Annotated in this window: 78 protein-coding genes and 1 pseudogene; 36 read left to right on the forward strand and 43 right to left on the reverse strand. The window is 60.9% G+C overall.

What is annotated here, in order from left to right; all coding sequences use genetic code 11:
- Positions 1-123: 123 nt before the first annotated feature.
- Positions 124-510 (reverse strand): TIGR03067 domain-containing protein, encoded by a 387-nt coding sequence (locus DYL59_RS18575; RefSeq protein WP_135290476.1) that lies wholly within the window; start codon positions 508-510, stop codon positions 124-126.
- 289 nt (positions 511-799) lie between these two features.
- On the opposite strand from DYL59_RS18575, the gene lpxO reads away from it, so the two are divergent.
- On the forward strand, positions 800-1,699 hold the full coding sequence (lpxO, locus tag DYL59_RS18580) for a lipid A hydroxylase LpxO (protein WP_135290477.1): 900 nt from the start codon (positions 800-802) through the stop codon (positions 1,697-1,699).
- A gap of 16 nt (positions 1,700-1,715) precedes the next feature.
- On the opposite strand, the gene ligD is transcribed toward lpxO, so the two are convergent.
- Both ligD and ku read right to left on the reverse strand, forming a co-directional pair.
- Positions 1,716-4,172: a DNA ligase D gene (gene ligD / locus DYL59_RS18585; RefSeq protein ID WP_135290478.1), complete on the reverse strand. Its 2,457-nt coding sequence runs from the start codon at positions 4,170-4,172 to the stop codon at positions 1,716-1,718.
- A gap of 3 nt (positions 4,173-4,175) precedes the next feature.
- Complete coding sequence (ku, locus tag DYL59_RS18590; protein ID WP_135290479.1) at positions 4,176-5,009, reverse strand: non-homologous end joining protein Ku; 834 nt, start codon at positions 5,007-5,009, stop codon at positions 4,176-4,178.
- Positions 5,010-5,192: 183 nt separating this feature from the next.
- Between ku and DYL59_RS18595 the strand changes: the two genes are divergently transcribed.
- Positions 5,193-5,507, forward strand: a complete 315-nt coding sequence (locus tag DYL59_RS18595) for a hypothetical protein (protein WP_135290480.1) — start codon at positions 5,193-5,195, stop codon at positions 5,505-5,507.
- An 11-nt stretch (positions 5,508-5,518) separates the two neighbouring features.
- Positions 5,519-6,676, forward strand: a complete 1,158-nt coding sequence (locus tag DYL59_RS18600; RefSeq protein ID WP_135290481.1) for a PQQ-dependent sugar dehydrogenase — start codon at positions 5,519-5,521, stop codon at positions 6,674-6,676.
- 123 nt (positions 6,677-6,799) lie between these two features.
- Here the strand turns inward: DYL59_RS18600 and DYL59_RS18605 are convergent, their stop codons facing one another.
- Complete coding sequence (locus tag DYL59_RS18605; protein ID WP_135290482.1) at positions 6,800-7,279, reverse strand: nuclear transport factor 2 family protein; 480 nt, start codon at positions 7,277-7,279, stop codon at positions 6,800-6,802.
- A 120-nt stretch (positions 7,280-7,399) separates the two neighbouring features.
- On the opposite strand from DYL59_RS18605, the gene pssA reads away from it, so the two are divergent.
- Both pssA and DYL59_RS18615 read left to right on the forward strand, forming a co-directional pair.
- Positions 7,400-8,743 (forward strand): CDP-diacylglycerol--serine O-phosphatidyltransferase, encoded by a 1,344-nt coding sequence (pssA, locus tag DYL59_RS18610; RefSeq protein WP_135290483.1) that lies wholly within the window; start codon positions 7,400-7,402, stop codon positions 8,741-8,743.
- A 276-nt stretch (positions 8,744-9,019) separates the two neighbouring features.
- A complete protein-coding gene (locus DYL59_RS18615) occupies positions 9,020-12,028 on the forward strand; it encodes a hypothetical protein (RefSeq protein WP_135290484.1) in 3,009 nt (1,002 codons plus the stop codon).
- A gap of 45 nt (positions 12,029-12,073) precedes the next feature.
- Here the strand turns inward: DYL59_RS18615 and efeO (DYL59_RS18620) are convergent, their stop codons facing one another.
- The 4 genes from efeO (DYL59_RS18620) to efeU are packed head-to-tail and all read right to left on the reverse strand — an operon-like array spanning position 12,074 to position 16,293.
- Positions 12,074-12,892 (reverse strand): iron uptake system protein EfeO, encoded by an 819-nt coding sequence (efeO, locus tag DYL59_RS18620; protein ID WP_135290485.1) that lies wholly within the window; start codon positions 12,890-12,892, stop codon positions 12,074-12,076.
- Positions 12,893-12,915: 23 nt separating this feature from the next.
- Positions 12,916-14,220: an iron uptake transporter deferrochelatase/peroxidase subunit gene (gene efeB, locus DYL59_RS18625; RefSeq protein WP_135290486.1), complete on the reverse strand. Its 1,305-nt coding sequence runs from the start codon at positions 14,218-14,220 to the stop codon at positions 12,916-12,918.
- 14 nt (positions 14,221-14,234) lie between these two features.
- Entirely contained in the window at positions 14,235-15,437 is a 1,203-nt protein-coding gene (efeO, locus tag DYL59_RS18630) for an iron uptake system protein EfeO (RefSeq protein WP_135290487.1), read from the reverse strand.
- Positions 15,438-15,447: 10 nt separating this feature from the next.
- The gene (gene efeU, locus DYL59_RS18635) at positions 15,448-16,293 is read right to left on the reverse strand and encodes an iron uptake transporter permease EfeU (protein WP_135290488.1); all 846 of its coding nucleotides are present in this window, start codon (positions 16,291-16,293) and stop codon (positions 15,448-15,450) included.
- 168 nt (positions 16,294-16,461) lie between these two features.
- Here efeU and DYL59_RS18640 point away from each other — a divergent pair, with 168 nt between their 5' ends.
- Both DYL59_RS18640 and DYL59_RS18645 read left to right on the forward strand, forming a co-directional pair.
- The gene (locus tag DYL59_RS18640) at positions 16,462-17,487 is read left to right on the forward strand and encodes an AraC family transcriptional regulator (RefSeq protein WP_135290543.1); all 1,026 of its coding nucleotides are present in this window, start codon (positions 16,462-16,464) and stop codon (positions 17,485-17,487) included.
- Positions 17,488-17,724: 237 nt separating this feature from the next.
- Positions 17,725-18,105 carry a hypothetical protein gene (locus DYL59_RS18645; RefSeq protein WP_135290489.1) on the forward strand — a complete coding sequence of 127 codons (381 nt, stop codon included), beginning with the start codon at positions 17,725-17,727 and terminating at the stop codon, positions 18,103-18,105.
- Between the two features lie 54 nt (positions 18,106-18,159).
- Here the strand turns inward: DYL59_RS18645 and DYL59_RS18650 are convergent, their stop codons facing one another.
- Entirely contained in the window at positions 18,160-18,687 is a 528-nt protein-coding gene (locus DYL59_RS18650) for a hypothetical protein (RefSeq protein ID WP_135290490.1), read from the reverse strand.
- Positions 18,688-19,167: 480 nt separating this feature from the next.
- Here DYL59_RS18650 and DYL59_RS18655 point away from each other — a divergent pair, with 480 nt between their 5' ends.
- Entirely contained in the window at positions 19,168-21,627 is a 2,460-nt protein-coding gene (locus tag DYL59_RS18655; RefSeq protein WP_135290491.1) for a hypothetical protein, read from the forward strand.
- Between the two features lie 219 nt (positions 21,628-21,846).
- Positions 21,847-22,227 (forward strand): hypothetical protein, encoded by a 381-nt coding sequence (locus DYL59_RS18660; protein WP_135290492.1) that lies wholly within the window; start codon positions 21,847-21,849, stop codon positions 22,225-22,227.
- A 61-nt stretch (positions 22,228-22,288) separates the two neighbouring features.
- Here the strand turns inward: DYL59_RS18660 and DYL59_RS18665 are convergent, their stop codons facing one another.
- The 7 genes from DYL59_RS18665 to DYL59_RS18695 all read right to left on the reverse strand — a co-directional run bounded on the left by DYL59_RS18665 (position 22,289) and on the right by DYL59_RS18695 (position 33,380).
- Positions 22,289-22,807: a hypothetical protein gene (locus tag DYL59_RS18665; protein WP_135290493.1), complete on the reverse strand. Its 519-nt coding sequence runs from the start codon at positions 22,805-22,807 to the stop codon at positions 22,289-22,291.
- Positions 22,808-23,129: 322 nt separating this feature from the next.
- Positions 23,130-24,545 carry an efflux transporter outer membrane subunit gene (locus tag DYL59_RS18670; RefSeq protein WP_135290494.1) on the reverse strand — a complete coding sequence of 472 codons (1,416 nt, stop codon included), beginning with the start codon at positions 24,543-24,545 and terminating at the stop codon, positions 23,130-23,132.
- The gene (locus DYL59_RS18675) at positions 24,542-27,721 is read right to left on the reverse strand and encodes an efflux RND transporter permease subunit (RefSeq protein ID WP_135290495.1); all 3,180 of its coding nucleotides are present in this window, start codon (positions 27,719-27,721) and stop codon (positions 24,542-24,544) included. Before DYL59_RS18675 ends, DYL59_RS18670 begins: the two co-directional genes overlap by 4 nt.
- Positions 27,722-27,736: 15 nt before the next feature.
- On the reverse strand, positions 27,737-28,978 hold the full coding sequence (mexE, locus tag DYL59_RS18680) for a multidrug efflux RND transporter periplasmic adaptor subunit MexE (protein ID WP_135290496.1): 1,242 nt from the start codon (positions 28,976-28,978) through the stop codon (positions 27,737-27,739).
- Between the two features lie 318 nt (positions 28,979-29,296).
- Positions 29,297-31,507 (reverse strand): GMC family oxidoreductase, encoded by a 2,211-nt coding sequence (locus DYL59_RS18685; protein WP_135290497.1) that lies wholly within the window; start codon positions 31,505-31,507, stop codon positions 29,297-29,299.
- The gene (locus DYL59_RS18690) at positions 31,504-32,016 is read right to left on the reverse strand and encodes a sorbitol dehydrogenase (protein ID WP_135290498.1); all 513 of its coding nucleotides are present in this window, start codon (positions 32,014-32,016) and stop codon (positions 31,504-31,506) included. Before DYL59_RS18690 ends, DYL59_RS18685 begins: the two co-directional genes overlap by 4 nt.
- Positions 32,013-33,380, reverse strand: coding sequence for a cytochrome C (locus DYL59_RS18695; protein ID WP_135290499.1), 1,368 nt, complete (start codon positions 33,378-33,380; stop codon positions 32,013-32,015). Before DYL59_RS18695 ends, DYL59_RS18690 begins: the two co-directional genes overlap by 4 nt.
- Before the next feature lie 420 nt (positions 33,381-33,800).
- Between DYL59_RS18695 and DYL59_RS18700 the strand changes: the two genes are divergently transcribed.
- Positions 33,801-35,141 (forward strand): ABC transporter substrate-binding protein, encoded by a 1,341-nt coding sequence (locus DYL59_RS18700; protein ID WP_135290500.1) that lies wholly within the window; start codon positions 33,801-33,803, stop codon positions 35,139-35,141.
- Positions 35,142-35,344: 203 nt separating this feature from the next.
- Here the strand turns inward: DYL59_RS18700 and DYL59_RS18705 are convergent, their stop codons facing one another.
- From DYL59_RS18705 to DYL59_RS18735, 7 genes are all read right to left on the reverse strand, one after another.
- Positions 35,345-36,964, reverse strand: a complete 1,620-nt coding sequence (locus DYL59_RS18705; protein WP_135290501.1) for a dipeptide ABC transporter ATP-binding protein — start codon at positions 36,962-36,964, stop codon at positions 35,345-35,347.
- Positions 36,961-37,860 (reverse strand): ABC transporter permease, encoded by a 900-nt coding sequence (locus tag DYL59_RS18710; protein WP_135290502.1) that lies wholly within the window; start codon positions 37,858-37,860, stop codon positions 36,961-36,963. Before DYL59_RS18710 ends, DYL59_RS18705 begins: the two co-directional genes overlap by 4 nt.
- Positions 37,861-37,863: 3 nt before the next feature.
- Positions 37,864-38,814: an ABC transporter permease gene (locus tag DYL59_RS18715; protein WP_135290503.1), complete on the reverse strand. Its 951-nt coding sequence runs from the start codon at positions 38,812-38,814 to the stop codon at positions 37,864-37,866.
- Entirely contained in the window at positions 38,811-40,421 is a 1,611-nt protein-coding gene (locus tag DYL59_RS18720; protein ID WP_135290544.1) for an ABC transporter substrate-binding protein, read from the reverse strand. Before DYL59_RS18720 ends, DYL59_RS18715 begins: the two co-directional genes overlap by 4 nt.
- Positions 40,422-40,483: 62 nt before the next feature.
- Positions 40,484-42,904, reverse strand: a complete 2,421-nt coding sequence (locus tag DYL59_RS18725; RefSeq protein ID WP_135290504.1) for a TonB-dependent receptor plug domain-containing protein — start codon at positions 42,902-42,904, stop codon at positions 40,484-40,486.
- A 70-nt stretch (positions 42,905-42,974) separates the two neighbouring features.
- Complete coding sequence (locus DYL59_RS18730; protein ID WP_135290505.1) at positions 42,975-43,349, reverse strand: oxidoreductase; 375 nt, start codon at positions 43,347-43,349, stop codon at positions 42,975-42,977.
- Between the two features lie 251 nt (positions 43,350-43,600).
- Positions 43,601-44,560, reverse strand: coding sequence for a LysR substrate-binding domain-containing protein (locus tag DYL59_RS18735; RefSeq protein ID WP_135290506.1), 960 nt, complete (start codon positions 44,558-44,560; stop codon positions 43,601-43,603).
- A gap of 110 nt (positions 44,561-44,670) precedes the next feature.
- On the opposite strand from DYL59_RS18735, the gene DYL59_RS18740 reads away from it, so the two are divergent.
- Together DYL59_RS18740 and DYL59_RS18745 are read left to right on the forward strand one after the other, a co-directional pair.
- Positions 44,671-45,354 carry a type 1 glutamine amidotransferase domain-containing protein gene (locus DYL59_RS18740; RefSeq protein ID WP_135290507.1) on the forward strand — a complete coding sequence of 228 codons (684 nt, stop codon included), beginning with the start codon at positions 44,671-44,673 and terminating at the stop codon, positions 45,352-45,354.
- Positions 45,355-45,499: 145 nt separating this feature from the next.
- The gene (locus tag DYL59_RS18745; RefSeq protein WP_135290508.1) at positions 45,500-45,796 is read left to right on the forward strand and encodes a putative quinol monooxygenase; all 297 of its coding nucleotides are present in this window, start codon (positions 45,500-45,502) and stop codon (positions 45,794-45,796) included.
- Between the two features lies 1 nt (position 45,797).
- On the opposite strand, the gene DYL59_RS18750 is transcribed toward DYL59_RS18745, so the two are convergent.
- The 5 genes from DYL59_RS18750 to prpR form a co-directional block, all read right to left on the reverse strand.
- A complete protein-coding gene (locus DYL59_RS18750) occupies positions 45,798-47,558 on the reverse strand; it encodes an acyl-CoA dehydrogenase C-terminal domain-containing protein (protein ID WP_135290509.1) in 1,761 nt (586 codons plus the stop codon).
- Between the two features lie 55 nt (positions 47,559-47,613).
- Positions 47,614-49,263: a cation/acetate symporter ActP gene (gene actP, locus DYL59_RS18755; RefSeq protein WP_135290510.1), complete on the reverse strand. Its 1,650-nt coding sequence runs from the start codon at positions 49,261-49,263 to the stop codon at positions 47,614-47,616.
- Entirely contained in the window at positions 49,260-49,589 is a 330-nt protein-coding gene (locus DYL59_RS18760; protein WP_135290511.1) for a DUF485 domain-containing protein, read from the reverse strand. Before DYL59_RS18760 ends, actP begins: the two co-directional genes overlap by 4 nt.
- A gap of 84 nt (positions 49,590-49,673) precedes the next feature.
- A complete protein-coding gene (locus tag DYL59_RS18765) occupies positions 49,674-51,275 on the reverse strand; it encodes a long-chain fatty acid--CoA ligase (protein ID WP_238340715.1) in 1,602 nt (533 codons plus the stop codon).
- 230 nt (positions 51,276-51,505) lie between these two features.
- The gene (prpR, locus tag DYL59_RS18770; protein ID WP_135290513.1) at positions 51,506-53,461 is read right to left on the reverse strand and encodes a propionate catabolism operon regulatory protein PrpR; all 1,956 of its coding nucleotides are present in this window, start codon (positions 53,459-53,461) and stop codon (positions 51,506-51,508) included.
- Between the two features lie 203 nt (positions 53,462-53,664).
- Here prpR and DYL59_RS18775 point away from each other — a divergent pair, with 203 nt between their 5' ends.
- Genes DYL59_RS18775 through DYL59_RS18795 form a run of 5 tightly spaced genes read left to right on the forward strand, consistent with a single transcriptional unit; the run spans position 53,665 to position 57,779 of the window.
- Positions 53,665-54,723, forward strand: a complete 1,059-nt coding sequence (locus DYL59_RS18775) for a phosphotransferase family protein (protein WP_135290514.1) — start codon at positions 53,665-53,667, stop codon at positions 54,721-54,723.
- On the forward strand, positions 54,720-55,094 hold the full coding sequence (locus DYL59_RS18780; RefSeq protein WP_135290515.1) for a DUF6285 domain-containing protein: 375 nt from the start codon (positions 54,720-54,722) through the stop codon (positions 55,092-55,094). Before DYL59_RS18775 ends, DYL59_RS18780 begins: the two co-directional genes overlap by 4 nt.
- The gene (locus DYL59_RS18785; protein ID WP_135290516.1) at positions 55,084-55,803 is read left to right on the forward strand and encodes a histidine phosphatase family protein; all 720 of its coding nucleotides are present in this window, start codon (positions 55,084-55,086) and stop codon (positions 55,801-55,803) included. The genes DYL59_RS18780 and DYL59_RS18785 overlap by 11 nt, the downstream gene beginning before the upstream one ends.
- 24 nt (positions 55,804-55,827) lie before the next feature.
- Complete coding sequence (locus DYL59_RS18790; protein ID WP_135290517.1) at positions 55,828-57,003, forward strand: acyl-CoA dehydrogenase family protein; 1,176 nt, start codon at positions 55,828-55,830, stop codon at positions 57,001-57,003.
- Complete coding sequence (locus DYL59_RS18795) at positions 57,000-57,779, forward strand: SDR family NAD(P)-dependent oxidoreductase (protein WP_135290518.1); 780 nt, start codon at positions 57,000-57,002, stop codon at positions 57,777-57,779. Before DYL59_RS18790 ends, DYL59_RS18795 begins: the two co-directional genes overlap by 4 nt.
- Positions 57,780-57,826: 47 nt before the next feature.
- Here DYL59_RS18795 and DYL59_RS18800 read toward each other — a convergent pair whose 3' ends face one another.
- Positions 57,827-58,810, reverse strand: a complete 984-nt coding sequence (locus DYL59_RS18800; RefSeq protein WP_202877204.1) for an NAD(P)H-quinone oxidoreductase — start codon at positions 58,808-58,810, stop codon at positions 57,827-57,829.
- 153 nt (positions 58,811-58,963) lie between these two features.
- Between DYL59_RS18800 and DYL59_RS18805 the strand changes: the two genes are divergently transcribed.
- Both DYL59_RS18805 and DYL59_RS18810 read left to right on the forward strand, forming a co-directional pair.
- Complete coding sequence (locus tag DYL59_RS18805; RefSeq protein ID WP_135290520.1) at positions 58,964-59,848, forward strand: LysR family transcriptional regulator; 885 nt, start codon at positions 58,964-58,966, stop codon at positions 59,846-59,848.
- Positions 59,848-60,798, forward strand: coding sequence for a LysR family transcriptional regulator (locus DYL59_RS18810; protein ID WP_238340717.1), 951 nt, complete (start codon positions 59,848-59,850; stop codon positions 60,796-60,798). The genes DYL59_RS18805 and DYL59_RS18810 overlap by 1 nt, the downstream gene beginning before the upstream one ends.
- A gap of 33 nt (positions 60,799-60,831) precedes the next feature.
- Here the strand turns inward: DYL59_RS18810 and DYL59_RS18815 are convergent, their stop codons facing one another.
- Both DYL59_RS18815 and DYL59_RS18820 read right to left on the reverse strand, forming a co-directional pair.
- Positions 60,832-62,154 carry an MFS transporter gene (locus DYL59_RS18815; protein ID WP_135290521.1) on the reverse strand — a complete coding sequence of 441 codons (1,323 nt, stop codon included), beginning with the start codon at positions 62,152-62,154 and terminating at the stop codon, positions 60,832-60,834.
- Between the two features lie 42 nt (positions 62,155-62,196).
- Positions 62,197-62,970: an SDR family NAD(P)-dependent oxidoreductase gene (locus DYL59_RS18820; protein ID WP_135290522.1), complete on the reverse strand. Its 774-nt coding sequence runs from the start codon at positions 62,968-62,970 to the stop codon at positions 62,197-62,199.
- Between the two features lie 141 nt (positions 62,971-63,111).
- On the opposite strand from DYL59_RS18820, the gene DYL59_RS18825 reads away from it, so the two are divergent.
- From DYL59_RS18825 to DYL59_RS18840, 4 genes and pseudogenes are all read left to right on the forward strand, one after another.
- Positions 63,112-63,996, forward strand: a complete 885-nt coding sequence (locus DYL59_RS18825; protein ID WP_135290523.1) for a LysR family transcriptional regulator — start codon at positions 63,112-63,114, stop codon at positions 63,994-63,996.
- A gap of 84 nt (positions 63,997-64,080) precedes the next feature.
- Positions 64,081-64,986, forward strand: a pseudogene (gene gcvA, locus DYL59_RS18830) (transcriptional regulator GcvA).
- Positions 64,987-65,059: 73 nt separating this feature from the next.
- Positions 65,060-65,887, forward strand: coding sequence for a DMT family transporter (locus DYL59_RS18835; protein ID WP_135290524.1), 828 nt, complete (start codon positions 65,060-65,062; stop codon positions 65,885-65,887).
- A 29-nt stretch (positions 65,888-65,916) separates the two neighbouring features.
- Positions 65,917-66,678, forward strand: coding sequence for an SDR family oxidoreductase (locus DYL59_RS18840; protein WP_135290525.1), 762 nt, complete (start codon positions 65,917-65,919; stop codon positions 66,676-66,678).
- A 37-nt stretch (positions 66,679-66,715) separates the two neighbouring features.
- Here DYL59_RS18840 and DYL59_RS18845 read toward each other — a convergent pair whose 3' ends face one another.
- Positions 66,716-67,684, reverse strand: coding sequence for an AraC family transcriptional regulator (locus tag DYL59_RS18845; RefSeq protein ID WP_135290526.1), 969 nt, complete (start codon positions 67,682-67,684; stop codon positions 66,716-66,718).
- A 102-nt stretch (positions 67,685-67,786) separates the two neighbouring features.
- Here DYL59_RS18845 and DYL59_RS18850 point away from each other — a divergent pair, with 102 nt between their 5' ends.
- The 3 genes from DYL59_RS18850 to DYL59_RS18860 are packed head-to-tail and all read left to right on the forward strand — an operon-like array spanning position 67,787 to position 72,064.
- Positions 67,787-69,037: an MFS transporter gene (locus DYL59_RS18850; protein ID WP_135290527.1), complete on the forward strand. Its 1,251-nt coding sequence runs from the start codon at positions 67,787-67,789 to the stop codon at positions 69,035-69,037.
- 49 nt (positions 69,038-69,086) lie between these two features.
- Positions 69,087-70,412 carry an MFS transporter gene (locus DYL59_RS18855; protein ID WP_135290528.1) on the forward strand — a complete coding sequence of 442 codons (1,326 nt, stop codon included), beginning with the start codon at positions 69,087-69,089 and terminating at the stop codon, positions 70,410-70,412.
- On the forward strand, positions 70,409-72,064 hold the full coding sequence (locus DYL59_RS18860) for a N,N-dimethylformamidase beta subunit family domain-containing protein (RefSeq protein WP_135290529.1): 1,656 nt from the start codon (positions 70,409-70,411) through the stop codon (positions 72,062-72,064). Before DYL59_RS18855 ends, DYL59_RS18860 begins: the two co-directional genes overlap by 4 nt.
- A 256-nt stretch (positions 72,065-72,320) precedes the next feature.
- Here DYL59_RS18860 and DYL59_RS18865 read toward each other — a convergent pair whose 3' ends face one another.
- From DYL59_RS18865 to DYL59_RS18875, 7 genes are all read right to left on the reverse strand, one after another.
- Entirely contained in the window at positions 72,321-73,433 is a 1,113-nt protein-coding gene (locus DYL59_RS18865; protein WP_238340718.1) for an FAD/NAD(P)-binding protein, read from the reverse strand.
- Positions 73,348-74,235 carry an SDR family oxidoreductase gene (locus DYL59_RS31720; RefSeq protein ID WP_238340719.1) on the reverse strand — a complete coding sequence of 296 codons (888 nt, stop codon included), beginning with the start codon at positions 74,233-74,235 and terminating at the stop codon, positions 73,348-73,350. Before DYL59_RS31720 ends, DYL59_RS18865 begins: the two co-directional genes overlap by 86 nt.
- The gene (locus tag DYL59_RS31725) at positions 74,148-74,963 is read right to left on the reverse strand and encodes an AMP-binding enzyme (protein WP_238340720.1); all 816 of its coding nucleotides are present in this window, start codon (positions 74,961-74,963) and stop codon (positions 74,148-74,150) included. Before DYL59_RS31725 ends, DYL59_RS31720 begins: the two co-directional genes overlap by 88 nt.
- A 78-nt stretch (positions 74,964-75,041) precedes the next feature.
- Positions 75,042-75,329 (reverse strand): AMP-binding protein, encoded by a 288-nt coding sequence (locus tag DYL59_RS31730; RefSeq protein ID WP_238340721.1) that lies wholly within the window; start codon positions 75,327-75,329, stop codon positions 75,042-75,044.
- Positions 75,326-75,859: an AMP-binding protein gene (locus DYL59_RS31735; protein WP_238340722.1), complete on the reverse strand. Its 534-nt coding sequence runs from the start codon at positions 75,857-75,859 to the stop codon at positions 75,326-75,328. The genes DYL59_RS31730 and DYL59_RS31735 overlap by 4 nt, the downstream gene beginning before the upstream one ends.
- 102 nt (positions 75,860-75,961) lie before the next feature.
- Complete coding sequence (locus tag DYL59_RS31740) at positions 75,962-77,149, reverse strand: sulfotransferase (RefSeq protein ID WP_238340723.1); 1,188 nt, start codon at positions 77,147-77,149, stop codon at positions 75,962-75,964.
- Between the two features lie 37 nt (positions 77,150-77,186).
- The gene (locus DYL59_RS18875) at positions 77,187-78,122 is read right to left on the reverse strand and encodes a DMT family transporter (RefSeq protein ID WP_135290530.1); all 936 of its coding nucleotides are present in this window, start codon (positions 78,120-78,122) and stop codon (positions 77,187-77,189) included.
- A 91-nt stretch (positions 78,123-78,213) separates the two neighbouring features.
- Between DYL59_RS18875 and DYL59_RS18880 the strand changes: the two genes are divergently transcribed.
- Positions 78,214-79,119, forward strand: coding sequence for a LysR substrate-binding domain-containing protein (locus DYL59_RS18880; RefSeq protein ID WP_135290531.1), 906 nt, complete (start codon positions 78,214-78,216; stop codon positions 79,117-79,119).
- Here DYL59_RS18880 and DYL59_RS18885 read toward each other — a convergent pair.
- A complete protein-coding gene (locus tag DYL59_RS18885; RefSeq protein ID WP_238340725.1) occupies positions 79,102-79,620 on the reverse strand; it encodes an SRPBCC family protein in 519 nt (172 codons plus the stop codon). The genes DYL59_RS18880 and DYL59_RS18885 overlap by 18 nt on opposite strands.
- A 41-nt stretch (positions 79,621-79,661) precedes the next feature.
- Positions 79,662-80,576 (reverse strand): LysR family transcriptional regulator, encoded by a 915-nt coding sequence (locus DYL59_RS18890; RefSeq protein WP_108573189.1) that lies wholly within the window; start codon positions 80,574-80,576, stop codon positions 79,662-79,664.
- A gap of 247 nt (positions 80,577-80,823) precedes the next feature.
- Here DYL59_RS18890 and DYL59_RS18895 point away from each other — a divergent pair, with 247 nt between their 5' ends.
- The 4 genes from DYL59_RS18895 (at position 80,824) to pgm (ending at position 87,130) form a co-directional block, all read left to right on the forward strand.
- Positions 80,824-81,846, forward strand: coding sequence for a zinc-dependent alcohol dehydrogenase family protein (locus DYL59_RS18895; RefSeq protein ID WP_135290532.1), 1,023 nt, complete (start codon positions 80,824-80,826; stop codon positions 81,844-81,846).
- A 709-nt stretch (positions 81,847-82,555) separates the two neighbouring features.
- On the forward strand, positions 82,556-83,980 hold the full coding sequence (locus DYL59_RS18900) for a hypothetical protein (protein ID WP_238340727.1): 1,425 nt from the start codon (positions 82,556-82,558) through the stop codon (positions 83,978-83,980).
- Complete coding sequence (locus DYL59_RS18905; protein WP_135290534.1) at positions 83,977-85,386, forward strand: aminotransferase-like domain-containing protein; 1,410 nt, start codon at positions 83,977-83,979, stop codon at positions 85,384-85,386. Before DYL59_RS18900 ends, DYL59_RS18905 begins: the two co-directional genes overlap by 4 nt.
- 100 nt (positions 85,387-85,486) lie before the next feature.
- Positions 85,487-87,130 carry a phosphoglucomutase (alpha-D-glucose-1,6-bisphosphate-dependent) gene (pgm, locus tag DYL59_RS18910; RefSeq protein ID WP_135290535.1) on the forward strand — a complete coding sequence of 548 codons (1,644 nt, stop codon included), beginning with the start codon at positions 85,487-85,489 and terminating at the stop codon, positions 87,128-87,130.
- A gap of 61 nt (positions 87,131-87,191) precedes the next feature.
- On the opposite strand, the gene DYL59_RS18915 is transcribed toward pgm, so the two are convergent.
- Positions 87,192-87,887, reverse strand: a complete 696-nt coding sequence (locus tag DYL59_RS18915; protein ID WP_135290536.1) for a pirin family protein — start codon at positions 87,885-87,887, stop codon at positions 87,192-87,194.
- Between the two features lie 218 nt (positions 87,888-88,105).
- Here DYL59_RS18915 and DYL59_RS18920 point away from each other — a divergent pair, with 218 nt between their 5' ends.
- Positions 88,106-90,553, forward strand: a complete 2,448-nt coding sequence (locus DYL59_RS18920) for a UvrD-helicase domain-containing protein (protein WP_135290537.1) — start codon at positions 88,106-88,108, stop codon at positions 90,551-90,553.
- 73 nt (positions 90,554-90,626) lie between these two features.
- Here DYL59_RS18920 and DYL59_RS18925 read toward each other — a convergent pair whose 3' ends face one another.
- A complete protein-coding gene (locus tag DYL59_RS18925) occupies positions 90,627-90,899 on the reverse strand; it encodes a DUF1652 domain-containing protein (protein ID WP_135290538.1) in 273 nt (90 codons plus the stop codon).
- A gap of 258 nt (positions 90,900-91,157) precedes the next feature.
- Between DYL59_RS18925 and DYL59_RS18930 the strand changes: the two genes are divergently transcribed.
- The 4 genes from DYL59_RS18930 to DYL59_RS18945 are packed head-to-tail and all read left to right on the forward strand — an operon-like array spanning position 91,158 to position 94,913.
- Positions 91,158-91,949: a helix-turn-helix transcriptional regulator gene (locus DYL59_RS18930; RefSeq protein ID WP_135290539.1), complete on the forward strand. Its 792-nt coding sequence runs from the start codon at positions 91,158-91,160 to the stop codon at positions 91,947-91,949.
- A gap of 49 nt (positions 91,950-91,998) precedes the next feature.
- The gene (locus DYL59_RS18935) at positions 91,999-93,405 is read left to right on the forward strand and encodes an NAD(P)/FAD-dependent oxidoreductase (protein ID WP_135290540.1); all 1,407 of its coding nucleotides are present in this window, start codon (positions 91,999-92,001) and stop codon (positions 93,403-93,405) included.
- A 26-nt stretch (positions 93,406-93,431) separates the two neighbouring features.
- A complete protein-coding gene (locus DYL59_RS18940; protein ID WP_135290541.1) occupies positions 93,432-93,773 on the forward strand; it encodes a cupin domain-containing protein in 342 nt (113 codons plus the stop codon).
- A 60-nt stretch (positions 93,774-93,833) separates the two neighbouring features.
- Entirely contained in the window at positions 93,834-94,913 is a 1,080-nt protein-coding gene (locus DYL59_RS18945) for a polyamine ABC transporter substrate-binding protein (protein WP_135290542.1), read from the forward strand.
- Positions 94,914-95,023 lie beyond the last annotated feature (110 nt).

A 95,023-nucleotide genomic window follows, 5' to 3' on the forward strand; every position in this document is an offset into this window, starting at 1 on the left:
AAAAAAAAGCCCGCGAGGAGAGGCGGGCCAAGGGATTCACTGGAGTAGGTAGGCTTCACCCTATAGGTCGGAAAGTGAAGGCTTTGTGAAAATGCTGTCGTAAGTTTGCAGCAATTGCACTCATCAAGTGCGGCGGACGAAGGTGCGCATGGTTTGACCTGGGCCGGTAGTGAACACAATGGGCCGGGGCATACCTTCATCGGCGGCAATAAACACGAACTGATCTGCGTCAAGTTGGTAACTGGCGGGCAAATGCTTGCCGGCGTCATCCCCTATGGCGTCCACCCAGGTAATGCTTTTGGGGCGGGTCGTGCTGTCCAGGGAAAACCGGCCAGCCAGCAACACTTCGCCACTGACGGTTTTCACTTCGAAGCGCTCGCCGGTAATGGTGGTGATCGCGCCGGGGGCGCTATGGGCATCGACGGGGTTGAGTACACCACTGTCTTCGAGTGCGATTTGCTCCCATGTACCCTGCAGTGCTTGAACGTCCGGATCTGAAACAGTTGGCATACACATTGTCCTTGTGCGCGAGGAGGAGGCCTCATTGGCCATCACGTACGATACGCCATTGTGAACCATGCCCCTAGACGCACATTCAGCAAGACACCTTTTCACAATTCTTGATTAACTTTTGGTTACAAACTGTGGCTAAATAACTGCCAATGGCCGCGTGCCGGGTAATTGCCCGTTCGCTCAGGCCGACTGTGTGAATTGTGATTTCAGGTGCTGCTCATCCAATCCTCGGCCGTTGTGGGCACGCAGGAGCAGCCTGTTCTCTTCTGACATGTGACGAAATCCCTTGAAACTCATCATTGTTGCTCTCTACGTTGCCTCCATTGCGTATGTACACCTGCGCGGCCGGGTACGGCACAAGTTGGGCCGCCAGCTCAGCGATCATTCGACTTTTCTGGCGCCGATCAACTGTTTCCTTTACCTGTTCTCCAAGCTGCCCAGCCGGCCCTACCTGTCACCCAGCGATTTCCCCGACCTCAGCCCGCTGCAAGCGCATTGGGAGGAAATTCGCGCGGAAGGCCAAAACCTGTTGCGCGCCGGCCAGATCAAACGTTCGGACCAATACAACGACGTGGGTTTCAACTCGTTCTTCAAGTCGGGTTGGAAGCGTTTCTACTTGAAGTGGTACGGCGACAGTCATCCCTCGGCGATGAAATTGTGCCCGCGCACCACTGAGTTGGTGCAGAGCATCGGCTCGATCAAGGCGGCCATGTTTGCCGAGTTGCCACCGGGCTCCAAGTTGGTTCGCCACCGCGACCCCTATGCCGGCTCCTACCGTTACCATTTGGGCCTGGATACACCGAACGATCCCGGCTGCTACATCAATGTGGATGGCGAGAACTACTACTGGCGCGATGGCGAGCCGGTGATGTTCGACGAGACCTATATCCACTACGCCGAAAACACCACGCAGCAGAACCGCATCATCCTGTTCTGTGACATCGAACGGCCAATGAAGTATCGCTGGGCGAGCGCGTTCAATCGCTGGTTCAGCCGCACCGTGATGGCGGCCGCAGGCTCGCCGAACGACGCGGGCGACCAGACAGGTGGGCTTAATCGCGCGTTTACCCGGTTGTACAAGATCCGTTTGCGGGGCAAGGAGCTCAAAAAGCGTAACCGTGCACGTTACTACCTCGAAAAGTGGGCGATTTTCGCGGCGCTGGCCCTTGTTTTCGTGTTGATCTAACGCAAGACGGCTGACTTTATTTGGGTGGGCAGGCGCCCAGCTTGTCCCACATTGCCTTGCTGATCTTCTGCCGATGGGCGTAACCCGCCCAGGGATCTGCCTTCAGGTTCTGCAAGCGTTGTTGCAGATTGGCAACCGTCCACTGCTGGGCGCCCTGTAGCGTCTTCAATTCTTCCCGGCTGATAGGCACCGACACCGGCAAGCCCGGACGCGCACGCACCGAGTAAGCCGCCACGGTGCTTGCGCCCCGCGCATTGCGCAGGTAATCGACAAAGATCTTGCCCACGCGGTTCTTTGGCCCCGAGGTGGCGGTAAAACGCTCGGGCAGTTGGCCGGTCATGAAGTGGGCAATCGCCTTGGCAAAGGCCTTGACTGTGTCCCAGCCATCCCTGCGCGCTAGGGGCACCACCAAGTGCACGCCCTTGCCACCGCTGGTCTTGATGAACGCCTGCAGCCCCAGTTCATCCAGCACTGCAAGGGTCAGTTGCGCGGCCTCGACCATGGCTTTCCACGGCAGCGCCGGGTCGGGGTCCAGGTCGAGGACGAACTGATCCGGGGTTTCGATCTTGTCCCAGGTAGCGCCCCAGGTATGCAGCTCAATGCTGCCCATTTGCACGGCGCCGACTAGCGCAGCGGCACTGTCGATTTCCATCAGGCGCGCATGGCCCGGGTCGAGATCAGCTTTCAGTTGCTTGATCGGCGCCATGGCCAGGCGCTCTGCATGTTTTTGGAAAAACTGCTCGCCCTCGATGCCTTCCGGGGCTCTGAGCAGCGCCACCGGGCGTCGCTGTAGAAACGGCAGGATCCACCCGCTGATATCACTGTAAAACTGCGCCAGTTGCTGCTTTTGCGTGCCACTGAGCGGGTCGATGATCCGCTCGCCGTGGGTGATGTGAACATCGGCAGGCATGTCCTTGCCGGGTTTGAGGGAGTTGGCTGCTCGGGGGTGCTCGTGAATGATCTGCGCGATGGGCTTGTCGGTGCGCACACCGATAAACGCCGCCTGGCGCACCAAACCTTCTTGTGTCCACTGGGCAAATCGCACCTCGGCCACCAGCGCCGGTTTTACCCAATGCACCCCGCGGGCCTGGGCGCTGGTGAGCGGCTTGGCCAGCGGCGGGGTTTTACGCTCCAGCGCAGTCAGTTGCCGATAAAGGCTGTCGAGCGTTGATTGATCGAACCCCGTGCCGACACGCCCGCTGTACACCAACCCGGTGTCATCATTGACCGCCAGCAACAGCGCGCCGAAACCGCTGCGCGACCCTTGCGGGCGGGTGTAGCCGACAATCACGAACTCTTGGCGCAAATGGCATTTGAGCTTGACCCAGTCGGCACTTCGGCTGGACACATAAGGGCTGCCCTGACGCTTGCCGATGACCCCCTCCAGGTTCAGGTCGCAGGCGCTTTCGAAAATGTCGCGAGGGTTGGCGGTCAAGGCATGGGTAAAGCGCAGCATTTTGCTCTTGCTAGGGGCCAGCGCGGTTTCGAGCGCGCTGCGCCGCACCTCAATCGGTTCCTCACGCAGGTCCCGGCCATCCAGGAACGGCGCATCGAACAGGTAATAGACCAGGTCCAGGCTACGGCCGATTTCGAAGGCGTTCTGCAGCGCCTGAAAGTCCGGCAGGCCGTCACTGTTAAGGCTGACCACTTCGCCGTCCAGCCAGCTGTCCTTGAGTTTGAGCGCCTGCACCGCCTTGGCCTGGCGTGGGAGGCGGTCGGTCCAGTCGTGGCCATTGCGTGTGAACAGGCGCACCTCGCCATCGGCGATCCGTGTCAGCAGGCGGTAACCGTCCAGTTTGATTTCGTAGTGCCAGTCGCCCTGTGGCGGCCGCTCCACCAGGGTGGCCAGTTGCGGACTAAAGTGCGCAGGGAGCTTAGCGCTCACGGCCTTACGGGGCTGTGGCGCGGCCACCGACGCGTTGCTCAGCACGCTATCGGGCATTGCCTGGACGATATCGTAGTCGGCGCCAGGGCGTGCCTGCTCGTCCTGCTCCTTGATCAACAGCCACTGCTCCTTGTCGCCACTGCCCTTCAAACGGGTACGGACCAACGCCCAGTCGCCGGCGAGCTTTTCGCCGATCAGGCTGAATTTGAGTTTGCCGGCGGCGTAGGCCTTGTGCGGGTCGCCCTGAGGTTGCCAGACGCCGCGATCCCACACGATCACATCGCCCGCACCGTATTGCCCGGCCGGGATGTTGCCTTCGAAACTGCCGTAGCTCAGCGGATGATCTTCTACGTGCACGGCCAGACGCTTCTGGCTGGGGTCCAGGCTCGGGCCCTTGGGAACCGCCCAGCTTTTGAGCACGCCGTCGAGTTCCAGGCGAAAGTCATAGTGCAGGTGGCGCGCATGGTGTTTCTGGATCACGAAGGTCAAAGCCGAGGCCGGGCGTTTGGCGCCGGCCGCGACGCCCGACGGCTCGGCGGTGATATCGAAATCGCGCTTGCGGTTGTATTCACTCAGTGGCTTGGGCATGACTCAAGAGGCCTTGGTGGAACGCTTCGCTGCGGGCTTCTTGGCGGGCTTGCCGGCCAGGCTGCGCTTGAGCAGCTCCGTCAGGTCGATCACGTCGGCGGACTTGCGCTCTTCACTGCCTTTGACCGTCTCCACGTCCTCAATCTTGCCGGCCTTGGCCTTCTTGGCCACCAGCGCCATGATCTTGTCCTGGAAGCTGTCGCGGTAATCATCGGGTTGCCAGTCGGCGCTCATGTCGTCTACCAGGCGCTTGGCCATGTCCAATTCGCCCTTGGCCAGGGAGGGCTTGGTCACGTCGCTGCCCAGTTCCAATTCATCCAGGCTGCGCACTTCGGCAGGCCAGCGCAGCATCACCAGCACCAGGGCCGACTCCAGTGGCATCAACGCCGCCAGGTGCTGCTTGGTGTGCAGCACCACATTGGCCAAGGCTACCTTGCGGGTTTTCTTGAGGGTCTCCCGGAGCAACGCGTACACCTTGCCACCGCGTTTGTCCGGGGCCAGAAAGTAGGGGGTGTCGATGTTCTGCAGCGGGATCTGGTCGCTGGCGACAAACGCGATGATCTCTATGGTCTGGGTCGACTTAGGGTGAGCCGAGCGGATTTCCTCTTCGCTGAGCAGCACATAGCGCCCTTTTTTAAACGCCACACCCTTGACGATATTGTCTTTGCTGACTTCCTTGCCGGTGGCCTTGTTGATGCGCTTGTAGCCCACCCGGTCCATGCTGCGTTTGTCCAGCCAGTCAAAATCCACGCCTTGGGCGGACGTGGCCGAGACCAGTGACACCGGGATATGCACCAAGCCAAAGCTGATCGCGCCTTTCCAGATTGCCCGTGGCATAGCTGTTTTCCTTGAGAGGACTGAATATTCAGGTGACCGGCAGACGGCGAAGAAAGTTTCGACGGGCGGATACGCGGACAGATCGTGTTACACCTGATGAGAAACTATTTAGTTACCAAAGCCGAACCCAGGGCGTAGCGTGTTATCGAAAGCACGTACTACTCGCCCCAGAGAGGCATTGTCATGAAGAGTTGTGTGCGTCACGTTGCGGCGCTTGTGATGGGTTTGGCCCTGGTACCACTGGCTCACGCCCAAAACCTGCCGGGCCGCACGGATTCCAACAACAGCCCGATTCACCGGGCCAACCCCAACAGCATGCAGGGCACCCAGCCCAATGTGCCGACAGTGCGCGGTATCCAGACCGGCCCGACCCCGCGTGCGCCGACCCTGGAAAACGGCGGTATTGGCAATGGCTACCCCAAGCGTGATGCCGCCCCCAGCCGACCGACTCCTGAAACCAAAGCCCCCACCTATGATGCCAACGGCAATCGCCGGTAAGGACTCGTCTTATGTTGCTACGCAAAACTCTTCTGGCCGCTGTTTGTGCGGCCGCGCTATTACCTTTGACAAGCGTCTACGCGGCTGATGGCCAACAATTCCCCAGCGAACAAGGCAGCATCACCGTCACGCCGGTTGCCAAGGGCCTGGACCATCCGTGGGCGGTAGCTTTCCTGCCGGACCGGCAAGGTTTCCTGGTGACTGAACGTCCAGGCCACCTGCGCTTTGTCAGCCCGGACGGCACACTCTCCGCGCCGTTGACCGGCGTGCCCGAGGTGTGGGCCAAGGGGCAGGGCGGTTTGCTGGATGTGGTGCTGTCGCCCGACTTCAAGCAAGACCGCATGGTCTACCTCTCTTACGCCGAAGGCGGCGGCAAGGGGGGCACCGCCGGCACGGCGGTAGGTCGTGGGCGTTTATCGGCAGACCTGAAAAGCCTGAGCGACTTCAAAGTGATCCTGCGTCAGGAGCCCAAGCTGTCTACCGGAAACCACTTCGGTTCGCGCCTGGCCTTCGACCGTGACGGTTACCTGTTTGTCACCCTCGGAGAGAACAACGACCGGCCCACCGCCCAGGACCTGGACAAACTGCAGGGCAAGGTCGTGCGCATCTTCCCCGATGGTCGCGTGCCCGATGACAACCCCTTCGTGGGTCAGGAGGGGGTACGCCCCGAGATCTGGTCCTATGGCCAGCGCAACCCCCAAGGCCTGGCACTGAATCCGTGGAGCGGCACGATCTGGGAGAACGAGCATGGGCCCAAGGGCGGCGATGAGATCAACATCATCGAGCGTGGCAAGAACTACGGCTGGCCACTGGCGACCCACGGGATCAACTATTCCGGAGCGGCCATTCCCGAGGCCCAGGGCAAGACGGTAGACGGCGCGGTTGCGCCCCATCACGTCTGGGAAAAATCACCAGGCATCAGTGGCATGGCGTTCTACGATGCTGACCGCTTCAAGCCTTGGCAGCACAATGTCTTCATTGGTGCACTGGCCAGCCAGGAGCTGATTCGCCTGCAGTTCGACGGCGACAAGGTGGTGCATGAGGAACGCTTGCTGGGCGGCTTGAAAGCCCGGATTCGCGATGTGCGGCAGGGGCCGGATGGCTATCTGTATGTGCTGACGGATGAGGACAATGGCGTGCTGTACCGTGTGGGCCTGAACCAGGACTGATACTGGCCATGGGCCCTTGTGGGAGAGGGCTTGTCCCCGATGGCGGCCGACCTGCTGATGGTTAGGCCATCTGATCCACCGCTATCGTGGGCAGGCCCTCTCTCTTATTTCACCGTGTGAGGGCTACAGCCCCAGCTCAGACAGGCCCGGATGCTCATCCGGGCGCCGCCCCAGCGGCCAATGAAACTTACGCTCGCTGTCCTTGATCGGCAGGTCATTGATACAGGCAAACCGATTGGCCATCAGGCCGTTCTCGTCGAACTCCCAGTTCTCATTGCCGTAGGACCTGAACCAGTTGCCCGAGTCGTCGTGCCACTCATAGGCATACCGCACGGCAATGCGGTTATCGGTAAACGCCCACAGCTCCTTGATCAGCCGGTAGTCCAGCTCCTTGGCCCATTTGCGGGCAAGGAACGCCTGGGCTTCTTCACGGTTGGTGGCGAATTCGGTACGGTTGCGCCATTGGGTGTCCAGGGTATAGGCCAGGGAAACCCGGTGCGGGTCACGGGAGTTCCAGCCGTCTTCGGCCAGACGCACTTTTTGGATTGCCGATTCGCGGGTGAACGGCGGCAGCGGCGGACGGGACTCTTGGGTCGATGACATATCACGGCTCCTGAAGGCGATGCAGTGCAAAGGCCCCACAGTCTATCCCTGGCGACGAGACCTGAGCACCCCCATGGTGTAAGCTCGGGGCCTCTTCGGATTCGACCCATTGCGAGCCTTATGCCGTCGTTCTTCAAACGCTCCCTGTTGCCCAAACTGCGCGGTTTCCCCCTCACTCCAGACGCGATTGACGTGTTGTCCGGCGCCGATGCGTATCGCCGGCGCCTGCTGGAGATGATCCCCCAGGCCACACGGCGCATCTACATTGTCGCGCTGTACTTGCAGCAGGACGAAGCCGGGCAGGAAATCTACGATGCGTTGCACGCCGCCAACGCTGCGCGGCCGGAGTTGGAGATCGTGGTGATGGTCGACTGGCTGCGCGCCCAGCGCGGGCTGATCGGTGCAGGCAAGCAGCCGGGCAACAGCGCCTGGTACCAGGCCATGACCCAATCCCACGCCAGCGAAGTGCCGGTGTATGGTGTGCCGGTGCAAACCCGTGAGCTGTTTGGCGTGCTGCACCTCAAGGGTTTCATAATCGATGACACCGTGCTGTACAGCGGCGCGAGCCTGAACAATGTGTACCTGCACAAGTTCGACAAGTACCGGTTTGACCGCTACCACCTGATCCATAGCAAACCCCTTGCCGACTCAATGCAGCACCTGGTGGAACATGGCCTGGTCGCGTCCAAGGCCGTGCATCGCCTGGACCTGCCCAACCCACCCACCACCCGCAGCCTGCGTAACGACATCGGCGACCTGCGCAGCCGCCTCAAGCATGCGGCCTACGACACCACGGCAGGGCAACTGCCCAATGGCCACCTGTCCGTCAGCCCGTTGCTCGGCGTGGGCAAGAACAACCCGTTGAGCCGGGTGATTCTCGAACTGATCGCCAGCGCCCAACAGCAACTGACCATCTGCACGCCGTACTTCAACCTGCCGCTGCCGGTGACGCGGGAAATCAACCGTGCCCTGGCTCGCGGCGTGAAGATCGACATCATCGTCGGCGACAAAACCGCCAACGACTTCTACATCCCGCCCAGCGAGCCGTTCAAGGTCATCGCGGCGCTGCCGTACTTGTATGAAATCAGCCTGCGCCGTTTCGCCAAGCGCCATCAGCCGATGATCGACAGTGGCCAACTGAACCTGCACCTGTGGCGTGATGGCGACAACACCTACCACCTCAAGGGCATGTGGGTTGACCAGCGCTACACCTTGCTCACCGGTAACAACCTTAATCCACGGGCCTTCCGGCTCGACCTGGAAAACGCCCTGTTGATCGATGACCCCCAAGGCCAATGGTTGGAGCCACGGCGTAACGAGTTGGCGCAGATCTACCGGCACACCACGCGCATCGAAGGCTACTCGCAACTGCAAACCCTGGTGGACTACCCGGCAGCGGTCGGCAAGTTCCTGCGCCGGGTCAGCCGGGTACGAATCGAGCGGTTGCTGTACCGGATTCTCTAGCGCTGTACCTACCCGTCGATCCTTAGGCGCCGTCTTTAAGACGGCGCCTACAGCCTTATTGTTTGTCCTCCTCCTACATTGCCTTCCTGTCGCACAGGGAAGCGCGGCCTTTTTTCATATGGAATCAGCCTGCACGAGGACTCCCCCTTGCCGTCGATTTCGTCTTACCCCCGCCCCATCGTTGCGCCCGCTTTTGTGTCATCTCCCACCTTGGTGTCGCTTAAAGCAGACCCACCGACACGGACGCGGCGTTCTGCGTCTGTCGATGAGTCACCTGTGCCGGGTCCTGCATGGACGCTGCTTCAAAAACCAAGCGAGCCAGCCGCTTCGGCCCAAGGCGATGTGACCCTGGCTGAGCGCCTGGCCACGGCATCGAGCAACGGCCAGCACAGTGTGACCATCCCCAGGGTCAGTGCCCTGGGCGATGTGATAGACATTTATCAGCAACTGATCGGCATGCCGCAAACCCTTCTGTGGTTGGCCAGCACAGGGTTGGAAACCGATTCCCTGACACTGTACAGGGATCGCGTCGAAGGCTATGTCACCCGTGACGGTGTACGCACGGCAGTCAGCTTCAGCACGACCGATGGCAGTGGCTGGTGGGAGGCCTCAGTCAATTTGCGAGCAATCCGTGACCTGCTGGACCCGAATGACAAAGGTTTGCCTTACTTGCGTGAAGGGGAGCAGCGAATGCCTTTGCATGTGGTGTCCCATGCTTATGGCCTTGATGCGCATGACAGGGGGCGCACGGTCAAGGATGGACTGTCACTGCCTTTCACCAGGGCACTCAAGGACGTCCAGCGGGTGATCAGCGACCTTGATGAGCGAGCGTATCTTGCGACTTTGCTGGAGCAGCGCGTCCAGGGGCTGGCCGACGACGCTACGGTGGACTGGTCGGCGCAGCGAACCCGAGTGTCACCCGCATCGGCCGAGGGTATGGGTGTGCAAGCGCACTGCGATATCCAGCAGTTGTTGGAGCACAAGGGTTTGGGTTCACCACGCACAGTCGGGGCAACGCGCAATGTTATTCAATGGTTGCGTACCACGATGGCGCCGGCCTCAACGTGGGGCGATTACAGCGGGCTGGCTGCAACCGCGTCAGATCCCACGCACCTTCGCCCGCTGGACTCGCTCGCCAGGCAAACCCCCGATTCGCTGCGTCTGGATCCAGACACTGAACTTGCCCGCCTGCTCAAAAGTGCGGATGCGCCTGTATTCAGAGGGCAGATGGCCGATATTCAGATAAACACTCCGGGCAACATTGCCGGTTTCGATCTGTATCAACCGGCACACATGGGGCGAACGTTGAAGCAGGTGCGCAGCGACCTGGAGCGGCATCTTTGCGAAACAAAAAGCCTGGACCCCAAGGTTGCCGTGCTGGTCGCACACATCGGCCTGGCGCGGACAGCGCCTGAGTTTCTGGTTCGAGATGTACCCGATGCGGTGGCGCTCGGCACGCCTGCCTGGCTGGAATTGCGACTGGGTTGTGCAATAGCCGATGCCGTGGCGCCGGGTGCGTCCAGGGCCATGAACGAGGCGCAGATCAGCGCACTGACAACCCTTGCGCCCACCTCTGAGGAGCAGCGCACATTGTTGCAGGCCCGCGGCCTTGGAGGTTTGCTGGTTTGGGCGGTCCTCAACGGTGTCGTCCCTGCCAAGCCTGAAGGCCAGCACACACAGGCAGACTTCAAGCGGGCCTCGCAAATGTTTACCCGTCAACGCACCCTGGCGACGCGAGCGTTCAAGGCCGCCAGCACGCCATTGCCGACACGCCGGGTCTTGGCCGTACAGGCGTTGCTCAAGGTTTTTCCCCTGGTCAGCCAAAGCCAGCTGGAGGCGATGACGGTACACCTGACGGACGCCAACCAGCGTCGCAACCTGGTGGCATCGGAGCCGCGTACACGTTCGCTGATCGAGACCTACATGAGCGGCGATCTGGTTCCCGGAAAATGGGTGCTGAGCCAGGATTTACCCCTTCCGGCGGCGACGTCGTCTCGTACGCCCTTTCAATTTCAGAATACGGCGCAGGTCCCGAACGTTGCGCGCGAAAACCTCGACGTACGAATCCGGCGGTTACCGGCACTCGACAGCTTGCTGGAGAGTGCCGTCGGCACCCACCACCGAAAACTGCAGATGGCCTTTGTCACCAAACTCAAGCTGATGCTTGCCGGCCTGCCGCTTGCGGATCGCCAGCGCATTGAACTGGGTGCCATCGACTTATTCACCTTGCGCAAGAAAACCGGCAAGCAACAGGTGTGGGAAACCGACGGGGACCGCTCGGCAGTCACTGGACGCCAGGGCACTTTGATGCGGGTGCTGCATGCGCAGGCGGTGACGTACTACGAGATATTCAACAGCGGCAACATCGTCAGGCACAGTGATCCGGTCGTCATCAGTACCCTCGACCGGGTGGTAAGGGATCAAAGTCACCTGGGCCAGTACAAATTGCTAGGCGAAAAATTCATACGGGGTGGTCATGAGGTGCCGCTGGATTTTGACGCTTATGCAACGGGTAACCCTGCAAAAACGGGAGCCAAGTCCGGCGACGTCATCATTGATCGGCTCGGGCGCTATCTTGAGGCGGGCTCGCTACCGGAGAAACAGACGTTGGAGACCTTTGTTCCTGACAGCTATCAGTCTGACCGAGTGGAGTTCATTGCCTGCGAGATCGCCGAGAACAACTTCTACGAAAGCCTCGAGAGCATGTTCCAAAGGGCCAAGGGGCAACTGTCGGTCGAAAAGAGCCGCCAAGCGAATGCACGGGACATTAACTTGCTGATGTCGCTCGTGCCGTTTGTGGGGGCGTATCAGGACTTTGCCGCCGGTAATATCGGCAAGGGCCTGCAGAGTCTGGCACTGGACACGGCCGGGGTGGTGATGGGTGCCGGTGGGCAAGCGCGGGCGCTGATGCATTCAGTGAAAAAGCTGGTGCAGGGCAGTGTGGTTCCAGCCCTCAATGGGATTGGTGGGAAGGTGGCGCCGGGGGTTGCCAGGTTGGGACTGGCCGGGCCGAAGGTGCGGATCAGTGACGCTGCCTTTGACGTGACCAAACAGAGCGCGGCGTTTTTCAATGCGGTATTCAACCCGCTGGATGGTTATCCACGGTTGATGGGTGCCGCTTCCCGAGGCTTGGGCAAGATGCCTGCGTTGCTGGCCGGCAACGGTTCTGCTTTGGCCAAGGCTATGCCGCACCTGGCCAGAGCCGAGCAAAAAATGCGCGGCTATTTCCTGGTGGCCACAGGCATGGTTGATCCAGCAGCCCCGCCTGTTGCGCAAACGCCATGACGCCGGGAGCCGCTTGCACACAGTAGGCAAACGGCTCCGTAAGCATCAGTTCAAGCCCAGCTTGCCACGCAGGGTGGACAGGTCTTCAGCCAGGGTATTGACCGGCCCTACCAAGGCTTTACGGTCGTTTTCCTTCACCTTGTCATAGGTCTGGAAGCCGCCATCCTGGGTCTTGTACTTGGCCAGGACCTTGTCCACGGTGGCGAAGTTCTTGTCGACCTTGGCCAGGAAGGCCTTGTCTTGCTGCTCGATTTGGCCACGGAACAGGTCAACGATTTTCTTCGCGCCGTCGATATTGCCCTGGAAGTCATACAGGTCGGTATGGCTGTAGCGATCTTCTTCGCCGGAGATCTTGGTGGCGGCGACTTCTTCCAACAGTGCAGCAGCGCCACCTACCACCTTCTCAGGCGGGAAGGTCAGGCCATCGACACGGGTCTTGAGGTCGTTGACGTCGGCATTGAGCTTGGCGGTCAGGGCTTCCAGGCCTTTGGTGGTGTTTTGCGAGAACAGCGCGTACTCGATGCGGTGGAAGCCGGTGAAGTCTTCGGCGGTCACGCCTTTTTCATGGTCGTCTACGCGCGAGTCGATGGACGCATCGAGGTCGCTGAACAATTCGGCGATCGGCTCGATGGACTCATAGTGGACGCGGGTTGGTGCGTAGAGCTTCTTGGCGGTGGCCAGGTCGCCCTTGTTGATGGCGTCGGTGAAGGCTTGGGTCTGGGTGACCAGCTCGCCGATTTCTTCGGTGACGTAGATCTTGTAATCCGACACCGGGCCTACCAGGTCCAGCGGCGCGGTAGCGGCAAACGCTGCCAGCGGCGAAAGGGTCAGCAACAACGACAACGCGATAGACGACTTTTTCATGGGAAATTGCGCTCTGGTTTGTTTTAGGTGTTGGCAGTGGTGTGAGGGTGCGTTGCAGCGAGCAGCGTGCGCCCGATGAAATCCTCAGGCCCTGTGACCCCCGGCAGGGTGAAGAAATACCCGCCGCCGACGGGCTTGAGGTATTCCTCCAAGGGCTCGCCGTTGAGGCGGGTTTGCACGCTGATAAAGCCTTTCTCCAGGTCAGCCTGGTAGCAAATGAACAACAGCCCCATGTCCAGCTGACCGTTTTTATTGACGCCGTTGGAGTAGTTGAACGGCCGGCGCAGGATCAGGTTGGCCTGAGTCTGCGGGGTACGTGGGTTGGCCAGGCGGATATGGGCATCGAGCTTGGTCAACTTGCCTTGCGGGTCCTTGCTGTAGTCGGGAACCTGGGTTTCTCGTTGGCCATCCATGGGCGCGCCCGTGGTTTTGACGCGGCCGATGATGCTTTCCTGCTCTTGCAGTGGGGTGCGGTCCCAACGTTCGACGAAGTTGCGGATGATGCGCACCGCCTGGTAACTGCCATGGGCAGCCCAGGTGGGTTCGTCGCTGCCCGGTTGGACCCACACGATCTGGTTCATGGCGGTGTCATCGTTGGAATTCGGATTGGCCGAACCGTCACGGAAACCGAGGAAATTGCGCGCGCTTTGTGCAGGCTCGCCAGGTCTGCTCGGCGCCTGGGGCGGCACGCTGCCTTCCTGTTTCCAACGCACCAGCAGCAGGTCGGGCAGGTTTTTCACGATGTCGCGCAGGGCGTGGATATTGGTGTCTGGGGTGTTGGAGCTGAATTGCAGGCTCAGATCGCCGTGGCACTGCGCAGGCTCCAGCGCATCGTTGGGGAACCCCACCATACGGCTCAGGCGCTTGGGCTTGGCGTTGGCCAGGCCGAAACGTTCGTCGAACAAGGACTCACCGACCGAGACGGTGATGGTCAGGTTATCGGGTGTGACCACCGGGCCGAGAATGCCGGAATCGGTGGGCGGCAGTTTCGGGTCGACTTGGGGCACAGCGCCGCCAGTCATCAGGAACGCAATGCGCTCGTTCAGGGTGCGCAACAGCCGCTCCAGGTCTTCGCGGTCACTGGCCAGTACGTCAAAAGCCACCAGCATGCCGCAGGCTGGGCGTGGGGTAACGATGCCGCTCTGGTGCTGGCCGTGGAACGCGTGGTGATCCTGGGTTTTGTCACTGCGCGGTGCGGTGGTGACTTGCTCGGCGGCAGCAGCCATGGCCGGACAGGTCAATGCACTGCCGGCAATCGCGGCGCCGGTGGCCGCCATGCCCAGCAGGACACGGCGACGCTGAAGGTTAGTGTGTTCGGTTTCACTCATGTGTGCGGTCATCTTCACTGCAGGCCGGAAAGGCCAAGGGCTGGGTCGATTCCATCGAGTGCGGCGGCCAGGGCCTTGGCCTTGTCGGCGATCTGCTTGCGCTGATCGGCCGTAACGCTGTCGTAGCTTGCGTAGCCTTTTTCGACCTTGAAGCCTTGCATCTCGGTATCGAAGGCGGCGAGGGCGCTATCGACTTTTGGCAGCAGGTCGGCTGCGGATTTGCTCAGCAGCGGGCGCATCAGGTCGACCACCTTGTGGGCGGCTTGCAGGTTGGCGGCAAAACCGTTGAGGTCGAGGTGGCTGTAGCGCTCCTCTTCACCGCTGACGGCGCGCACATCCGCCAGGCTGTTGAGGTTGCGCACCACAATGCTCACCAGCTGTTCCGGCGGCAAGGACTGGGCCAGCAGCTGCTGTTTGAGGGTGGTGACGTCGGCTACAAGGCGCTGGGCAATCGGCGCCAGGCCGTCGAGGCTGCGCTGCTGGAACAGGCTGTATTCAAGGCGATGGAAACCGCCGAAGGCCGGGTCTTGCTCGCGCTTTTCAAAGTAGTCGGCGCGGGCGTTGATCGCGTTATCCAGCTCTGCCAGGCGTTGGGCCGCCGGTGCGAGGCGCTGGTAGGCCTCACGGGCCGGCACGTAAAGCGCCTGAGCCTGGGCGAGGTCACCCGCGTCGATGGCCTGCTGCAGGGCGGTAGTCGCCTTGACCAGTGCGCTGCCCTGGCTGCTCAAGTACACACGGAATTCAGACAACGGGCCGATAAACGCCACCATCGACGGTTTGGCCTTTGCCTGGGCGTCGGATTCGGCGGTAGGTGTGACATGCAAGGTGCCGCGCGGGTTGCTCAGCAAGCCGCAGGTGATCGCGTAGTCGCCGGGCAGCAGGTTGGCGTTGATCACCTGGCTCAGGCCGGGGGCGATGTTTTCCCGCTCTTCGACCACCAGCACACCGTCGAGAATTTCCCACTCCACCGCGCGGTCGGAGCGGTTGATGATACGAAAGCTCGCGCGCCCGGCAGGGACGCTGAGTGCATTCGGCTCGCAGGCATGGCCATGAATGGTCACGGCGATTTCATTGTGGTTGATCTGGCGCTTGCTCGCGGCCAGTTGCGAGGCGTAATAGAACAGGCCACCGGCGGCGATCATCACGACCACCGAGCCTGCTACGGCCCAGCGCAAGGCACGGGGTGGCGAAGCCGGTTGAGGAGTTGGGCTGGACAAGAGGCGGTCCTTACTGGGTGGAAACGGAAGAATGTTTGGCCAAGGGTTTGGCCGGTGCCGCCGGCAGGAAGAACATCACCAGCGCCACCACCAGGTAGATCAGATAGGCGCCCAAGGTGCTGACGGTCGGGGCTTCCTGATAACCGAACATACCGGCGAGCACCGAGCCCAGCGGACTGTCCATCGGCAGTGCGGCGCTGAAATCGAACAGGACGGTTTGCAGATGGTTCCACACACCCGCTTCGTGCAAGGCCTGCACCGAGTTGGCCAGGATGCCGGCGGCGACCACTAGGATAAACAGGCCGGTCCAGCGGAAGAACGCCCCGAGGTTCAGGCGCATGCTGCCGGTGTAAATCAGGAAGCCAACGATAATCGCGAGGATCAGGCCGAGCAGGGCACCTATCGGCGCACTGGGACCCTCACTCTGTTGGAACACTGCCAACAGGAAAAACACGGTTTCCAAACCTTCGCGTGCCACGGCGAAAAACACCATGAGGATCAACGCCGTGACCTGGTGCCTGGAACCGGCCAACGCGTGATCGAGGGATTCGTGCAGGGAATGTTTGATAGAGCGCGCCACTTTGCGCATCCAGAACACCATGGAACTGAGGATGCCCACGGCGACCAATCCGACGATGCCTTCGAAGAGTTCCTGTTGTTTCTGCGGGAATTCGGCGCTGACCAGTTCCAGGCCACCGCCTACCAGCAGGGCCAGCGCAGCGGCGAGAAACACCCCAATCCACACGGCGGGCATCCACTGGCCGCGGCCCGTCTGCTGCAGGTAACTGGCAATAATGCCAACGATCAGGGCGGCTTCAATGCCTTCGCGCAGCATGATCAGAAAAGGAACAAGCATTCGGCACCGCATCGCAACTAGATAGGAGGCTAAGTTGTAACATAATGATACTCATTACTAAACAAGCAATCTTGACGTTTGCTGAACACGGGCTGAACGGTGGTGGCAAAGCGCAAGCCACCTTATGATGCAGGCCCTTGTTTGCAGCGCTGGATGCACGCCCCCCCCATGTCGGAAAAAGACACCATCTCCATCCAGCTCGTGCGCGAAGCTTTGTTGCAGAGCTGCGCACCCGGTGCTGCCACGGTCGAGGTGCTGAGTAAAGCCGGCATTGACCCGCTGTTGTTGGAGCAGCCCGCTGCACGGGTGTCCGCTACGTCCTACGCGCGCTTTTGGCGATTGCTGGCGCGGCGCATGGATGATGAGTTCTTTGGCATGGACCCGCGCAAGCTCAAGTCCGGCAGCCTGGCGTTTCTTTGTCGGGTGGCGATGGCACAACCGAACTTGGGGGCGAGCCTGGAAACCGGCCTGGGTTTCCTGTCGCTGATGCTGGAGCGCATGCCCGCACAATTGATGCGCCAACAAAGCCTGGCTGAAATCGTGTTGCTGGAGCCTGAAGACCAACCCAAGCGGGCGTTTACCTGTTTCACCTACTGGATGATCGTCCACGGTGTGGCCTGTTGGCTGGCGGGGCGGCGAATTCCGATTCTCGCGGTTGAATTGCGTTGCCCACGACCGGACTTCTGCGACGACTATCAGGTGATGTTTTCCGACAACCTGCGCTTCGATCGGCCACGCACCCGCATGATCTTTTCCGCCGACTGCCTCGACCTGCCGGTAAAACGCAGCACCGAGGAACTCACGCGCTTCCTCGCCCACGCACCGGCCAATATCCTGGTCAAATACCGCGACCCCGACAGCCTCGCGATACGCATCAAGCACGACCTGCGCCAAGTGCCCCCCGACACCTGGCCGGAAACCGAAGGCCTTGCGACCAGCCTGTGTATCTCCGCTTCTACCCTGCGTCGCCGCCTGGCGGAAGAGGGGCAGACCTACCAGGGGCTCAAAGACACCGTGCGCAAGGAGCTTGCCATCGTATGGCTGGCTGAACCCCAGATCAGTTTTGCCGAGATTGCTGCGCGGCTGGGGTTTGCGGATACCAGCTCGTTCTATAAAGCGTTTCGCAAGTGGGCGGGGTCGAATCCAGGGCATTATCGGAGTTTGATTTTGAATGAGGTTGGGCGTGATCAGTGAGTGGTGGGCGGGAGTAAGATAGAGCTTACAAGTTCCTGGGTTTTGGTATGACAGAGCGATCCTTCGTGATTTTAGGAAGTGCGTTACTTGTGGTTGTTCTCTATTCACACAACAATAAGAGCTCATGAATTCGGCGGCTTGCCGAGTTTTAACGTCGCTGCGAAGTGCGCTGGTGGATGTCTAGAGATTCAGGCGTGTTCGTGTGCGAGTGATTAACAGCAATGTTGAGGTGAAATTATGAGGCTTTTTTTTGTAATTCCAATGTTGGTGTTGTTCTTGGCTTCCGCTCCAGTGTCTGCGGCGTGTTTATATTTAACCCACAGCTATGTAGGCATTCTGCAGCCGAAGACGGCAGAAGCGGTGTATGGGCCCTTCTCAATGACAGGAGCTAATGGATGCATTGGTGCGACCATTGATGCGAAGCTGAATCCGACAGGGACGGGAAAAGGAATTCAAATGGTTATTGAGCGTCTGGTAGGTTCCAATTGGTTGGGTGTGACGGAAACCTACGGGAACTGGGCGCTTTATTCCGGGCCGCATGGTACTTATCGCGTGGTACTCAAAAATACCTCTGAGGTAATAAGTACTTATTTTGGCACCGTTCAGTATGGTCGCTGAATAGTGATGATGAGCAGTGCGCCATAAGAGTATGGCGTACTGCTAACGCATAATTCAGGCGCGCTCATCAATTGCCAAGTCTGCTCGCGTTGAGTTGGAGAAATATGACAGTGCGCTAATGGCATGGTTGGCCGCAACCAGAGCTTGCTGCCACTCCAAGGTCCCTTTGTTGACATCGCGAGGATTACTTTCTAGGAAATCACGGTATTCTTCATAGCGTTCGTTGAATAATGCGAGCGCGTTAAATTTAACATCCTGTAACGTAGGCTTGCTGTTTTCATCGGTGGCCAATAGCGCGTTAGAAAATACCCAGAACGTTTCGTCGTCAATAAGCCCGGTTCTGTTAAGTGCCAAACCTATCTCCCGCAAATCCTTCGAGCTTATGGACGTCATGTCGTGGCCCCTTACCAAGTTTTTAACTTCCTCGATTTGCTCCCGCTCAGTCAGTTTCAGCTTGTCGGCCGCCATTTGTTTGTCGGTCGAGGTAAACGCATTGGTAACCTGGTCCGGGTTTTTGATCACAAAGGGGTTGGTCGCTTTTGTGTGTCGAAGTTGCTCTACCGTCAGCATTACGTAAGTCATCTTGAAACCTCCAATGATTTAGGGTTGTCTCCATGTTTCGGCAGAAAAATGTGCGGCTTTAGTCGTTTGAATAGTGCGGGGGCGCACAAAGCTTAATAGTGTTTAAGGCGTGTCGCGCTTTAGATGCAGGTGTCATCACGGGATAGGAGTTTTCCTATAAGTTCGCTTGAATAAACCTACAGATCATTCTTACGTATGTTTGGGAAATGCCTTACGCTTTCGGGTTGGGTATTCGATGCTAGCAACTAGCTGTCCTTTCCACCAGGTATTACCCATACCGCAAAGGCCCAGCCCAAGAGCTACAACCCGCTCGGACTTCTCTTATTTCAACAGCAACCTTGTGGCTCCAGGGTGTTTGATATTTGCTCCCGAGAGGACATCGTATTGTTATCACTGCCCACCTCAACATTGTCCCGGTCAATCAATCCAAATCTCCACGCTGGCGATCCTGCGGGCAGCTCCGGCGGCCGGAGAGAGGCGTTGGCCTATCGCAAGGAATCAGAGGCTCACAGCAAGGGCCGCGAAGCACCGCGCACCTTCGCAAGGATGGCGCGAGACAACCTTGAAAGACGTCTGGATCTGTACGCACCGATCTTGCATCCCGGCGCGTTTATAGAGGCGCAGATCAAGGTCGGTATTCTTGAGTATGAAGCGAAATCCGGCATCTCGACGGGGCTCACGCCAGACAGCCTGGTTGGGGTCGACTACGCGCCGCTGGTGCCGGCTAACCCTAATTTGCGTCACGAGGCACCGGTCAAAAAAACGCGTCATTTCACCCTTAACGAAATCGTGACGGGTAGTTATCAGCATGAGGTGCGTTCCTGGCGACGTGCTTTTGGCGACCGTTACCGGGTGGTCGGGCATCAACACCAAGCGTTGATCGATCACTTGACCCGCAAGAATCTGGAAACCCAGATGACCACTGCGCTGGACGCCTATCGCGCAGATCCAGCGAAAAAAACGGGCCTGCAATCACTCTACAAAAGCGAAGTGATGCAACGCTGCCTCGGCTATCTGAACCATGCCAACCCCAAGTCCGAAGCCTACGTTGCGGTTGCCGATTTCCTGGCGGGCAAGCTGCAGGCACGGGAGGTGAAATTTCACGGCGAAACCTTGAATGGTGTCTTCCTTATTCCGGTGAAGGCGGGGGGGATCTTGTTTAGCGTGGACGACGCTGCACATTTTGACATTGGCACAACAACCAATCATTACCTCAAATTCGGCCACCCCTTGAGCGAGCAAGTGCCGGTGTATCCCACGTCCGATGCTTTCAAACAGTGGGTATTGTCCAAGTTGCCGGTGTATGAGCAGTACCGGCACAAGGGTAAGGAAGATGCCTACGCGTTGAAGAAGCGGTCACGCTCCAGCATGCCGTGGCTGGGTGTGGGGCCGACGCAGGGCCAGGTGTATGCCAACCCTTTTACCTTCCGTGCAACACCCAGTGTTGACGCACTGACCCGGGGTTTTTACGAGAGCTTGATGCAGCGCTTGAAGTCGGACATCGACACCTTGGTGTTTACCGAGGGCGAGCAATCGGACCTGAATGCCTTGGACATCGCCAAGACCCTGCTGACGATATACTCGACCGCAGGGGCATTCGCCTCGCCCGGTACGGGGTCGAAACTGTTCATGTTGATGACCAGCCTTATGACTTCCGGCGCGTATGTAGCCGCGAGCGCCGGACAGGCGGCAATCAGCGATCGCCCCGATCAGGCGGATGAATACCTCAAGGAAGCTATCGTCTCTGCGGCGTTGGCTGGCGCGTTCATGGCTGCTCCGCTTGCCGGGCCATTTGCCAACGGTATCCGGTATCCGTTCAAGAGCATTCCCCAAGCGTTGGGTTACTACCGGTTTGTCACCGAGCAGGCACAGAAGAAAACACCACGGATAATCCGTCAGTTGCTCAAGCATCTGAACAAGCCCCGAGTGGCCGCAGGCTCTGCAACGGTCACTGCAAATGGCCTGCGAAAGGGCGCCAAGCAGATGCGCAGGGCGTCACTCGCCGCGCCCTCACAAACACCGCCGATCCCCCGCCCAGCGCTTTCCAACACCGAGGTGAGTCGTAAGGCCATTGAGCGTGCGTTACCACTGGCGCGAGCCAGACTCGATGCGGCCATACGCACCGCGGCTGACCCAAACCATATCGACGACACAAAACGAATTGCCCGACTGTTTTATGGCTCAGATACGCCCGAAACGCTAACGGCACTGCAACGCAAGCAACAATTGATGAAGGCCGATTTGAGCCAACTCAAATTGGCTAACATCGACTTTCTGCATGACCAAGGCTTGGGTTGGTCTGCACAGTTGCAGCCGTCCAGCTATGCCGAATACAAAGCCGGTGCGGTCAAAGAGAAATACATTGAAGTCAACGTGGACGGCGCGTTGCAATACTACCGTGACATGGGCAACAGCGATGAGACCCTGGCCAATACCCTGATTCACGAAATGAGCCACGGCATGCCAGCGGATGAAGACTTTGTGTATGCCGCCAAATTGCGCGGTGCCAGGGAAGACATTGTGGACTTGTTGAACCTGGGCAAATCCACCGACCCCAAGGACTTCCGGTACCTGAGCGCCGACGCCACAGATGGCACGGTCAGTTTGTTTGCCCGAGAGCCGCAAAAGCACAACGCCGACTCGACGTTATTTGTTGCTGCATTACTCGATCAGGCCAAGAACAATCGCGCTCTGTTTGAGGCCAACATGCAGGCAATCAGCGATGCAGACGCAAAGGCCGAGGGCGGACTTATCAAGGAAACCGTGGCGGTGCGTATTATTGAAAAAACCTCAGGTCCTCAACATGGCGCACCTGCCTTTCTCGTGGCACGGGATGATCAAACCGGACATATTGTTGGCGTTTTTGGAAAAGTTTCTCCGGCAGGAACGGCAACCCGGACATTGGTCAATTCCGTGCGTGAAGTATTCAAGTGGAGCTGAATATTGTCAGCCGGGAACTCCCCGATATGGGACGGGACTAGGAGGTTTCTTACTTGTTCCTAATGTTGGGTATGACAGTGCATTCCTTCGTGTTTTTAGGAAGTGCAGGGCTTGAGCTGGATGTCTTTTTGCGGACAATTAAGAGTGTCCGTTAATCCTGTGTATGGCTGGATTGCGGCGAATCATATGGAAGCTAACGACTAATGTTGAGGTGAGGTTATGAAACGTCTTATCGCAATTCCAGTATTGTTGTTGATGTTTGCTTCGGCTCAGATGTATGCGGCGTGTTTGTATATAACTGATAGCTATGGTGGGGTGCTTCAGGCAAGTTCCAGTGAACAGGCTTATGGCCCGTTTTCAATGACAGCCGCTAATGGGTGTATTGGCGCAACGATTGACATCACGTTATCAATTAGCGGGGGTGGAAAGGGTGCGCTTATGAGCATTCAGCGCTTGATCGGGTCCTCTTGGCAGCAAGTAGGCGGGAACTACGGGACACGCGCATCATTTTCAGGCCCCCACGGCACCTATAGATTAGTGTTGGTCAACCCTGACGACTTCGCGAAGCCTTACTCGGGGACAGTTAATTACGGGCGTTGAACTGAAGTGAACGGGCAGTGCGCTAATTGGGCGTTAGCGCACTGTGCAGTGAGATGAACCTTCAAGCCTTCTCATGAATGGATAAATCGCTGCGCACTGAGTTCGCAAAGTACGATAACGCACCCACAGCGTGATTTGCCGCGATCATTCCTTGTCGCCATTCAAGATTTTCCTTGGTTGCATTTTCAGGATGTTTTTTTAAAAAATCATTGTAGTCTTGCAGGCGTTCGCTGAATAAGGCAATTGCATTAAATTCAACGTGTGTTGCCGTCTGTTTGCCTTTCTCGTCAAACGCTAGATTGCCCTCTATAAACATTCGGTAGGCGTGAATATTGATAATGTCATTCTCGTAAAGTGCGCGTCCGATTTTTTTTAGATCTTGAGTGTTGATGGATGTCATGTCGAAGTTCTTCACGTAATTCTTCAATTCCGCGATTTGTTCCTGATCTCTGAGTTTCAGTGTTTCAGCAGCCATATAATCGTCGTTTATCGTAAAGCCATTAGTCACCTGATTCGGATTTTTTATCACATACGCCTGGGTTGCTTTGGTGAGCGGTGCTTCGTTCAATACCAACGCCATGATGACACCCTCCGGTTGTCGAAAGTCACATGTACATCGTCGACAAAAAGCAGATTAACTTTAACTGTCGTCAACGCCATTTATGCTCGAACTTAACCGCTTTGACCCTGGCCTGAATGCTGCGTATTAGTTGCATCGCAAGGGACTAGGAAAATACCTACACTGCATGACTATTTTACCCACAGATATATCCTATTGTTTTTTAGGATATGCCCTACGAATTGCATTAAATGCCACATCAAAAAAAAGCCCCGCGTCCGAATGGGCCGCAGGGCTAAAAATTGGCTGGATGCGACCAACCAAAGGAGCTCTTCAAATCAAATCACTTGGCGCTGGCCACCACCGTATCCGGCTGCCAGCCACCCCCCAGTGCCTTGTAGATCGCCACAATCCCGCGATACAAATCCACCTCGGCCTGGGCCTGGGAGTCTTCCGCCGCCAACCGCTCGCGCTGTGCGTCCAACAGCACCAGGAAGTCCACGGTGCCTTCGCGGTAGCGGATCGCCGCGAGGTCGGCGGCGGCGCGGCTGGATTCACTCTGACGGATCAGCGACACCAGGCGCTGCTGACGCTTGCCGTAGTCGCTGAACGCGTTCTCGGACTCTTCCAAGGCCAGCAGCACTTGTTGCTCGTACGTTGCCAGGGCGCCGTCGGCTTCGGCGTTGGCGCCGCGCAGACGGGCGCGCACGCTGCCCAGGTCGAAGGCGGCCCAGGTGATACTCGGGCCCAAGGACCAGGCATTGGCGGCGGCCGAACCAATTTGCGAACCACGCCCGGCGGTAAAGCCAAGGAAGCCGCTGAGGCTGACCCGTGGGAACAGGTCGGCCTTGGCCACGCCGATACGGGCGGTGGCGGCGGCCAGTTTGCGTTCGGCGCTGAGGATGTCCGGGCGACGTTGCAGCAACTGCCCCGGATCACCAATCGGCAACGCCTTGGCGATTGCTGGCAAGTCTTTGGGGCTCAGGTCCACAGTCAACTTGTCGGGGCGCTGGCCGAGGAGGGTGGCGATGCGGTTGCGCTCGCGCACCTGTTCGGCCTGCAGTTGCGGCACGCTGGCTTCGACGGCCGCCAGGCGTGCATCGGCGCGTTCCACATCCAACTGATCGCCAACACCGGCATCGCGCAGGCTCACGGTGATGGTGCGCGACTCCTGCTGGTTCTTCAGGTTGTCCAGGGCAATACGTTCACGCAGTTGCGCACCGCGCAGTTGCCCGTAGGCATCCACCAGTTCGGCAATCATGGTGACTTGCAGTTGGTACAGGTCCGCTTCGGCGACTTGTTGATCCGCGTCGCTGGCTTCCAGGTTACGGCGGATACGCCCGAACAAATCCACTTCCCAGGCCATGTCCAGCCCCAGGTCGTAGCGCTCGCTGTTGACGCGCTTGGTGGTCTGGCCGGGAATCTGGCCCTTGCCCACGTCGCTGCTGGCCCGGGAGGTGACCACTGGCATGATGTCGTTGGCCGCATCATCGCGGATCGCCCGTGCTGCCCGCAGGCGGGCAAAGGCCACGCGCAGGTCGCGGTTGCCGCTCAACGACTGGGTCACCAGTTGGTTGAGGGTGGGGTCGTCGAACTGCTGCCACCAGATACCTTCGTACTTGGCGTGGTCATAACTTTTGGTGTCGGCGGCGGCCGTGATATTGGCCGCCTCCAGGTTCTGGGTCTTGTAGTCCGGGCCCACGGCACAGGCGCTCAGCGCCAGTACCAGCAAGCTCGGCAAAAATACTTTCACGCTCATTGCTGTGTCTCCAGCTTCAAGGCCTTGGCCGCTTTGCGCGCCTCCTGGCGCTCTACATAGCGACGGATCAGTACGTAGAACACTGGCGTCAACAACAGACCGAAGAAGGTCACACCGATCATCCCGGAGAACACCGCCACGCCCATGGCATGGCGCATTTCAGCACCGGCCCCTGTGGACATCACCAGAGGCACCACACCCATGATGAACGCGAACGAGGTCATCAGGATCGGCCGCAGACGCAGGCGGCAGGCTTCTAATACTGCTGCCAGTGGGTCAAGCCCCTCGGCCTGTTTGTCCTTGGCGAACTCGACGATCAGAATCGCGTTCTTGCATGCCAGGCCCACCAGTACGATCAGGCCGATCTGGGTGAAGATGTTGTTGTCGCTGCCCGAGATGATCACCCCGGTGATGGCCGACAGCAGCGTCATCGGTACGATCAGGATCACCGCCAGTGGCAGGCTCCAGCTTTCGTATTGGGCGGCCAGTACCAGGAACGCCAGCAATACGCAGAGCGGGAATACAAACAGCGCCGTGTTACCCGAGAGGATTTGCTGATAGGTCAGGTCGGTCCACTCGTAGGTCATGCCGTTGGGCAGTTCGTCTTTCAACAGTTTTTCAATCGCCGCTTCAGCCTGGCCCGAGCTGTAGCCCGGTGCGGCGTTGCCGTTGATTTCTGCGGTGATAAAACCGTTGTAGTGCATCACGCGGTCCGGCCCCGAGGTGTCGCTGACCTTGATGAAGGTCGCCAGCGGGATCATCTCGCCTTTGTTGTTACGCACTTTCAGCTGGCCGATCTGGTCTTGGTCCTGGCGGAACTGTTGTTCAGCCTGCACGTTGACCTGATAGGTACGGCCAAAACGGTTGAAGTCGTTGGCATACAGCGAGCCCAGGTAGACCTGCAGGGTGTCGAAGATGTCGCTGATCGCCACGCCGTGGGTCTTGGCTTTTTCACGGTCGATGGCCGCATCCACCTGGGGCACGTTGACCGTGTAGCTGGTGAACAGGCCGAACAGTTCAGGCACGTTATGGCTCTTGGCAATGACGTTCTGCACTTCTTTGTACAGCTCGTCGTAACCCAGGTTGCCACGGTCTTCGATCTGCAGGCGGAACCCGCCAATGGTGCCCAGGCCCTGTACCGGCGGCGGTGGGAAGATCGCCATGTAGGCTTCCTGGATGCTGCTGTACTTGCCGTTCAATGCACCGGCAATGGCGCCTGCCGACATGCTCGGGTCTTTGCGCTCATCGAACGGCTTCAAGGTCACGAACACGATGCCGCTGTTGGGGCTGTTGGTGAACCCATTGATCGACAGGCCCGGGAACGCAATGGCGCTTTCCACACCCGGTTGCTTCAGGGCAATGTCGGACATGCGCTTGATCACGTTTTCGGTGCGATCCAGGCTGGCGGCGTCCGGCAGTTGGGCGAAGGCCACCAGGTATTGCTTGTCCTGGGCCGGTACGAAACCCGTTGGCGTGTGGGCAAAGCCCAACCAGGTCAGCACCATCAGGCCGGCGTACAGGAACAAGGCGATACCGCTGCCGCGAATCACCCGGCGAACGGTGCCGACGTAGCCATGGCTGGCCTTGTCGAAAAAGCGGTTGAAGGGTTTGAACAACCAACCACCGAGCACCTTGTCGAGGAACCGGGAGAAGCGGTCTTTCGGTGCGTCATGGCCCTTGAGCAACACCGCAGCCAGGGCGGGCGACAGGGTCAGTGAGTTGAACGCCGAGATCACCGTGGAGATCGCAATGGTCAACGCAAACTGCTTATAGAACTGGCCGGTCAAGCCGCTGATAAAGGCCGCAGGTACGAACACCGCACACAGCACCAGCGCGGTGGCGATGATCGGGCCAGTCACTTCGCCCATGGCCTTTTCGGTAGCCGGGAAGGGATCCAGGCCCAGCTCGATGTTGCGTTCGACGTTTTCCACCACCACGATGGCGTCGTCCACCACGATACCAATGGCCAACACCAGTCCGAACAGTGACAGCGCGTTAAGCGAGAAGCCAAACAGGTGCATCACCGCAAACGTACCGATCAAGGATACCGGCACCGCCACCAACGGAATGATCGAGGCGCGCCAGGTCTGCAGGAACAAGATCACCACCAGTACCACCAGCACCAGGGCTTCGAACAGGGTGTGAATCACCGCTTCGATGGAGCCGCGCACGAAGATGGTCGGGTCGTAGGCGATGCGGTAGTCCATGCCTTGCGGGAAGCTCTTTTTCAGCTCCGCCATTTTGGCGCGCACATCGTTGGAGATATCGATGGCGTTGGAGCCCGGACGCTGGAAGATCGGAATCGCCACTGCCGGTTGGTTGTCGATCAACGAACGCAGGGCGTATTGGCTAGAGCCCAGCTCCACCCGTGCGATGTCTTTGAGGCGGGTGATTTCACCGTTGTCGCCGGAGCGAATCACGATGTTTTCGAACTCTTCCTCAGTGACCAGACGGCCTTGGGTGTTGACCGACAATTGAAAGCTGGTGTCACTCGGCGCCGGCTGGGCACCCAGTGCACCGGCGGCAACCTGGCGGTTCTGCTCGCGAATGGCCGTCACCACGTCGGTGGCGGTGAGGTTGCGCGAAGCGGTCTTGTTCGGGTCCAGCCATACACGCAGGGAGTAGTCGCCCATACCGAACAACTGCACATCGCCCACGCCGCCCAAGCGCGCCAGTTCATCCTTGATATTGAGGATGGCGTAGTTGGACAGGTAGAGCATGTCGTAGCGCTGATCCGGTGAGGTCAGGTGCACCACCATGGTCAGGTCGGGGGAGGCCTTGTCCACGGTGATACCGATGCGCGTCACTTCCTCAGGCAGCTTTGGCTGCGTCCGGGTGACACGGTTTTGTACCTGCACTTGCGCGTTGTCCAGGTCGGTACCCAGGGCGAACGTGATGGTCAGGGTCAGCTTGCCGTCGGCGGTCGACTGCGAGGACATGTACAGCATGTTCTCGACGCCAGTAATGGCTTGCTCCAGGGGCGCGGCCACGGTTTCACCAATGACCTTGGGGTTGGCACCGGGGAAGTTGGCACGTACCACCACGGTGGGCGGCACCACTTCCGGGTATTCGCTGATGGGCAATTGGAACAGCGAGATCGCGCCGGCAATCAGGATCAGCAGCGACAGCACCGCTGCGAAGATCGGTCGCGAAATGAAGAACTTGGAAAAATTCATCTGGAGTCGTATCCCTTAACCGCGTGGAGCCGCAACGACTGCGAGCTTGGGCGCGGTTTTATCCGGCGCCACTTGCTCCAGGTTGCTGGCTTCAAGGGCTTGTCGTTGTTGAGCCAAGGCGGCGAGGGTTTCCTTGCTGGCCATCGGTACCGTTTCCAGTGCGACGGGCGAGCCAGGGCGCACGCGCTGCAGGCCCTTGACGATAATGGTGTCGTCCTTGTTCAGGCCGCTGCGAACGATGCGCAAGCCTTCGATCTTCGGCCCCAGTTCCACCGAGCGATAAGCCGGTTTGTCGCCGTCCATCACCAGCACGAACTTCTTGCCCAGGTCGGTGCCTACGGCTTCGTCGTTGATCAACACCGCCGAATAGGTACCGCTGCCAACCAGCTTCAGGCGGGCATACAGGCCAGGGGTGTATTCGCCCTTGCTGTTATCGAACACGGCGCGGCCACGGATGGTGCCGGTAGCGGGGTTGACCTGGTTGTCGACAAAGTTCATCTGGCCCAGGTGCGGGTTGCCGGTTTCGTTGGACAAGCCCAGGTATACAGGGGTGGTTGCGCCGCGACGGCCTTGGCGAGCCAGCTCGGTGTACTTGAGGAACACGCGCTCATCGGCGTCGAAGTAGGCGTAGACCTTGTCAGTGGAGACCACGCTGGTCAGCGGCGTCACATCGGCGGTAACCAGGTTGCCGGCGGTGATTTCGGCACGGCTGACACGGCCGCTGATGGGCGAGGTTACGCGGGTAAAGCTCAGGTTCAATTTCGCCAGGTCCAACTGTGCCTGGATGCCGGCAACTGCTGCACGGGCCTCTTGGGCGGCGGTGGTACGCGAGTCGGCCAGTTCGGCGGAAATCGCATTGCTCTGGCGCAGACGCTCACCGCGCTGGGCTTCGTTATCGCTGCGGGTGGCGGCCGCGCGGGTCTGTTGAAGCTGGGCTTCGAGGCGACGCACTTCAGCCTGGAACGGACGCGGGTCGATTTGGAACAGCAGGTCGCCTTTCTTCACCAAAGCGCCTTCGGTGAACGCTACCTGGTCAATCTGGCCAGACACCCGTGGACGAATCTGCACGGTTTCCGGCGCTTCCAGGCGACCAGTGAATTCGTCCCACTCGTTGACCGGTTGCTCCAGCACCTTGGCCACGCTGACGCTCGCAGCAGGCATGGCGGCCGCTTGTTCCGGGGACTTGCCGCATGCGCTCATCACCACCACGGCCAAAATCGCCAGGGGGAAGCGCAAATGTTTGAGTGACTGTTCCATGAGGTGCATCCGCCAATGTATTTGAGATGGGCGGATCATGCGCGGCGAGGTGCTATGTCACGAATCGAATGAAGTAAAGGTAACTATCATTCGGAATGATATAAGCGCGAGATTAGCCCTCTAGCATGGGGGTTTCGTTAGGGTGCTATCAATGTCGCTGATGACAAAGGATTGTTACAGGGCGTGCAATACACTTTAAATGTGGGAGCGGGCTTGCTCGCGAAGGCAGTGTGTCGGCCAATATATTAGGTGACTGACCCACCGCATTCGCGAGCAAGCCCGCTCCCACATTTGGATGTGCGTGTATGATTGCTCAGGCTACAACGCGCCAAACCCCACCTGCACCGTTAGCGCTCCCTGGTTATCCCCCAACCCAATCCCATACCTGCCCTCAAGATCATCATTGATACACAGCTGTAATTCCCCTATCTGCCCCGGCGGAATTTCTGCCAAATCCCCCACCAAAAATGGCGTGCCGCCACTGCCCACGCGCCCGATCAGCGCGCCTTCATTGGCCCCTGGCAAGGTGTAGCCCGCCTTGGCAATCAAGCCTGGGCTGCCATTGCCATCCACGATGCCGCCCACCGGGCTGGCCAGCCATTTTCCACTCACATACCGTACCAACCGTGGGCTTGGCCCGCTGATCTGCACGCCGGTGCCTTGCCAGGGCTGGTTGGCTTGCACCTGCACCGTGGTGGCTTTCAGGTCGTTGCACAGGGTGTCGCCAGCCTGGATCGACAGCGCGGCGATGGTCAGGCTTGGGTTGGAGGTGCCGGTGGTGGGGAACACGCCGTCGCCCACCAGGAACAGGTTAGCGTGGTCCCAGCTGCGTTGGTATTTGTCCACTACCGAAGTCTTGGGATCGGCGCCCATGCGGTAGGTGCCCATCAGGTGCCCGGCGCCCTGGAAGGAATAGGATTCGCCTTGGTAATCGAACAACCCTGGCGCGATATCGGCGGTCAGTTCCGTGGCACCCAACAGTTCGGTGATTACATGGCTGGCGAGGATGCGTGCCTGTTTGAAACCCTCCTTGGTGTAGTCCGACAGGTCGTAGTGGATCTCCGGGCGCGGGATGCCCAGGCGGTCCTTGTATTGGCTGGAGGGCACGATGTAGCAGTTGGCGTTGTTGGGGTCGTCCTCGACTTGTTCCACCAGGAAACCCACGCGAAATTGCCGCGTGAGCAGGTTGTTCAACTGCTGCACCAGCGCTGTGCCGAACAGCACCTGTGGCGCGCCGCCTGCATTGGGCAGCGGGTTGGTGCGGCTGACGTTGGTGCCGTCGATCAGGTCGGCGACGGTGGTGTAGGGGTCGCCAATCGGCCAGTTGAAGCCCTCGTTGCCGATCTCGATGCGCCACGCCGCACGCTGGCTGCGAAACGCGCCGTCACGCAGGCTTTCGATGCCGGAGGTGGACACCGGCCCACGGTATGGGAACACCGTCTTGCCCTCGGGCATCAAGCCCCACGCCAGGTAGATCGGGTGGTCCGCCAGGCTGCGACCGACCTGGCCGCTGCTGTTGGCCACGCCGTTGGGCCAAGCGCTGCTGGTGGAGTTGAGCAGCAGTTTCGGCGTTTCGATGGCATGGGCGGCGATCACATAACGCTGGCCCACCGCTACGCCCGTACCGGTCGCTGGCCCATCGCCCAGTTGGTACTGGATGAACTCGATGCCGCTGATGGTCTTGTCCGCCGCCACCGTGACCGTGCTCGCCACGGTCTTGTACAGCACCCGCACATTGCCGGTGTTGAGCGCGTTGTTCATGGTCACCGTAGCGTCGTACTTGGCCTGGATCGGGCAAATCGGCGTGCAGTTGGTATTGCCCGCGCATACCCGCCGTCCGGCGTACGGCTGGGAGTTGCGCCCGGCCGGGGTCGGGCTGACCACCAGGGGCAAACCCTGGAACGACTGGCCCTGCACCGCGCTGACGAAACTACCATCCACCAGTGACAGCGGGATGCTGGTCATCGGGAATTCGTAGTTGGCAGGAAAGGTGATGCCCAGGTAGGCCTGATCGGCCACATTGGCCGCCACGCCGATTTCCGCTTCGGCCCGGCAATAGGCACTCTGCAGGTCGTTGTAGCCGATGGGCCAATCCACCCCCACGCCGTACAGTGACTTCATGCGAAAGTCGTTGGGCAGCATGCGCAGGCATGTGGCGACCCAATGCCAGGTGGTGCCGCCGCCCACGCGCTCATAGGTGCTGGTGAACGGCAACGGGCCTTTCTGCACCAGGTAACTGATGTTGGGGTTGTTCCAGCCATTGATCAAGTCGGCAATGGTGGCGCGGGGCGCGTTCTGCTCGGCGGGGTTGCGCGCCGGGCTCAAGGTGCTCACGGGCGGGTAGGGCGACTCGGGGGTCTTCAGTGTCGCAGTGTAGAAACGCTCCAGGTATTGGTTGCGGTTGGGCGGGATCTCCGGGCCGGACTCCAGTACCAATACCTTCACACCTGCCAGGCCCAGTTGATAGGCAATGAGGCTGCCCGCCAGACCCGCACCGACGATCACTACATCTGCTTGTTCGGTACTCATGACGATGCTCCTGATTGTGTGCTGGCGGGTACTCCGGTGAAGTCCTCAAGGCTCGGCGGCGGGCTGTTCCAGTAGCCAAAAAAGAACTCGCTGTAGCCCATGGGGTGGGCTTGGGCGATATTCCACGCCCAACTCTGGGTGTAGGCCTCATCGCTGACCACGGTTTGCTCACCGGAGGGGAACGCGCCTTGGGCGTAAGGCTGGTACCACACCCCCAGCAGCCACAGTTTCATGATCGCGCGCGCGGCCTGGGCGGTTTGCGTCGGGGCGGGCTGGCCGTTTTGCATCAGGATTGCCGTGCCGATTTGCTGCGGTGTCGCCTGCTCGGCCACCAGCGCTGTGTATTGGGCGAGCAGGGCACTGAGTACGCCTTGCCCCAGGCGCGGGCCGATGAAGTTGAGAAAGGTGGTGGGCAGGCCGATGGGGTCCACGGAGGGCGCCAACAGGTCCTGATTGATGCCGGTGAGCACTACGCTCAGGCCGGTGAAATTGTCCAGGTCGGTACTCATGGCTGACTCCTTGTCACACCGGTGGATTGGGCACGTTCGAGCAGGTAGGTGAAGTCCGCAAAGCTGGTGCGAGGCGACTGGGTTACATGGGTGGCGGCGTTACCGTGACACGCGATGCAACTGGATGAGGCCTGGGGCACGATGCCCTGGATATAGGTCTCCAGCGTGGCATTGGCGAGGAACGACGGTGCCGGCTTGCCCAGCGGCACCGTGGCCGAGATCTGGCACGGCGGCTGGCCGCTGAGGGTGGGCCACTGGGTGCTGATCAACTGGTAGTTGGCCCAAACGCTGCTGGGGTTCACCGTGCGCAACAGGGTCTGATAGGTGTTGTTAAGCGCCTTGGTGGCGTCGGTCAGCGGAATCTCCCGCACGATTTGCGACGGCGTAGCCTTCACTGCCGGGTTCCAGGGGCGTGGCGGCGGCTGGTTGACCTCGGTATGGTTGCTGGCGTTGTAGAACAGGTAAGGCCCTTTACGCTCGGCGGGCGGCGTGGTTTTTTCCGGCACATTGTCGACATGCTCGAAGGTCGACCACACCCACTGCGGCGCACTGGTGGTCTTGTGCACGATATGCAGCCCCACCAGGCCCACCGGCTCGGCCGTGCAGGATTCGGCCACCACCGGCCCCTTGCTCGGGTCGCTGTTGCCCGGCGTATACACCAAGGCATCTACTGTATGGAAACTGCCAGGCTTGTCGTTGCCATCCAGCACCTTCCACGACGCCTTGACCATCAGCGAACCCACTTCGCTGGTCGCCGGGTTGCCGCAACTGAACGCCACCGCATTGGTCGGGCTGGCGGCAAAGAACGCCTGCTGGCCCTGGACGCTATACAGGCCGTTGTTGACGATGCCATCGAACATCGACTGGTTGACCACGATTTCATTGCGCGTGTACACGCCGCTCTGGTCCACCAGCGGGCCGCTTTCAAACGGCTGGATAAACTCGTCCAGCACATCCGGAACCTTGCCCATTTGTTGCAGCAAACGACCCGAACCCTTGCCCTCACAGGCTTTGGGCACAGCCGCCGGCGCACGGAAAGGCAACGGTTTTTGCCCTTGAGGCAGGAACACTTGGTAACTCTCCTTGTAGCTTTCCCACACCGTGGCCGCGTCCTGCTGGCCGATCTGCACGCCGGTGTTGGGGTTGCCGTCGGCCAGGGCTGGCCAGTTCAGCGCGATAAACGTCTGCCACGACATTTCATCGAAGTTCTGTTGCAGGCTGGTGAGGGAAAATGGCGGTGTGGCCGTGACATCGAAGGGGATTTGCGTAGACAGCGTGGGGGCCGCGACGACCAGCGGGCTCAGCAATGCACCAAACAGCGCGCAGCTGAACCCAGGCCGGGGGCGATGGGTTTCCTTTCTCATCGTTATCTCCAGGGCATCAGGCGCCAGGAGACAGGGGCCCGTCATGGACTCTTCAATGCGCCTCCTGGCACGGGCTTGAGAGTAGATAAGGTTGGAAATACGGGTGTATGGGCGACTAGATTTATTCGTAATAAAAACAATCGCTAATGGCTGTCATGCGGGCCCTTGGTCGGCACTGAAGCGGCGTTGATTGGGTCACCTATTCGCAGCCCTTTGCAGACACCCGGTGTTGGTGGCGCAACACCTGTTCAATAAAGTGCTTGATCCTACCATTGGGCAGTGTGCGGGTAGCGGCTTCAAGACCCTGAATATAAAGGTTCTCGCCGTTGGCATGAATTGTGGTTGCTGCCCAATGAAGCAACCGATGCCTCAACCCGACAACGGGAGGGAACCCCTCACTTCTCATAAGAACCCACACCCATGCACAACGTCTTGCAACGCACCCTCATCGCCAGTCTGGTGGCGCTCACCACGCTGGGCGCGCTACTGCCGGCCGCCGCTCAGGCCGCCAATGATCAACAGTTCATACCCTTGGCCACCTACCGCGTCGGCGCGTACGCCTCCAGTGGCATTCCGTGGTGGGCGGGGGAGATTGACTACTTTCGTTATATCAATGAGGTCGAAGGCGGTGTGAATGGCGTCAAGCTGGTCTGGCAGGAATGCGAGACCGAGTGGAAGACCGACCGTATCATCGAATGCTATGAGCGCTACAAAGGCGGCCTGGACGGCGCGCCCACGGGGTTCTTTTTCACCCACAGCACACCTGCGTCCTATGCATTGATGGACCGTGCGGCCAAGGACCACATCCCGTTGATCGACGGCGCGGGCGGGCGTACCGAGTCCACCGACGGCCGTGTGTTCCCCTATGCATTCCCGTTGCTGCTCAACTACTACGGCCAGGCTTCGGTGGGCATCAACTACATCGCCGAGCGTGAAGGTGGCCTGGACAAGCTCAAGGGCAAGAAGATCGTCACGGTCTATCACGACTCCGCCTACGGCCGCGAAACCCAGGCGGCGATGCAGTTGCTGGCGCGAAAGTATGGCTTCGAGAATATCCAGATCCCGGTGGCCGACCCCGGCAATGAACAATCCACCCAATGGCGCCAGGTGCGCCAGATCAACCCGGACTGGGTATTCCTGCGTACCTGGGGCGTATCCACACCGGTCGCAATCAAGACCGCCGTGCGGTTTGGCGTGCCGGTGGACCGCCTGATCGGCGATGTATGGGCCGGCTCCGAAGCCGATGTGATTCCTGCCGGCACCGCCGCCAAAGGCTATCAGGCCCTGGCGCCATTTCCCGGTGGCGACAGCTTCGAGATACATCGCAAGCTCAAACAGTTCATCCTCGATCCGGGCAAGAGCAACCTTAAAGACCCCAGCTACTTCGGCAAGGTCTACTACAACATCGGCCTGATCAACGCCGCGATCGCCGTCGAGGCCCTGCGCACCGGCCAGGCCAAGTTCGGCAACCGTGCGCTGAATGGGGAAGAAACCCGCTGGGCGTTCGAACATCTGGATATTGACGCCGCTCGGCTCAAGGCCCTGGGGTTTGAAGGCTTGCTGGCGCCGTTGAAGTTGTCGTGCGCCGATCATGAAGGTGGCGGCTCGGCGCGGGTGCAGCAGTGGGATGGGCAAAAGTGGGTGTTGGTGACTGATTGGTTGCAGGCTGACCGCGCCACCTTGCGCCCACTGATCGAGGCCAAATCCGCCGCGTATGCCCAGGAGAAGGGCATCGTGGCACGGGATTGCTCTGCCCAATAAACCGCCAATACCAGGCATCACTCGGTTCAAATGTGGGAGTGGGCTTGCTCGCGAAGGCGTTGGTTCAGGCGCAGGATATCTGCCAGCAGCACCACCGCTTTCGCAGCCTCGCTAAAGCTCGACAGCTCCCACACTTGACCGAGTTCGTCCCTTGAAATGCGAGCAAGCCCGCACATCAGGCAGACATCGGCCAGCCTTTGGCTTCACGCCGCATTCGCCGTTTGTTGCCCCGGAATCGCCGCAATCAATTCCCGGGTGTAATCGCTGGCCGGGCGGTTGAAGATACGTTCCACTGTACCCTGTTCCACCACCTTGCCATTGCGCAGCACCAGCACCTCATGGGCGAAGTTGGCCACCACCGACAGGTCATGGGACACCAGCACATAGGCAATGCCCATTTCCCGCTGCAGTTCTTCCAGCAGGTCGAGGATATGGGCCTGTACCGACACATCCAGCGCGCTGACAGGCTCGTCCAGCAGTAACAGATCCGGTTTCAACGCCAAGGCGCGGGCGATGGCTACCCGTTGGCATTGGCCGCCGGACAACTCCCGTGGCAAACGATCCAGGAAACTCACCGGCAAATGCACGCGGCTGATCAACTCCCGTGCCGCTTGCTCCAGGGCGGGACCTTTGAGCAAGCCAAACGACACCAGCGGTTCTACGATGCTGTCGAACACGGTAAAACGCGGATCGAGGGCGGCAAATGGATTTTGCTGCACCAGTTGCAGGCGTTGACGCAGCGGGCGGAAGTCGCGCCAGCTCAGGTGGGTGACGTCTTGCTGTTCGAACCAGACCTGGCCCTGGGTGGGTGTTTCCAGGCCGAGGGCGATGCGCAGCGCGGTGCTTTTGCCGGAGCCAGATTCGCCGACAATTGCCAGGGTCTGGCCGGGGTACACCTCCAGGTTGAGGTTTTCCAGGGCCACGAAACGGTTGTCCTCGCCCTTGACCGACGGCAGCACGAACGTCTTGCCGACGTTTTTCAAACTCAGGATCGGCTCTTGCATCGGGTCGATACGAATCAGGGGTTCACGCCGCTTGGCGAACGCGGGTGCGGCGCCAATCAGCGCACGGGTGTACTCGTGCTGGGGCGCGGTGAGGATTTGTCGGGGCGGGCCCTGTTCTACCAGTTCGCCTTGCTGCATCACCAGGATGCGGTCGGCGCGGTCGGTGGCCACCCCCAAGTCGTGGGTAATGATCAGCAGCGAGATGCCACGTTCACTGACCAGCCGTTGCAGGTGATCAAGAATCTTGCGCTGCACCGTCACATCCAGGGCACTGGTGGGTTCGTCGGCAATGATCAGCCGTGGGTTGCCCGCCAGCGCGATGGCGATCAACACGCGTTGGCGCATGCCGCCGGAGAGTTCGTGGGGGTACTGGCGCGCGCGCAGTACCGGTTTGTCGATGCCCACCTGTTGCAGCAGCTCGACAATATCGGCATCGATGCCGGGGTAGCGTTTGCCCTTGGCCAGGATGAGCGCTTCAGCGATCTGCTGGCCGATGCGCAGCGTTGGGTTGAGGCTGACCATCGGGTCCTGGGGCACCAGGCCCACCGTACGCCCGCGCACGGCGCGCTTCTGGCGTTCGTTGCCGTGGGTCAGATCGTTGCCGTCCACCCACAATTGGCCCGCGCTGATCTGCGCGTTGTTCGGCAACAGGCCGAGGATCGCGTTGGCCAAGGTGGATTTACCCGAGCCGGATTCGCCGACAATCGCCACCGTCTCGCCTTGGGCAATGGCAAACGATAACCCGCGCACCGCCTGGTTGGCGTGGCCGCCTGAGCGGTAGGTGACACTGAGTTGACGCACATCCACTAAAGCGCTCATCGCGGGTTCTCCTCGAACGTGCGGGCGATATGGTTAAGGCTGAACACCACCGCCACCAGGAACAGGCCCGGCAGCAGGGACACCCAAGGGGCGGTGATCAGGAAGTGACGGCCGTTGGCGATCAAGGTGCCCCATTCCGCTGCAGGCGGCACCGCGCCAAAACCGAGGAAGCTCAGACCCGCCGTGGCCAGGATGGCCGCGCCAAAATCCAGTGTGGCCAACACGGCCACCGGGCCCCAGGCGTTGGGCAGGATGTGCAGCAGCAACGTGCGCCTCCAGCTTGCGCCGCCCAGGCGCGCCGCTTCGACATAGGGCAGGGTCTTGACCCGCAGCACTTCGGCGCGGGTGGTGCGGGCGAACCCCGGAATGATGCCGACGCCCACCGCAATGGCCACCGGCACCGTGCCAAAGCCGATGGCCGTGACAATCGCCAGGGCCAGCAATACGCCGGGCAGGGCCAGCAACACATCGACAAAGCGCATGATCACCGAGTCGATACGCCCGCCGGCAAACCCCGAGAGAATGCCCAGTCCCAACCCGCCCAGCAGAGCGATGCCCACCGCCAGCGAGGCCGCCAGCATCGACAGGCTGGCGCCGTACACCACCCGGGTAAACAGGTCGCGGCCCAGTTCATCGGTGCCGAACCAGTGGGTCAGGTTGGGCGCACGCAGCTTGTCGATTGGCGCGGTGGCATAGGGGTCAAAGCTGGTCAGCCACTGTGGCGCCACGGCCGAAACCAGCGCAAACAGCACCAGCAGCACGGCCAGGCTGAAACCGGGGCGGCGCAGCAATGGCAGCAACACCGCCCAAGCGCGTTGCAGGCGGCTGCGACGGCGCCATAACGGCTGGCTGGGCGCAAGGGCAGTGCCACGTAGGTTCTGCTCAAGAATCGTCATGGTCTAGGACACCTTTGGCGTGTGGGAGATACGCGGGTCGAACCAGGGGTAAAGCAGGTCCACCAGCAGGTTCACCAGCACAAAGGCCGCCGCCGATACGGCGACGATAGCCAGTACCACTGGAATGTCCTGGCGCAGCACCGCCTCCTGGGCCAATCGGCCGATGCCATTGCGGGCAAAGATGGTCTCCACCAACACCGCCCCGGACACCGTATTGCCCACCTGCAAGCCGATCAGGGTGAGGATCGGCAGCGCGGCGTTCTTGAACCCGTGGCGGGCCTGCACCTGGCCACGGCTGAGGCCCTTGGCAAAGGCGGTGATGATGTAGGACTCCTTCCAGACTCCCTGGAAGCTGCGCTGCAGCACCTGGGCGTACACCGCCGCACTGGGAATGGCCAGGGTGACCGCCGGCAGGATCAGGCTTTCAACGCCCTTGCTGCCGGTCGCCGGAAACCAACCCAGGCCAAAGGCAAACACCTGGATCAGCAACAGCCCCATCCAGAACACCGGCACCGAAAAACCCAGGGAGGGCAGGCGGGCCAGCGCTTTCTTCAAGGGTTGCCAGCGGATATACGCGGTCAGGTAGGCCAGGCCAATCCCACCAAGCAATGACAGCACAATGGCCAAGCCCGCCAGGGACAAGGTTTGCGGCAAGCGCTCCAGCAGCAACTCGGCCACCGGGCGATTCATTGAAAGTGACTGACCAAAGTCACCCCGCAGCGCGCCCCACAGCAGGCTGAAATACTGCTCGAACACGCCCTTGTCCAACCCGTAATAGGCGCGTGCCTTGGCCAGGTCTTCTACCGACAGCGCATCGGCTTCCATGCCGGAGGCGCTGAGCATCAGGGACAACGTATCCCCCGGCAGCAGGTACAGGATGAAGTAGGTGATGCTGTAGGCACCCCACAACACCAGCAGCGCTTGCCCCACACGGCCGATCAGGTAGCGGCTCATGGCGTACCGATCTCGATATCACCCAGCAGCGCAAAGCCCTCGGCGGTCCAGCGGAAGTTCTTTACCTTGGGCGACGTCGCCGCCTGCCATACCCGCTCGTAGATCGGGAACGCCGAGCTTTCGTCGATCAGCAGGTCTTGCAGGTCGCCGTAGGCGGCTGCGCGCTGGGAGGCTTGGGTGGCGGTGATGCCCGCATCAAACAAGGCCTTGGCTTTATCCAGTACGCCGGGCTCAAAGGTGTTGGTGGCCACGGTGGAACTGTTGGCGCTGCGCGGATCGAGGATGGTTTGCAGGATGATCGGGTCGGCGCGGGTCATGTAGTTGATGGTCAGGTCGTAGTTGCCGGCAGAGTTGTTGGCCACCCACTCGGCGCGGGTCACCACGCTGAGTTTCAACTCGATACCGACTTTGCGCAGTTGGTCCTGGATCAGCACGTCGCCAGCGGTTTCCGCCGGGCTGATGTTGTAGCTCAGGCTCAAGCGCTTGCCGTTTTTCTGCCGGTAGCCGTCTGCGCCCTTGGCCCAACCGGCTTGATCCAACAGTTGCTCGGCGCCGGCCGGGTCGTAACCAAGCTTGGCAGCCTGGCTTTTGACGTAAGGCGTGGTCACGTCAAACACGCCTTGCACCACCGGGAACTCGGCGTTGTACACGGTGCTGGCGTAGCTCTTGCGGTCGATGGATTTCTGCACGGCCAGGCGCACTTGCTGGTCGGCCAGCAGGCGTTCGCCTCGGGTGTTGGGGAACAGGTTCAGCGCAGGCCCCGGCAGTGATCGGCTTTGAATGGTGGCGCCCTTGGACTGGAACAGCTTCAGGTCCACCTCCGAAAACGGGTTGCGCGGCCACAGGATGTCGGCCTTGCCCTGCAGGAACAGGCCGTTGCGTACGCTTTCCTCGGGGATATAGGTCACGTCCACCGCATCCAGGTGGGCCTCACCCTGGTTTTTCATATTGGCCGACGCCCAGGCGTAGCCCTTGCGTTTGGTCAAGTGCGCGCCGACTTCCGGGGTGTAGCTCTCCAGCACGAACGGGCCGGTGCCGATGATTTTGCCCAGCGAGCGCTCCTTGACGGTAAGGGCGTAGGAAGCGGGTGCAAGGATGGCCAGGTTGGTGGTGGAGGTGGCCTGCAGGAACCCCGCATTGGGCTTGGACAGCACCAGCTTGACGGTGAAGTCGTCGACCACTTCGGCATGGTCATAGCCCGCCAAGTAGGTGGCGCCGAAGGTCGCCGGCAATTCGGTGGCCAGGGCCTTATCGCTGTCAAAGGCGGTTTTCACTGCCTTGGCATCGAAACGTTCGCCGTTGCTGAAGGTGACGTCCTGGCGCAGGTGGAAGGTGTAGGTCAGCGCGTCGTCGCTCACGTCCCAGCTTTTGGCCAGCCAGGGAATGATCTTGCCGGTTTCCGGGTCTTGGTCAGTGAGGGACTCGGCGACATTGCGCAACAGCACGCGGTGCTCCAGCCAATAGACCTGGAACGGATCGATGCTGACCAGGGTGGTGTTGTCCCCGAAAAAGGCGATGTTCAGGGTCTTGTTCGCCTGGGTGTCGTTACCCGGCGAGCAAGCGGCCAGGCTCAAGGCCAGGGCGCAGGGGGCCAGCAGACGGCTCATCAAGTTGGAGGTATTCAATGGTTTGCCCTCGTATGGCGGTTCGGGTGCGTGCAAGGTGTGGATCAGAAGTCGTAGGCCAGCTTGGTGTACCAGTAGCCGCCGCCGGGGTAGAACGGCGGGTTGCCGTAGGCTGCCAGGCCCAGGTTGCTGTACACCGCGTGTTTGTCGGGGCGCACGTCGAAGATGTTGGTACCGCCGATGCTCAGGGTCAGGCTGTCGACGAATGTGTAGCTCACGTCGAGGTCGGTGATCCATTTGGCCCCGAAGCTGCGGTCGCCGCTGGGGTTGACTGCCAGGGTCTTGACCGCGCCATAGCGGGCTGTTTGCAGGTTCACTGCCAGGTCCGAGACCTTCCAGTTGGCGCCCAAAATCCACTTGGTCTTGGGCGAGGCGTCGGTGAGGTCGCCTTCGCGGTCTCGGCCCACCAGGGTCACGCCGGAACCTGCCAGCGCACTGGGCGTGTCGCGGGCGCCCTCAATGGTGGTCTTGTTCCAGTTGAAGCCCAGGCTCCAGCGCACCTCACCAAAGTTATCCAGCGGGGTGGTGTGGTCGGCCACCACGTCCAGGCCCTTGGTGCGGGTGTCGAAGGCGTTGGTGTAATAGTTGACCCAAGTGCCGCTGGGCACGCCTTGGGCGGTGAGGATCGCGTTGATCGCGCCGTTGCCGCGGTCGTAGATGTTGCTGGTCAGGGCGATACGGTCATCGATGTCGATCAGGTAGGCGTCGGCGGTGATGCTGGTGCGCGGCGCCGGTTGCCAGGTCAGGCCCAGTCCCAGGTTGCGGGATTTTTCCGGCTTGAGGTCATCGCCGCCCAGGGCCTTGGCCAGGTTACTGCCCGATGGGGTCAGGCGGGTCACTGCCGGTACCACATTGCCGTTGGCGTCGATTGCCACGCGGTTGTCGGCCACGGTATAGCCGATCTGGGTCAGGGATGGCGCGCGAAAGCCAGTGCCGACGGTGCCGCGCACGGCCACGGTGTCGGTCAGCTCGTAGCGCGAGTTCACTTTCAGGCCAAAGGTGTTGCCTGAGTCATCGTCGTAGTGCTCGATGCGGCCGGCGAAATCCAGGAACCAGCGGTCGGTCAGGTCAAAGCCCAGGTCCAGGTAGCCCGCGTAGTTGTTGCGGATCAGGCTGACTTCATCTTCCGGGCGAATCGTCACCGCCGCCTGGGCCCCCGATGCCGCCGGATACGTGCCGGTGATGTACGCTTCGCGGTCGCCGGCGAAGGTGCTGAAATGCTCCCAGCGATGCTCCAGGCCGGCCGATACCTGCACCGGTGATGTGAGGTTGAACAGGCTGTCATAGCGGCGGGTGAAATCGAGGTTGTTGACCCACTGCTCAAAGCGAAAAGTCGCCAGGTTGTCGAACTTGGTCGGTGACGCGGTGCCCAGTGACGGGTTGATATTCAGGTCGCTGGAATGGTGCACATTGTTGCGGCCATAGGTGGTGCTCAGGTCCCAGTTCCACTCGGCCACCTGGCCCTTGCCCCCCAACAGCAACTGGTAGTCGCGGTCCTTGATGTTGTTCAGCGGGAAGTAACCGTCGGGGAACACCTCGGGCACCGCCGCGGTGCCCGTGGGCAGGCGGAAATAGTTGGCGGCTTCGGCGTCGCGTTCACCGTAGGTGGAGAAGGAGTACAGCGTCAGATCCTCCAGGGGCAGTTCGGCGTTGTAGGCCAGGTTGAAGGCCTTGAGGTCGGGGTCGCCGTTCTTGATTGCCACCCGGTCCCAGGCGGCTTCCTTGGCCGGGTCGGCAAAGGCGCGCACGCTGCTGTCGGCCTTGTCGTTCCACGAGGCGCTGCCACGTTTGCGCGCGTCGGCCGAGAGGTGAAAGAACCCGCCCTGGCCTAGCTCGAAACCCTGGTCGCCGGCCACCTTGATAGTTTCACCCTGGCCGGAAAACAACTGGCCGTAGCTGGTTTCCAGGTGGCCGCCGCTGCGGGTGTTCTTGAGGATGATGTTGATCACGCCCGCCACCGCATCGGAACCGTACTGCGCGGCGGCGCTGTCTTTGAGCACTTCGATATGGTCCACGGCGCTCACCGGGATCAAGTCGATGTCCACCGCATTCGCACCGCTGTTGTCGATGGAACCGCGCTGGCCGGTGGCGCCGTTGTGGCGGCGTTTGCCGTTGACCAGCACCAGGGTGTAGGCCGGGCCGAGGCTGCGGTTGCTGAGCGGGCGTGTCACCGAGTTGTACCCGGCGATATTGGTGCCGAAGTTGAACGATGGCAGCAACTTGGCTATCGCCTCCGACAGTTCGGCGCGGCCGGTCTTGAGCAACTGGTCGCTGTTGATCACATCAATCGGCGCCGGGCTGTCGGCCACGGTTCGTTGCTGGCCGCGCAGGCCCGTTGAGATCACCGTAACGGTGTCGAGCTTGGCCTCTTCGGCGAAGGTGGGCGCCGTGGTCAGCAACAACGAACTGGCCAGCAGTGTCAGGTGAAACCTTCTGGTTGGAGCGGGAAATGCGATATCGGGCATGTGAGCAATAGTCCATTACGCGTGGCACTGGCCCGGGGCGCGGGTACAGCTTCAATAGGTAGGGGAACCGTCAGTGGGCGACGGCCTGAAGAAAGGGGTAGTCGATGTAGCCTTGGTCACCGCCGACGTCGAAGCTGGCCTCGTCGGGGGTATTGAGCGTCCGCCCGCCCGCGGCGTGCACCGCTTCGGTTATCGGCAGCCAGGCCTGGACCTGGGCGTTGTGGTGAATGGCCGAGCCACCAGGTCGGCTGACGCTTTCGGCGGACACATGGGTCGCTTCGGAAATAATCAGCCCCGCGCTTGCCCGTTGCTGGTAGTAGGTAACCACGCGTGGCAGCGGCTGGCGTGTCTCTTCATGGGCGCGCGCACGGCCCAGCGGTGCCATGAGGATACGGTTGGGCAGGGTGAGCGCGCCAAGCACGGCGGGTTGGTAGAAGACGGACATGATCACAGGCTCCTGGCGGGGTTGGGTGCGTCCTCCGCCAGGTATGGGGTCGGTCTGTGATAGGAAGATATTCCTATAAAAAACCCGAGTGAAAGTCTTTTTTGGAATAAGCTAATTATCAGACATTGTTATTTTGTATTTTCATAAGATCATCTATTTTTATTATGTGAGGGGTTGTTGGATAACGACCACCCTCGGGATTCGACAAACCCGGCCCGCGCAGATCGGGAGCCACCACTAGCAACCCTTTCCTACAGCACCTGACATGCATCTTCGTCGCCATTGGATGAATAACTCAGCCTGGGGTTGTCGAAATCCAGCCCACTGAATTCATCCCCCAGAAAATCCAGCAGCGTCCTGACGGCAGGCATCAACCCGCGTCGGGACGCAAACACTGCCTGCACAAAACCACTCAGTGGATGCCAACCCTCCAGCACCGGGGCCAGTCGCCCGGCCTCGATATCCTTGAACACCACCAGCTTGGGCAATTGCACGATCCCACTGCCTTCCAGCGCGGCCCGGCGCAAGGTGATTACGTCGTCGGTTACCAGTCGCGGCGTGTGCTGCACGGTGGCCCTTACGTCATCGGGGCCTTGGAGCGTCCAGGCATAGTGGCGAGTGCAAGGGCCGTTGTGGAGGCTGGGGTAGCGCTGCAGGTCGGCCAGGGTGCCGGCCTTGCCCAGGCGCTCCAGCAGGCGAGGGCTGGTCACCAGCTGTTGAGGGCTTCTGGACAGCGGCTTGACGGTCAAGCCGCTGTCTTCGAACGGCGGGAATCCCACCCGCAAGGCCACATCGAAGCCTTCGCGCATCGGGTCGACGGTGCGGTTGGTGCTCTCGATATGCACCTCCACATCCGGATAGCGCTGCATGAAACGCGCAACCATGCCCGCCACTTGGTAATTGAGCAGTGCGGTCGGGCAGGCGATACGCACGACCCCGCGTGGCGCCAGGGTGTTGTGTTCGATGATCGATTGGGCGGCCTCGGCATTGGCCAGCATCTCCAGGCATTGGTGGTAGTACTCCATGCCCAGGTCCGAGACTACGAATTGGCGGGTCGAGCGGTTGATCAGGCGCACACCCAGCCGGGTTTCCAGGGCAGACAGGTGGCGGCTCAGGCGGGATTTGGGAATGTTGAGCGCTTCGCTCGCGGCGCCGATGCCTTGGTGCTCAACAATCTGGGCGTACAGGTAAAGCTCGTTCAAGTCGTACATTCAAGGCTGTTCCATTTACGAAATTGTCTGTTCCGGGTGTCGGTCTACCGGCTTGAGCGGGTGGGGCATAAGGTAGTTGCACATTTGAAAACCGACAGAAGAGGTGCCCTGTGAAAAAGAAAATACTAGTGGTTCTGACGAGCTTCGCTAAATACCCGACGATTGCCCGCGCTACCGGGCTGTGGCTGGGGGAGGCCGTGCACTTTGTCAAAGTGGTCCAGGACGCCGGTTACCAGGTTGACTACGTAAGCCCCAAGGGTGGCTACACGCCGATCGATCCCCACAGCCTGGCCATGGCCGACGAAACCGACTGGAAGTGGTACCAGGACGCCGCCTTCATGGCGCGCCTGGGCGCTACATTGAAACCGGCCGAGGTCAACCCGGCCGACTACGCGGCGATCTATTACGCCGGTGGGCATGGCGTGGTCTGGGACTTCCCGGACAACCAACCGTTGCAAGCCATCAGCCAACAGATCTACGAGAATGGCGGCGTTGTATCGTCCGTGTGCCACGGCGCCGTCGGGCTGCTCAATATCACGCTGGCCGACGGCTCGTTGCTGATCAAGGGCAAGGAACTCACCGGCTTTACCAACAATGAGGAAAAACTCGCCGAACTGGACCAGTACATGCCGTACCTGACCGAAGATGAGTTGGTCAAACGGGGCGCCATCTTCAAGGCGGCCGCCGAGCCGTGGCTGGAGTTCGCCGTGGCCGACCAGCGCGTGATCACCGGGCAGAATCCGGCCTCCGGCAAAGCCGTCGGCGAACTGGTCGTCAAACAACTCGCTGGCTGACCTGCCACCGCCTGCCCGCGCAGCCCCCACGCAGGGCCGCGGGCAGCCGGTTTTATTCGATTCACTCACCTTTGCTCCCCCTGCAGGCTGCGCCGGATTCGGTTGCGGTCTACAGGCGCGCGTGCCCACCCAGAGCGTGTTTCTAATGTCGATTCCGTTATATGTCACTGCAGTGTTCAAAGTGAAACCCGAGGGGCTTGCGCCCATGCTTGCGCTGTTGGAGGTCTTGAGCGAGTTCACCCGCGAGGAGGCGGGTTGCCTGGGCTACGGCTACTTCCAGGCCGTGGATGATCCCTTGCAGTTCTCCTCGTTCGAGGCCTGGCAAAGCGATAAACATGAAGCCTTGCACTGGCAGAGCGAGCACCTCACGCAGGCGCTCGCCCAGGCCGCCGAGCTGTTGCAGGACACGCCCCGCATCAGCCGCTACCGGCGGGTGTGTTGAGTCAGAACTGTTCGGCGCCTAGGGCGTAAAGGCCCGCGCTGCCGGCGCGGGCGGTAATGGCCAGGGCTTCGATGCGTGGTAACAGGTGGCTGAAGTAAAACCGCGCCGTGGCCAGCTTGGCGGTGTAGAACTCGCCGGTATAGCCCTCGGCGGCACGCGCCATGCGCGCCCACATATAGGCGTAGGCGGTGTAGCCGAAAAGGTGCAAGTAGTCCACCGAAGCGGCGCCCGGCGCCCGTGGATCCTGCGCCGCTGTTTGCTGCAGGTGGGTGGTCAGGTTTACCAGATGGTCCAGGGCATGCAGCAGCGGGGCACCGAACTGTGGGTCGGTGTCGGCAAAGGTGCGTACTTCCTTGGCGAACAGCGCCAACGACTGACCGCCATTGCCAAGCACCTTGCGGCTGATCAGGTCCAGCGCCTGGATACCGTTGGTGCCCTCATAAATCTGCGCAATGCGCACATCGCGCACCAGTTGTTCCTGGCCCCACTCGCGTACGTAACCATGGCCGCCCAGGACCTGTTGGCCGAGTACGCAGCTTTCCAGTCCGGTGTCGGTAAAAAACGCCTTCGCCACCGGGGTGAGCAAGGCCACCAATAGCTCCGCGTGCTGGCGTTCCTGGGCATCGTCGCTGTACTTGCTGATATCCAGTTGCTGCCCCAGCCAGGTGGCAAACGCACGGCCGCCTTCGGTCAGGGCCTTGATGGTCAGCAGCATGCGGCGTACGTCGGGGTGGGCGATGATCGGGTCGGCGGCCTTGTCCTTGTGCACCGGGCCATCCGGCGCGCGGCTTTGCAGGCGGTCGAGGGCGTAGGCCACTGCCGTCTGGCTGGACATGTCGGCGCAACCAATGCCTTGCAGGCCGATGGACAGGCGTTCGTAGTTCATCATGGTAAACATCGCCGCCAAGCCTCGGCCGGGATCGCCCACCAACCAACCGGTGGCGCCGTCGAAGTTCATCACGCAGGTGGCCGAGGCCTTGATGCCCATCTTGTGCTCGATCGAGCCACAACTGAGGGCATTGCCCTGGGCGAGCGCGCCATGGTCGTCCACCAGCACCTTGGGCACCAGGAACAGCGAAATCCCCCGTGAACCCGCCGGTGCGTCGGGTAGCCGGGCCAGTACCAGGTGAATGATGTTTTCGGTCAGGTCCTGGTCGCCGCCAGTGATGAAGATTTTTGTACCGCTGATGGCGTAGCTGCCGTCAGCCAGGGGTTCGGCACGGGTGCGGATCAGCCCCAGGTCGGAACCGGCCTGGGGTTCGGTCAGGCACATGGAACCGGCCCAGCGCCCGGCGTACATCGCGGGCAGGTACTTGTCCTTCAGCGCTTGGCTGGCGTGGGCATCAATGGCCAGGCAGGCACCGGCCGAGAGCGTGGAGTACAGGGCAAAACTGGCGTTGGCGGCGTAGACCATTTCCTCAAATTGCACCGACAGCATCTTGGGCATGCCCATGCCGCCGAAGTCCGGGTTGCCTGCCAGGCCGACCCAGCCGCCCTCGGCATAGGTGGCATAGGCCTGGGCAAACCCTGCTGGGGTGGTGACCTTGCCATCCTGCCATTGCGCGCCTTGCTCGTCGCCGCTGCGGTTGAGCGGTGCGATCAGGCCGGCGGTGAGCTTTGCCGCTTCTTCCAGGATGGCGTCGGCGGTGTCGCTGTCGACCCGTTCGGCCAGCGCCGGCAGGCGTCGCCACAGGGCGGGGGCATCGAAGGTTTCGTTGAGCAAAAAGCGCATGTCGCGCAAGGGGGCTTTGTAGTCAGGCATGGGGCAACAACCTCTGGAAAAAACAAAAGCCGCCACGCCAGGCGTGGCGGACACCTCAGTGTGTGGAAGCGCTGGCAACGCCCAGGCCGGTCTGGGCGCGAACCAGTTGGTCGGCAAATCCGGCGCGGTCCTGCGCAGCCCTGGCACTGCGGTCCAGGCGCGAGACCACGATAATCACGATGAACGACAACGGCATGGAAAACAGGGCCGGGTGATCGTAAGGGAAGAGGGCATGGTCATGGCCCAGCACGGTGACCCACACGGTCGGCGAAAGCACCACCAGCACCAGGGCCGATACCAGCCCGGCCAGCCCGCCGCAGATGGCGCCGCGTGTGGTCAGGCCTTGCCAGTACATGGCCATGAACAACACGGGAAAGTTGGCTGAGGCAGCAATGCCAAATGTCAGCCCCACGAGGAACGCGATATTGACCTGCTCGAACAGAATGCCCAGGGCCATGGCCAGCAGGCCCAGTACGGCTACCGCCACCCGCGAGACGCGCATTTCCTTGGCTTCGCTGGCGTTGCCGCGCTTGATCACCATGGCGTACAGGTCATGGGACACCACCGACGCACCGGCCAATGTCAGCCCGGCCACCACCGCAAGAATGGTGGCAAAGGCCACCGCCGAGAGAAACCCGAGGAACAGGTTGCCACCCACCGCCTTGGCCAAGTGCATCGCCACCATGTTGCTGCCGCCCATCAGCGCGCCACCCACCTTGCCATCGACGAAATAGGCCGGGTCGGTGCCGACGATGACAATCGCGGCAAAGCCCAGTACGCACACCACCAGGAAGAAAAACCCAATGAAGCCCGAGGCGTAGAACACCGATTTACGGGCCTCTCGGGCATTGGGCACGGTGAAGAAACGCATCAATACATGGGGCAGCCCCGCCAGGCCGAACACCAGGCCAATGGCCATGGACGCCACGTTCAGCGGATGGCTCAGCATGCTGCCAGGCCCCATCAGCGCCCAACCGGCGGTATGGGCCTGCACGGCGCGCTGCGCCAGGGTGTCCAGGTTGAAGTCAAACGGCACCAACGCCAGCAGCATCAGCACCGTGCCACCGGCGAGCAGCAGGATGGCCTTGGTGATCTGGACCCAGGTGGTCGCCAGCATGCCACCGAAGATCACGTACACCAGCATCAACACACCCACCACCACGACCGCCACCTTGTAGTCGAGGCCGAACAGCAACTTGATCAATTGGCCGGCGCCGACCATTTGCAGCAGTAGGTAGCAACTGACCACCGTCAGCGAGCCACAGGCCGCCAATACCCGGATGCGGCGCGGATCGAGACGGAACGAGACGATATCGGCAAAGGTGTAATGCCCCAGGTTGCGCAAGCGCTCGGCCATCAGGAAGGTGAGCACCGGCCAGCCGATAAAGAAGCCGGTCATGTAGATCACGCCGTCATAGCCTTTGGCGAACACCATGCTGGACAGACCCAGCAGGGTCGACGCCGACATGTAGTCACCGGCAATCGCCAGGCCGTTCTGTAGGCCGCTGATGCCGCCGCCGGCGGTGTAGAAGTCCGCTGCCGAACGGGTTTTGCGGGCAGCCCAGGCAGTGATCGCCAGGGTGATGCAGATAAACAGCAAAAACATGCCAATGGCACTGGTGTTGATGCCACCGGCCAGGGTGTCGGCGTGCGCCACTTGGCTGCAGCAGGTCATCGGCAAGAGCAGGGTGCGTAAACGCTTCATGGCCGTTGTTCCTCGACGATGGCGGCGATCTGCCGGTCGAAATGCGTGTTGGCGCGGTGTACGTACCAACCGGTCAACAACCAGGGCACCACCACCAGCAAACTCGCCAGCGGGATCCCGATACTCAGGTGGCTGCCGGCGTGTAACGGTGTGTGCAACAGCGCCGGCGCGCCCGCTGCAACTGCCATGAAGGCGAAGTAAGCGCTCAGCACCCACGCGCTGAGGCGCCAGCTCAGCCGTGAACGGGCGAGTACGACGGCTTTGAAATCCGGGTTTTCGCGAATGCTGCGGTAACGCTCGGTCAAGGACTGGGGTGTGTCGCTCATGATGCCTCCGCTTGTTTTTGTTGTAGGAAAGCTGGTTGGCCCGTCGCAGGACGGGCCAGTCAAAGGCGTTGACAGCGGCGGGCTTCAGCGCCAGACGTAGTCGCTGAACTGTTCGCGCAGGGTCTTCTTGCTGACCTTGCCGGTGGCGGTGTGGGGCAGTTGGTCGACGGTTTCGCTGGCGTCGGGCATCCACCATTTGGGGATCTTGCCCTCCAGGATGGCGAGCAGCTCGGCGTGGCTGGGTGCCTGCCCCGGCTGTCGGGGCACGATCAACAGCAAGGGCCGTTCGCTCCAGCGCACATGGGGGATGCCGATCACTGCCGCTTCGGCCACCCCAGGGTGGGCCATCACGGCGTTTTCGATCTCTACCGAACTGATCCATTCGCCGCCGGACTTGATCACGTCCTTGAGGCGGTCAGTGATGAGCAGATAGCCACGGGCATCGATGGTCGCCACATCACCGGTATCGAACCAACCGTCTTCGTTTTCCAGCCCGAAGTAACCGCTGCGCACCCAAGGTCCGCGTACCTGCAGCGCCCCGGCCACCTGGCCGTCGTGCACCAGCACGCGTTCAGCCTCGTCAACCAGGCGCATCTCCACGCCGAACAATGCCCGACCGGACTTGAGCAATTGCAGGTCGCGCGGGGAGGCTGGCAGTTCGTCGTACCAAGGCTGATGGCGGTTGTAGCTGCCCATCGGGCTCAACTCGGTCATGCCCCAGCCGTTCTCCAGGGCGACGCCCTGGCGGCCCATGGCCTGGATCAGCGCCAACGGGCACGCGGCGCCGCCACTGACGGCGCGCTTGAGGGTGGGGATCTCGCCGCCCTGGGCTTCCAGGTGGCGTGAAATGTTCGACCACAGGGTCGGAACGCCCAGGGAAAAACTCACCTGCTCATCATTGATCAGACGGACCATCGCCGCGGCGTCGCCAACATGCGGGCCTGGCAGCACCAGGCGCGCGCCCACCATGGGGGCGTTGTACGGCATGCCCCAGGCGTTGACGTGAAACATCGGCACCATCGGCATCACCACGTCGAACGCGCGCAAGCCAATGTTGTCCGCCATGTTCTGCGCCATGCCATGCAGCACGGTACTGCGGTGACTGGTCAGCACACCCTTGGGGTTGCCGGTGGTGCCTGAGGTGTAGCACAGCCCGCTGGCCCGGTGTTCATCGAGTTCGGGCCAGGCATAGCCATCCTCCACGCTGGCCAGCAATGCTTCGTAGCTCAGCAGGTTGGGCAGGGTGCTGGCGGGCAACGCGTCGCCAGCGCACAGGGCTACGTAGTGGCGTACGCTGCCCAATTCGCTTTGCAGGCTTTCGAGCAGCCCGATGAACTGCGGGTCGACGAACAGCACATCGTCCTCGGCGTGACGAATGATGTAGCTGACCTGCTCAGGCGCCAGTTTGGGGTTGATGGTGTGACAGATGCGCCCCGAGCACGGCACGCCATAGTGCAGCTCGAAATGCCGATAGTCATTCCACGCCAGGGTGCCGATGCGTGCCTCGGCGTCGCAGCCCAGACTATCCAGTACATTGGCCAGCCGCCGTGCACGGGTGAACGCATCGGCATAGGTGTAGCGGTGTTTGCGGCCGTCAGCCAACAGCGAAACGATTTCGCTGTCGCCAGCCACGGTCAGGGCATGCCGCATGATCGCGGTGATGCTCAGGTTGAAATTCATCATCATGCCCAGCACAGGCACCTCCAGCCTTGTTCTTGTAGGAAAGGTAGGGCGGCCAGTGGGGCTGGCAGCCCTTTGCCAGTGGTTGAGCAAGGGTTGTGCCAATGCGCCAGGAAGATTTTTAGTCGTTTTAAATCAGTGGGTTATATAGTTGATGGGGCGGGTTATGAATGACCCGCCCGCCGTTTGCCGGTTTCACTACTGCAACGAATTTCAGAGTTGAACTGCGTGACCGATCAGTCTTGCGCGCTGCTGCGCAGTCGCCGCCAGAGGGTGGTGCGGCTGATGCCCAGCCGACGCGCTGCCGCGTCCATGTCGCCGCCGCACTGTTCCAGGGTCTGGCGTACGCGCTCGCGCTCGTGGCTGCGGCTGAGGCTGCGCAGGTCCTGAGCGCCGGCTTCGGCGGGGGCTCCGGGGCGCGTGGCAAACAATTCGCTGAACAGGGTATGCAGTTCAAGGTGACTGTCGCGCGCTTGCAAGGCATTGGCCGAGAGCGCTGCGCGCTCCACCAGGTTCTCCAGCTCGCGGATATTGCCCGGCCAGTCGTAACGCTGCAGCTGGGGCAGCAGGCGCTCCAGCAGCTTTTGGCTGGCGCCGGTGTCGAGGGTTGCATGGGGCAGCCGGGCGAGGATGGCGCTGGACAGCATCGCCACGTCTTCGCTGCGCTGGCGCAGCGGTGGGATGGACAGGCGCAGGATGTTCAGGCGGTAGTACAGGTCTTCGCGAAAGCTGCCTTCTTCGATGCGGCTCACCAGGTCGCGGTGGGTCGCGGCGATCACGCGGATATCCACCGGGGTGGGTTCGGCGGCGCCCAGGCGCAGCACTTCGCGCTCCTGCAACACCCGTAGCAGGCGGGTCTGCAAGGTCACGGGCATATCGCCGATTTCGTCGAGAAACAACGTGCCGGTGTGGGCGTTCTCGATCAGCCCGGCTTTGCCGCCCTTGCGGGCGCCGGTGAAGGCGCCTTCTTCGTAGCCAAACAGTTCACTTTCCAGCAAGGTCTCGGGGAAGGCTGCGCAGTTGATCGCCACAAACGGCCCACTCTGGCGTGGGCTGGCGTTGTGGATGCTTTGCGCCAGCAGTTCCTTGCCGGTGCCGCTTTCGCCACGAATCAGCACGGTGGCATCGGCGCCGGCATACCGCCGGGCCAGGTCGAGCATGGCGCGAAAGCCGGGGTTGTCTCCCAGGATCTGTTCGAAGCGATAGCGGGCCGTGAACTGTCGCGGCTTGGCCTGGCTGCGGATGCGTCGGTCGGCGCGCTGGATGGCGTTGGTTTCCTGGCAGGTAATCACCGCGCCTTCGGTTTTGCCCTGCTCGACAAGGGGCGTGATGTTCGCCGCCAACGTGCGGTTGCCGACTTTGACGATACGGTTTTCTTCGCCTTCGCCGCCGGCCAGCACGCTGCTGATATCCAGGCCGGCCATCACGTCGGCCAGCGGTCGCTCACGGGCCCACTCGCTGGAAATGTCCAGCAGCGCCGCCATGCGCGGGTTGAGCGACTGCACCAGGCCGGCGGCATCGACCGCAATCACGTCATCGGACAGGTTGCGCAGCACCGCATTGAGGCGCTGCTGTTGGATCAGGCTGTCCTGGCGGCTGCGACACACCGCCAGGGCGTCTTCCATGGAGCGGCGCACGGTATCGGCATTGAGCGCCAACACGCCTTGTACGCCGCAGGCCTCGGCCAGTTCTACGGCAGTGGACGAACCGACCACCACCCGGTAGCCGTCTTCGATCAGGCGCTGCACTTGCTGGCGTGCTTCTTCGTAGCGGGTGTAGGTGAGTTGGCGGATGTCCACGGTGAACAGTGACGACAGCGTGGCCAGTATCGGGTGGCCTTGCTGGAAGCTGAGGATGCCCACGCGGGTGGCGCGCGCGCGGGCCAGGTCCAGCGCGCGGATCAGGTCGTATTCACCCATGCGGATCGACAGGACGGTGGTGGTGATATGGCGGCGCAGGTACTCGGAGGTGGCCCCCGAACAAATGATCGCATCGATATCGCCTCGGGCCTCCAGGGCGCGTCCAGTGTCGCCCAATTGGTTGACGGTGGTTTCAACGATTTCCACCCTGGCGCGGGCCTGATAGTCGGGCAATACCTGCTCGACGATCCGCGCCATGCGGCTGGGCGCCTCGGGTAAACGCAGGTGGGTAATCAGCGCAACAATGCGGGGCAGGTACGGTTCGGCAGGCATGGAAAAGGTCCACAAAGGTTTTTTTCTATGCTGAAACCTTGATTTCAATTCTGCAATGGGTGGGCGGGAGGAGTGTGCGCTTGATCTGATTAAAGTGAATTTAACGCGTTGATTTATATCGATAAAAATATTTTTATCGGGAGCTGGCGCAGGTCTTGCTCAGGCAGGGGTGTAGATCATTCCACTCGTGAGTTTGAAACGCTATGCACAGCTCTACTACTGCAGGATCCGCCTACCCTCGGGTCGCGATTACGGACGCGCTTCCCGCGATTGCCGGATACGTGCGCCAACAACTGAGCGCAGACGAGGTGGTCATCGACCGCAGCGTACGATTGTCCGGCGGCGCCATTCAGGAAAACTGGCTGCTCAATGGCCGCATCCGCCGCAGTGACCGGCAGACCAACGCAAGCTGGGTGTTGCGCACCGATTCGGCGTCGTCGGTGGCGGTGAGCATGAGCCGGGCCGAAGAATTCGCGGTGCTCGCCGCCGTACACGATGCCGGGGTGCGCGTACCCGAGCCGCTGTGGCTGTGCCGGGACCGCTCGATCATTGGCCGTGACTTTTTCCTCATGAGCCAGCTGGAAGGCACCGCCAACGGCCACCAACTGACCCGCGACCCGCAGTTGGATCCGCACCGTGAGGCGCTGTGCCGCACCCTGGGCAGCAACCTGGCGCGCCTGCACCAGATCACCCCGGACCACCCCGACCTGAGCTTTCTGCCGGCGCCGGTTGCCGACCCGATACAGGCCAGCATCCTTCAATACCGGGCGTTTCTCGACGAGCTGCCCGACAACCACCTGGTGATCGAATGGGGCCTGCGCTGGTGCGAGCTGAACAAGCCCGCAGCGCTGCCCTCGCGGCTGTTGCACCGTGACTACCGCACGGGTAACTACATGGTCGCCGAGGGTCGCTTGAGTGGGGTGCTCGACTGGGAATTCACCGGTTGGGGCGACCCGCGCGAGGACATTGGCTGGTTCACTGCGCGCTGCTGGCGCTTCACTCGCCCGGACCGCGAGGCCGGCGGCGTCGGTGAGTTGGTGGCCTTTTTGGAAGGCTATGAAACGGTCTCCGGGCTGCGCGTGACCCCACAAGACTTGCGTTACTGGCAACTGATGGCCCACCTGCGCTGGGCCGTGGTGGCCCTGCAGCAAGTGCAGCGGCATGTCTCCGGCCAGCAGCGCTCCCTGGAACTGGCACTGACCGGCCATCTGCTTCCAGAGCTGGAGCAGGAAATTCTTTTGTTGAGTGGAGTACGACCATGACTGTCGGTGCACGAGATCTGCTGGACACCGCTCGGGGTGTATTGCTGACCGAGCTGCTGCCCGAACTGGACAAGGGCCTGCATTACGAAGGCCGCATGATCGCCCGGGCCATGTCCATCGCCGCGCGGGAGATCGATATCGGCGCCGACGTGGAGGCCATCGAAGCCCGTGCGCTGGCCTCGGTGATGTCCAATCACGGCTTGCTGGAACTGACCCCCATGCACGCGCGCAATCTGCTGGCCGGGTTCATTCGCAATGGGGTTTACGACCCTGTCGACTCTACCCGCGAGCAACTGTTGGCGGCGCTGCTGCGTATCACCCAGGCGCGCTTGGCGATCAGCAATCCCAAGGCCATTCGTGATGAGCACTGAGCATTACCCGGTGCCACGTCGGCGTCGCTGCTACCTGGTACGCCACGGGCATGTGGACTACTTCGACAGCCATGGCAAACCGCTGGACCCGCGCTCAGTGCGTCTGTCCGACCGTGGTTCGCATCAGGCCTGGGCGTTGAGCCGCGCGTTGCTGGACACGCCCTTCGACCGCGCGCTGTGCAGTGACTACCCACGGGCGATGCAAACCCTGGAGGTGTTGCTGATCGGCCGCGCCATGCCCACCGAAGCCAAGGCCGAGTTGCGGGAAATCCGCGCCGGGCGCTTGCGCGAGATCGCGCCACAAGACCTGCACGAACAGGTCGTCGGCGCCTACCGCACGGCCCACGAGACGGATGCGCGCTTTCTGGGCGGTGAGCGCTGGGAGGATTTTCGCCAGCGGGTCCTGCAGGCGTTCTTTGAACTGGCCGCCGACCCTTCATGGGACACCGCGTTGATCGTCAGCCACGACGCGGTCAACCGCATCCTGCTCAGTTGGGCCACGGGGGCCGGGCTGGCCGGTATCGCGGCGTTCGAGCAAGACCCGGCGTGCCTGAACATCCTCGATATCGACACCTACGGCGACCAGGTGCAAAACGCCATCCTGCGCACCGTCAATTTCACCCCGTACAACCCGCAGAAAACAGGGATCCACGACACCGTCATGGAACACCTCTACCGCGGCATTCATTCGGCCGGGCCGCAGGCCTGACCGTTAACCAGAAGGCATTGACCCATGAACTTTGCATTACCCGCAGACCTGATCGCGTTGCAGATGCGTGTGCGCGACTTTATTGCCAACGAAATCGTTGCGCTGGAGAACGATCCACGCCAGACCGACCACGGGCCCACCGAGGAGCTGCGCAACGAGTTGGTGAACAAGGCCCGCGCCCATGGCTTGCTGACGCCCCACGCTTCGGTGGAAATGGGCGGGCTGGGCTTGTCCCATATCGCCAAGGCGGTGGTGTTCGAGGAGGCTGCCTACTCGCCCCTCGGGCCGACGGCGCTGAACATCCATGCCCCCGACGAAGGCAATATCCACCTGCTGGAAGCGGTCGCCACCGACGCCCAGAAGGACCGCTGGCTGCGGCCCATGGTGCAAGGCCACATCCGCTCCTGTTTTGCGATGACCGAGCCTGCGCCGGGCGCGGGTTCCGATCCGTCGATGCTCACGACCACGGCGGTACGCGACGGTGATGACTACCTCATCAATGGGCATAAATGGCTGATCACCGGTGCGCTGGGCGCCAGCGTGGCGATCATCATGGCGCGCACTGAAGACGACAACGCCACCATGTTCCTCACCGACACCGATCAGCCGGGGTTCATCCTCGAACGCATGATGGATTCGCTGGACACCTGCTTCACCGGTGGCCACGCCGTGCTGCGCTTTGAAAACCTGCGGGTTCCGGCCGCCAATGTGCTGGGCGAGGTGGGCAAGGGGTTCCGCTACGCCCAGGTGCGCCTGGCGCCCGCGCGGCTGACCCACTGCATGCGCTGGCTGGGCCAGGCCCGGCGCGCCCATGAGGTGGCGTCGCGTTATGCCACGCAGCGCCAGTCGTTCGGCCAGCGCCTGGGGGATCATCAAGGGGTGGGCTTTATGCTGGCGGACAATGAAATGGACCTGCTGACCACCCGCCTGACCATCTGGCACTGCGCCTGGGTGCTGGATCAGGGCGGGCGCGGCAATGTGGAGTCAAGCATGGCCAAGGTCATCAGTTCCGAAGGCATCTGGCGCGTGATTGACCGCAGCGTGCAGGTGCTGGGCGGGCAGGGTGTTACCCGCGAAGCGATTGTCGACCGGATCTTCCGCGATGCGCGGGGTTTCCGTATTTACGACGGCCCCAACGAAGTGCACCGCATGAGCCTGGCGCGCAAGATCCTCGACCGCGTGGCTGGAGGTGCGCAATGAACGACTTTGTCAGCCAGTTGTTCGACCTGCGGCGGCGGCGGGTCTTGGTCACCGGTGCGTCCAGCGGCCTGGGACGGCATTTCGCTCGCACCCTGGCGGCAGCCGGTGCCCGTGTTGCGGTGGCGGCACGGCGTATCGATCGCCTGGATGACCTGGTGGGGGAGCTCAACAGCGCCGGGCAGGAGGCCAGGGCCTATGCGCTGGACGTGACTTCGCGTGAGTCGATCATTGCCTGCCTGGACCAGGTGGAGGCGGACTTCGGTGGGCTGGATATCCTGGTCAACAACGCCGGTGTCAGTGATACCCGGCGCTTGCTGGACTATGACGACCAGGCCTGGCAGAGCATTGTGGACACCAATTTGAAGGGCGCCTGGATGATGGCGCAAGAGTCCGCGCGACGCATGATCGAAGCGGGCAGGGGCGGTAGCCTGATCAACGTCACCTCGATTCTGGCCAATCGTGTGGGTGGCGGTGTCGGGCCGTACAGTGCGGCGAAGGCCGGCCTGAGCCACCTGACCCGCTCAATGGCGCTTGAGCTGGCGCGCTATGGGATCCGCGTGAACTCGTTGGCGCCGGGCTACATCGCGACCGAAATCAATGATGGGTTCTTGACCAGCGAAGCCGGTGAGCGTTTGCGTTCACGCATTCCTACACGGCGTTTCTGCTCCAGCGAAGACTTGGACGGTGGCTTGCTGTTGCTGGCGTCAGAGGCGGGGCGTGGCATGACCGGTGCCGAGGTGGTGGTGGACGGCGGGCATTCGTGGTCCGGCTTGTAAAGCGGCGGCAGCGTCCGAGAGGGCGCTGCCGCCGGCAAGCCCGGCGTTTACACCAGGGTCAGTACCACTTTGCCGATGTGCTGGCCAGACTCCATCAACTCATGGGCCTGGGCCGCCTCGGACAAGGGGTAGGTTTCGTAGATCAGCGGGCTGACCTCGCCACGGCGAATCAATGGCCAGACCTTGGACTTGAGCTCGGCGAGAATGCCGGCCTTGTCGTCGGCAGTACGCGAACGCAAGGTGGAACCGATGTGGGTCAGGCGTTTGACCAGCATCGGGAACAGGTCCACCTGGGTGGCAAGGCCTTTGACCACGCCAATCTGCACGACGCGACCATTCATGGCGGCGGCCTGGAAGTTTCGCGACACGTAGTCGCCGGCAATGATATCGACGATCACGTCCACGCCTTGCTGGTCGGTGTTCTGCAGCACAACGTCGACAAAGTCATCGTCGTTGAAGTTGATCGCCACGTCCGCTCCCAGGTCCAGGCTGGCGGCCTGTTGCTCGGCACTGGCGACGGTGGTGAAGATCTTCGAGGCGCCCAGGGCCTTGGCCAACATGGTCGCAGTGGTACCGATACCGGATGCGCCACCGTGGATCAGCACCGATTCACCGGCCTGGAAGCGGCCCCGCTGGAACAGATTGACCCACACCGTCATGAAGGTTTCCGGCAGGGCAGCGGCTTCGATCATCGACAGCCCCTTGGGTACATGCAGGGTAGTGCGTTCATCGGACACGGCATATTGGGCGTAGCCGCCGCCAGGGACCAGCGCGATCACCAGGTCCCCTACGGTGAACCGGCTGACTTCGCTGCCGACCTGCACCACCTCGCCGGAGATTTCCAGCCCAGGAATATCCGAAGCGCCGGGTGGTGGGTCGTACAGGCCCTTGCGCTGCAGCAGGTCGGGGCCGTTGACGCCAGCGGCGTGCACCCGGATCAACACTTCGCGGTCGGAGGGCGTCGGTACGGCCCGTGTGACCGGCTGCAACACATCGGGAGCGCCGGGGCGAGTGATTTCAATTGCCGTCATTTCGGCGGGGGAACTAGTACTCATGAGAAAACCCTGTTTGACGTAGACGGAGGCGGTTATGGCCTCTGTCGCCAATCTACTGGAGTGCGCCGTGTGCAATGCGCTGCGATTTCGCGATGCCCTGTTGCAGGAATTGTTCGAGGAAAACCGTCGATGAATTGGGATGATGCCCGCGTGTTGCTGGCCTTGGGACGCGAACACACGTTGCGCAAGGCCGGGCGCATATTGCGCCTGGACCAGGCCACCGTTGGCCGCCGGATTGCCGCCATGGAGGGGGCGCTTGGCTCCACGTTGTTCCTGCGAACCTCGGGTGGCTTTCAACTGACTGAAATTGGCCAGGCGGCCCTGCAAGCTGCCGAAAAAATGGAGCAAGCGGCCCTGGAATTGAGTCGCCGTGTACGCGGAGCGGATGATGAGTTTTCTGGTGAGGTGCGCATCTCCACCACCGACTCATTGGCGTTCGACTATGTGATCCCGGCGCTCAAGCAACTGCGCGTGACCCACCCGGACATTCATGTGTTGCTCGATAGCAGCTCGGAAATGGTCAACCTTTCACAGCGTGAAGCCGACATCGCCATCCGCAACCAGCGCCCGGAAAACCCCGACCTGATCTTGCGCAAATTGGCGCAATGGCCGATGGGGCTGTTCGCCTCGCCAGGCTACCTGGCGCGCAAGGGCACACCGTTGGAGTGCGAAGGCCTCAAGGGGCATGACGTGGTCATGTATGAGCCCTACTGGCGCGGGCGTGAAGTACCGACCCTGGTGGATGAAACCATGGACGGCGGCACGGTGGTGTTGGCCGTGACATCGAGCATGACGGTGCGGCGCGCGGTTGCCGAGGGCCTGGGCATCGGCGAGCTGCCCATCGATGCGGGGCAGCGGGACGCACTCACACGGGTTTGGCCGACACGGGAGCGTCACCATCCTTATGAGGTGTGGATGGTGACGCACAAGGATTTACGCCACACCGCGCGACTGCGCGTGGTGATCAACCATCTTGCCGCTTCCTTTGCGGCGACCCGATTGGACCGATCCTGATGCTCGTCTACAAAAAGGCTGGAGTTGACGTATTTCACTCGATGCAGACCTTTGTCCGAGTGACGGAACTGGGCAGTTTCACCAGCGCTGCCGAGTCCCTGGGGTACTCGGTGACGCATGTTTCACGCAGCGTTTCCGAGCTTGAGGCGCACCTCAAAGCCAAGCTGCTGAACCGCACCACCCGCAGACTGGCCCTCACCGAGGTAGGGGCCCGCTACCTGCAACATTGCAAATCGATCCTGGAAAGCCTTGCCCTGGCCGAGCTTGAAGCGTCCGGCGCGCAAACCCAGGTGTTCGGCAAGTTACGCATGCATGCGCCCAACGGTGTCGGGCAGTTCCATATCATTGCGTTGGTGGCCCAGTACCTCAAGCTGCACCCAGACGTGGATTTCGAACTGACCTTGTCACAGGTCTCTCCTGACCTTCTGGGCGAGGGGTATGACCTGATGATCACGGCGGACAGCAAGATCGAAAGCTCAGGGTTCTTTGCCCAGACCCTGGGCACCACCTACAGCGTGTTCTGCATGGGCCTGGAGTACTTGAAGACCGCCGGTGCGCCGGCCACATTGGCCGAGCTGGCCGGGCATGACTACCTGGCGCTGCATGACCCGTCCTTTCCCAAAGGCCCGGAGATAGAAGGGGTGGACCTGGACGGCATGATGCCCATGCGCCAACGGCTGACGGTCAACGTCGCAGACTCCGTGGCGCAAGCGGCCAGGCAAAACATGGGGATCTGCCTGGTGCCCGGCTACGTGGCGGCAGACGCGATCCGAAGGCGGGAGTTGGTCAGGGTACTGACCAACATCACCGCCAACCGGCGCGACATCTCGGTGATCTACCCCTCGCGTCAGTTCCAGGACGCCAAGATCCGCACCTGGATCGAGTTCCTCAAGGCCAACCTGCCGAAACGGTTGGAGGAGGACGATCGTTTTCTGACGGGCAGGCAATAGTCACCGCGAGCGCATACCTGGATGCAGAAGGCCTCAGCGGCGTACCTTCACCCAAGCCATCAGCACTGCCGAAGACAGAACACCCACCGTCATGAAGATGTAGGCCGCGCCAGGGTTTCCGGTAAGACCTATGAGGTGGCCTACGATCCACGAGCCCGCGAACGCGCCTAATGCTCCACACGCGTTGATCAAGCCAATCGCACCGCCAAACACATTGGACGGCAGGATTTCCGGGATCAGCGCAAAGAAGGGGCCATAAGGTGCGTACAGCGCAGCCGCAGCGAGGGTGAGCAAAGCGAACGAAAGCCAGAAATGACTCGCCCCCAACAGGTAAGAGCAGAAGAAAGCCAGCGCGCCCAGTGCCAACAGCGGCCACACGAAATGCTTGCGTTGTTGAGACTTGTCCGACGCCCAGGACACGGCCAGCATGGCGGTGACAGCCGCGACGTAAGGCACGGCGCTGAGCCAGCCGACAGTGACGATATCCGCTGCAGCCGCCTGTTTTATGATGCTTGGCAGCCACATGATGAAACCGTACACACCGATACTCCACAGCGCATGCACGCAGCACAGCTGGATCACGACGGGGCTGGTGAACGCCTGGCGATAATTGCGCACCACCGCCATGCCTTTTTGCTCATCGGCCAATGTGGCCGCCAGCTGGTTTTTTTCCTGCTGGGTCAGCCAATCGACCTGATCGGGTTTGTCCCGAGCCAGGCGCCACCAGATAAACGCCCACAGGATCGCCGGGGCGCCTTCGATCACGAACATTTCCCGCCAGCCCCATGCCTGGATCAAGTACCCCGAGAGCACGGACATCCACAGCACGGTCACGGGGTTGCCCAGCACCAGAAAGGTATTGGCGCGCGAACGTTCCTTGCGTGTAAACCAGTTACTGATGAAGATCAGCATCGCCGGCATCACGGCGGCCTCGACAACGCCCAGCGTCAGCCGGATGACCATCAGCATCGGAATATTGGTCACCAGTCCCGTGGCCATCGCGCAGCCACCCCAGAGGATTAAGCTCCAGAACACCAGCTTTCGTACGCTGTATTTCTGCGCGTAGATGGCACCCGGCACCTGGAAGAAGAAGTAACCCAGAAAGAACAGCGCCCCGATCAGCGAGGACATGCTTTTGGTGATGCCCAGATCCTGCTCGATGCCGGCGGCGCTGGCGAATCCGTAGTTTGCCCGGTCCAGATAGGCCAGGCTGTAGGTGATGAAAATCAGCGGGATCAAATACAGCCAGCGCTTGGACGCAAAGCCTTTGGCGCGGGCGCCTCGTTGGCTGTTGGTGTTGCCACCGGGGGTGTCAGATTCAACCCGCGGCAGTAATTGCTCTGTGCGATTGCTCATGGGGGTTTCCCTATTGTTGTTCTAGTGGTGCTGGTGCTTTGTTCAAACCACGCTGGTCAACCCGCCATCGACAAACAGCGTTTGCCCATTGATGAAGTCCGAGGCGGCCGAGGCGAGAAATACCGCCGTTCCGCAGAGTTCTTCGACGCGCCCCCAACGTCCCGCCGGCGTGCGCTTGCACAGCCACTCGGAGAATTGCTGATTGTCCACCAGGGGGCGATTCATCTCGGTCTCGAAGTAACCAGGCGCCAAGCCATTAGCCTGGATGCCATACCGCGCCCAGTCGGCACACATGCCTTTGGTGAGCATCTTTACGGCGCCTTTCGAGGCCGCATAAGGGGCGATGGTCGGGCGGCCCAGTTGGCTCTGGACCGAGCAGATATTGATGATCTTGCCGCGCCGGCGCGCAATCATGTGCCGGGCGACGGCTTGGGATACGTGAAAAACGCCGTCGAGGTTGACCCGCATTAAATCGTGCCAGTCGTTGGCGTCGTAGTCTTCGAGCGGCGCGCGGCGCTGGATGCCGGCGTTGTTGACCAGGATATCGATGGGGCCGATGTCCGCCTCGAAATCATTGATGGCTTGCTGCAGTTGAGCGCGGTCCGTGACGTCGAATACAGCGAATTCTGCGTGGATACCTTCTTCACGCAACTGGTCGGTGACGCGCTGCGCTTTCTGGCGATTGCGGTCGTTGATCACCACGCTCGCTCCCGCGGCCCCCAGGCCTCTGGCGAGCTCCAGGCCGATGCCTTTGCCAGAACCGGTGATCAGGGCTCTGCGCCCCCCAAGGTGGAAGCTGTTGATATCAAATGGCATAGGATTCTCCGCAAGCAGCCGTTTATTTTTTTAGGCCTTGGCGTCAGTTCACCCTACTGCCCGATCGTCGTCCAATCGTCATTGCTGATCTGGTGATCACGGATTTTGATAAGATCGGCCCAGTGAATCAGGAGCCCTCCCATGGAATTCAAACATCTGCGCTCATTCGTGACGCTGGCAGAAGACCTTCATTTCGGTCGTGCAGCACGGCGGCTGTCGATCGTGCAGCCGGCGCTGAGCATGCAGATCAAAATGCTGGAGCATGAGCTTGGCGTGCGCTTGTTCGATCGCAATCGGCATTCGGTGACCTTGACTGAGGTGGGGGCGATGTTCTTGCCCGAGGCTCGGGCTACCTTGAAGCAATCAGCGTATGCGGTGGATGTGGCCAAGGCCTCAAGCCGAGGGGAGATCGGGCGGGTGCGTCTGGGGTTCGTGTCCTCGGTGCTGCCCGAGTTGCTGCCCAAGCTTGTTCGCGCACTGCACGAGCGCTTTCCCCGCATTCAGCTGGAGCTCAAGGACATGCCAGGGCCGGAGCAGGCCGCCGCCCTCAAGGATGGCCGACTGGATTTTGGGTTGATGCGCCTGCCCACGGTCATTGCGGGTATTCACACTCGGGAGGTCCTGCAAGAGACCCTCACCGTTGCGCTACCTCGAAACCACCCGCTGGCCATGCGCGACAGCCTGACCCCCGAAGTCCTCGCCCAGGAGCCAGTGTTTATCCTGGCAAGGCAATACGCCCCAGGCTTTTTCGATGGTTTGATGCAAGCGCTGGACAGCCATGGAGGCCGGCCGCTGATCGCCTCTGAACTGGGGGAGTTCACCACCATGCTTGCGCTGGTGTCCGCTGGCCTCGGCATTGGGCTGCTGCCTACCAATGCCGCACGGGCACTGCCCGCCGATGTGGTGTCAAAGCCGCTGGCATTGGGCGGCTACAGGGCGACTACCGGCCTTGCATGGGTTGATCTCAACAGCCCGGTCAAGACCACGGTATTCGACTTGATGAACGAGTTATTGGGTGTCGACTGAGGTGACGTTTCGAGTGAGTTGAGCGCTATCATGAGCTAGCGTTCATGCATGCACTGTTCCGACAACTCCCTGGATACTGCCCTTATGAGAGACCTGCCGCCCACCGCGACCTTGCGTGCATTTGAAGTGGCCACCCGGCACCTGACCTTTACGGCGGCCGCACAGGAGCTACATGTAACCCAGAGCGCGGTCAGCCACCAGCTCAAACACCTTGAGGCGCTTTGGGGGCTGCAGTTGTTTGAGCGCGGCAAGGCGTTGCGCCTCACGCCGGCGGGGGCTGCGCTGGCGCCCATCGTGCGGGAGTTCTTCATGAGCCTGGAGGCGACGCTGGGTGATTTGCGCGAACAAAAAGGCAGGGTTCGACTCAGCGTCAGTACCACCTATTCGTTCGCGCTCAAGTGGCTGTTGCCACGCTTGCCGCGACTCTCTCGCCAGCACCCCGAGTTGCTGGTCTCGCTGGACACCACCGATACAATCATCCACTTCTCCCACGGCCAGGCGGATGTTGCGATCAGGCTCGGCAAGGGTAATTACCCCGGCCTGCATTCGGAGTTCCTGTTTGGCGAGCAGGTATTTCCTGTGGCCAGCCCCGACCTGCTGCGCCGCGTCGGGACGCCGCAGAGCCCTGCAGAGTTATTGAATCTGCCGCTGCTGACCCGTGATGGTGCCGAGTTGGTGCCTAAGTGGGAGGTGTGGTTTCAAGCCGTCGGGCTGGCCTACTTACCGCTCAAGGAAAGCGTCAGGTTTGGCGATACCAACATGACGGTCGAGGCGGCCTTGCTCGGTCAAGGGGTGGCCTTGGTGCGCAGCGGGCATGTCGAGAACGAAATCGCCGATGGCCGTTTGGTGCGGCTGTTCGATGTAGCGTTCCCATCGCCGCTGGCGTACTACTTCGTGTGCCCCAAGGGCATCTAATCGCAGCCGCACATTGCCAGCTTTCGCCAATGGCTGGTCAGCGAGGCGCTGAAAGTCCAACGTGTCGCGCCGTAAGCATGAGTATCTGCTCATGCTGCAATGAGGAGACTTCGCTTTAGTCCCGGCACCGGATTGCCTACAGTGGCGTATGCCTATTCATCTCATCTGCCTTGTTCTTTTCGCCGCGCTCCTGCATGCAAGCTGGAATGCGCTGCTGCGCAGCGGTGCCGATCGGCTGTGGTCCATGACGGTGATGTGCATGGCCATTGCGCTGGTGTGTATCGTCGCCGCAGCTTTCATGGCGCCACCGGCCATTGAAAGCTGGGGCTATGCGCTGCTGTCGGGGGTGCTGCATGTGGGCTACAACCTGTTTCTGGTGCGCAGTTACCGGGTTGGCGACCTGGGGCAGATCTACCCGATTTCACGCGGCTCGTCGCCGGTGCTGATCACCTTGGGCGCCGCCATGTTTGCCGGAGAAAGCATCACGCCAGGCGAGCTGCTCGGTGTCGGGCTGGTGTCCGGTGGGATTATTTCGCTGGCCTTCAAAGGGCGCAGCCTGTCGGTGCCCAGCTTGCCCTATGCGCTGGGAACGGGCGGCTTCATTGCGGCCTACAGCGTCGTGGACGGCATAGGCGCCAGGCTGTCCGGCGCGCCGCTGGCCTACACCGTGTGGATGTGCGTCTTGTGGGGTGTGCTGATGCCGCTGGTCTACATCGGCCTGCGTGGCCCCCGCAGCTTGTTCTGCGTGCGCCCAGGCACAGTCACCGCGGTGGTCGGCGGCCTGGTCTCTTTGCTCGCCTATGGCATGGTCATCTACGCCATGAACGAAGCACCCCTGGGCGCGGTATCGGCATTGCGCGAAACCAGCGTGCTGTTTGCGTTGCTGATCGGCTATGTGTTCCTCGGCGAGACGCTCACCGCGCGCCGGATCCTGGCGTGCATCGTGATCGCCAGCGGCGCTTTCATCATCGGCTGATACAGCCAACTGCTCAGGAGGTAGATTCAATGAACAACGTCGCAACGGCACCGCTGATTCTGATCACCGGTGGAAGCCGTGGAGTGGGAGCGGCCACCGCCCGGCTGGCCGCCGCACGCGGTTATGACGTCGCCATCAGCTACGTTGCCAACGAGTCCGCAGCGTTGGCGGTGGTCGCGGATGTGCAAGCATTGGGGCGCAGGGCCTTGGCCGTGCGGGCCGACAGTGCGGACCCTCAACAGGTGGCCGATTTGTTCGCGGCCATCGACCGTACGTTCGGACGCATTGATGTGCTGGTCAATAACGCCGGGATGCTGGGGCTTCAGTCGCGCCTGGAAGACCTCGGCTTCGAGCGGATGCAGCGTATTTTCGCGGTCAATGCCATTGGGCCAATGCTTTGTGCTCAGCAAGCGGTGAGGCGCATGTCTCACCGCCATAACGGGCCCGGCGGCGTGGTGATCAATGTCTCTTCCGCGTCGGCGCGCCTGGGCAGCCCCAATGAGTATGTCGACTATGCGGCGTCAAAGGGCGCCTTGGAGACCTTCACCATCGGGTTTGCCAAAGAGGTGGCCCGGGAGGGGATACGCGTCAACTGCATCCGCCCCGGACATATCTATACCGACATGCATGCCAGTGGCGGTGAGCCGGGTCGGGTCGATCGGGTCAAGGACTCGATCCCCATGGGGCGGGGCGGTCAGCCGGAGGAGGTGGCTCAGGCGATTCTATGGTTGGCCAGTGCGCAGGCATCGTTCGTCACCGGTACCTTCCTTGACGTCACAGGGGGTAAATGAGCCAGCGGCACGGCCCATCCACTGCCTGCGAGTGGCTTCAACTGGCAACCGGCTGCCGCACCTTGCGACTCAGTCCGGGTGTGTTGCCGGTAATCCGCTTGAAGGCGCGACTGAAAGCGGCCTGGGAGGTGTAGCCCAGACGCTGCGCGACCTCTTCGATCGGCAGCCGTTCCAGGGTCAACCACTGGCTTGCGAGCCGCATGCGCAGTTCGGTGACATAGCGCAGCGGGGTCATGCCAATCGTTACCTGGAAGCGGTCGGCGAACACCGAGCGTGAGGTATTGCAGTGCTCTGCCAACTGCGCAACGGTCCAATCGCGGCCCGGTTGCTGGTGCAGCGCAAGCAGTGCACCGGCCAGGCGTGGATCGCGCAAGGCGGCGACCAAACCCGAGGCATTCCCGCAGGCGCACTCCACCCAGCCGCGAACGACCATGGCCGCCACCACGTCGGCCAAACGCGCGAGGATACCGGCGAAGCCGATACGGGCGGCGCTGACCTCGCGTTCCATGGTGCTCAGGATGGGCACCAGTCCGGGGTAACGCTGGCCGCCGGCATCGATCAACATCAGGCCCGGCATCAGCCGGCCCAGGCCATGGATACTGCCCAGTTCAAACTCCATACACCCGCTGAACACAATAGTGCTCGGCGTGGGGCTGCCCTGGGTTTGGGTATCGACCGCGCTGACGGCGTCCCCCAGGGGCGCACCCTCAAGGTGGTTGATGTCCTGAATGGGCGCGCCCGGATGGGAAATCAGTTGATGGGCCGCGCCGTGGGAAATGAACACGGCATTGCCGGCCGACAGTGAGTAGGTGGTGCCGTCCTCCATTTGCAGCACCGCATTGCCGACGGCTATGAAGTGGAACCAGGCATGCCCCGGTTTATCAGCGAAGCCCAAACCGAAGACGGGGCCGGCTTGAATGCGCCGGTATTCGACGCCACGCAGGCGCATGCCACGCAACAGCTCGTTGATGAGATCGGAGGAGAGTGCAAATTGATCGGTAGGCATCGTTTAGGTGTTTTGATCAAAAAGTAGAGATTTAGGATCATAGATCATCCAGCTATCGGCGCCTAGACTGCGGCTAGCAATGAAGATTGGGAGATCCGTGCAATGACTGACTGTGTGTGCAATACCGTATCCGACCGCCATTCTGGCGCTGATGCGGACCTGGAACCTGCGACCCCCGCGTGGATGGCTGTCTTTTCGTTGGCAATGGGGGTGTTTGGATTACTGACCGCTGAGTACCTTCCGGCCAGTTTGTTGACGCTGATGGCGACTGACCTGGGGGTGTCCGAAGCGCTGGCTGGCCAAGCGGTCACGGTGACAGCGGTGGTGGCACTGTTCGCGGGCTTATTGGTCCCAGGCCTGACCCGTGGCATCGACCGACGGTGGGTATTGCTGGGGTTTTCCACGTTGATGGTGGCCTCCAATCTTTTGGTCGCCGTTTCTTCCAGCTTCGCGGTGCTGTTGGTGATGCGCATCTTGCTGGGCATTGCCCTTGGCGGGTTCTGGAGCATGGCGGCGGCGGTGGCGATGCGCCTGGTACCGAACGCACTGTTGCCTCGGGCGCTTTCGATCATCTTCAGCGGCATTGCCATCGGCACCGTGGTTGCGGTGCCGCTGGGCAGCTACCTGGGTGGGCTGTACGGATGGCGCAGCGCATTCTTTGCCGCGGCGGCGGTAGGCCTGGTGACCCTGGCTTTCCAGTCGCTCACGCTGCCGCGCCTTGCGCCGCGCCGGCCAGCACGTCTGCGCACCATACTCGACGTGTTGCGACGCCCAGGCATCGCCATGGGGATGTTCGGTTGTGTGCTGGTGCACAGCGGGCACTTTGCGATGTTCACCTATGTTCGGCCCTTCCTTGAAGGGACGACCGGCATCGGCACTCAAGGGTTGTCCATGATGCTGCTGGGTTTTGGTGTGGCGAATTTCGTCGGCACGCTGTTGGCCGGCAGGCTGCTGGAGCGCCACCCGCTGGCCACGCTTGTGTTGATGCCTGCGCTGGTGGGTGTTGCAGCACTGGCGTTGGTGTTGTTGCCCGCCTCGGTGCCAGGGCAGGCGGCGCTGCTGGCGATCTGGGGCCTGGCGTTTGGTGGTGTACCGGTGGCGTGGTCGAACTGGGTCGCCAGCACGGTGCCTGATCAGGCCGAAAGCGCCGGCGGCATGGTGGTGGCATCGGTGCAGTCCGCCATCGCCACAGGCGCAGCGGCTGGTGGTGCAGTGTTCAGCCTCGGTGGCAGCGCCGGCGTATTCATAGCGGCGGCCGTGCTGATGCTGTTGGCGGCGTTGCTGATTGCGCTGCGTGTGCGAGTTCCTTCTGCTGCTGGCAGCACTCAACCCAAGCCCGCGTTGCACCTTTGATTGGGCTGCCCCGGCCTTTTCGATTCCGTCCGTACCCTGGAGACACACCATGAACAATACGACGTCCCACCAAGGACGCCTCAAATCGTTGCGCGCGGCAGGTATCGGCAATGCGCTCGAATGGTTTGACTGGACGCTGTACGCAACCTTTTCGGTGTACCTGGCCAGCAACATGTTCGACAAGACCGATACCCGCTCGGCGATGCTCGCGACCCTTGCTGTGTTTGCGGTTGGCTTTGTCGCTCGCCCTGTCGGTGGGTGGTTATTTGGTCGGCTGAGCGACCGATTGGGGCGCCGCACCATCATGGTCATCACCATGCTGCTGCTGGCGCTCAGCAGCCTGGGCATCGCGCTTATCCCTGACTACCAGAGCATTGGTTTGTATGCCTCGGCCACGCTGCTGCTTTTCCGGCTGATGCAGGGGCTCGCCCACGGTGGCGAGACAGGTGTTTCCTACACCTATGTCGCCGAGATAGCCCCAAGCAAACACCGTGGCTTGTGGTCAAGTTCGGTCTATGTGGGGGTGACGCTCGGGGTGATGGCGGCGACGGCCGTGGCGGCGACGCTCACCTGGCTGCTGGGCGCGCAGGCCATGGGTGACTATGGCTGGAGGATCGGCTTCGGCATTGGTGGCGTGCTGGGTATCTATGCGCTGTTTTTACGCCGCAGTGCAGAGGAGTCCCATGTGTTCGTAGAGCAGCAGGCAATGGTGCATCCGCCGCGCAGGTTGTCCATGGGCGAGAGGCTGCGCGTTGCACGTAATATCGTCATGCTTGCAGCGGCTGCCAATGTCACTTACTACGCCTGGGTCACGTTCGGCGCGTCCACGGCGATTGCCCAAGGCATGGACCCCACGGGCGCCTATGTAGCCAGTCTGCTGGCGCAGATCCTGTGTGTGTGCTGGTTGCCGGTCTGCGGGATGTTGTCCGATCGCGTCGGCCGACGACCCATGGTCATCGCCTGGGGCCTGGGCGTGATCCTGCTGACCTATCCCCTCTCGATAATGGTGACCACCGAGCCCTACACGCTGTTTCTGGCGCAGGTGCTGGGGCTGGGCGCCTGGTCGTTGATCGCGGCGATCTTCCCGGCCGTGCTGTCCGAGCAGGTGCCGACCCAGGCACGGGCGCAGGGCGTCGGCCTGGTCTCGTCGGTGTCGGTGGCGATCTTTGGCGGCACCGCGCCCTACCTTCACAGCTACCTCAGCGGCGCCGACCTTGGCTATCTGTATGTCAGCTATGTCATTGGTTTGGGCGTGGTCACCGTCCTGGCAGGTTTTCTGATCGAAGAAACGGCGGGCATCGACCTTACGAGCATCGAGGCACCGGGTGCTCGGATCAGCGCAGGTTCAGCCAATCAAAGGAGTACGGCGCAATGAATTCAACAGACCTCAAGCACACGGCCGCACGCGGTGAGCGACCGGGCGCCAGCGTGATCGTCAGCCAAACGTCGGGGCCACGTCAGGCCGCACGCGAGACCTGGGTGGAAGTCCCGTCCGAGTCGGGCCCGGCGGCCGCCTGGTGCTACTCGGATCAACGCACCTACAACCCCGGTGACACGGTGTGCCTGTATCTGTCGTCGAACCGCCCGCAAGTAAGCCTGCGGATCTATCGTGACGGCGCTGTCGCGCGCACGCTACTGCGTACCGGCAGCCTTGACGCGCAATTGCACCCGTTGCCCGAACGTGCCTACGAACATGGCTGCCAATGGCCCGTTTTCATGCAGTGGTCAATCCCGGCTGATGCCGAGCAGGGCGGTTACATCGTCGAAATACGCGAGGGCCCCGACAGCGTCCTGGGGCATCACCTGTTCGTCGTCAAGGCGCTGTGCAAGCGTGCCGATGCCTTGGCACTCGTGGCGGCCACCTCGACATGGGCCGCCTATAACGACTGGGGGGGTGCCAATCATTACTTTGGCACTCACCCCGGCACGCCGCGTGGTCGCTCACCTTTGCTGTCGGCACAGCGCCCGTGGGCCCGAGGGCAGGTGTGGTTGCCGGAGGATGCGCCACGTTCGCTCAACGCCAACCGGCCGCGCAAACCAGGGCCGGCGCGCTATGAGTTCATCGAATGGGCCAGTCTCAACGGCTACGCCAAATACTACGCGCTGGCGGGGTGGGCTTCCTACGAGCGACCTTTTGTGGTGTGGGCCGAACAACAAGGCTATACCGTGCATATCCTGACGCAGGACGATTTGCACCACGACCCGCACGCGCTTGAAGGCTACGCCTGCGCTGTCTTCGCCGGGCACGATGAGTACTGGACGCGGGAAATGCGCGACCATGTTGACGCCTTTGTCGAGGGTGGCGGCAAGGTCGCGCGCTTTGCCGGCAATTTCATGTGGCAGATCCGCTTGGAGGATGAGGGGCGTCGGCAGGTGGCCTACAAGTACGATGCCGGCGCCCTGGATCCGGTGGCGGCGACCGAGCCTCATCGGCTAACGGGGGCCTGGGAAGATCCCAGGGTGAATCACCCAGGGGCGAAGACCTTTGGGGTGAACGCACTGCGGGGGATATACGCCAGCTTTGGCGCAATGGCGCCGCGCAGCCCTCGCGGCTATACGGTCTTCAGGCCCCAGCACTGGGCGTTCAGGGGGACGGGCCTGGGCTATGCGGACATGTTCGGAGACGAAGCCAACCTCTTTGGCTATGAGGTAGATGGCCTGGAGTACACGTTCGTCGACGGCCTCCCGGAACCGCTCGGCACAGACGGCGCACCCCACGGATTGCAAATTCTGGCAATGGGGTGGGCGACCAACGCCGAGCAGGGTCGGCCCGAGGATACGTATTCATTCATGCTTGGCGATGGCGACGCCCGGTTCCGTGCTTCCATCCTGGCACCCGGGCTTGGCGATGCCAGCATCGACGTGCACAGCCGCGGTGCCGGCATGGTGGTGCACTTTCACAAAGGTCAAGGTGAGGTGTTTACCGCCGCCACTTGCGAATGGGTGCATGGGCTCCTGCAGGGAGATATCTACACGGTGATGATCACGAAGAATGTGCTCGATCGTTTCCTGCGCGGTACCCCGTAAAGTCCTGTTGGCAGTCAGCAGCCAAGGCGCTTCGACGGATGCCACAGGGTCAGAACGTACTCTGAAAGCCGTCACCTTGAGCGGTCACGTGCTCACTGGAATCTTGCCCCCTGCTAACCGGTACATCTGTCAGCAGGGCGGCCATGCGCGTGGCCAATTTGAACGAAAAGCGCCGAAGCTCAGGGACGGCGGTGGCTTCCCAATACTGCGCCTTGAGCATGGGCCCCACATAGCTAAGCCAGGGTATCGGTTGATGCTACTGATCCAACACGCGCAATTGCTCGTCCACCAGTATTCCGAAACCACACGGGGCGGCGCTAAGTAGCTTTTGCTCCAGCAGGTTGTTGACCAAGGGGCTATCGACTCGCCGGATGTCAAGGTTGGGCCCGGTGCAATTGATGATGCTGCCAACCTTGAGCGATTCAGTTGCCTGATCGCTACGCCGTTTAAAATCCACGATCAAGCTTTTGCCCAGCAGCGCCACATTGATCAACCTGCCGGCATGAACGGCCAGTTGTCGACTTTCCAGAAGGTGTCGAACGTGTTCGAACGTGGCGGGTGCCAAACGATGACGGTGGACGTCCCACCAGGGTTGGACATGCCGTAGGAATTGTCGCTGCTGCGTGGCATCCATCGCGCACCAGAGTTTTTGTACCCACGGCCGCAAGCTGTCGACCACGGCTCGCCAATCGCCTCCTTGGCGCTGGTGTTCCTTGACCCGCTTGCGCAGAGTCGCCATCAGCTGTCGAGGTGAGCCGCGTCCCAGATGCACGGGGGCGCAAAGGGGTGCAATGGCCTGCGGTGGGTGGCCCAGGGGCAAGAGCCCGCGCCGAGAGAGTAAATGGATTGGGCCGCGATGGCCTTTTTGACGCAGTTGCAGTGCCATGTCGACAGCTGTCAAACCGGAGCCGATCAACAGCACCGCGGAGTCTGGATCGGACGCCAGGCATAGGGGAGGGCTCCAGGGATCATGCGCGTAGGTCTGTGGACGTAGAGTCTTGTTCAAATGGCAGCAGTCGGCGGGAGGGAAGTTGCCAAAGGCGAGGACCACGTGATCCGCTTCGAGGGTACGCCCATCCGAAAGCTTGAGCCGGGCGCCTTCACCGCAGGGTTGCACCTGTATGACCTCTGCCACAATCCGTGACAACTGCACGCCAGGGTTTAATCGTTCAGCGCGGTCGAGGACATCGTTCAGGTAGTTGCCATAAAGGCTGCGACATACGTACGAGGTAGACTCGACGTCGAGGTGCCGGCTTCTGCAGAACCTCAAGAAGTCTTCTGGATCATCGTCCAGCGCACTCATTTTTCCAACGCTGGCGTTCAATAGGTGGAGGGGGCTGTTGGTGCCGTAGGCCAGCCCACGCGCCATGGTCTGCGTACGATTGACCAATATGGATCAGTAACGTGCGCTGTAGCACTGCGTTGCCCGGCGCCTGCGCTTCGAGTCTGACGCGCCATTGGGCGAGGGGGAGTGCGGTGAACCGGTCCCTCCCCAAAAGTGTCTGGATCCAGGTGCAGATCTGTTCCCAGCGTGTGCTCTGAGGGTTGTAAAGGTGGTGGATTGACGTCGAGTGCATCGTCGGTTTGCCTAGGGCACAGTGCCCGAAGACCCGTGCTACATGATCCACCGGCGTGAGATTCAGCGACCAATCGCTTTGCGCCGGCCAGGCCCTGAGAGCAAGACAGCTACGAATCATCAGTCCGACATAGTCGTCGGGGTTGATCCGGTCGCAGGCATAGGCCTGGACGGGGGCGCTGATGTCTCCGCATCTGAGGATGTTCAGGTCTATGCCGGTTTGTTCACGGAACCTTATCGCCACGCTTTCGGCAACCAGCTTGGCTCGGTTGTAGCCGGTGGTCGGAACCGTTTCCGGCAAGGTCGAGGCGATGACGACGCCGGCACCGCCCAGGGCAGCCAGGCGCAGCACTTCCAGGACGCCACCTACGTTAGTCTCGGCCAGGCGTTCATAACGCTTGAGCCAGTTGACCTCGGCACCGCAATGAATGATGCAGTCGACCTGCGAAGACAATCGACGGTAATCCTCAGGTGACAGGCCAAGACCGGGCTGCCCCAGGTCCGCAATCACAGCCTCCACTGGCCCAAGAGCCGCAAGCCGCTGCAGTGCGTGAGCCGTGCTGTCGGCCCGCACCAGGCACAGAATGCGGTCCACGCCCGCTGCCTGGTGCAGGTGGCGCACGATTTGATCAGGTTTCTCAATTCCAACAGCAACAGGCTGCCGCCCATGTCGAGGAAGTCACTGTCGGGACCCAGCGTCACACCCTGAAGGTTAAGGCAATCGCCCCACAGGGCAGCGACCCGGGATTGCAGGGGCGTGAGCGGCGGTTCGTCATCCGGCAGAGGGACCAGCGGTTGTTGCAGCAGTATGTGCGCACCCAGGCGCTTCTGGCTGGTGCCGGCCGGGATCGATGGGGTCAGGAAATAGGCCACTGGAACGCTGAAGGCAGGCAAGTTCTGACTCGCCCAGTGCCGTAACGTGTTGGCATGGGGCGGGTGCTCGGCATCCGCTGGGATCACAAAGGCCACCAGTTGCAGGTCTAGCCCTTCGCCGCGTGTGGTGACCAAGGCTGCGCGTACCTCGGGATGAGCATCCAGGATACGTTCCACATCGGTGCTGAATACCTTGCACCCGCGCAATTTCAGGTGCGTGCTGCTGCGACCCTGCAGGTGGATATCTCCGCTTTCGGTGATTCGCACTCGATCACCGGTGCGCAGCAGTTGCTGGGCCAGGTCCTGCCGGGCCGGCGCCAGCGGATTGGACACGAAGGCCGCTTGGTCGGCCGCATCGTCCTTCAGATAACCCGGCGTGAGTCCCTGGGTGTGCACGTAGAGTTCGCCAGGGCTGCCCAGGCGCACGCACTTAAGTGTCGAGTCCAGCACGAAGGCTTCGGTGCCGGGGGTGAAGTGCAGACGGCCAAGCGGGCCGACCAGGGCAACATCCCCGGCTTCGTTCGAGCCCTACAGATCGAGCACTTGGCAGTGGGGCACGCAACCCTTGAGCTGTTGGCGCATCGCGTCGGGAAGCGGTTCGCTACTGAGCCACAGGGTATGCACATTGGCAAACGCCTGCTGGAATGCCTGTTCGTTGTGCAGCAGGCCGGCCACCAGGCTGGGGGTGATCATCAACTGAGAGAGACGACTGCTTTGGATAAAGCCTGTGAGGGCGTGGGGATCCAGCACCATGGCGTCCGGAATCAGGCAGGCCACAGCGCCGCTGAAGATGGGGTAGTAGACATAGCCGGTCATCCAGGCATTGAGGCCGATACGATCATCGGGGCGGAATGCTGGCGCCAGAAGGCGAGTGAATCGAGGCGACCGTGTTCGCCAATTGTGACGATTTTTGCCATACCGGTCGTACCAGAGGTCAACAAGCCATAGGCCAAATCACCGCAAGGCTGCGGCTGAACGGCTGGCGCAACGTCGCAGCGCTTTGGCCGGTGGTCCAGCAGCAACGTGCGATAACCGCCTGCCAAGGGCTGCAGAGTCAGGGTGTCGCCCACCACGACCACTGGATCGAGTTTGGCCAGCACGTTCGCGGTCGCGTCGGTGCCGTACCATTGCGGGATATCCAGATAGGGCCAGCGCAGCAGGCTGCAGGCGGTCATGGTCACCAGCGTGCGCAGGTCTTTGTCCAGGCGAATAGCAACCCAGCCCCCATGGGGGCAACTGTGCAAAAGGCGCTCAGCCAGCGTGCAGGCCTGGGCATTCAGCTCCCGTGCGGTCAGGCTTCGTTGGGGGCTGGCGGCGACCGTGCTGTCTGGGGCATCGCGCAACAACTGACGCAGTTGCTCGTGCCAGGAGAGCGGTATTGCGTGGGCTGGGGCGTTGAGACGCTGGGTCCTGATCTGCTGCTCGCGGCTGTGTTGAGCGGCCGCCTGCTAATACTGGGCAATCCTTGGGCTGACTTCATCCATCGCCGGGTTATCTCGATCGACAATGATCAGCTTGACCTCGGTGTGGCGTGCCTGCGTGCTGTCTGGGCAGATCAGGCACAGCTGGCGATGGCTCAGACGGCGCACGAATTCAAGCGACGCCGAGTCTTCAGAGGTCGTCAACGTCACCAGCGGCAGGTCCTGCAACTGCTCGATTTCTCGGATAATCGCGTCGAAATGGCAGGCTGCGGGGCTGCTCCATAGCCAAACGGCATAGTCGCCAGGCAATTGCGCGGCCCATTGCAACGCACGCAGGTGCTGCGGCCTCGTCGATGCCAGCAACAGCACTCGCAGATGGGCGTCCACCGGCTCATGAAGACAGGCAAGGTGATCCTTCGTGGGAGGCACGCGTTGCCAGGCGGCTGCCAGATGGAAAAAATTGTAGAGGGGTTGCTTGTCCCGCGCTGTACATTCGACGGCATCCGGAAACGTGATTTCGGGATGCGCGACTTGAGCGAAACCGCAGGAACGCTCGGCATCGTCATGCCAGCCTTGAAAAAATTGCCACTGTTCGACCTTTTCCGGTGCCCAGTTCAACAGGCGAGGCGAAAAGTCGATACCGGCGAAATCACAAAAGCGCGCCAGCGTGCCGCGCGTATTACCCATCAGGTCCTCATCACTGTCCAGGTACAGCACCTGACTGGCATCACACTGTTCGAGCACCCGCTCATGGATACGCGCCAGCTCATCGAAGCCGGACTCATCCGCATCGAAATAGGTGGTGCCACCGCTCTGGCTGACGCGATACAGCGAGCGCATCACATCCCGCGGCTGGCGAACCAGGAACACATGCCTGAATTGCGCCAGCCACGTGCTGTCAATCGAGTCGAAGTCCACGAAGTAAGCAATCTCCTTGGAGAATTGCACGCGGTGCGGTGGTGCTGGATGTTCGCCGAGCAACGCCATCGCTTCGGCGTAACCGGTAATGCCGGGCGGTCCGTTATTGATCCGGCGAGTGCGCTGGATCAACGCATGTTTCTCGGGGAAATGCCTGGCCAGAAATGGCTCGGAGAGCCTTTCGTGCAACACCCTGACGTCTGGATGCTGCATCACGGCCCGCTCGAAAGCGGTAGAGCGGCTGCGGGAAACCGCCCACAAAATCACATTGGGCAGGGAATCGGATGACGTCAGCATAAACAGCTCCTGGTTAAGGCCTGTGCATGTGAAGCGTTCAGCGCGTGGCGGCGGGCTTTTTCAGCAGGATGAGGCCTGAAATCAGAATGAGGGCCAGACCGGCCGCGGTCCGGACATTGAGCACTTCGTTGAACAGCAACGCTCCCCAGGCAATCGCGAAGATCAGGTAGGTGTAATCGAATGCGCCGATGATCGAGGTCTCGCCGATCTGATAGGCCCGGGCGATGCCGGTACTGACCAGTACCATGAGAATCGCCAGTACGACCATCACGCCCCAATCGCCGATCGCCATTGGCGACCAGTTGCCGACCAGAAATCGCAGGCCCTCATTGGCAGGCAGGTGGGGGCCGGTCTGTGTGACGACGATGCTGCCGACCAACCCCATGAACAACAGGACGATGTTCAGCGCCAGGGCCAGGTGCATCGGCACTTCATTGGCGCACTTGCCCTTGGTCACGACCGCTGCGAGGGCATAGAAAATCGCAGCGAGTACGGGCAGCAGTGTCCATAGGTTGAAGTCAGCCTGACTGGGCGCGAGCGTGACCAGCACCCCTGCGAACCCCAACAAAATGGCCACCCATTTACGCGGTGTGACATGCTCGTCCAGGGTGACGGCCGAGAACAAAGCGATAAACAAAGGTGTCGTATAGATCGCTAATGCGGCTATGGTCAGGCTGATGAAGGGCAGTGCGCTGTAAAAGGCGATCCACATCAGGGCGAGCAGCAGGCTTCTTGTCCCGATCCACAAGAGGGAAAGCGGCCGTTGCTGCGTTGTGCCGCGGCGGTACATCAACAAGGCGACGAGCATGCCGATAGCCAGGACCGAGCGAATCACGTAGAGCTGCCACATCGATGTCTCGGCGCTGGTGGCCTTGATCAGAGCGTCTGACACCGACAACAGGAACACCGAACCTACGACGATGAGGATGCTTTGTCGGTTTTCAGCGGCGGTAACGGTTGTGGTTGCAGACATGATGGGTCCTGATGTGATCGACCTGAAGGATTCTGGGTGAGCTCGTTTTGCATTTAAAGTGACTTAGGGTTACGCAGGAGGAATGAAAATTATGGATAACTTCAAACGCTCACTGCCCCCACTTTCCAGCCTGGTTCCCTTTGAAGCCGCGGCGCGTCTGGAAAGTTTTTCCAAAGCCTCGGATGAATTGCATCTCACCCAGGCTGCTATCAGTAAACAGGTACGATCCCTGGAAGAATTCCTTGGCGTGGCGTTATTTACGCGTAGGAATCGCGCCGTATTTCTGACCGAGGCGGGCGCCGAGTTTCGAGACGCGGTGCGCACGGCTTTCCTGGGCATTGCTTCACGCGCCGAAGAGCTGAAGTCAGGACGAGACAACAATGCAATCGTCCTGGAGGTGCAATTGTGCGAAGCCTTTTACTGGTTGATGCCCAATATCACGCATCTGCACAGGAAGTTCCCTGACCTGGACGTACGCCTCAATGCATCCATCCAACCGATTACCGAAACCGCGGAAAAATTCGATCTGGCTATCCAAACCTCCGGTCGTCCGTCGGGTGATCACACCCGGCTGTTGACCTTGAGTGATGACGTGTTTGCGGTGTGCAGTCCCAGCTACCTGGCCTCGCTGGGCGATCACCCACTGACCTTGCGAAACTTGGTGGACCTGCCGTTGCTGCATCACGTCGCCACGCCTCAGTACTGGAGTACCTGGAGCGACTGGCTGGGGGAATTTCACATCAGGCCCGGAGAACTCAAGGGTAAGTTCTATGACAGTTATCCGGTCATGATGCAGGCATGTGTCGAAGGCCTGGGGTTTGCGCTTGGGTGGCGTCGCACCAGTGAAAAGATGCTCGCCAGTGGTGACCTGGTACGGCCTTTTTCCGAATCCATACACCTCCCTGAAGCCTTGAGCGTGTACCAATGGCGTGATGAAACCCTCAGCCCGTCGGTTCGCCAGGTGCTGGAGTGGTTGAATTCATCGTTCGCAGACTGATTCCTGGTCAGTGTGCAGCAGGCCCAGCGCGGCCAGGGTCTTCTTCTGAATGTCGTGCACGGCATGCTCGCTGTTGGCCCCCAGTGCCGGATCAACGATAAAGCGGCCTTGCTGGTAGCCGTCGCTGTTCAGGCCACGCTGCACACTGGCGCACAGGGGGATATCTTCTTCGCGGATCAAGGCGACGAAGTCGATGACCTCCTGTTCTTCCCGAGAGGGAGTGGCTGCCGTGCAAAACCATTCAACCATCTGCAGGGTCTTGTCCACGCTGACCGGCAGGTGATGCAGCACATTCATGTACCCGCCTGGATAGACCTCCAGGCAAAAGTTCGGCCACAGGTACCAGGCGCCGAATTCGCGCGATCGGGCGCAGTCTTGCTTCATCGTATAGCCCTGGTTGACGCCACTGTCGCTGCTGATATGGGCGTGATAATGCTCGTGGATCGCCAAGTGATAACTCTTCAGGTCGAGGGTGGCTGTCGAGAGCGTGGGGGCGATCAAAAAGCAGAAATGATCAGGATGAACAGGCTTCGTGACGATGCTTAGAGACTATCCGGGTCCCCGAAAAACATCTGAATCCGCGACCGCAACCACCGCTCCCCAGGATCATTATCCTGGGAGCCACGCCACGCCATATGCAGCTCAAACGAGCGCACTGGCAGCGGCGGCTCCTCGGCCCTGAGGCCGCCTGCCGCTGTGAGTGCCTCGGCGGCATAGTCCGGCACGATGGCGACGATATCCGTGCCCGCCAGCAAGGTACCCAACCCGTTGAACTGCGGAACCGCCAGCACCACATGGCGTTTGCGGTCGAGTTTTTCCAATTCCTCATCAATAAACCCGCTCAAGTCGCCGGCAAATGACACCAGCGCATGAGGGCGGGCGCAGAAGTCGTCCAGGCTCAGGGAGCCCGGCACGCTGTCGGCGCGCAGTAGTTTAGGCAAGCTGCGGCGCAGGACTTTGCGCTTGGCATTGGCGGGCAGGTCGGCGGTGTAGCTGACACCGATGGAGATCTCCCCAGAGGCCAGCAGGCCGGGCATCAGGATGTAGTTGACCCGGCGAACCACCAGCACGATACCGGGGGCTTCGGCGCGTAGGCGCTTGAGCAGTTGGGGCAGCAGGGCGAATTCGACGTCATCGGACAGGCCGATGCGGAAAACGGCGGTGCTGGTGGCGGGGTCGAACTCGGCGGCCCGGCTGACGGCGGTGGAGATGGAGTCCAGGGCTGGTGAGAGCAGGGCGAAGATTTCGACGGCGCGGGCCGACGGTTCCATGCTGCGGCCGGTGCGCACAAATAACGGGTCGTCGAACAGGCCACGCAGCCGCGACAAGGCCGCGCTGATGGCCGGTTGGCCAAGGAACAGCTTCTCCGCAGCGCGAGTCACGCTGCGCTCATGCATCAAGGTTTCGAATACGATCAAGAGGTTAAGGTCGACACGACGCAGGTCGTTACGGTTCATCTTGTGTCCTGGAAGAGTCAGCAGGCTTGACGTGAGCGGCCATAAAAGAACAATGACCGGCGTGAATCTTACGGGGAAAGGCTGGTACTCTGCATCGGTAAATTGAGTTTTCCTACAATACTTGAGGTCTATTCCTCAGATGCGGAATCAATGGTAGGCATGTTGACTATTAATGGCGACCGGTGGCCTAACCCGTAAAGCCCAGATAGAGTTCATGGCATTAGAGGTTACTTTGACGAGGTTTGCGATGTCCCGCACGATCCGTTTTCACAAGTTTGGTCCGGCCGAGGTGCTCAAGTGCGAAGAGCATGCAGCCGCGTTGCCCGCACCGGGCGAAGTGCAGGTGCGTGTCGAAGCGATTGGCATCAGTTGGTATGACATTTTGTGGCGCCAGAACCTGGCGTCGTCCCATGCACGCCTGCCATCAGGCTTGGGTCATGAGATGGCCGGGGTGGTGGTCGCCGTCGGCGATGGCGTGAATGATTTGGCAGTGGGCGATAAGGTGGCCAGTTTTCCGGCCGAGAGCCCCAATGACTACCCGGTGTATGGCGAGCAGATTGTACTGCCCCGGTCGGCGCTCACCCGTTACCCCGATGTGCTGAGCCCGATTGAAGCCAGTGTGCATTACACGCCGCTGTTGATTGCCTACTTTGCGTATGTGGACCTGGCACGGGTCAAGCCTGGGCAGTTCGCCCTGGTGACCGACGCCAGCCACTGTGCGGGCCCGTCCTTTGTGCAGTTGGGCAAGGCCCTGGGTGTGCGGGTGATTGCGGCGACCAAGGACAGTGCTGAGCGTGAATACCTGCTGTCCCTGGGGGCGGAGAAAGTCATCGTCACCGAAGAGCAGGACCTGCTGATGCAAATCAACAAGTTCACAGAAAACCGTGGTGTCGACGTGGTGTTCGATGGCTTGGGCGGCCCGCAGATGTCGCTGCTGGGTGACGTGTTGGCACCCCGTGGCAGCCTGGTGCTGTACGGGTTGCAGGGTGGCAACCAGACGCCGTTCCCGGCCTGCGCGGCATTCCAGAAGAACATTCAGTTCTTCGTGCATTGCATCGGCAACTTCACCGGCAAGCCGGAGCTGGGCATCATCCAGGATCAGGTCGCCCTGCAGCGCGCCCTCAGGGATATCAACCAACTGACGGCCGATCGTGTGCTGGTACCGCTGAAAACCACGGTGTTTCCGTTCAATCAGTTCGTGGAAGCTCACCGCTATATGGACGAATGCCCATGCCGAGAGCGCGTCGCGTTGCAGGTTGAAGCTGTTTAATGCGTAGGAAGTTTCGTAAACGAAGCTTCCGACCCGCTGGCGCATGGGGCAAATGCGCCATTTGACAGGGCACATCCTGCTCTCCCCCTAGAGCGCTGATTCGGCGCTTTATCCCCATGAATACGGGTTTCCCCTCCGACGCCGCGCTGAACCCCAGCGCGGCGTCGCCGTGTGTGCGCCATCATTCTGGTGCCTGATGCAGATCTGAACTGGTTTTAGCTCAAGTTCTGTATCTGTTAATCAATATTCAAGCCCTGATAATTGTGCCGTCACTTTCATCTCAAGGAATGAGCAATGAATGAATTAAGGATGTCGCCACTAATAAGACTGGCAACTAACGCCTTGGCGCCTGTGCGAGCCCGGAGGGAAGGAAGGGCTCCTGGGAAGTATCAATTCAATTAATTGGAAAGTGTGCTGATGTCTAAATGTGGGACGCTTCTTTAATAGCTTAGTTAAAGAAGTGTAGGAGTTTGTCGGAAGGGTCCTAGGGGTAAGAAAACCAATCTTAAGGTGTTGTAATGTAATGGTTTTTTTATCGGATGATGGCGCTGCAGACCACGCAGGGTGCCGAGACGCCCTTGTGCCGGAGTGCTAGTGTTTATTCATCGGCGTACGTGACGACGAGCACATCTCCTACATACGCAATAGGTCGGGCGAAGACGGTCAGGTGGTTTCCCGAAACTGATATTTCAACTCAGGTAGTAGAACTATGAGCGCTATTCACGAACAGGCTATGAATTATGTTTATCAGCAAGTTCTTCAACGGTTGATTGGCCACCTCTCTCGCGAGGAGCGCACGGCGTTGCAGTTGCTGGTGCAGCGAATCACTGTGGCAGCGGGTGGCATGGAGCAGGTGGGTGATTACAAGGTGCTGCTAGCCCATGGGAGCGGCGCAGCCAGCAGTTACACCCTGGCGTTGCTGCGCGCAGCGCAACTGACTATCGCCGGCCGGGCTCCGCGGACCTTTCAATTGCGCGTCGCCACGCTACGCCACGCCGGGATGACCCAGGGCACACTGGATACCCTCAATCGCGGCTATAGCCGTTTGTTTTTCCATGACGACCCACGCGTGGAGTTGTTGATGGTGGAAAACCAGGAGATTCACCCCTTCAACCATCAGCGCCCGGCCTCTGCCGGTGGGCGCGAGGCCAACCAGCGCAATATGTTGATGGTCGGGCACCTCACCTCCGGAGACTGTCGCGCGACACTGTGCAACAACACCTACCTGGCGCTGGGTGACTTCTACCAGCGTGTCACCACTTGGCACGGCGGCGTACATGCCCTGGTCAGCGGTGACTCCCCACGCAAGCAGCGCCAACTGCTGGCCTGGCTCAAGAGCGCCGCCCAAGGGGCGAGCCTCTCTGCTGGGAACGGCCGCGCGCTCTCGCTCAATGGTTTGTTCGAGCGTATGGATCAATGGAGCGAGGGCTATTACCGGGACGTCTACGGCGACCACTATGTGCCCGATGCCGCGCCCGGCCAGGTGGGTCATCGCCACCTGGCCTACATTGGCATTGCTGATCTGCTGGAGAGCATCGATCTGCCCGCCACGCCCTTGCTCAAGGACTTCATGGCCTACGCGCCTGATCCGCTCGGCTTCCAGTTCAGCCAGCCGGCCTATGCCAACCCTTTGTTGATGGCCCACCTGCGTGGCTTGCAAGCCGAATGCCTGCGCGACCTGGACTACGAGGCAGGCGTTGAAGGCTTCATTCAACTGGCAGGCCACTATTTGCGCAGTCGTCACATGCCTGAAGAGTTGCTCGCCCAGGCGGCTACCCGCGAAGGGCGGGTCTCGTCGAGTACCTACGCCCAGCAGTTCTTTGGCCTGGATGAAACACAACTGGTCTGCATGTTGTTTTCACCGTTTATCCAGCACGGCGAAAGGCTGGAGGGCTATTTGCGCCAGTGCCACCCGGGCATGCTGGTAGCGTTGCCCGAACTGCACAAGGCGCTGCAGGGCAATCCCTCGGCAGACATGCTGCAACAGTGGGTGGTGGATACCAGCGGCTTGCCGATGCCCTTGTTGCAGCACCTGTATCGTAAATGGCCACTGGTGCCCGGAGGTGGTCAGCCGCGTGATGCCCGCCCCAGGGCGCACGGTGTTGGCCAGGCCTTTCAACTGTCCGGGCGATGACGCTGCGCGGCGAGCGGCAGGCAGACTTCGCGTACCAGGCCGTGTACCGATACATGATCAGCCTGATCAACGAAGTCAGTACCGATGCCCGCGTGAAGCTGCCGTCCCTGCGCCAACTGGCGGCGCGCTTGAATGTGTCGATCTCGACGATTCAGTACGCCTATTCGCTGCTGGAGAAGGAGGGCAGGGTGTATTCGGTGGCAAAGTCGGGGTATTACGCCTGGCCCATGACCGCCAACCTGCTGACGGGCGTCGGCGGCGACTTGCTCGACCGTCTCTACGCAGCCGCCCGGCGCCCTGGCATGGTGGTGCTCAGCGGGGATGAGCCCACGCTACTGGCCTCCCTGGATGGCACATTGTTACGGTTAGAGCGGGAGTTGGTGCGCCAGTACCCGCATCAGCTGCAGCCCTGGTCACAGGCGTGCGGTGTGTGGGAACTGCGCGCAGCGCTGGCGGCGCGGTACACCTCATCGCCTACACGCTGCTGGCATGCGGACGATGTGTATATCGGCGCAGACCTGCGTGGCGTCCTGGCCATCCTGATCGACGTGCTAGGCCTGCGAGGCACCTCGGTGATCGTGGAGTCGCCCTGTGACTGGCTGATCCTGCGCCTGCTGCAAGACGCTGGCGTGCGTGTAATCGAGTTGCCCTGGCTGCCTGATGGCCGTCTGGACGTGGTGACCCTCGATCAGTTGCTGCGCAGCGAGCCCATCCACCTGGTACTGCTGTCCTCAGCGGTGAGCTTGCCATCCGGAGTTGCCTTGACGGCGCAAAACTGCCTGGAAGTGGCGAAACTGTTGGACCAGCACGGTTGTTGGCTGCTGGAAAACGACACGTATGGCGAGTTGGGTTTCAAGCTGCCCCAGATGACACTGCGCGACCAGGTGAACCCCGAGCGGCTGATGGTGTTTTCTTCGTTCGAGAAAACACTCGGCTCGGAGGCCCCCTATGGATACCTGCTGTCGCGGCGCCAGAGTAGCGAGTTCCAGCGCCAGTTCCTGCTGCGCTCTTTCCGTCTGTCCTCAATCCGCCAGCGCGCAATTGCGCGCCTTTACCAAAGCGGGCGCATGGACCAGCACTGGCGCACGTTGCGCCAACTGTTGCACGAGCAAGCGATGCAAATGGCGCAACGCCTTGAGCGGCATTTGGGTGATCAAGTTACCTACCGCATGCCCGCCGCCGGGGCGGCCTTCTGGCTGGGTGCCAATCAGCCCGTGGACATGCGCCAAGTGTTCCAGCGCCTGGTGGGCCGGCAGGTGGTCGTAGCGCCGGGTGAACTGTTCAGTCTCAGTGGCTTGCATCACCAGCACTTGCGATTGAGTCATACCTTTCACGGGCAGCCCGACCTTGACGACGCCCTCGCCGGGATCAGCGAAGCGTTGCACCAGGCGCAGGTTGGTCAGTGAGTGAAATTTCTATCTATGGCGTAGGATTTATAACGTCGCGCAGCAGTCGAAGTGTCAGTAAACTGCGATTTTTCCGACTCCTTCTTTCTGAGGTTTATGCATGACAATCAGTCCTTTTGCGGGCAAGCCGGCGCCAGCCCAGTTGCTGGTGGATATCCCGCGACTGGTCACGGCCTATTACACGGGCCAGCCTGATGCAGCGATCTCCACCCAGCGTGTAGCCTTTGGCACTTCCGGCCACCGTGGCAGTTCATTTGAACTGAGCTTCAACGAATGGCATGTGCTCGCCATCAGCCAGGCCATTTGCTTGTACCGCGAAGCGCAGGGCATCAACGGCCCGCTGTTCGTCGGCCTGGACACCCATGCGCTGTCCACGCCTGCCGGCGCCAGCGCCCTGGAAGTATTGGCCGCCAATGGCGTGCACGTCATGCTGGCCGAAGGCGATGAATACACGCCGACCCCTGCCATTTCCCACGCCATCATCTGCTACAACCGCGGCCGCACCAGTGGCTTGGCGGACGGTATTGTCATCACGCCGTCCCACAACCCGCCCCAAAGCGGTGGCTACAAGTACAACCCACCCAACGGTGGCCCGGCCGATACCCACGTCACCAAGTGGATCGAAGCCAAGGCCAACGAGTTGCTGGCCAACAAACTGGCCGGGGTAAAACGCATCACCCATGCCCAGGCACTCAAGGCCGACACCACCCATCGCCATGACTACCTCAACAGCTATGTGGCCGATCTGATCAACGTGATCGACATGGATGCCATCCGCAGCGCCGACCTGCGCCTGGGCGTAGATCCGTTGGGCGGCGCAGGGGTGCGCTACTGGTCGGCGATTGCCGAGCATTACCGCCTGAACCTGGACGTGGTGAACACCGAAGTCGATTCGACCTTTCGCTTTATGAGCGTCGACTGGGATGGCCAGATCCGCATGGACCCGTCGTCCACCTACGCCATGCAAGGCCTGATCGGCCTCAAGGAACGGTTCGACGTGGCGTTCGCCTGCGACCCGGACCACGATCGCCATGGCATTGTGACCCCGTCCGGCGGCCTGTTGGCGCCCAACAACTACCTGGCAGTGTCCATCGACTACCTGTTCCAGAACCGTCCCGACTGGCGCGCCGATGCGGCCGTGGGCAAAACCGTGGTCAGCAGCGGCTTGATTGACCGCGTGGCCGCGCGCATCGGGCGGCGCCTGTATGAAGTGCCGGTGGGTTTCAAATGGTTTGCCGATGGCCTGTTCGAGGGATCGTTGGGCTTTGGCGGTGAAGAAAGTGCCGGTGCCTCGTTCCTGCGCAAGGACGGCACGGTATGGAGCACCGACAAGGACGGCTTGATCCCGGCCTTGCTGGCGGCGGAAATGACTTCGCGCAAAGGCCAGGACCCGAGCCAGATCTACCGTGGCTTGACCGATGCCCTGGGCGAGCCGTTCGCGATTCGCGTTGACGCCAAGGCCACCCCAGCGCAGAAAGCGCTGCTGGGCAAGCTGTCACCTGAGCAAGTGACCTCCACGCAACTGGCCGGGGAAAGCATCCAACACATCCTCAGCCACGCGCCGGGCAACAACCAGGCGATTGGGGGCTTGAAGGTGATGACCGAAAACGGTTGGTTCGCTGCGCGCCCGTCGGGTACCGAGGACATCTACAAGATCTACGCCGAGAGCTTTAAGGGTGAAGATCACCTCAAGCAGTTGGTAGAAGAGGCGCAAGTGCTGGTAGACGGCGCGATCTCCCAGTAAACCCGGATGTGGGAGGGGCAGCCCCTCCCACAGTCGGTTGATGGTGTATTGAACGCCTGGATCAGGCCAGGTCGACCAACACGATTTCGCTGTCCTCGATCGCGGTCACCCGCAACACCTGTTCATCCTCAACCGCCACACCATCCCGAGCTTGCGCGCGCAAGCCATTGATCTCAATCACACCGGTCGCAGGTACCAGGTAAGCCCGGCGTCCGTCGTCCAGCCGGTACTCCGCACTTTCGCCAGCCTTCAGCGTCGCCGCCACTAGCCGTGCATCGGCGCGAATGCGCAGGCTCTCATTGTCACCGGCCTTACCGCTGGCTAGCGTCACAAAGCCTTCACGGCCATCTTTGGGAAACGGTTTGGCCCCCCACGACGGTGGCAAGCCGCCTTCGTTAGGGATGATCCAGATCTGGAAAATCTTGGTCGGCGTCGCTTCCAGGTTGTACTCGCTATGGGCGATCCCGGTGCCTGCGCTCATCACCTGCACATCACCGGCCTCGGTGCGGCCTTTATTGCCCAGGTTGTCGGCATGGCTGATGGCGCCTTCACGCACATAGGTGATGATTTCCATGTCGCGGTGCGGGTGCTGCGCAAAGCCGCTGCCCGGCGCGATGATGTCGTCGTTCCACACCCGCAGGTTGCCCCAATGCATGCGCTTGGGGTTGTGGTACTCGGCGAATGAAAAGTGGTGGTGAGCGTCAAGCCAGCCATGATGGGCGCCGCCCAGGGAGTTGAAAGGTCGAAGTTCAAGCATGATCGTCTCCTGTTGATGGCCCTATGATCCAGCAGCGCATAATCGAAACAAAGCGTAAAAAATGCCTTATTCCTATCGATAGGTTAGATTGGTTTGTGGCGTTTTGACTTTCACTTCATCGCCTAACTGTATGACCACAAAGCAATTGGCTGGCACTGAGCGCCGATTCCGGCGACCATGGCGCACTCGTCAAAGCCGAAGCCACCGCAGGAGTCCGCGTGTCGCAACAACAGCCTGATCTGCCTCCCGAACTGCGCCCCCTGGCAGAAATGCCCCTATTCAAACGCTTGGCCGCACGCCTGTTTGGTCACGGCCTGACGCGCCTGCGCGCCCAGCACCGGTTTTCCTGGCTGCATGGGCAGGCCGATGGGTTTCGCAGTGGCCACGAGGCGGGCGTGGAATACGGTTACCGTGAGGGCAAGGCCGATGGCATCGAGGAGGGGCGCCAAGTCTTGCTGATTCGCGACTTCCGCCCGGACGAGCATCGCGCGCCAGGGGTGGACGACAGCCTGTTCGACGATTGGCGGTTGCCGCTGACAGCGGATCTGAAGAAACGTATCAAAGCTGATGTGGCGCGCTTGCTGCCGGCCCACGCCCAGCCCAGTACTGCGCAATGGAAGATGATCTTCAGCGACACACCCTCTACCTCGGTGATCGCGGGGGCCGGAGCCGGTAAATCCACCTCATTGGTGCTGCGCATTCTGCTGCTCACCCACTACCTGGGCTATGAGCTCAGCTCGATGACCGTGGTGACCTTTACCCGTGAGTCGCGTAAAGACTTCATCAACAAGCTCAGGGAAATTCTCGGCCTGTGGGGTCAACCCCTTGATATCAAGGAGGCCCAGGCGGTGGTACGCACCTTTCACTCGCGTATCCTCCCGATGGTGCGCAGCCTGCCGGGCTTTGAGCGCCTGCAAGCCTTCGAAAACCTGGGGGCGGCTGGAGATGATGCCGATAGCAACCCGTTCGATCTGCGCATCAACCCCGCCCAGCGCCAGCACATGAATGCCTGTTATCACCGCCTGCATGGCCAGCACCCACGGTTTCGCGAACTGATTGCGCCGCTGGCTCGCCATGGTCTGCAGCTCAAGGAGCTGGAACGGGATCACCCCGATGTACAAAAACGCATGGCGGTGACCGAGTTGGCTGCCAAGCGCGATGAAGAACTGTGCGATGTGATCGAGGACTTGTGGTTCCGCGCCGGCGCCTGGCCCATCAAGGGTATCGAGCCCAATCGCCAGACGCTGGAGATCAACGGTGCGCAGTTCCATTGCCATGGTTACATCCCGGAGCTGGATGCGTGGGTGGTGTTGGGTTTTGATTCCCGTGAAAACCCCCAGCTTTGCCGTCCCAACGCCAAGCTATCAGTGCGTGCGGAGTGGGCGGTAAAGCGCACTCTGTTTCAAGCTTTCTGTCGTAAGCCATTGATTTGGCTAGACAGCTATGAATCCTCAAAACGCCTTTTGAGCAGCTTGGCCGGTGATGCCAGTGCAGGTCCCGGCTTTGATTACAAGGTCAAGGGCGAGCTGGCGTCGGCGCCCTTGCTGGACAGTTTTGTGACGGCCGCCGGGTTTATCGAGAACCTGGGCCTGGACGTGCCTACCGCCGTGGGCCAGATGAGCTTCGCCAAGGATGACCCAGACCGCTTCTTCTTCGAAGCCCTGAGTATTTTCTGGAAGGCCCTGGAGGATCACCTGCTGGACCAGTCGCCGCCGATCATGACCTACAACCGCATGTTCTCGTTGTTTGGCGAAAACACTCCGGAAAACCTCAAGCTGCTCAGCGACCCTTTGTTACGCCCGTTGTCGCACCTGATGATCGACGAGTTCCAGGATGTCTCGCCGCAGATCGTCTCGTGGCTGCGTGCCAGCCTGAAGGAGATCCGCAGTCGGGGGCCGTCGATGCATGTTGGCCGTGGGGCGCAACGCTCCTCGTTGCTGTGCGTGGGAGACGACTGGCAGTCGATCTATGGCTGGCGGGGCAGCTCGCCCAAGTACTTCATGGAGTTCAACAAGGAGTTCCCATCGCCGAGCACCACCCGCGTGATGTTGGGCGAGAACTACCGCAGCCATCAGCACATCATCGATGCGGCTGAACATATCGTGCGAGCTGCCCCGGCCATTCCCGGCAAGAAGGCCAAGGCCAGTGGGGCGCCCAAGGCGTTGGTGCCGGTCAAGGTGCTTGAGCGGGATGACGCGGCATTGGGGAGGCAACTGCAGGAGCACTATGCCAGCGGCGATACGGTGTTGATGCTATATCGAAAAAGCAACGATAAGTTATTGATTCAGGAGCATATTCAGTCTGTAGTTAATGTAGATTCTAGCCTGCCACTACCTGCGCGCAGGTTGAAACAACTGACGTATCACAGTGCCAAGGGCTTGCAAGCGGACGCGGTGTTCCTGCTCGGGGACTGCCAGCATCTCACCAGCTCGCCGTACAAGAACCAGGTGTACCGCATGGCGGGCCTGGGCAAGGACGGTGACAGTGAACCGTATGACAACGCGCAGAAAGATGAAGTGCTGCGCCTGGCGTATGTCGGCATCACGCGAGCGGTGAGCCATTGCTATTGGTACGTGGAGAAACCGGAAGGCCAGGCGGTGAATATGCCAAAGGCGTCGGAGCGGGTGGATGGCAAGAAAGCGTTCTTTGATGACCAACGCAGTTAAGTCATTGATGTGACCAATTGGGGAGGGCAAGCCCCTCCCACTTTTTGATACCCATTCATCTGGAGCATCGACTTCAGGCCCGCAGCGACACCGGTGGCACAAATGCCTCCAGTTCATCCTCCACCGCCTCGATCATCCGCTCCACATCGGCGGCATTCATCACCGTGGCACAGGGGATTCCGGCAATGGCAATCAGCGTCTCACCCGTGGCACGGTCAAACAACCGCGCCACCATACTGCCAGGCGCGTCCATGCTGCCCTCGAAGCCCATTGGATGAAAATGCCAGCGCATCAGCTGGCATGCGTTGGGGAACGTCACTTTGTTCATGTTGCCCACCTTGTTCATTGAGCGCTTCCTTTAGCTCGCGGCAGGGGGCCATGACCTTCACTGGTCGTGGCGTCAGAGAAGGTAAAAAATAGCATTGGTTGACGACCCTAAGATGAATTTTTCGCCCCGTTCGGCGGTTGTTTTCCATAACTTTGATGTAGGTCATGTCCTACTCAAGGGCTGGGCAATAGGCCATTAGTCAGAAGCGTGATTTGGCCGTTGTCGCCACGGGCGAAATTCGGCAATCTCCAACGTTTTACCGTGGTAGAGCCGTTCATGTCCGATAGCCAACACACCCAAGCCACGAGCGACCTGGTGCTACGCCACCACCTGTGTTGGCGCCATCGTGACCTGGAAGGGGTGATGTCCTACTACCACCCGGATATCCAGTACCACGACTTCTTCCAGAACCGTGTCGTCGGTTACGCCGATCTGCGTGAGTACCTGCAAGCGAGCATGCCCCGAGAAGCGGACGAGGCCATCGAGCACACCGATCGTATCCGCGCCGATGGTGACACCGCGTTCATCCAGTACCGCATCACCTTGCGCGGCGGTCAGGGGCTGGTGTCGTTCCGCACCAGCGAGGCGATCACCGTGCGTGACGGTCTGATCTGGCAGGTCAATGAATACGCGTCCCTGGTGCATGAGCAGCCGACCCAGGCCTTACGCCCCACGGTCAGCCGCCTGGGCCTGTCACCCCAGCAATTGGGGCATATGGCCAATGACCTGCAGCAGTACTTCGAAGGCAAGCAACCCTACCTGGACCCGGAACTCGACCTGCAACGGGTTTCCAAGGAATGTGGCTACAGCCGCAACCAGATTTCCTACCTGCTGAACCAGGTACTCGGGCAGAGCTTTTATCGCTACGTCAACCAGGCTCGGCTCCAGCATTTGCTCGCCGCATTGGATAAAGCCCTGCCGCCGATCAAAATCGACGACCTGGCGTTTGCCGCTGGCTTCAATTCACTGTCGGCGTTCTACAGCGCATTCCGTCAACACACCGGCCAGTCGCCGAAGGCCTACGTCAAACAAATTTCTTTGCGTGCACGCGCGCAAGACATTCAATAACACCGCGCCCTAGGATCCACCCTATCGAAACGAGGTAGGGGAACCGGGCATGCCAGCATGGCGCAACATCAGCTTGTGGATGGACCAGTTGGACGACCCGCTGGTGGCGCGGGCGTCCCTGGAGCACGATCTGGACGTTAACGTGGTCATCATCGGCGCCGGCTACACCGGGCTGTGGACGGCGTACTACCTCAAGCTTCAGGCCCCCGAGCTGAACATCGCGATCATCGAAGCGCAAACCGCCGGTTTCGGCGCCTCGGGCCGCAACGGTGGCTGGCTGATGGGCAACTTGCTGGGGGAAGATCGCCTGCTGGCGGGCCTGAACCCCGAGCAGCGCCGCGCCTCGTTTGACCTGCTGCACGCTATTCCCGACGACGTGGCGCATGTGCTGGCCCGCGAAGGCATCGATTGCGATTACCGCAAAGGCGGCGCGCTTTACTGTGCCGCACGCTACCCGGAGCAGGAAAGCAGCCTGCGCAACTACCTGGACACACTCTATGCCCAAGGCCTTACCGAGGCTGACTACCGCTGGCTGAGCCCGGCGCAACTGGCCGAACAGATCCGCATCGCCAAGCCCTATGGCGGTATTTATGCGCCCCATGTCGCCACGATCAACCCGGCCAAACTGGTGCGCGGCCTGGCTCGGGCTGTCGAGCGCATGGGTGTGACGATCTACGAAAACAGCCCGGCCATCCATTGGCAGTCCGGCAGCGTACGTACGCCCAAGGCCAACGTGCGCGCCGCCTGGGTGGTGCCCGCCGTGGAGGGGTATGCCAACACCTTGCCACCCCTGGGCCGTTACCAATTACCGGTGCAAAGCCTGATCGTCGCCACCGAGCCATTGCCCGCCAGCACCTGGGATGACATCGGCCTGAGCCACGGCCAGGCGTTCGGCGAAAGCAGCCGCCAGGTCACCTACGGCCAGCGCACCGCGGACAACCGCCTGGTGTTCGGTGCCCGTGGCGGCTACCAGTTCGCTGGCAAGCTGCGCCATGACTTCGACCTGACCGACAACGAAGTACAGTTGCGCCGCTACCTGTTCGGCGAGCTTTTCCCACAGCTCAAGCACACGAAGATTACCCACTCGTGGGGCGGCAACCTGGGCATGGCGCGCAATTTCCGCCCGCACATGCTCTGCGACCATAAAAGCGGCATCGCGCTGTCCGGCGGTTATGGCGGGGAGGGCGTAGGTGCCACCCACCTGGGGGGCCGTACCCTGGCCGACCTGATCCTGGGCCGCGATACCCCGTTGGTCCAGCAACCCTGGGTGATCCGTGAACGTGGTCTCGACGCCCTCAAGGCGTGGGAGCCCGAACCCTGCCGCTGGCTGGGCTACAACGCGATCATTCGCAGTTTTGTCCATGAAGACCAGGTATTGGCCAACCCCCACTCCGCCCCCTGGCGCCGCAAGCTGGCCACCGGCATGGCCGGGTTCATGGAAGGTTTCATGCACTAAGCCGTTTCACTCACACGGGAAAACCCATGAGCATTACTCAATTCAAAGACACGCTGAATGCCCACCTGCCGGACTCGTCCCCCGTGGCCGTGCCCTTGGGCGAACCCATCGCCGTGGCCTCCACCTTGAGCGTGGAGCGCACCGATGGCGTCGAGACCGGTATCTGGGAATGCACCCCAGGCCGCTGGCGGCGCCAGATCAAATCCCAGGAGTTTTGCCACTTTATCCAGGGCCGCTGCACCTTCACCCCCGACACCGGTGAAACCGTCCACATAGAAGCCGGCGATGCACTGATGTTGCCGGCCAACAGCACCGGCATCTGGGATATCCAGGAAACCGTGCGCAAGACCTACGTATTGATTCTGTAACGCTTTGATCCTTGATCGCCTGCCATAAGAACAGCCCTAAAACCGCCAGGAAATCGAACCATGAAAGCCATTGCCCTATTGCCCTTGATGTTGGTGGCCTCTATCAGCCAGGCCGCCGAGACGGTGAAAATCTACAACTGGTCCAGCTACATTGCGCCGGACACCACGAAAAACTTCCAGAAGCAGACCGGCATCGGCTTCAGCTACGACGTGTACGACAGCAATGAAACCCTGGACGGCAAGTTGATGACGGGGAACTCGGGGTATGACGTGGTGTTTCCGTCCAACCACTTCATGGCGCGGCAGATCCAGGGCGGCGCCCTGAAAAAGCTCGACAAGAGCCAGCTCCCCAACTGGAAAAACCTCAACCCGGTGCTGCTCAAGGCCCTGGAAAACAACGACCCGGGCAATGCCCATGGCTTCCCGTACCTGTGGGGCAGCACCGGCATTGGCTACAACATCGACAAGGTCAAGGCGGTATTGGGGGATAACGCGCCCGTGGACTCCTGGGACTTGATCTTCAAACCCGAATACATGGAAAAACTAAGCAAGTGCGGCGTGGCCATCCTGGACAATGGCCCGGAATTGTTGCCGATTGCCCTTAATTACCTGGGCCTGCCCCCCCACAGCAAAAAGCCGGAAGACTACAAGAAAGCCGAAGCGCTGCTGATGAAAGTGCGCCCGTATGTGGCCTACTTTCACTCCTCCAAATACACCGGCGACCTGGCCAACGGCGACATTTGCGTAGCGGTGGGCTTCTCTGGCGATGTATTGCAGGCCGAAAGCCGCGCCAAGGAAGCCAAGAATGGCGTGAAGATCGGCTACCAGATTCCCAAGGAAGGCGCCGCGATCTGGTTCGACATGGTAGCCATGCCCGCCGATGCCCCGGATGAAAAGGCCGGTTATGCGTTCATGAACTACTTGCTGGAGCCCAAGGTAATGGCCGATATCACCAACTCGGTGCACTACGCCAACGGCAACAGCGCGGCGGACAGCCTGGTGGACCCTGAGATCAAGGCCGATACCAAGATTTACCCGAGTGAAGAGATGATGGGTAAGTTGTTTGCGTTGGAGGCGATGCCGCTGAATATCGACCGGATTCGTACAAGGGTGTGGAACACCATTCGTACCGGTAAATAAGCACGACGCACATACCCTGTGGGAGGGGCGGTGCGACGATTCGACTTGCTCCCGATAGCGGTGGGTCAGTTACCGATCAGCTGACTGATACACCGCAATCGGGAGCAAGT

Origin of the sequence: Pseudomonas kairouanensis, assembly GCF_004682055.1 — a bacterium.
In the GTDB taxonomy this organism is placed as follows: Bacteria; Pseudomonadota; Gammaproteobacteria; order Pseudomonadales; family Pseudomonadaceae; genus Aquipseudomonas; species Aquipseudomonas kairouanensis.

Coding starts and splice junctions, on each gene's coding strand:
- DYL59_RS18575 (WP_135290476.1), bottom strand. CDS start 510: ATGCCAACTGTTTCAGATCCGGACGTTCAAGCACTGCAGGGTACATGG.
- ligD (WP_135290478.1), bottom strand. CDS start 4,172: ATGCCCAAGCCACTGAGTGAATACAACCGCAAGCGCGATTTCGATATC.
- ku (WP_135290479.1), bottom strand. CDS start 5,009: ATGCCACGGGCAATCTGGAAAGGCGCGATCAGCTTTGGCTTGGTGCAT.
- DYL59_RS18595 (WP_135290480.1), top strand. CDS start 5,193: ATGAAGAGTTGTGTGCGTCACGTTGCGGCGCTTGTGATGGGTTTGGCC.
- DYL59_RS18600 (WP_135290481.1), top strand. CDS start 5,519: ATGTTGCTACGCAAAACTCTTCTGGCCGCTGTTTGTGCGGCCGCGCTA.
- DYL59_RS18605 (WP_135290482.1), bottom strand. CDS start 7,279: ATGTCATCGACCCAAGAGTCCCGTCCGCCGCTGCCGCCGTTCACCCGC.
- pssA (WP_135290483.1), top strand. CDS start 7,400: ATGCCGTCGTTCTTCAAACGCTCCCTGTTGCCCAAACTGCGCGGTTTC.
- efeO (WP_135290485.1), bottom strand. CDS start 12,892: ATGAAAAAGTCGTCTATCGCGTTGTCGTTGTTGCTGACCCTTTCGCCG.
- efeB (WP_135290486.1), bottom strand. CDS start 14,220: ATGAGTGAAACCGAACACACTAACCTTCAGCGTCGCCGTGTCCTGCTG.
- efeU (WP_135290488.1), bottom strand. CDS start 16,293: ATGCTTGTTCCTTTTCTGATCATGCTGCGCGAAGGCATTGAAGCCGCC.
- DYL59_RS18640 (WP_135290543.1), top strand. CDS start 16,462: ATGTCGGAAAAAGACACCATCTCCATCCAGCTCGTGCGCGAAGCTTTG.
- DYL59_RS18645 (WP_135290489.1), top strand. CDS start 17,725: ATGAGGCTTTTTTTTGTAATTCCAATGTTGGTGTTGTTCTTGGCTTCC.
- DYL59_RS18650 (WP_135290490.1), bottom strand. CDS start 18,687: ATGACTTACGTAATGCTGACGGTAGAGCAACTTCGACACACAAAAGCG.
- DYL59_RS18660 (WP_135290492.1), top strand. CDS start 21,847: ATGAAACGTCTTATCGCAATTCCAGTATTGTTGTTGATGTTTGCTTCG.
- DYL59_RS18665 (WP_135290493.1), bottom strand. CDS start 22,807: ATGGCGTTGGTATTGAACGAAGCACCGCTCACCAAAGCAACCCAGGCG.
- DYL59_RS18670 (WP_135290494.1), bottom strand. CDS start 24,545: ATGAGCGTGAAAGTATTTTTGCCGAGCTTGCTGGTACTGGCGCTGAGC.
- DYL59_RS18675 (WP_135290495.1), bottom strand. CDS start 27,721: ATGAATTTTTCCAAGTTCTTCATTTCGCGACCGATCTTCGCAGCGGTG.
- mexE (WP_135290496.1), bottom strand. CDS start 28,978: ATGGAACAGTCACTCAAACATTTGCGCTTCCCCCTGGCGATTTTGGCC.
- DYL59_RS18685 (WP_135290497.1), bottom strand. CDS start 31,507: ATGAGTACCGAACAAGCAGATGTAGTGATCGTCGGTGCGGGTCTGGCG.
- DYL59_RS18690 (WP_135290498.1), bottom strand. CDS start 32,016: ATGAGTACCGACCTGGACAATTTCACCGGCCTGAGCGTAGTGCTCACC.
- DYL59_RS18695 (WP_135290499.1), bottom strand. CDS start 33,380: ATGAGAAAGGAAACCCATCGCCCCCGGCCTGGGTTCAGCTGCGCGCTG.
- DYL59_RS18700 (WP_135290500.1), top strand. CDS start 33,801: ATGCACAACGTCTTGCAACGCACCCTCATCGCCAGTCTGGTGGCGCTC.
- DYL59_RS18705 (WP_135290501.1), bottom strand. CDS start 36,964: ATGAGCGCTTTAGTGGATGTGCGTCAACTCAGTGTCACCTACCGCTCA.
- DYL59_RS18710 (WP_135290502.1), bottom strand. CDS start 37,860: ATGACGATTCTTGAGCAGAACCTACGTGGCACTGCCCTTGCGCCCAGC.
- DYL59_RS18715 (WP_135290503.1), bottom strand. CDS start 38,814: ATGAGCCGCTACCTGATCGGCCGTGTGGGGCAAGCGCTGCTGGTGTTG.
- DYL59_RS18720 (WP_135290544.1), bottom strand. CDS start 40,421: ATGAGCCGTCTGCTGGCCCCCTGCGCCCTGGCCTTGAGCCTGGCCGCT.
- DYL59_RS18725 (WP_135290504.1), bottom strand. CDS start 42,904: ATGCCCGATATCGCATTTCCCGCTCCAACCAGAAGGTTTCACCTGACA.
- DYL59_RS18730 (WP_135290505.1), bottom strand. CDS start 43,349: ATGTCCGTCTTCTACCAACCCGCCGTGCTTGGCGCGCTCACCCTGCCC.
- DYL59_RS18735 (WP_135290506.1), bottom strand. CDS start 44,560: ATGTACGACTTGAACGAGCTTTACCTGTACGCCCAGATTGTTGAGCAC.
- DYL59_RS18745 (WP_135290508.1), top strand. CDS start 45,500: ATGTCGATTCCGTTATATGTCACTGCAGTGTTCAAAGTGAAACCCGAG.
- DYL59_RS18750 (WP_135290509.1), bottom strand. CDS start 47,558: ATGCCTGACTACAAAGCCCCCTTGCGCGACATGCGCTTTTTGCTCAAC.
- actP (WP_135290510.1), bottom strand. CDS start 49,263: ATGAAGCGTTTACGCACCCTGCTCTTGCCGATGACCTGCTGCAGCCAA.
- DYL59_RS18760 (WP_135290511.1), bottom strand. CDS start 49,589: ATGAGCGACACACCCCAGTCCTTGACCGAGCGTTACCGCAGCATTCGC.
- DYL59_RS18765 (WP_238340715.1), bottom strand. CDS start 51,275: ATGATGATGAATTTCAACCTGAGCATCACCGCGATCATGCGGCATGCC.
- prpR (WP_135290513.1), bottom strand. CDS start 53,461: ATGCCTGCCGAACCGTACCTGCCCCGCATTGTTGCGCTGATTACCCAC.
- DYL59_RS18775 (WP_135290514.1), top strand. CDS start 53,665: ATGCACAGCTCTACTACTGCAGGATCCGCCTACCCTCGGGTCGCGATT.
- DYL59_RS18780 (WP_135290515.1), top strand. CDS start 54,720: ATGACTGTCGGTGCACGAGATCTGCTGGACACCGCTCGGGGTGTATTG.
- DYL59_RS18785 (WP_135290516.1), top strand. CDS start 55,084: ATGAGCACTGAGCATTACCCGGTGCCACGTCGGCGTCGCTGCTACCTG.
- DYL59_RS18790 (WP_135290517.1), top strand. CDS start 55,828: ATGAACTTTGCATTACCCGCAGACCTGATCGCGTTGCAGATGCGTGTG.
- DYL59_RS18795 (WP_135290518.1), top strand. CDS start 57,000: ATGAACGACTTTGTCAGCCAGTTGTTCGACCTGCGGCGGCGGCGGGTC.
- DYL59_RS18800 (WP_202877204.1), bottom strand. CDS start 58,810: ATGACGGCAATTGAAATCACTCGCCCCGGCGCTCCCGATGTGTTGCAG.
- DYL59_RS18805 (WP_135290520.1), top strand. CDS start 58,964: ATGAATTGGGATGATGCCCGCGTGTTGCTGGCCTTGGGACGCGAACAC.
- DYL59_RS18810 (WP_238340717.1), top strand. CDS start 59,848: ATGCTCGTCTACAAAAAGGCTGGAGTTGACGTATTTCACTCGATGCAG.
- DYL59_RS18815 (WP_135290521.1), bottom strand. CDS start 62,154: ATGAGCAATCGCACAGAGCAATTACTGCCGCGGGTTGAATCTGACACC.
- DYL59_RS18820 (WP_135290522.1), bottom strand. CDS start 62,970: ATGCCATTTGATATCAACAGCTTCCACCTTGGGGGGCGCAGAGCCCTG.
- DYL59_RS18825 (WP_135290523.1), top strand. CDS start 63,112: ATGGAATTCAAACATCTGCGCTCATTCGTGACGCTGGCAGAAGACCTT.
- DYL59_RS18835 (WP_135290524.1), top strand. CDS start 65,060: ATGCCTATTCATCTCATCTGCCTTGTTCTTTTCGCCGCGCTCCTGCAT.
- DYL59_RS18840 (WP_135290525.1), top strand. CDS start 65,917: ATGAACAACGTCGCAACGGCACCGCTGATTCTGATCACCGGTGGAAGC.
- DYL59_RS18845 (WP_135290526.1), bottom strand. CDS start 67,684: ATGCCTACCGATCAATTTGCACTCTCCTCCGATCTCATCAACGAGCTG.
- DYL59_RS18850 (WP_135290527.1), top strand. CDS start 67,787: ATGACTGACTGTGTGTGCAATACCGTATCCGACCGCCATTCTGGCGCT.
- DYL59_RS18855 (WP_135290528.1), top strand. CDS start 69,087: ATGAACAATACGACGTCCCACCAAGGACGCCTCAAATCGTTGCGCGCG.
- DYL59_RS18860 (WP_135290529.1), top strand. CDS start 70,409: ATGAATTCAACAGACCTCAAGCACACGGCCGCACGCGGTGAGCGACCG.
- DYL59_RS18865 (WP_238340718.1), bottom strand. CDS start 73,433: ATGGCGCGTGGGCTGGCCTACGGCACCAACAGCCCCCTCCACCTATTG.
- DYL59_RS31730 (WP_238340721.1), bottom strand. CDS start 75,329: ATGACCGGCTATGTCTACTACCCCATCTTCAGCGGCGCTGTGGCCTGC.
- DYL59_RS31740 (WP_238340723.1), bottom strand. CDS start 77,149: ATGCTGACGTCATCCGATTCCCTGCCCAATGTGATTTTGTGGGCGGTT.
- DYL59_RS18875 (WP_135290530.1), bottom strand. CDS start 78,122: ATGTCTGCAACCACAACCGTTACCGCCGCTGAAAACCGACAAAGCATC.
- DYL59_RS18880 (WP_135290531.1), top strand. CDS start 78,214: ATGGATAACTTCAAACGCTCACTGCCCCCACTTTCCAGCCTGGTTCCC.
- DYL59_RS18890 (WP_108573189.1), bottom strand. CDS start 80,576: ATGAACCGTAACGACCTGCGTCGTGTCGACCTTAACCTCTTGATCGTA.
- DYL59_RS18895 (WP_135290532.1), top strand. CDS start 80,824: ATGTCCCGCACGATCCGTTTTCACAAGTTTGGTCCGGCCGAGGTGCTC.
- DYL59_RS18900 (WP_238340727.1), top strand. CDS start 82,556: ATGAGCGCTATTCACGAACAGGCTATGAATTATGTTTATCAGCAAGTT.
- DYL59_RS18905 (WP_135290534.1), top strand. CDS start 83,977: ATGACGCTGCGCGGCGAGCGGCAGGCAGACTTCGCGTACCAGGCCGTG.
- pgm (WP_135290535.1), top strand. CDS start 85,487: ATGACAATCAGTCCTTTTGCGGGCAAGCCGGCGCCAGCCCAGTTGCTG.
- DYL59_RS18915 (WP_135290536.1), bottom strand. CDS start 87,887: ATGCTTGAACTTCGACCTTTCAACTCCCTGGGCGGCGCCCATCATGGC.
- DYL59_RS18925 (WP_135290538.1), bottom strand. CDS start 90,899: ATGAACAAGGTGGGCAACATGAACAAAGTGACGTTCCCCAACGCATGC.
- DYL59_RS18930 (WP_135290539.1), top strand. CDS start 91,158: ATGTCCGATAGCCAACACACCCAAGCCACGAGCGACCTGGTGCTACGC.
- DYL59_RS18935 (WP_135290540.1), top strand. CDS start 91,999: ATGCCAGCATGGCGCAACATCAGCTTGTGGATGGACCAGTTGGACGAC.
- DYL59_RS18940 (WP_135290541.1), top strand. CDS start 93,432: ATGAGCATTACTCAATTCAAAGACACGCTGAATGCCCACCTGCCGGAC.
- DYL59_RS18945 (WP_135290542.1), top strand. CDS start 93,834: ATGAAAGCCATTGCCCTATTGCCCTTGATGTTGGTGGCCTCTATCAGC.